At 34.3% G+C, this 115343-nt stretch carries 110 protein-coding genes, 3 pseudogenes and 1 riboswitch (1 of these 114 running past the window's edge); of the genes and pseudogenes, 87 read left to right on the top strand and 26 right to left on the bottom strand.

The features are described from left to right. The 28 genes and pseudogenes from ACQKP0_RS05615 to ACQKP0_RS05480 form a co-directional block, all read left to right on the top strand. A protein-coding gene (locus tag ACQKP0_RS05615) for a DNA translocase FtsK (protein ID WP_427404833.1) crosses the window boundary here: on the top strand, nt 1-1213 show its 3' portion. It extends 1115 nt beyond the left edge of the window; the window shows 1213 of its 2328 coding nt (coding positions 1116-2328); the start codon falls outside the window, past its left edge; the stop codon is at nt 1211-1213. Between the two features lie 196 nt (nt 1214-1409). After that, on the top strand, nt 1410-2135 hold the full coding sequence (locus tag ACQKP0_RS05610) for a GntR family transcriptional regulator (RefSeq protein WP_427404832.1): 726 nt from the start codon (nt 1410-1412) through the stop codon (nt 2133-2135). 39 nt (nt 2136-2174) lie between these two features. Further along, nucleotides 2175-3245, top strand: a complete 1071-nt coding sequence (locus tag ACQKP0_RS05605; protein ID WP_427404831.1) for a BMP family lipoprotein — start codon at nt 2175-2177, stop codon at nt 3243-3245. A 213-nt stretch (nt 3246-3458) separates the two neighbouring features. Beyond that, nucleotides 3459-4994, top strand: a complete 1536-nt coding sequence (locus ACQKP0_RS05600; RefSeq protein WP_427404830.1) for an ABC transporter ATP-binding protein — start codon at nt 3459-3461, stop codon at nt 4992-4994. Then, nucleotides 4987-6030, top strand: a complete 1044-nt coding sequence (locus ACQKP0_RS05595; RefSeq protein WP_427404829.1) for an ABC transporter permease — start codon at nt 4987-4989, stop codon at nt 6028-6030. Before ACQKP0_RS05600 ends, ACQKP0_RS05595 begins: the two co-directional genes overlap by 8 nt. Next, nucleotides 6031-6990, top strand: coding sequence for an ABC transporter permease (locus ACQKP0_RS05590; RefSeq protein ID WP_427404828.1), 960 nt, complete (start codon nt 6031-6033; stop codon nt 6988-6990). Nucleotides 6991-7172: 182 nt separating this feature from the next. Beyond that, nucleotides 7173-8453 (top strand): EF-P 5-aminopentanol modification-associated protein YfmF, encoded by a 1281-nt coding sequence (gene yfmF / locus ACQKP0_RS05585; RefSeq protein ID WP_427404827.1) that lies wholly within the window; start codon nt 7173-7175, stop codon nt 8451-8453. Next, on the top strand, nt 8450-9739 hold the full coding sequence (gene yfmH / locus ACQKP0_RS05580; protein WP_427404826.1) for an EF-P 5-aminopentanol modification-associated protein YfmH: 1290 nt from the start codon (nt 8450-8452) through the stop codon (nt 9737-9739). The genes yfmF and yfmH overlap by 4 nt, the downstream gene beginning before the upstream one ends. Nucleotides 9740-9856: 117 nt before the next feature. Further along, nucleotides 9857-10579 carry an elongation factor P 5-aminopentanone reductase gene (gene ymfI / locus ACQKP0_RS05575; protein ID WP_427404825.1) on the top strand — a complete coding sequence of 241 codons (723 nt, stop codon included), beginning with the start codon at nt 9857-9859 and terminating at the stop codon, nt 10577-10579. Nucleotides 10580-10647: 68 nt separating this feature from the next. Continuing rightward, on the top strand, nt 10648-10911 hold the full coding sequence (locus ACQKP0_RS05570) for a DUF3243 domain-containing protein (protein ID WP_427404824.1): 264 nt from the start codon (nt 10648-10650) through the stop codon (nt 10909-10911). A 270-nt stretch (nt 10912-11181) separates the two neighbouring features. Continuing rightward, entirely contained in the window at nt 11182-11973 is a 792-nt protein-coding gene (locus ACQKP0_RS05565) for a DUF3388 domain-containing protein (RefSeq protein ID WP_427404823.1), read from the top strand. An 18-nt stretch (nt 11974-11991) separates the two neighbouring features. Further along, nucleotides 11992-12891: a helix-turn-helix domain-containing protein gene (locus ACQKP0_RS05560; RefSeq protein ID WP_427404822.1), complete on the top strand. Its 900-nt coding sequence runs from the start codon at nt 11992-11994 to the stop codon at nt 12889-12891. Between the two features lie 164 nt (nt 12892-13055). Further along, complete coding sequence (pgsA, locus tag ACQKP0_RS05555) at nt 13056-13637, top strand: CDP-diacylglycerol--glycerol-3-phosphate 3-phosphatidyltransferase (protein WP_427404821.1); 582 nt, start codon at nt 13056-13058, stop codon at nt 13635-13637. 31 nt (nt 13638-13668) lie between these two features. Further along, the gene (locus ACQKP0_RS05550) at nt 13669-14907 is read left to right on the top strand and encodes a competence/damage-inducible protein A (protein WP_427404820.1); all 1239 of its coding nucleotides are present in this window, start codon (nt 13669-13671) and stop codon (nt 14905-14907) included. 257 nt (nt 14908-15164) lie between these two features. Beyond that, nucleotides 15165-15779, top strand: a pseudogene (gene recA / locus ACQKP0_RS05545) (recombinase RecA); the annotation flags it as partial. A gap of 124 nt (nt 15780-15903) precedes the next feature. Then, nucleotides 15904-16527, top strand: a complete 624-nt coding sequence (locus ACQKP0_RS05540) for a topoisomerase I (RefSeq protein ID WP_427405019.1) — start codon at nt 15904-15906, stop codon at nt 16525-16527. A gap of 269 nt (nt 16528-16796) precedes the next feature. Further along, nucleotides 16797-17222: pseudogene (locus ACQKP0_RS05535) on the top strand (recombinase RecA); the annotation flags it as partial. Nucleotides 17223-17465: 243 nt separating this feature from the next. Next, the gene (gene rny / locus ACQKP0_RS05530) at nt 17466-19028 is read left to right on the top strand and encodes a ribonuclease Y (RefSeq protein ID WP_427404819.1); all 1563 of its coding nucleotides are present in this window, start codon (nt 17466-17468) and stop codon (nt 19026-19028) included. Nucleotides 19029-19138: 110 nt separating this feature from the next. Beyond that, on the top strand, nt 19139-19939 hold the full coding sequence (locus ACQKP0_RS05525; protein ID WP_427405018.1) for a TIGR00282 family metallophosphoesterase: 801 nt from the start codon (nt 19139-19141) through the stop codon (nt 19937-19939). Between the two features lie 260 nt (nt 19940-20199). Continuing rightward, the gene (gene spoVS, locus ACQKP0_RS05520) at nt 20200-20460 is read left to right on the top strand and encodes a stage V sporulation protein SpoVS (protein ID WP_058002725.1); all 261 of its coding nucleotides are present in this window, start codon (nt 20200-20202) and stop codon (nt 20458-20460) included. Nucleotides 20461-20740: 280 nt separating this feature from the next. Continuing rightward, nucleotides 20741-22285, top strand: coding sequence for a tRNA (N6-isopentenyl adenosine(37)-C2)-methylthiotransferase MiaB (miaB, locus tag ACQKP0_RS05515; RefSeq protein WP_427404818.1), 1545 nt, complete (start codon nt 20741-20743; stop codon nt 22283-22285). 2 nt (nt 22286-22287) lie between these two features. Next, nucleotides 22288-22719 (top strand): RicAFT regulatory complex protein RicA family protein, encoded by a 432-nt coding sequence (locus tag ACQKP0_RS05510; RefSeq protein WP_427404817.1) that lies wholly within the window; start codon nt 22288-22290, stop codon nt 22717-22719. Nucleotides 22720-22988: 269 nt separating this feature from the next. Continuing rightward, nucleotides 22989-23528 carry an outer spore coat protein CotE gene (locus ACQKP0_RS05505; RefSeq protein ID WP_427404816.1) on the top strand — a complete coding sequence of 180 codons (540 nt, stop codon included), beginning with the start codon at nt 22989-22991 and terminating at the stop codon, nt 23526-23528. A gap of 181 nt (nt 23529-23709) precedes the next feature. Further along, nucleotides 23710-24078, top strand: a complete 369-nt coding sequence (locus ACQKP0_RS05500) for a glyoxalase (RefSeq protein ID WP_427404815.1) — start codon at nt 23710-23712, stop codon at nt 24076-24078. Nucleotides 24079-24234: 156 nt separating this feature from the next. After that, entirely contained in the window at nt 24235-26817 is a 2583-nt protein-coding gene (mutS, locus tag ACQKP0_RS05495) for a DNA mismatch repair protein MutS (RefSeq protein WP_427404814.1), read from the top strand. 148 nt (nt 26818-26965) lie between these two features. Further along, the gene (mutL, locus tag ACQKP0_RS05490; protein WP_427404813.1) at nt 26966-28870 is read left to right on the top strand and encodes a DNA mismatch repair endonuclease MutL; all 1905 of its coding nucleotides are present in this window, start codon (nt 26966-26968) and stop codon (nt 28868-28870) included. 393 nt (nt 28871-29263) lie between these two features. Further along, entirely contained in the window at nt 29264-29443 is a 180-nt protein-coding gene (locus ACQKP0_RS05485) for a hypothetical protein (protein ID WP_427404812.1), read from the top strand. Nucleotides 29444-29526: 83 nt separating this feature from the next. Beyond that, nucleotides 29527-29697 (top strand): hypothetical protein, encoded by a 171-nt coding sequence (locus ACQKP0_RS05480; RefSeq protein ID WP_427404811.1) that lies wholly within the window; start codon nt 29527-29529, stop codon nt 29695-29697. Nucleotides 29698-29752: 55 nt separating this feature from the next. On the opposite strand, the gene ACQKP0_RS05475 is transcribed toward ACQKP0_RS05480, so the two are convergent. Together ACQKP0_RS05475 and ACQKP0_RS05470 are read right to left on the bottom strand one after the other, a co-directional pair. Continuing rightward, on the bottom strand, nt 29753-30067 hold the full coding sequence (locus tag ACQKP0_RS05475; RefSeq protein WP_427404810.1) for a DMT family transporter: 315 nt from the start codon (nt 30065-30067) through the stop codon (nt 29753-29755). Beyond that, nucleotides 30067-30408, bottom strand: a complete 342-nt coding sequence (locus ACQKP0_RS05470; protein ID WP_427404809.1) for a DMT family transporter — start codon at nt 30406-30408, stop codon at nt 30067-30069. Before ACQKP0_RS05470 ends, ACQKP0_RS05475 begins: the two co-directional genes overlap by 1 nt. 78 nt (nt 30409-30486) lie before the next feature. Continuing rightward, a riboswitch (guanidine-I (ykkC/yxkD leader) is annotated at nt 30487-30584 on the bottom strand. Between the two features lie 207 nt (nt 30585-30791). Between ACQKP0_RS05470 and ACQKP0_RS05465 the strand changes: the two genes are divergently transcribed. Next, nucleotides 30792-31637 (top strand): YitT family protein, encoded by an 846-nt coding sequence (locus ACQKP0_RS05465; protein WP_427405017.1) that lies wholly within the window; start codon nt 30792-30794, stop codon nt 31635-31637. A gap of 114 nt (nt 31638-31751) precedes the next feature. Here the strand turns inward: ACQKP0_RS05465 and ACQKP0_RS05460 are convergent, their stop codons facing one another. The 4 genes from ACQKP0_RS05460 to sda all read right to left on the bottom strand — a co-directional run bounded on the left by ACQKP0_RS05460 (nt 31752) and on the right by sda (nt 34950). Next, on the bottom strand, nt 31752-33272 hold the full coding sequence (locus ACQKP0_RS05460) for an MDR family MFS transporter (protein WP_427404808.1): 1521 nt from the start codon (nt 33270-33272) through the stop codon (nt 31752-31754). Nucleotides 33273-33474: 202 nt separating this feature from the next. After that, the gene (locus tag ACQKP0_RS05455; RefSeq protein WP_427404807.1) at nt 33475-33576 is read right to left on the bottom strand and encodes a YjcZ family sporulation protein; all 102 of its coding nucleotides are present in this window, start codon (nt 33574-33576) and stop codon (nt 33475-33477) included. Nucleotides 33577-34031: 455 nt separating this feature from the next. Continuing rightward, nucleotides 34032-34655, bottom strand: coding sequence for a hypothetical protein (locus ACQKP0_RS05450; RefSeq protein ID WP_427404806.1), 624 nt, complete (start codon nt 34653-34655; stop codon nt 34032-34034). Between the two features lie 160 nt (nt 34656-34815). Continuing rightward, a complete protein-coding gene (gene sda / locus ACQKP0_RS05445) occupies nt 34816-34950 on the bottom strand; it encodes a sporulation histidine kinase inhibitor Sda (RefSeq protein WP_427404805.1) in 135 nt (44 codons plus the stop codon). 426 nt (nt 34951-35376) lie between these two features. On the opposite strand from sda, the gene miaA reads away from it, so the two are divergent. From miaA to glnA, 7 genes are all read left to right on the top strand, one after another. Continuing rightward, nucleotides 35377-36315 carry a tRNA (adenosine(37)-N6)-dimethylallyltransferase MiaA gene (gene miaA / locus ACQKP0_RS05440; protein ID WP_427404804.1) on the top strand — a complete coding sequence of 313 codons (939 nt, stop codon included), beginning with the start codon at nt 35377-35379 and terminating at the stop codon, nt 36313-36315. 43 nt (nt 36316-36358) lie between these two features. After that, entirely contained in the window at nt 36359-36586 is a 228-nt protein-coding gene (hfq, locus tag ACQKP0_RS05435; protein ID WP_427404803.1) for an RNA chaperone Hfq, read from the top strand. A gap of 519 nt (nt 36587-37105) precedes the next feature. Continuing rightward, nucleotides 37106-38056, top strand: a complete 951-nt coding sequence (gene spoVK / locus ACQKP0_RS05430) for a stage V sporulation protein K (RefSeq protein ID WP_427405016.1) — start codon at nt 37106-37108, stop codon at nt 38054-38056. 213 nt (nt 38057-38269) lie between these two features. Next, nucleotides 38270-39520 (top strand): GTPase HflX, encoded by a 1251-nt coding sequence (gene hflX / locus ACQKP0_RS05425; protein ID WP_427404802.1) that lies wholly within the window; start codon nt 38270-38272, stop codon nt 39518-39520. A gap of 13 nt (nt 39521-39533) precedes the next feature. Next, the gene (locus ACQKP0_RS05420; RefSeq protein ID WP_427404801.1) at nt 39534-40796 is read left to right on the top strand and encodes an aminotransferase class I/II-fold pyridoxal phosphate-dependent enzyme; all 1263 of its coding nucleotides are present in this window, start codon (nt 39534-39536) and stop codon (nt 40794-40796) included. Nucleotides 40797-40979: 183 nt separating this feature from the next. Next, nucleotides 40980-41345 (top strand): MerR family transcriptional regulator, encoded by a 366-nt coding sequence (locus tag ACQKP0_RS05415; protein ID WP_427405015.1) that lies wholly within the window; start codon nt 40980-40982, stop codon nt 41343-41345. Nucleotides 41346-41404: 59 nt separating this feature from the next. Then, nucleotides 41405-42739 carry a type I glutamate--ammonia ligase gene (glnA, locus tag ACQKP0_RS05410; RefSeq protein WP_427404800.1) on the top strand — a complete coding sequence of 445 codons (1335 nt, stop codon included), beginning with the start codon at nt 41405-41407 and terminating at the stop codon, nt 42737-42739. 232 nt (nt 42740-42971) lie between these two features. Here glnA and ACQKP0_RS05405 read toward each other — a convergent pair whose 3' ends face one another. Beyond that, nucleotides 42972-43394: an ImmA/IrrE family metallo-endopeptidase gene (locus ACQKP0_RS05405; RefSeq protein ID WP_427404799.1), complete on the bottom strand. Its 423-nt coding sequence runs from the start codon at nt 43392-43394 to the stop codon at nt 42972-42974. Between the two features lie 20 nt (nt 43395-43414). Further along, a complete protein-coding gene (locus ACQKP0_RS05400; protein WP_427404798.1) occupies nt 43415-43879 on the bottom strand; it encodes a helix-turn-helix domain-containing protein in 465 nt (154 codons plus the stop codon). Nucleotides 43880-44103: 224 nt separating this feature from the next. Between ACQKP0_RS05400 and ACQKP0_RS05395 the strand changes: the two genes are divergently transcribed. The 6 genes and pseudogenes from ACQKP0_RS05395 (at nt 44104) to ACQKP0_RS05370 (ending at nt 47609) form a co-directional block, all read left to right on the top strand. Continuing rightward, nucleotides 44104-44304, top strand: coding sequence for an XRE family transcriptional regulator (locus ACQKP0_RS05395; RefSeq protein WP_427404797.1), 201 nt, complete (start codon nt 44104-44106; stop codon nt 44302-44304). A gap of 22 nt (nt 44305-44326) precedes the next feature. After that, complete coding sequence (locus tag ACQKP0_RS05390) at nt 44327-44710, top strand: ArpU family phage packaging/lysis transcriptional regulator (protein WP_427404796.1); 384 nt, start codon at nt 44327-44329, stop codon at nt 44708-44710. A 591-nt stretch (nt 44711-45301) separates the two neighbouring features. Next, nucleotides 45302-45625: a phage holin gene (locus tag ACQKP0_RS05385; protein ID WP_427404795.1), complete on the top strand. Its 324-nt coding sequence runs from the start codon at nt 45302-45304 to the stop codon at nt 45623-45625. Nucleotides 45626-45724: 99 nt separating this feature from the next. Next, the gene (locus ACQKP0_RS05380) at nt 45725-46414 is read left to right on the top strand and encodes an N-acetylmuramoyl-L-alanine amidase (RefSeq protein ID WP_427404794.1); all 690 of its coding nucleotides are present in this window, start codon (nt 45725-45727) and stop codon (nt 46412-46414) included. Nucleotides 46415-46486: 72 nt separating this feature from the next. Next, nucleotides 46487-46681 (top strand): annotated as a pseudogene (locus ACQKP0_RS05375) (transposase); the annotation flags it as partial. 802 nt (nt 46682-47483) lie between these two features. Further along, on the top strand, nt 47484-47609 hold the full coding sequence (locus ACQKP0_RS05370; protein ID WP_427404793.1) for a hypothetical protein: 126 nt from the start codon (nt 47484-47486) through the stop codon (nt 47607-47609). A gap of 170 nt (nt 47610-47779) precedes the next feature. On the opposite strand, the gene ACQKP0_RS05365 is transcribed toward ACQKP0_RS05370, so the two are convergent. Further along, entirely contained in the window at nt 47780-48202 is a 423-nt protein-coding gene (locus tag ACQKP0_RS05365) for a VOC family protein (protein WP_427404792.1), read from the bottom strand. A gap of 261 nt (nt 48203-48463) precedes the next feature. Between ACQKP0_RS05365 and mscL the strand changes: the two genes are divergently transcribed. Beyond that, a complete protein-coding gene (gene mscL, locus ACQKP0_RS05360; RefSeq protein WP_427404791.1) occupies nt 48464-48844 on the top strand; it encodes a large-conductance mechanosensitive channel protein MscL in 381 nt (126 codons plus the stop codon). A 91-nt stretch (nt 48845-48935) separates the two neighbouring features. Here the strand turns inward: mscL and lexA are convergent, their stop codons facing one another. Further along, nucleotides 48936-49559, bottom strand: coding sequence for a transcriptional repressor LexA (gene lexA, locus ACQKP0_RS05355; protein WP_427404790.1), 624 nt, complete (start codon nt 49557-49559; stop codon nt 48936-48938). Between the two features lie 162 nt (nt 49560-49721). On the opposite strand from lexA, the gene yneA reads away from it, so the two are divergent. The 4 genes from yneA (at nt 49722) to tkt (ending at nt 53213) form a co-directional block, all read left to right on the top strand. Further along, a complete protein-coding gene (gene yneA / locus ACQKP0_RS05350) occupies nt 49722-50051 on the top strand; it encodes a cell division suppressor protein YneA (RefSeq protein WP_427404789.1) in 330 nt (109 codons plus the stop codon). Nucleotides 50052-50054: 3 nt separating this feature from the next. Beyond that, a complete protein-coding gene (locus tag ACQKP0_RS05345) occupies nt 50055-50702 on the top strand; it encodes a YneB family resolvase-like protein (protein WP_427404788.1) in 648 nt (215 codons plus the stop codon). Nucleotides 50703-50802: 100 nt separating this feature from the next. After that, a complete protein-coding gene (locus tag ACQKP0_RS05340) occupies nt 50803-51036 on the top strand; it encodes a DUF896 domain-containing protein (protein ID WP_427404787.1) in 234 nt (77 codons plus the stop codon). A gap of 176 nt (nt 51037-51212) precedes the next feature. Beyond that, a complete protein-coding gene (gene tkt, locus ACQKP0_RS05335) occupies nt 51213-53213 on the top strand; it encodes a transketolase (RefSeq protein ID WP_427405014.1) in 2001 nt (666 codons plus the stop codon). A 29-nt stretch (nt 53214-53242) separates the two neighbouring features. On the opposite strand, the gene ACQKP0_RS05330 is transcribed toward tkt, so the two are convergent. Further along, nucleotides 53243-53818, bottom strand: coding sequence for an HAD-IA family hydrolase (locus ACQKP0_RS05330; RefSeq protein ID WP_427404786.1), 576 nt, complete (start codon nt 53816-53818; stop codon nt 53243-53245). Between the two features lie 125 nt (nt 53819-53943). On the opposite strand from ACQKP0_RS05330, the gene ACQKP0_RS05325 reads away from it, so the two are divergent. The 4 genes from ACQKP0_RS05325 (at nt 53944) to ACQKP0_RS05310 (ending at nt 55831) form a co-directional block, all read left to right on the top strand. Beyond that, nucleotides 53944-54393 (top strand): GNAT family N-acetyltransferase, encoded by a 450-nt coding sequence (locus ACQKP0_RS05325; RefSeq protein ID WP_427404785.1) that lies wholly within the window; start codon nt 53944-53946, stop codon nt 54391-54393. Nucleotides 54394-54496: 103 nt separating this feature from the next. Further along, nucleotides 54497-54937: a sporulation inhibitor of replication protein SirA gene (gene sirA / locus ACQKP0_RS05320; protein WP_427404784.1), complete on the top strand. Its 441-nt coding sequence runs from the start codon at nt 54497-54499 to the stop codon at nt 54935-54937. A 74-nt stretch (nt 54938-55011) separates the two neighbouring features. Then, nucleotides 55012-55227, top strand: a complete 216-nt coding sequence (locus tag ACQKP0_RS05315) for a YneF family protein (RefSeq protein ID WP_427404783.1) — start codon at nt 55012-55014, stop codon at nt 55225-55227. 376 nt (nt 55228-55603) lie between these two features. After that, nucleotides 55604-55831: a DUF3923 family protein gene (locus ACQKP0_RS05310; protein ID WP_427404782.1), complete on the top strand. Its 228-nt coding sequence runs from the start codon at nt 55604-55606 to the stop codon at nt 55829-55831. A gap of 699 nt (nt 55832-56530) precedes the next feature. Here ACQKP0_RS05310 and ACQKP0_RS05305 read toward each other — a convergent pair. Continuing rightward, the gene (locus ACQKP0_RS05305; protein WP_427405013.1) at nt 56531-57748 is read right to left on the bottom strand and encodes an RtcB family protein; all 1218 of its coding nucleotides are present in this window, start codon (nt 57746-57748) and stop codon (nt 56531-56533) included. 226 nt (nt 57749-57974) lie between these two features. On the opposite strand from ACQKP0_RS05305, the gene ACQKP0_RS05300 reads away from it, so the two are divergent. Continuing rightward, on the top strand, nt 57975-59723 hold the full coding sequence (locus tag ACQKP0_RS05300) for an ABC transporter transmembrane domain-containing protein (RefSeq protein ID WP_427404781.1): 1749 nt from the start codon (nt 57975-57977) through the stop codon (nt 59721-59723). A gap of 6 nt (nt 59724-59729) precedes the next feature. After that, complete coding sequence (locus ACQKP0_RS05295) at nt 59730-61514, top strand: ABC transporter ATP-binding protein (protein ID WP_427404780.1); 1785 nt, start codon at nt 59730-59732, stop codon at nt 61512-61514. A 305-nt stretch (nt 61515-61819) separates the two neighbouring features. Here the strand turns inward: ACQKP0_RS05295 and ACQKP0_RS05290 are convergent, their stop codons facing one another. Next, complete coding sequence (locus tag ACQKP0_RS05290) at nt 61820-62014, bottom strand: Spo0E family sporulation regulatory protein-aspartic acid phosphatase (protein WP_427404779.1); 195 nt, start codon at nt 62012-62014, stop codon at nt 61820-61822. Nucleotides 62015-62425: 411 nt separating this feature from the next. On the opposite strand from ACQKP0_RS05290, the gene ACQKP0_RS05285 reads away from it, so the two are divergent. The 3 genes from ACQKP0_RS05285 to ACQKP0_RS05275 all read left to right on the top strand — a co-directional run bounded on the left by ACQKP0_RS05285 (nt 62426) and on the right by ACQKP0_RS05275 (nt 64366). After that, a complete protein-coding gene (locus ACQKP0_RS05285) occupies nt 62426-63139 on the top strand; it encodes a cytochrome c biogenesis CcdA family protein (RefSeq protein WP_427404778.1) in 714 nt (237 codons plus the stop codon). A 135-nt stretch (nt 63140-63274) separates the two neighbouring features. Further along, nucleotides 63275-63634, top strand: a complete 360-nt coding sequence (locus ACQKP0_RS05280; protein ID WP_427404777.1) for a response regulator — start codon at nt 63275-63277, stop codon at nt 63632-63634. Between the two features lie 243 nt (nt 63635-63877). Continuing rightward, nucleotides 63878-64366, top strand: coding sequence for a CcdC family protein (locus ACQKP0_RS05275; RefSeq protein ID WP_427404776.1), 489 nt, complete (start codon nt 63878-63880; stop codon nt 64364-64366). A 70-nt stretch (nt 64367-64436) separates the two neighbouring features. Here the strand turns inward: ACQKP0_RS05275 and ACQKP0_RS05270 are convergent, their stop codons facing one another. Then, nucleotides 64437-65024, bottom strand: a complete 588-nt coding sequence (locus tag ACQKP0_RS05270) for a hypothetical protein (protein ID WP_427404775.1) — start codon at nt 65022-65024, stop codon at nt 64437-64439. Nucleotides 65025-65187: 163 nt separating this feature from the next. Next, nucleotides 65188-65613, bottom strand: coding sequence for a DUF2621 domain-containing protein (locus ACQKP0_RS05265; RefSeq protein WP_427404774.1), 426 nt, complete (start codon nt 65611-65613; stop codon nt 65188-65190). Between the two features lie 213 nt (nt 65614-65826). On the opposite strand from ACQKP0_RS05265, the gene ACQKP0_RS05260 reads away from it, so the two are divergent. The 5 genes from ACQKP0_RS05260 (at nt 65827) to ACQKP0_RS05240 (ending at nt 71682) form a co-directional block, all read left to right on the top strand. Next, the gene (locus ACQKP0_RS05260) at nt 65827-66972 is read left to right on the top strand and encodes an exonuclease SbcCD subunit D (protein ID WP_427404773.1); all 1146 of its coding nucleotides are present in this window, start codon (nt 65827-65829) and stop codon (nt 66970-66972) included. Beyond that, nucleotides 66969-70103, top strand: coding sequence for an AAA family ATPase (locus ACQKP0_RS05255; RefSeq protein ID WP_427404772.1), 3135 nt, complete (start codon nt 66969-66971; stop codon nt 70101-70103). Before ACQKP0_RS05260 ends, ACQKP0_RS05255 begins: the two co-directional genes overlap by 4 nt. Nucleotides 70104-70288: 185 nt before the next feature. Then, a complete protein-coding gene (locus ACQKP0_RS05250) occupies nt 70289-70573 on the top strand; it encodes a hypothetical protein (protein ID WP_427404771.1) in 285 nt (94 codons plus the stop codon). 13 nt (nt 70574-70586) lie between these two features. Continuing rightward, complete coding sequence (coaW, locus tag ACQKP0_RS05245; protein ID WP_427404770.1) at nt 70587-71423, top strand: type II pantothenate kinase; 837 nt, start codon at nt 70587-70589, stop codon at nt 71421-71423. Between the two features lie 64 nt (nt 71424-71487). Next, on the top strand, nt 71488-71682 hold the full coding sequence (locus ACQKP0_RS05240; protein WP_427404769.1) for a hypothetical protein: 195 nt from the start codon (nt 71488-71490) through the stop codon (nt 71680-71682). Between the two features lie 44 nt (nt 71683-71726). Here ACQKP0_RS05240 and ACQKP0_RS05235 read toward each other — a convergent pair whose 3' ends face one another. The 5 genes from ACQKP0_RS05235 to kynB all read right to left on the bottom strand — a co-directional run bounded on the left by ACQKP0_RS05235 (nt 71727) and on the right by kynB (nt 76143). After that, the gene (locus tag ACQKP0_RS05235; RefSeq protein ID WP_427404768.1) at nt 71727-72635 is read right to left on the bottom strand and encodes an ABC transporter permease subunit; all 909 of its coding nucleotides are present in this window, start codon (nt 72633-72635) and stop codon (nt 71727-71729) included. Then, nucleotides 72632-73585 (bottom strand): ABC transporter permease subunit, encoded by a 954-nt coding sequence (locus tag ACQKP0_RS05230; RefSeq protein ID WP_427404767.1) that lies wholly within the window; start codon nt 73583-73585, stop codon nt 72632-72634. The genes ACQKP0_RS05235 and ACQKP0_RS05230 overlap by 4 nt, the downstream gene beginning before the upstream one ends. A 310-nt stretch (nt 73586-73895) precedes the next feature. Beyond that, complete coding sequence (locus ACQKP0_RS05225) at nt 73896-74612, bottom strand: class I SAM-dependent methyltransferase (protein ID WP_427404766.1); 717 nt, start codon at nt 74610-74612, stop codon at nt 73896-73898. A 78-nt stretch (nt 74613-74690) separates the two neighbouring features. After that, nucleotides 74691-75512, bottom strand: a complete 822-nt coding sequence (kynA, locus tag ACQKP0_RS05220; protein ID WP_427404765.1) for a tryptophan 2,3-dioxygenase — start codon at nt 75510-75512, stop codon at nt 74691-74693. 10 nt (nt 75513-75522) lie between these two features. Beyond that, on the bottom strand, nt 75523-76143 hold the full coding sequence (gene kynB, locus ACQKP0_RS05215; protein ID WP_427404764.1) for an arylformamidase: 621 nt from the start codon (nt 76141-76143) through the stop codon (nt 75523-75525). A 786-nt stretch (nt 76144-76929) separates the two neighbouring features. Between kynB and ACQKP0_RS05210 the strand changes: the two genes are divergently transcribed. The 14 genes from ACQKP0_RS05210 (at nt 76930) to ACQKP0_RS05145 (ending at nt 94006) form a co-directional block, all read left to right on the top strand. Continuing rightward, a complete protein-coding gene (locus ACQKP0_RS05210; protein ID WP_427404763.1) occupies nt 76930-77109 on the top strand; it encodes an H-type small acid-soluble spore protein in 180 nt (59 codons plus the stop codon). Between the two features lie 316 nt (nt 77110-77425). Then, nucleotides 77426-79051: a diguanylate cyclase domain-containing protein gene (locus ACQKP0_RS05205; protein WP_427404762.1), complete on the top strand. Its 1626-nt coding sequence runs from the start codon at nt 77426-77428 to the stop codon at nt 79049-79051. 448 nt (nt 79052-79499) lie between these two features. Next, nucleotides 79500-80537, top strand: a complete 1038-nt coding sequence (argC, locus tag ACQKP0_RS05200) for an N-acetyl-gamma-glutamyl-phosphate reductase (RefSeq protein ID WP_427404761.1) — start codon at nt 79500-79502, stop codon at nt 80535-80537. A 13-nt stretch (nt 80538-80550) separates the two neighbouring features. Then, a complete protein-coding gene (gene argJ / locus ACQKP0_RS05195; protein WP_427404760.1) occupies nt 80551-81795 on the top strand; it encodes a bifunctional ornithine acetyltransferase/N-acetylglutamate synthase in 1245 nt (414 codons plus the stop codon). A gap of 21 nt (nt 81796-81816) precedes the next feature. Next, nucleotides 81817-82599 carry an acetylglutamate kinase gene (gene argB, locus ACQKP0_RS05190; protein WP_427404759.1) on the top strand — a complete coding sequence of 261 codons (783 nt, stop codon included), beginning with the start codon at nt 81817-81819 and terminating at the stop codon, nt 82597-82599. After that, nucleotides 82593-83789 (top strand): acetylornithine transaminase, encoded by a 1197-nt coding sequence (locus ACQKP0_RS05185; protein ID WP_427404758.1) that lies wholly within the window; start codon nt 82593-82595, stop codon nt 83787-83789. The genes argB and ACQKP0_RS05185 overlap by 7 nt, the downstream gene beginning before the upstream one ends. Before the next feature lie 2 nt (nt 83790-83791). Beyond that, nucleotides 83792-84868 (top strand): carbamoyl phosphate synthase small subunit, encoded by a 1077-nt coding sequence (locus ACQKP0_RS05180; protein ID WP_427404757.1) that lies wholly within the window; start codon nt 83792-83794, stop codon nt 84866-84868. Further along, nucleotides 84855-88064, top strand: coding sequence for a carbamoyl-phosphate synthase (glutamine-hydrolyzing) large subunit (gene carB, locus ACQKP0_RS05175; protein WP_427404756.1), 3210 nt, complete (start codon nt 84855-84857; stop codon nt 88062-88064). Before ACQKP0_RS05180 ends, carB begins: the two co-directional genes overlap by 14 nt. Before the next feature lie 19 nt (nt 88065-88083). Continuing rightward, nucleotides 88084-89049, top strand: coding sequence for an ornithine carbamoyltransferase (argF, locus tag ACQKP0_RS05170; protein ID WP_427404755.1), 966 nt, complete (start codon nt 88084-88086; stop codon nt 89047-89049). Nucleotides 89050-89328: 279 nt separating this feature from the next. Further along, a complete protein-coding gene (locus ACQKP0_RS05165; protein WP_427404754.1) occupies nt 89329-90555 on the top strand; it encodes an argininosuccinate synthase in 1227 nt (408 codons plus the stop codon). 129 nt (nt 90556-90684) lie between these two features. Next, complete coding sequence (argH, locus tag ACQKP0_RS05160; RefSeq protein WP_427404753.1) at nt 90685-92064, top strand: argininosuccinate lyase; 1380 nt, start codon at nt 90685-90687, stop codon at nt 92062-92064. 192 nt (nt 92065-92256) lie between these two features. Next, nucleotides 92257-92901 carry a TetR/AcrR family transcriptional regulator gene (locus tag ACQKP0_RS05155; RefSeq protein ID WP_427404752.1) on the top strand — a complete coding sequence of 215 codons (645 nt, stop codon included), beginning with the start codon at nt 92257-92259 and terminating at the stop codon, nt 92899-92901. Continuing rightward, a complete protein-coding gene (locus ACQKP0_RS05150) occupies nt 92891-93580 on the top strand; it encodes an MBL fold metallo-hydrolase (protein WP_427404751.1) in 690 nt (229 codons plus the stop codon). Before ACQKP0_RS05155 ends, ACQKP0_RS05150 begins: the two co-directional genes overlap by 11 nt. Before the next feature lie 87 nt (nt 93581-93667). Then, nucleotides 93668-94006, top strand: a complete 339-nt coding sequence (locus ACQKP0_RS05145; RefSeq protein ID WP_427404750.1) for a YrdB family protein — start codon at nt 93668-93670, stop codon at nt 94004-94006. Between the two features lie 267 nt (nt 94007-94273). Here ACQKP0_RS05145 and ACQKP0_RS05140 read toward each other — a convergent pair whose 3' ends face one another. From ACQKP0_RS05140 to ACQKP0_RS05130, 3 genes are all read right to left on the bottom strand, one after another. Beyond that, nucleotides 94274-95056 (bottom strand): serine hydrolase, encoded by a 783-nt coding sequence (locus ACQKP0_RS05140; RefSeq protein ID WP_427404749.1) that lies wholly within the window; start codon nt 95054-95056, stop codon nt 94274-94276. A gap of 313 nt (nt 95057-95369) precedes the next feature. Further along, nucleotides 95370-96617: a cation:dicarboxylate symporter family transporter gene (locus ACQKP0_RS05135; RefSeq protein WP_427404748.1), complete on the bottom strand. Its 1248-nt coding sequence runs from the start codon at nt 96615-96617 to the stop codon at nt 95370-95372. Between the two features lie 456 nt (nt 96618-97073). Then, on the bottom strand, nt 97074-97268 hold the full coding sequence (locus ACQKP0_RS05130; RefSeq protein WP_427404747.1) for a methionine aminopeptidase: 195 nt from the start codon (nt 97266-97268) through the stop codon (nt 97074-97076). 171 nt (nt 97269-97439) lie between these two features. On the opposite strand from ACQKP0_RS05130, the gene ACQKP0_RS05125 reads away from it, so the two are divergent. Further along, the gene (locus tag ACQKP0_RS05125; protein ID WP_427404746.1) at nt 97440-98210 is read left to right on the top strand and encodes a class I SAM-dependent methyltransferase; all 771 of its coding nucleotides are present in this window, start codon (nt 97440-97442) and stop codon (nt 98208-98210) included. A gap of 33 nt (nt 98211-98243) precedes the next feature. Here ACQKP0_RS05125 and ACQKP0_RS05120 read toward each other — a convergent pair whose 3' ends face one another. Continuing rightward, the gene (locus ACQKP0_RS05120) at nt 98244-98702 is read right to left on the bottom strand and encodes a YndM family protein (RefSeq protein WP_427404745.1); all 459 of its coding nucleotides are present in this window, start codon (nt 98700-98702) and stop codon (nt 98244-98246) included. 164 nt (nt 98703-98866) lie between these two features. On the opposite strand from ACQKP0_RS05120, the gene ACQKP0_RS05115 reads away from it, so the two are divergent. The 11 genes from ACQKP0_RS05115 (at nt 98867) to ACQKP0_RS05065 (ending at nt 114094) form a co-directional block, all read left to right on the top strand. After that, on the top strand, nt 98867-99448 hold the full coding sequence (locus tag ACQKP0_RS05115) for an anthranilate synthase component II (protein WP_427404744.1): 582 nt from the start codon (nt 98867-98869) through the stop codon (nt 99446-99448). Between the two features lie 149 nt (nt 99449-99597). Further along, nucleotides 99598-101349: an aminodeoxychorismate synthase component I gene (gene pabB / locus ACQKP0_RS05110; RefSeq protein WP_427404743.1), complete on the top strand. Its 1752-nt coding sequence runs from the start codon at nt 99598-99600 to the stop codon at nt 101347-101349. Nucleotides 101350-101487: 138 nt separating this feature from the next. Beyond that, a complete protein-coding gene (locus tag ACQKP0_RS05105; RefSeq protein ID WP_427404742.1) occupies nt 101488-101790 on the top strand; it encodes a DUF5634 family protein in 303 nt (100 codons plus the stop codon). A 120-nt stretch (nt 101791-101910) separates the two neighbouring features. Then, entirely contained in the window at nt 101911-104916 is a 3006-nt protein-coding gene (locus ACQKP0_RS05100) for a PD-(D/E)XK nuclease family protein (protein ID WP_427404741.1), read from the top strand. Continuing rightward, nucleotides 104909-108088: a UvrD-helicase domain-containing protein gene (locus ACQKP0_RS05095; protein ID WP_427404740.1), complete on the top strand. Its 3180-nt coding sequence runs from the start codon at nt 104909-104911 to the stop codon at nt 108086-108088. The genes ACQKP0_RS05100 and ACQKP0_RS05095 overlap by 8 nt, the downstream gene beginning before the upstream one ends. 581 nt (nt 108089-108669) lie before the next feature. After that, nucleotides 108670-109599, top strand: coding sequence for a glutaminase A (gene glsA, locus ACQKP0_RS05090; RefSeq protein ID WP_427404739.1), 930 nt, complete (start codon nt 108670-108672; stop codon nt 109597-109599). A 162-nt stretch (nt 109600-109761) separates the two neighbouring features. Further along, nucleotides 109762-111201, top strand: coding sequence for an FAD-binding oxidoreductase (locus ACQKP0_RS05085; protein ID WP_427404738.1), 1440 nt, complete (start codon nt 109762-109764; stop codon nt 111199-111201). Next, a complete protein-coding gene (locus ACQKP0_RS05080; protein ID WP_427404737.1) occupies nt 111198-111728 on the top strand; it encodes an MFS transporter in 531 nt (176 codons plus the stop codon). The genes ACQKP0_RS05085 and ACQKP0_RS05080 overlap by 4 nt, the downstream gene beginning before the upstream one ends. A gap of 30 nt (nt 111729-111758) precedes the next feature. Beyond that, a complete protein-coding gene (locus ACQKP0_RS05075; protein ID WP_427405012.1) occupies nt 111759-112088 on the top strand; it encodes a CHY zinc finger protein in 330 nt (109 codons plus the stop codon). Between the two features lie 357 nt (nt 112089-112445). Further along, nucleotides 112446-113330, top strand: coding sequence for a polysaccharide deacetylase family protein (locus ACQKP0_RS05070; RefSeq protein WP_427404736.1), 885 nt, complete (start codon nt 112446-112448; stop codon nt 113328-113330). A gap of 92 nt (nt 113331-113422) precedes the next feature. After that, entirely contained in the window at nt 113423-114094 is a 672-nt protein-coding gene (locus ACQKP0_RS05065) for a YkyA family protein (RefSeq protein WP_427404735.1), read from the top strand. A 116-nt stretch (nt 114095-114210) separates the two neighbouring features. Here ACQKP0_RS05065 and ACQKP0_RS05060 read toward each other — a convergent pair whose 3' ends face one another. Together ACQKP0_RS05060 and ACQKP0_RS05055 are read right to left on the bottom strand one after the other, a co-directional pair. Continuing rightward, nucleotides 114211-114951 (bottom strand): DUF2161 domain-containing phosphodiesterase, encoded by a 741-nt coding sequence (locus ACQKP0_RS05060; RefSeq protein ID WP_427404734.1) that lies wholly within the window; start codon nt 114949-114951, stop codon nt 114211-114213. Between the two features lie 280 nt (nt 114952-115231). After that, on the bottom strand, nt 115232-115343 hold a 112-nt coding region (locus ACQKP0_RS05055), incomplete at its 5' end, for a zinc ribbon domain-containing protein (protein WP_427405011.1).

Raw genomic sequence — 115343 nt, 5'->3', positions numbered from 1 at the left:
TAGTTTAAGTGATGATATTGCATTAGCGCTTGCTGCTAAAGACATTCGAATGGAGGCACCTATTCCTGGGAAATCTGCCATTGGTATAGAAGTGCCAAATTCCGAAGTGGCTGTTGTATCACTCCGTGAAGTTTTAGAACCAAAGGAATTAGATAAACCCGAATCAAAATTACAAATTGGCTTGGGCAGGGATATTACTGGTGAAGCAGTTCTAGCTGAGCTAAATAAAATGCCTCATTTACTTGTAGCAGGTGCCACAGGCAGCGGTAAAAGTGTATGTATAAATGGCATCATCACTAGTATTTTAATGAGAGCCAAACCACATGAAGTGAAATTAATGATGGTAGATCCTAAAATGGTAGAATTAAATGTATATAATGGTGTTCCACATTTATTGGCTCCAGTCGTAACCGATGCAAAAAAGGCATCACAAGCATTAAAAAAAGTGGTAAGTGAAATGGAACGCCGTTATGAATTGTTTTCGCATACTGGAACAAGAAATATTGAAGGTTATAATGAGCATGTGAAAAAACATAATGTTGAAACTGGTGAAAAACAACCACTATTACCATATATTGTAGTTATTGTGGACGAGCTTGCAGATTTAATGATGGTAGCATCTAATGATGTAGAGGATTCAATAACAAGACTAGCTCAAATGGCTCGTGCAGCTGGTATTCATTTAATTATTGCAACTCAACGACCTTCCGTAGATGTAATTACGGGGGTCATTAAAGCGAACATTCCTTCAAGAATCGCCTTTGCTGTCTCATCCGCAACGGATTCCCGAACCATTCTTGATATGGGAGGAGCTGAAAAGCTCTTAGGAAGAGGTGATATGCTCTTTCTTCCTGTTGGTGCATCTAAACCAGTTCGTGTTCAAGGGGCATTTTTATCTGATGAGGAAGTTGAAGAAGTGGTAGACTTTGTCATCTCTCAACAAAAAGCACAATATCAAGAAGAAATGATTCCAGACGATGTTCCAGAATTGGTTGAAGAAGTAGATGACGAATTGTATGATGATGCGGTTCAGCTAATTGCTGAAATGCAAACAGCTTCTGTATCAATGCTACAACGTCGTTTTCGCATTGGCTATACAAGAGCCGCAAGATTAATTGATGAAATGGAAGTTAGGGGAGTAGTGGGTCCTTATGAAGGAAGCAAACCTCGTGCCGTTCTCGTTCCAAAACCATCAGAAGAACAAACATCATAAGATTGGAAAGTGCGGAAATAAAAGGATTTCCGCACTTTTTAATTAATTGTAATAAATCTTTTATCTTATCGCTATTTTTCGACAAAATGAAAAATTTATATTTATTAACTGCTGAAAAAATGGTATAGTATTTTCGATTAGTAGGTAAAATAGCTCAAAGGTCTGATGTCTTACGAAAGTTTGGTGGTTTCCATTTATGTTAATTAAAACAGATAGTCGACATCTATATCTTCAAGTGATTGATCGTCTTAAAAAAGACATCGATGCTGGAGTATATAAAGAAAAAGAAAAATTACCATCTGAATTTGACTTAGCAAAGCAGCTTGGTGTTAGCCGAGCGACACTACGAGAAGCACTTCGGATTCTAGAAGAAGAAAACGCTATCACTCGTCGTCATGGTGTCGGTACATTTGTTAATCCAAAGCCTTTATTTACTTCAGGAATTGAACAATTATGCAGTGTTACCGACATGATTAAACAAGGTGGAATGGAACCAGGAACTATATTCTTAAGTTCAAAGACCCAAATGCCAACCGAGGAGGATATCAGTCGTTTTTCATGTGGTGAAGAGGATGAAATTGCAGTCATTGAAAGAGTAAGAACAGCTAATGGCAATCCGGTTGTATACTGTATTGATAAAATACCGGATAATTTTTTTTCTAGGGAATATTCTTATCATGACGGTTCTCTTTTTGATATTTTAGAACAAACAAACGGGAAAAAGATCACTCATGCAATTACTCAAATTGTACCAATTGGCTACCACGAAAAGGTATCGCCAATTCTTGAATGTGATCCAGAAACCGCTTTATTAGTTCTAAAACAGCTTCATTACAATGAAGATGAAAAACCGATCCTATACTCTGTTAACTATTTTAAAGCGGATAAATTCAGTTTTCATGTCGTTCGAAAACGAATTTAGCTTCTACCTAATTAAATCAAAAAATAGGGGGTTCAAAAAGTGAAAAAGCGTAAAATCGGTTTCGCTCTCTCACTAGTATTAGCTGCAGGAACACTTTTAGGTGCTTGTGGTACAAGTGACAAAGGACAAGGTACAACTGGTAAGAATGAAAAGAAAGGAAACTTCACAGTTGCTTTAGTTACAGATGTCGGTGGAGTTGATGACAAATCATTTAACCAATCTGCATGGGAAGGTCTTGAAGAGTTTGGTAAAGAAAATGGTTTGACAAAAGGTACAAAAGGTTATGACTATCTTCAATCAAAATCACCTTCAGATTATAAAACAAACTTAAACACAGCTGTTCGTAACGGATTCGATTTAACATATGGTATTGGTTATATACTAAAACCTGCAATTGAAGAAATTGCTGACCAACGTAAAAATAGCCATTTTGCCATTGTTGATGATGTTATTACCGGTAAAAACAATGTAGCAAGCATTACATTTAAAGAACATGAAGGCTCTTTCCTTGTTGGTGTAGTAGCAGGTTTAACGACAAAAACAAATAAAGTTGGCTTTATTGGCGGTACAGATAGTGACTTAATTAATAAATTTGCTGCTGGATTCCAAGCAGGTGTGAAAGCGGTTAACCCTAAAGCTGATATTAAAATTGACTTTGCAGGTGCATTCGACAAAGCGGATAAAGGTCAATCTATGGCAGCAGCAATGTATCAATCTGGTATTGATATTATATATCATGCTGCAGGTGGAACTGGTGTTGGTGTTTTTACAGAAGCTAAAAACATCAAACAAAAAGATCCAAGTAAAAACATTTGGGTAATCGGTGTTGACCGTGACCAAGTGGAAGAAGGCAAATACAATGGTAAGGATAGTGTAACATTAACATCCATGATCAAGCGTGTAGACTTAGCAGTGAAAGATTTATCTAAAAAAGCAATGGATGGTAACTTCCCTGGCGGTAAACAGATTGAATACGGCTTAAAAGAAGACGCTGTAGGAATTTCTCCATCACAAGATAATGTATCTCCTGACGTATTAAAAGCTGTTGACGAATGGAAGCAAAAGATTATTAATGGTGAAGTCAAAGTACCTTTAAAACCTACTAAATAATTTTATTAAAAGTGGGATTGAAACTTGGTTTCAATCCCACAAAAAAGTTTTAACTGAAAAGTAAAAACTATTGGTTTGCATTTTACTTTTCATTTAGAATTTTTTAGAATCCCTTTAAAGTAATAATGTAGGAATTATACACTGTACGATGTATATTGTTTAAGCTATAAGTTTTAGAAAAATAGCGTTTACCTTTTTTAAGGAGTGAAAAGAGTGGAATATGTAATAGAGATGCTCGGTATTCGAAAAGAATTTCCAGGAATTGTTGCAAATGATAACATAACACTGCAACTGAAAAAAGGGGAGATTCACGCTCTTTTAGGCGAAAATGGGGCAGGAAAATCAACATTAATGAACGTTCTTTTCGGTTTGTATCAACCAGAAAAAGGAGAAATTCGTGTAAATGGGAAAGCGGTTAAAATAACTAATCCAAACATTGCTAATGATCTAGGGATTGGTATGGTTCATCAGCATTTTATGTTGGTGGATACATTTACTGTTACAGAAAATATTATTCTCGGTAAAGAACCAAAATCATCTGGTACGATTGATATTAAAAAAGCAGAAAAAGAAGTTCGAGAAATTTCAGAAAAGTATGGTTTAGCGGTTAACCCAAGGGCAAAAATAGCAGATATCTCTGTTGGAATGCAGCAAAGAGTAGAAATTTTAAAAACATTATACCGAGGGGCCGAAATCATCATTTTTGATGAACCAACAGCTGTTTTAACGCCTCAAGAAATTACAGAACTTATTCAAATAATGAAAACGTTAATAAAAGAAGGAAAATCGATCATTTTAATTACGCACAAATTAAAAGAAATAATGGAAGTTTGTGATCGAGTTACTGTTATCCGTAAAGGTAAAGGAATTGGGACAGTAAATGTTAAGGAAACAAATCCAAATGAACTTGCAAATTTAATGGTTGGTCGTGAGGTAGTTTTTAAAACAGAAAAGAAGGCGGCTAGTCCAACAAACAATGTATTGGAAATAAAAGATTTAGTAGTAAAAGACCTTAGAGGGGTACAAGCTGTTCGAGGATTAGATTTAAATGTCCGTTCCGGTGAAATAGTAGGGATTGCTGGTGTTGATGGAAATGGTCAAACTGAGCTAATTGAAGCAATCACTGGCCTTCGTAAATCTGAAAGCGGCTCTATCAAGATTAATGGAAAAGAGATACGTAATTTAAAGCCTCGGAAAATTACGGAATCCGGTGTTGGACATATTCCTGAAGATCGTCATAAACATGGTCTGGTTCTTGATTTTCCAATTGGCGAAAATATTGTTTTGCAAACTTATTATCAAAAGCCTTTTTCAAAAGGCGGTATTTTAAATTTTAAACAAATATACAAAAAAGCGACCAAGCTTATTCAAGAGTTTGATGTTCGTACACCTAGTGAATTTACATTAGCACGTTCATTATCTGGAGGAAATCAACAAAAAGCAATTATTGGCCGTGAGTTTGACAGGAATCCTGATCTTTTAATTGCAGCACAGCCTACAAGGGGCTTAGATGTTGGTGCAATTGAATTTATTCATAAACGTCTAATTGAACAGCGTGACAATGGAAAAGCAGTATTATTAATTTCCTTTGAACTTGATGAAGTTTTAAATGTAAGTGATCGAATAGCCGTTATTTACGAAGGTAAGATTGTTGATATTGTAGATCCAAAAACGACATCAGAACAAGAACTTGGATTATTAATGGCAGGATCCAAGGGTCAGGGAGCAGGTGAAAAAGCGAATGTCTAATCGTTTATTAAATATTTTAATACCAATTGTTTCTGTTTTATTAGGATTGATCGCAGGGGCTATTATTATGCTAATCAGTGGATATAATCCGATAGATGGTTATCTTGCATTGTGGAATGGTGCATTTGGGGACTCCTTTTATATTGGAGAAACCCTTCGCCAAGTCACACCATATATTTTTGCTGGCTTAGCGGTAGCTTTTGCTTTCAGAACAGGTCTATTTAATATCGGTGTAGAAGGACAGCTTCTTGTTGGCTGGGTAGTATCTGTTTGGGTTGGACTAGCCTTTGATTTACCAAAATTCATCCACTTACCACTTGCAATTATTGCCGCTGCTCTTGCAGGTGCACTTTGGGGATTTATCCCTGGTTTTCTAAAAGCAAGGTTTCGAGTTCATGAAGTAATTGTTACAATTATGATGAACTATATCGCTTTACATGTAACTAATGCTATTATTCGTAATGTTCTTACTAAACAAGCAGATACGACTGTGGAAATTCCAAAGTCTGCTTCATTAAAATCAGACTTTTTACAAAGCATTACAGACTATTCAAGTCTTCATAATGGAATCTATCTTGCAATTATTGCCGCAATTATTATGTGGTTTTTACTTGAAAAAACAACGAAAGGGTATGAACTCCGATCAGTTGGGTTTAACCAGCATGCTTCTCAATATGCAGGGATGAATGTAAATAAAAATATTATGCAGTCGATGGTTATTTCAGGGGCATTTGCTGGTCTAGCTGGAGCAATGCAAGGACTTGGGACCTTTGGAATGGCATTTATACAATCAAGCTTCTCTGGTGTAGGTTTCGACGGAATTGCCGTCGCCCTTTTAGGTGGAAACACAGCCTTTGGAGTTGTAATTGCATCTATTCTTTTTGGCGGTTTAAAGGTTGGATCTCTAAATATGCCAATTGAAGCTGGAGTGCCAAATGAACTTGTAGAAATCGTAATTGCATTAATAATCTTCTTTGTAGCTTCAAGCTATATGATTAAATGGATTATTACTCGTTTTAAAAAGGAGGTGAAATAAGTGGATTTAATGACTGCACTTGAAATTATCATTACTTCATCCCTTTTAGTAGCTGCTCCGCTTATTTTCACTGCATTAGGTGGAGTTTTCTCTGAACGATCAGGAGTTGTTAATATCGGTTTAGAAGGGCTAATGATTATCGGGGCTTTTAGTTCTATCGTTTTTAATTTAACTTTTGCAAAAACCTTCGGAGAAGCTACCCCATGGATTGCTTTAATTATAGCTATGATTGCTGGAGCAATTGTAGCATTATTACATGCCGTTGCATCAATAACATTTAGAGCAGATCAAACGGTAAGTGGTGTTGCAATAAACTTTTTTGCATTAGGGTTATCATTGTTTCTAGTGAAGAAGTGGTATGATAAGGGACAAACTGATTTTATTACAGAAAATTTTCGTAAAATTGACATCCCTTTTCTCAGTGATATTCCGGTTATTGGTAAACTGTTGTTTAGTAATGTAACATACGCATCCTATCTAGCAATCATAATGTCTTTTGTTGTTTGGTTTGTTATCTATAAAACTCCTTTTGGATTAAGACTTCGATCTGTAGGGGAGCATCCTGCAGCAGCAGATACAATGGGAATTAATGTAACGAAAATGCGATATATAGGGGTAATGTTATCAGGCGTATTTGGTGGACTTGGTGGAGCAGTATATTCACAGACGATCACACTAGATTTCAGTCATTCAACGATTGCTGGACAAGGATTTATGGCTTTAGCCGCAATGATTTTTGGTAAATGGCATCCATTAGGTGCAATGGGAGCTGCATTGTTCTTTGGATTTGCCCAAAGCTTAAGTATTATAGGAGGAGATATCCCGTTCCTTAAGGATATCCCGAGTGTTTATTTATTGATTGCACCATATGTATTAACTATATTAGCTCTGGCTGGATTCATAGGACGTGCTGATGCACCAAAAGCCAGTGGTATTCCTTATATCAAAGGACAAAGATAGTTTTTTATTGAAGGCTCCGAATTTTTCGGAGTCTTTTTTGCGTCTAAAAAGTTTAAACCCAAATGATATTAATAAAAATAACTGGTACAAAAGGTAAATACTTGTAGGACATGAACATTAACATGTATAGTAAGGATAACTACATAACAAAATAATAAAAGTAAGTTAAAGGAGGCATGGCTATGGCGATAGCAGATGAAATTACTACTAAGAAAAACGGTTACACGCTACATATTGTAAAAACAAGTAAATATAAAACAAATACACTTGTCTGGAAAATGAAAGCACCTCTTTCCGAAGAGACGGTAACACTTCGTGCGCTCTTACCAAATGTTTTACAAAGCAGTACGAAACAATATCCGACAACTACTGCCTTAAGAACTTATTTAGACGATTTATACGGTGCTGGTTTTTTTGTTGACTTAGCTAAAAAAGGTGAGCAGCATATTATGTCTTTTTCAGTGGATATTGCCAACGAAAAGTTCCTCAAAGATTCTACACCATTGCTTCAAAAAGCGATAAATTTCTTGTCAGAGGTTTTATTGAATCCAAATATCGAAAATAATTCTTTTCATCCAGAAACAGTTGAGAAAGAAAAAAGGACACTCAAGCAAAGAATTCAATCTATTTATGATGATAAAATGAGATATTCGAGTGTCCGACTTGTTGAAGAGATGTGCAAAGATGAACCATATGCATTGGATGCCAATGGTAAGCTTGAGAAAGTAGAAGAAATAACACCGAAAACATTATTTGATTATTACCAAAAAGCAATAAATGAAGACGAATTACATTTATATATCATTGGTGATGTTGATGAAATAGAAGTTGAAATGTTTTGTGAAAATCTAAATTTTGAAAATAGAACATCGCACCCATTTGAAAACAAACAAAGTATCCAAGTTGAGAAAGTTAAAGAAATAAAGGAAAAGCAAGATGTTAAACAAGGAAAGCTTAACATCGGATACAGAACAAATGTAATATTTGGCGATAATGATTATTTTGCCCTTCAATTATTTAACGGAATTTTTGGCGGCTTTTCACATTCCAAGCTTTTTATTAATGTTCGTGAGAAAGCGAGTCTTGCTTATTATGCTGCAAGTCGACTTGAGAGTCATAAAGGCTTATTAATGGTAATGAGTGGAATAGAAGCAAAAAATTATGATCAAGCTGTCACGATCATTCGTGAACAAATGGATGCAATGAAAAAAGGAGATTTTTCAGAACAAGAAATTGAACAAACGAAAGCGGTTATAAATAATCAACTATTAGAAACCACCGACACATCCAGAGGCTTAGTCGAAATACTATATCATAATGTAATTGCTCAACAAAAATTAACTGTCAATGATTGGATACAGGGGATAATTAAAGTGACAAAGCAAGATATCATTAAAGTGGCAGAAAAAATTGAGTTAGACACAATCTATTTCTTAACAGGAATGGAGGGAAATGAAGCATGAAAGAAATTGTATTTGAACAATTAGATGAAACACTTTATTATGAAAAAATGTCTAATGGACTTGATGTCTATGTGTTACCTAAAAAAGGCTTTAGTAAGACTTTTGCAACATTTACAACAAAATATGGGTCAATAGATAATGACTTTATCCCATTAGAATCAAAGGATTATAAACATGTCCCAGATGGAATTGCACATTTTTTAGAGCATAAACTATTTGAAAAAGAAGATGGAGATGTCTTTCAGCAATTTAGTAAGCAAGGTGCATCTGCAAATGCATTTACTACTTTTAACCGAACAGCTTATTTGTTCTCTAGTACTTCAAATGTAGAAAAAAATTTAGAAACGTTAATCGATATGGTGCAAAGTCCATATTTTACTGAAAAGACTGTAGAAAAAGAAAAAGGGATCATCGGTCAAGAAATAACGATGTATGATGATAACCCTGATTGGCGTTTATATTTTGGAGTAATTGAAAATATGTATCAGCACCATCCAGTAAAAATTGATATTGCTGGTACAATTGAATCGATTTCTCCGATAACAGATAAGCTTTTATATGAGTGTTATCATACCTTCTATCACCCAAGTAATATGCTTATCTTTGTCGTTGGAGCTATTGATCCTGAGCAAACAATGACTCTAATTCGTGATAATCAAAATAAAAAAGATTATAAAGACATGCCAGAAATTAAACGCCGGTTTGAAGAAGAGCCTTCACAAGTAGCCGAGAAAAAGCGTGTACTGCGTATGAATGTTCAAACACCAAAATGTTTAGTTGGAGTAAAAGCATGCGATGTAAATCAAAGTGGTAAAGAAATGCTTAAAAATGAACTAACGATAAATATATTATTAGACATTCTCTTCGGGAAAAGCTCAAAAAATTATTTTGAATTATATAATGAAGGATTAATTGATGAAACTTTCTCCTATGACTATACTCAAGAAGGTGGCTTCGGCTTCTCTATGGTTGGAGGGGATACTGAAAATCCAGATGAGTTAGCCAATAGGCTGCAAAAAATTATGTTAGAAGCAAAAAATGGTCAGCATTTTACTGAAGAGGCGTTGGAAAGAACGAAGAAAAAGAAAATTGGAGGATTCTTACGGCAGTTAAATTCTCCAGATTTTATCGCGAATCAGTTTACAAGATATGCTTTCAACGAAATGAATCTTTTTGATGTAGTGCCTTCATTAGAAGAAATCACTTTTACAGATTTGAAAAAATCTGCTGAACGTTTCTTTGAAGAAGATCGTTTCACTGTTTGTCAGGTTGTTCCGAATAAATAAAAACGATTTTAATGTTAGCTGGGACGTTTAAAATGATTTAGAGGGAAAAACTCGGTAGTTTCCGGGTTTTTCTTGTTTATCTATTAGTAAAGTGCAACGAATTAGGAGAGAAAGATCATGAAAAAATTTGCGTTAATTACTGGAGCAAGCGGAGGGATAGGCTCAGCAACTGCGATTGCCATGGCAAAGGATGGCTGGAATTTATATCTTCATTACAATAAAAACAAAGCGGCAATGGATCGATTAATAAGGAAGCTTGAAAATTACAAAATTGAGATGATTCCGATTCAAGCAGATCTTTCAACAGATGAAGGGATTTCTAAGCTTTTAAACAATATTTTTCACATAGATGCGATTTGTTACGTTAGTGGGATATCCCACTATGGATTATTTGTTGATACAAATGAACAGGTTTTTGAAAGCATGTGGAAGGTCCATGTATATGCACCTATGGTTATTATTAAAAGTTTATTGCCTAAATTAATGAAAAATACTCGTTCACATATTGTATTAGTTAGTTCAATTTGGGGGCAAACGGGTGCTTCCTGTGAAGTTGTTTACTCTACTGCAAAAGGAGCTCAAATTTCTTTTGTAAAAGCGCTAAGCAAAGAAGTGGCAAGGAATGGTGTAAGGATCAATGCTGTTGCTCCTGGAGCCGTAAAGACGCAGATGCTTGATATGTTTACAGCTGAAGATCTACAAATGTTAGAAGAAGAAATTCCTATGGGAAGATTAGCAAGACCTGATGAAATTGCTGAAACGATTCTATTTTTACTTTCTGAAAAGGCATCTTACATATCTGGGCAGGTATTAGCGGTAAATGGCGGATGGTATACGTAAAAAATGTGTATAAAATAAATCTGTAAAGAGCAAAATAACTTCGAACTTAATATAAGGAGGTTCGAATGATGTCTGTTTTAGAAAACTGGGATCAATGGAAAAACTTTCTGGGAGATCGATTAAATCAAGCGAAACAACAAGGGATGTCACAGGACACAATTAATGGATTAGCAGAACAAGTGGGTGATTATCTTTCACAGCAGGTCGATCCAAAAAATGAACAACAACGAGTACTTGCTGATCTCTGGTCCGTTGCTTCCCAAGATGAGCAGCAGGCAATTGCGAGTATAATGGTAAAGCTTGTCCAAAATAATGGAACACAACAACAATAGGAATAAATTCAATGGAGGGGATATACCCCTCTTTTTTTATCATGTAACAACATTTAAGTTGTTCGTGTTGCTAGTAGTATTTTAGAATGGAAAAGACAATAAATGAAATCGTCTATATCGCTGACTTTTTCCAATCAAACCTTTGACTCCAAATATCTTGAAAGTTTCGTAGTGTTTTTCTACAATACAGGCTACTTTTTCCTTTCATATTAATGAAAAATCATATATGATATAACCTAGATGTTAGAAAAATATTTGGTGGGGGTTTATATGGATCGTAAAGAATGGTATTTTGAATATGAAATTCAAATAAACCGACCAGGTCTATTAGGTGATATTTCCTCCTTGTTAGGGATGTTATCAATTAATATCATTAGTATTAATGGTGTAGATGATGGTAGGCGCGGTCTCTTGTTATTAGTGAAAAATGATGAACAAATAGCAAGACTCGAGTCTATATTAACAACGATGGAAACAATTAAAATAACAAAATTTCGTGAACCGAAATTAAGAGATAAATTAGCAGTAAGGCATGGCCGATATATACAGCGTGATGCTGATGATAAAAAAACCTTCCGTTTTATTCGGGATGAATTAGGATTACTTGTTGATTTCATGGCTGAATTATTTAAGCAAGAAGGACATAAATTAATTGGCATACGTGGGATGCCTCGTGTGGGGAAAACGGAATCAGTTGTAGCAGCAAGTGTATGCGCAAATAAGAAATGGCTATTTGTATCTTCTACTTTATTAAAACAAACGATACGGAATCAATTAATAAGAGATGAATATAGCTCTGATAATATTTTTATTTTAGATGGAATTGTTTCAACACAAAGAGCAGATGAAAGACATTGGCAGCTAGTAAGAGAGATTATGCGACTACCTGCTGTAAAGGTCATAGAACATCCGGATATTTTCGTTCAAAATTCCGAATACTCTTTGGAGGATTTTGACTATATCATAGAGTTACGAGATAATCCGAATCAAGAAATTACATATGAAGTTATTCAAAAAAATAATATGTTTAGCGATACAGGTTTTGGTGGATTTGATTATTAGATTGGCAGGTGTTATTGTGTGACGGAGTTAGGAAGCAAACTGAAAGAGGCAAGACAAGCTAAAGGACTTAGTTTAGATGATTTGCAGGAAATTACTAAAATACAAAAGCGATATTTAAAAGGGATTGAAGAAGGAAATTATGATATGATGCCTGGAAAATTCTATGTTCGGGCATTTATTAAGCAGTATGCTGAAGCAGTTGACTTGGAAACAGATCAAATATTTGATGAGTATAAAAGTGAAGTACCACAAGTTTATAATGAGGATTTACCCGAGAAAATTTCGCGTGTCCAAACTAGGAAAACTGTATCACCAGGAACATCTAAAATGTTTGAAATTTTCCCCAAAATCCTTGTTGCGGTTTTTATACTTGCTGCCATTGTCCTTGTATGGTACCTAGCATCTAAATATGCAGGTTCTAATGCAAAGGGAAATCTCGGTGATTCAACGGAAACCCCTGTTGAGCAAGTGCAGCAAACAAACAAACCAAATGAAAAAAATCAAACGAAACCTAGCACTGAGAAAAATAAAAATCAAGAGAAATCTTCAGATGAAGAAAATACTACAAAGGAACAAGAAAAACCTGTTCAAGAGATAAAAGCAGTTAGTACAATTGGAAACAACACTACTTATCAATTGTCGAATACAGACAAATTTGAGTTAAAGATTGTTTCAACAGGCGAACCATGGCTTGAAATTAAAAATGGAAAAGGTCAGTCATTATTCAATGGAACGATCAATAATGGGAAGAGTCAAACAATTGATTTTTCAAATGAAGACAAAGCAATACTTAACATAGGAAGAACGACTGAAACAGAAATCTATGTTAATGACGAAAAAATTGATTTTGCAGTCTCTCCTAATGATATTGTACATCAGTACATAACAATTCAATTTGAACCGTCTAAAACTGAATAGTCATCATTAGATGACTATTTTTCTTGCTTTTATAAATTCTATTGGGAGATAATAATTTATATAAAGTACAATACGCTAGCGTAATATTGTTTTTAATAAATTCTAATTAGGTTTTGATATACTATTTCTATTCTTATTAGAAATTGATGATGGAGGAAGTATCTGTGAATTTACCAAATAAAATTACTGTTTTACGTGTTTGTTTAATACCAATCTTCGTTATTATCATGGTTGCACCTTTTAATTGGGGCAGTATTGAGCTTATGAATGCACAAATGCCTGTCACTCATTTTGTAGCTGCTATTATTTATATTCTTGCTTCTGTTACTGACTGGATTGATGGTCATTATGCAAGAAAACATAATTTAGTAACGAATTTAGGGAAGTTTTTAGATCCTTTAGCTGACAAATTACTTGTTTCTGCTGCTTTTATCATTTTAGTAGAACTAGGTACCGCACCATCGTGGATTATTATTATCATTATTAGTCGTGAATTCGCAGTAACTGGCCTGAGAGCTATTTTAGCAGCTAGTGAAGGTGAAGTTGTAGCTGCCGCTATGCCGGGGAAAATAAAAATGTGGACCCAAACTATCGCTATTGTATTAATGCTTCTGCATAATTTTCCTTTTGGGGAAGATGGATTTCCATTAGCGAATATTGCATTGTGGATTTCATTATTTTTTACAATCTGGTCTGGTTGGGATTATTTATATAAAAATCGCCATGTCTTCGTTAATTCTAAATAGCAGTTTTTCACAAACATAGGGGGAAGGATAGATGAATGCAGAAATTATCGCCGTTGGTTCAGAGCTTTTGCTCGGTCAAATAGTTAATACAAATGCGAAGTTTATTTCTAAATGTTTAGCTGAAATTGGTGTGAACGTTTTTCACCATACAGTTGTTGGCGATAATGCTAATCGATTAAAAAAAAGTATCGAGGTTGCTGAAAAACGTGCGAATTTAATCATTTTTACTGGTGGACTCGGGCCGACGAAAGATGATTTAACGAAAGAAACCATTGCTAAACATATTGGAAAAAAACTCGTTATTGATGAACAGGCAATGCAGTCTATTGAAGCTTATTTTAAAAGAACAAAAAGAGTAATGACTGAAAATAATAAAAAACAGGCATTAGTTTTGGAAGGTGCCAAGGTTCTGCCAAATGAACATGGTATGGCACCAGGTATGTTTTTACATAATGATACGCATTCCTATGTGCTCTTACCTGGACCTCCTCATGAAATGGAGCCAATGTTTTTACACTATGGGATGAAAGCAATTCAAGAGAAAATGGATGTTAAAGAGAAGATTGAATCCAGAGTGCTTCGATTTTTTGGGATTGGCGAATCACAATTAGAAACAGAAATTGAAAGTATCCTTGATCGACAATCAAATCCTACAATCGCGCCTTTGGCATCTGAAACTGAAGTAACACTTAGAATTACCTCAAAACATCAATCTAGCGAGGAAGCAAGGCGGTTAATTGATCAAGCGGAGCATGAATTATTAAGCTATGTCGGAGATTATTTCTACGGCTATGACGATACGTCATTAATGGCAGAATTAATTAAAATACTAGAAAAACAAAACTTAACGATTGCGTGCGCGGAAAGTTTAACCGCTGGGCAATTTCAATCTGAAATGGCTTCTTATCCCGGTGTTAGCTCCATATTAAAAGGTGGGGTCGTTTGTTACACTAATGAAGCAAAACAGAAGATGGTGAATGTTAAAAAAGAAACCATCCAACAATTTGGTGCTGTCAGCAAGGAGACAGCAAAAGAGCTGGCAGAGAATATTTTGCTATCACTAGATTCAGATATTGGTATTAGCTTTACCGGAGTTGCAGGTCCAGACACCCTTGAGGGAAAACCGGCTGGGACGGTTTGGATTGGGATCGCAAGGAAAAATCACGAAACGAAAACCTTTTTATTAGAGCTTGCAAGCTCCAGAAATGGTAACCGATCACGGACGGTGAAATATGGCTGTCATTATTTAATGAAAGAACTTACTAAGTAAAGAATGGTATATGCCATTCTTCTTTTTTTTGAAAAATTATCAATCGAGGTAAAAAATGATTATTAGAGTTGATTTTTGCTCATAACTTCAATTTGAAGTAGTATAATAACGATTTTGTTATAAAAATGTTTTTGAAATTAGACGAATAAATGTTCGATATTTTACTTGGCAAACTATTAAAAAACAGTTATAGTAAAAGTAGATTCGATAATACAAATTCTTTGAATTAGTGTACTTGCTAAAAAGGAGGAAAAAATGTGAATGATCGTCAAGCAGCCCTAGACATGGCTTTAAAGCAAATAGAGAAACAATTCGGTAAAGGTTCCATCATGAAACTTGGTGAGCAAACGGATAGAAAAATTTCAACGATTCCAAGTGGATCACTTGCCCTTGATGTTGCATTAGGTGTTGGTGGGTATCCAAGAGGTCGGGTTATAGAAATTTACGGCCCAGAAAGTTCTGGTAAAACAACTGTTGCCTTACATGCGATTGCCGAAGTACAAGCAGCTGGAGGACAAGCGGCATTTATTGACGCAGAGCACGCACTCGATCCTGTTTATGCTCAAAAATTAGGTGTAAATATAGATGAGTTGCTTTTGTCCCAGCCAGATACTGGTGAACAGGCACTTGAAATTGCTGAAGCACTTGTCCGTAGTGGAGCAATTGATATTATTGTTATTGACTCGGTTGCGGCACTTGTTCCGAAAGCGGAAATTGAAGGTGAAATGGGTGATTCCCATGTTGGACTGCAAGCACGCCTAATGTCCCAAGCATTGCGAAAGCTTTCAGGAGCCATCAATAAGTCAAAAACAATTGCAATATTCATTAACCAAATCAGGGAAAAAGTAGGAGTTATGTTCGGAAATCAACAAAAAAGTGCTTAATCACTCAACATTCAATTCTAATAACTCAACATTCAATTCTAATAACTCAACATTCAATTCTAATAACTCAAGATGTGCCGACTTTTACAAATTATTTATTGAGGAGTAGAAGATAGTGGTTAAAGTAGGTAATCGAGTATTTAGAAATATTGATCAATGGCAAGTTGATTACATTGTGAAGAATTCTCATAGAAAATTGAAAGAAGTTGGAGAAGAAATAAACCTTAATGAACGAAGAGTTGGAGAAATACTTAAACTTTTGGGGATAAAAAGGGAGCGACACTGGAAATTATACTTGCCGAAAACGAAAGAAGTTGAGGAAGAACTTAAAAATCCCTATTTATCACATGTAGAGATAGCTGTTAAATACGGTGTCTCTGATGCATGTGTAGCCAAGAGAAGAAAAAACCTTGGTGTGAAAGTTAGGAAAAAGAACTTTGATACAATAATTGAGAAACAAGTTGAAAATATTTTGATTGAGCTCGATTTAGTATTTTTTAAGCAAAAGAAAATCGACAAATGGTCAATTGATTTTTACTTAGGAAGAAAATATTGTATTGATGTTCATGGGAAATGGGCTCACTCAATAGATAAAATTATTGAAAGAGATAAGCGAAAGCAAGTATTTATGAAAAATAATAAATTTAAATACTTGATTGTTTATGAAACCGAGTTATTAGATCTTGATGCTGTTAGAGAAAAGATTAAGGAGTTTACTTTGGGTTTCCCTTGCTAGTAATAGTAAGTAAAAAACCTTGTGAACCCTATTGCCTAGGGGTGTAGTTATTAAAGCTGCTAACGGTGAAGCCCTCCAATTTTTAGGGTAATACCGTGCCAAGCCTTACAAAAATTTAGTAAGGAAGGTGTAGAGACTACCGAAAAGGACCGAATGGTTAACCGAGTAGGGTACGACAGAGGATAGGCTGCTGTTGGAAGTGCAAGGCTCTCTAAAATAGAGATGAAGAGATAGTCCATACTATAGAAATGGTAAATCTATAGATCGTGCCAGAAACAACTCCCGGCGGACGTGCGCTTAAGTTTTATTCTTCTGTACGTCTTGAAGTTCGTCGTGCTGAACAATTGAAGCAGGGTAATGATATTGTTGGTAACAAGACAAAAGTAAAAGTAGTTAAAAATAAGGTGGCACCTCCTTTCCGTGTAGCTGAAGTTGATATTATGTACGGAGAAGGGATTTCTAGAGAAGGCGAAATCATTGATATGGCTTCTGAATTAGACATCATTCAAAAGAGTGGTTCTTGGTACTCATACAATGATGAGCGTCTTGGTCAAGGCCGTGAAAACGCTAAGCTATTCTTAAAGGAAAATCCAGACATTCGTAATGAAGTCATGTTTAAAATACGTGACCATTACGGTTTAGATGATGAAAAGCTAGCACCTGCTGAAGAAGAACAGGAAGAATTAGACTTATAAAAAATAAAAAGCAAAGTCGATTAGGCTTTGCTTTTTTTGATTATGACCTTTTACATAATTTGTTAATGTGCAATGGATAAGCCTTGACAATAAAATGACACAACTATAAAATTAATATGTATAATTTTATTTTTTTTAAATTGATTATGAAGCCCTAGCGCTGTATATTGAAACCTATGTAGCAATGTAACAGCCGACATGTTTAAAACATGATAAAAGTTCATAGCAAGGGGAGGTGAAATAATGGAAACACTAATGACAATCATCTCCATTTTGCTTGGCCTAATCGTTGGTGTAGTTGTTGGCTATTTCATCCGTAAATCTATCGCTGAAGCAAAAATTGCAGGAGCCAAAAATGCTGCAGAGCAAATAGTTGAAGATGCGAAGCGCGAGGCTGAAGCCTTAAAGAAAGAAGCCTTGGTAGAAGCAAAGGATGAAAATCATAAACTTCGTACTGATATTGAACGCGAACTTCGTGAACGAAGAAATGAATTGCAAAAACAAGAAAATCGATTATTGCAAAGGGAGGAGAACCTCGACCGTAAGGATGAATCTCTTGACAAGCGTGAAGCGATGCTTGAAAAGAAAGAGGACTCTCTAAATCTAAGACAACAACATATTGAAGAGATGGAAAGCAAAGTGGATGAGATGATACAGAAACAAAAATCTGAACTAGAACGTATCTCTAGCCTAACCCGTGATGAAGCTAAAGCGATCATCATTGAGAAGTTAGAAAATGAGCTTTCACATGATCTAGCTTTAATGATTAAAGAAAGTGAAAATCGCGCAAAAGAAGAAGCGGATAAAAAGGCGAAAAACATCCTTTCTCTTGCCATTCAACGATGTGCTGCAGAACATGTTGCAGAAACAACTGTATCTGTAGTAAACCTGCCGAATGATGAAATGAAAGGGCGAATTATCGGTCGTGAAGGACGGAATATTCGAACATTAGAAACGTTGACTGGTATCGACCTTATAATAGATGATACTCCTGAAGCAGTCATTCTTTCAGGTTTTGATCCTATTCGTAGAGAGACAGCACGTATTGCATTAGAGAAACTAGTTCAGGATGGACGCATCCATCCAGCACGTATCGAAGAAATGGTGGATAAAGCAAGACGAGAAGTAGACGAACATATCCGAGAAATAGGAGAGCAAACAACTTTTGAAGTAGATGTTCATGGACTACATCCAGATTTAATAAAAATACTAGGTCGTATGAAATTCCGTACAAGTTACGGACAAAATGTTTTAAAACATTCAATCGAAGTTGCTCATTTATCAGGATTATTAGCTGCTGAACTTGGAGAAGATGAAAGACTAGCTCGTCGTGCAGGTTTACTCCATGACATTGGGAAAGCAGTGGATCATGAAGTAGAGGGAAGCCATGTAGAAATTGGTGTTGAGTTAGCGACAAAATATAAAGAACATCCAGTCGTTATAAACAGCATTGCTTCACACCATGGTGATACAGAGCCAACATCCATTATTTCCGTATTAGTTGCAGCTGCAGATGCTTTATCAGCAGCAAGACCAGGTGCACGCAGTGAAACGCTTGAAAATTATATCCGCCGCCTTGAAAAGCTAGAGGAAATTTCCGAATCTTATGAAGGAGTCGAAAAATCCTTTGCTATTCAAGCAGGAAGAGAAGTTCGGATTTTAGTTAAACCGGAACAAATAAACGATGTAGAAGCACATCGCTTAGCACGTGATATACGAAAGCGAATTGAAGGTGAGTTAGACTATCCTGGTCACATAAAAGTAACAGTTATTCGTGAAACAAGGGCTGTTGAATATGCAAAATAAAGTGGTGTAATTGACACCACTTTATTTTTTTTCGAGAATTTGTTATATATAAACTGATCTTATAGGGAAATTTTTGATTGCCAACATGGCAAATAGAAAGGGAATACAAGATGAAAATATTATTTGTAGGAGATGTAGTTGGGTCTCCAGGGCGTGAAATGATAAAAGAATATTTACCGAAATTAAAATCTAAATACAGGCCTGAGCTTACGATTGTAAATGGTGAAAATGCAGCAGGTGGAAGAGGAATTACAGAGAAGATTTATCGACAATTTCTTAATGATGGTGCGAATGTTATTACTTTAGGCAACCATTCTTGGGATAATAGAGAAGTATTTGAATTTATCGATGAGGCTAAATTCTTGGTTAGGCCGGGAAATTTTCCAGAAGGCACACCAGGTACAGGACTATCTTTTGTTAAATCTGGGGGTTTTGAGGCTGCAATCATAAACTTGCAGGGGAGAACATTTCTACCCGCTATTGACTGCCCTTTTAAAAAGGCAGAAGAACTTATTCAGGTGGCTAGAAGTAAAACGAATATTATTTTTGTTGATTTCCATGCTGAAGCAACTAGTGAGAAACAAGCAATGGGATGGTTTCTAGATGGACAGGTAACGGCTGTTGTTGGTACACATACACATGTTCAAACAGCCGATAATCGGATTTTGCCAAATGGAACGGCATATTTAACAGATGTAGGTATGACAGGTCCTTATGATGGAATATTAGGAATGGAACGTGAAGCAGTATTGAAAAGGTTCTTAACAAGTCTGCCAGTTAGATTTGAAGTTCCTAAAGAAGGTCGGAAACAATTAAGTGCTTGTCTAATAGAAGTAGATAATAAGTCTGGGAAAGCAAAGAAAATTGAAACAATTTTAATTAACGATGATCATATGTTCATTTCTGAATAGGCGTTGTTAAACAATATTGTTGTTCCGAATAAAATCTGTACGGTATACGTAAAGAAATCTCTACACGCGTATCCTAAAGGGATTTTATCAAATATTATCGTTTGCAAAGGAATAAAAAATGTTATAAAAAATCCTCTTTTTTCGAACAAGCCGGAATAGAAATGGTTTTGAGTGAATATAGTAGCAATGGAATGATTATACCAGGATTGTTCACTCGCAAATGGACATTCGGTATTGGGAAAATACAAGGAGGAGAAGAAATGGAGATATTAAAAGTTTCAGCAAAGTCTAATCCTAATTCTGTAGCTGGTGCACTTGCCGGTGTTCTTCGTGAGAGAGGTGGAGCAGAGATTCAAGCAATCGGGGCTGGGGCATTAAACCAAGCTGTAAAAGCTGTAGCAATTGCTAGGGGATTTGTAGCGCCAAGTGGCGTCGATTTAATATGTATCCCTGCTTTTACAGATATTTTGATCGAAGGGGAAGAAAGAACAGCTATTAAGCTCATTGTAGAACCAAGATAAGCATTAAATGAATATTTTAGTTTAGGGACTTAGAGGCTGCTAAGTCCCTATTTTATTGTCTAGCTCCAGCGCCTAATCAAGGCGCTTCCGCATTTCGAATTATGTAATCCAAATCAAAATAATCAATTTGACCTTTTTTCGACAATATCTTTGTAGTATTGTTTTCCCATGTAAAAGGCTTTATACTAGAATAATGTGTATATATGCAATTATAATGAAAAAGTAATTAAGAATTTCATTATACAAATAGAATCTAAAAGGAAAATGAAAGGGGATTTCCATGAACGAAAAGCAACGTTTAGAGGGACAACAAGTAAATACTGTTGATCCTGCGGACAAAAAATCCGAAAAGGATTATAGTAAATATTTTCAATCAGTATATATCCCTCCTAATTTAAAGGATGCAAAGCGACGCGGAAAAGAAGAAGTAAAATATCATAATGACTTTGAGATTGCTGATGAATTTAAAGGTATGGGTAATGGAAGGAAATTCTATATTCGTACGTACGGATGCCAAATGAACGAACATGATACAGAAGTAATGGCTGGAATTTTTATGCAGATGGGATATGAGCCAACTGATTCTGTCGATGATGCTAATGTTATTTTACTTAATACTTGTGCAATCCGTGAAAATGCCGAAAATAAAGTGTTTGGTGAAATTGGTCATTTAAAACCATTAAAACTAGAAAGACCAGACCTTTTAGTAGGTGTTTGTGGATGTATGTCCCAAGAGGAATCTGTCGTAAACAAAATCCTTGAAAAACATCATCATATAGATATGATCTTTGGGACACATAATATTCATCGTCTTCCTCAAATATTAAAAGAGGCATATATGTCAAAAGCGATGGTTGTCGAAGTGTGGTCAAAAGAAGGGGATGTTATTGAAAACCTTCCTAAGGTTCGTAAAGGCAGCATTAAAGCTTGGGTTAACATTATGTACGGTTGTGATAAATTCTGTACGTATTGTATTGTCCCATATACTAGGGGAAAAGAGCGCAGCAGACGTCCGGAAGATATTATTCAAGAAGTTCGCATGTTAGCTGCACACGGGTATCAAGAAATTACACTACTTGGTCAGAACGTAAATGCATATGGGAAAGACTTTGAAGACATCAATTATGGACTTGGTGACTTAATGGATGAACTTAGAAAAGTAGATATCCCTCGTATTCGTTTTACAACAAGTCATCCTCGTGACTTCGATGATCGTTTAATTGAAGTGCTTGCCAAAAAAGGCAATTTAGTTGAACATATCCATCTTCCTGTTCAATCAGGTTCAAGTGATGTATTAAAAATAATGGCTCGTAAGTATACTCGCGAACGCTACTTAGAGCTTGTAAGAAAAATAAAAGAAGCAATTCCTGATGTTGCTTTATCAACGGATATTATCGTTGGATTCCCAAATGAAACAGACGAACAATTTGAAGAAACACTCTCATTATATCGTGAAGTTGGTTTTGAAATGGCCTATACATTCATATACTCTCCAAGGGAAGGTACACCTGCAGCGAAAATGAAGGATAATGTGCCAATGGAAGTGAAAAAGGAACGACTACAACGACTTAATGACTTAGTTAATCAGCTATCCCGTGAAGCATTGGAAAAATATAAAGGTAAAGTTGTTGAAGTATTGGTCGAAGGTGAAAGTAAAAATAATCCAGATGTCTTAGCTGGATACACTCGAAAAAATAAACTAGTTAATTTCATCGGTCCTAAATCTGCCATTGGGAAACTAGTTAAAGTAAAAATAACCGATGCAAAAACATGGTCATTAAATGGTGAGATGATTGAAGAATTAGAAGTAGTAGAGGTGAAATAAGGATGAAACGATATACAAAAGATGAAATTGTTGAACGTGCTACTGATATTGCAAAAATGATTGCAGAAACGGACGAAGTTGATTTTTTTAAACGTGCAGAAGCACAAATAAATGAAAATCAAAAAGTTCGTGAAATGATTGCAAGCATTAAGAGCTTACAAAAACAGGCTGTAAATTTCCAACATTATGGGAAAACAGAAGCTCTTAAAATGGTTGAGGGTAAAATTGAGAAAATTGAAGAAGAGTTGGATGAGTTACCTATCGTTCAAGAATTTAAACAATCTCAAGCAGATGTCAATGATTTACTGCAAATCGTTGCATCCACCATTTCTAATACTGTAACAGACGAGATTATTACTTCAACTGGCGGGAACCTGCTAGCAGGCGAAACTGGTTCGAAAGTTAAAAACAGTGTTGCAGGACGTTGTGATTGATACAAAAAAAGCCATCATTATGATGGCTTTTTTTGTTACCCACATCTTTAATGACAAAAATAGTGCGCCTAGAACATAAATATATAGTTTACATATAATGAAATAACCCATAAACATCATAGTAATGTATCAAATAACAATTCTTTTTCCCTAGTTGATTTTATCGTAAGAAAGCAATTAGGAATCACTAGGACAACTGAAAATATTCGCACACTAGTCTATTGCCATGCATAGGATGAAATGAAAATAAATGAGGAGGTTTCGCTCGAATGGCAGAATACAGAGAAATAATAACTAAAGCGGTCGTAGCGAAAGGACGAAAATTTACTCAGTCCAATCATACGATTTGCCCACCGCATCATCCATCGAGCATATTAGGTTGCTGGATTATCAATCATAAGTATGAAGCCCACAAATTAGATAAAAAAGTCGAAATTAAAGGCTCATACGATATAAATGTCTGGTATTCCCATAGTGACAATACAAAAACATCTGTTGTCACGGAGAAAGTGGAATATACTGATGTTGTTAAATTGAATTATCGAGATCCGGATTGCCTTGATGATAAGGAAGTTGTTGCAAGGGTATTACAGCAACCTAATTGTGTCGAAGCAGTAATTTCACCAAATGGAAACAAGGTAATTGTCAATGTTGAAAGAGAATTTCTCGTTGAGGTCATCGGAGAAACTAAGGTTTGCGTAGCTATTCATCCTGATGGCTGTGATTGTGAAGATGAATGGGAAGATGAATTAGACGAGGAATTTGAAGAACTAAATCCAGACTTTTTAGTAGGTTCTGAGGAGGAGTAAGCATAATTAACAATGGGTTATAAAGTAAGCTAGGAGAAGCGTCTCTCCTAGTTTTTTCTTTGTTATTATATATGACCAATCGATTTTTCTTAAGACCCAATATAAGTAAATTGTAATATTCAATTTACTATATCTCATAGTAAGATTAAGTTATCGATTTTAATTATAGGGAGGGAGAAGGATGTCTTTCGAATTTCAAGGCATTGATCACGTACAGTTGGCTGCACCAAAGGGTTGTGAAATAAAGGCCAGGGATTTTTTTGGTATTATTCTTGGACTGAAAGAAATACCAAAGCCAGAAAACTTACAGGGACGGGGAGGCTGCTGGTTTCAGTGTGGGAATCAAGAGATACATATTGGGGTTGAAGAAGATTTTAAGGGGGCTAAAAAAGCTCATCCAGGGTTAGTTGTAAAAAATCTGGAAGAATTAAAGAAGACACTCCTTGCAAATCAAATTATGATTATGGAAGATATTCCGATTAACGGAAGAAATCGAATCCATGTAAATGATCCTTTTGGAAATCGATTAGAGTTTTTAGAATACATTTAATGGATTTTAATCAGTAACAGGGCTAAAATGTCCTGTTTTTTATTGCTTATTCGTTTTCATATTCTTCCCTTTTCTATTTCAATCTGCTAGTTACTGTGAAGATTATGATATAATATGAGAATCAATGTTAGAAGTACGGAAAGGGTTTTGTAGAAAATGAGTCAATATACTCCGATGATTCAACAATATTTACAAGTGAAGGCAGAATACCAAGATGCCTTTTTATTTTTTCGTTTAGGTGATTTTTATGAAATGTTTTTTGACGATGCGTTGAAGGCATCCCAAGAACTTGAAATTACATTAACAAGTCGTGATGGTGGGGCTAGTGAGCGAATTCCAATGTGTGGGATTCCCCATCATGCTGCTGCAAATTATATAGATGTATTAATTGATAAAGGTTATAAAGTGGCGATTTGTGAACAGGTTGAAGACCCTAAAAAAACGAAGGGCATGGTAAAAAGAGAGGTCGTTCAACTTATTACACCTGGGACGAAAATGGATGGAAAAGGTTTAGTAGAAAAAGAAAATAATTATATTGCCGCTATTTCAGAATTTGAAGGTGCATTTGGTATTGCATATACAGATCTGTCTACTGGAGAAAATAGTGTAACTTTTATAGAAAATAGCTTCGATTTAGTTTTGAATGAAATGGCTATTATTGGAGCAAAAGAAATTGTCGTATCCTCAGGATTGAACCATGATAATCAAAAGCAAATAAAAGCTAGAATGAATGCTACACTTTCTATAGAAGATAATATTTCAGAAAATATGGATTATCAGCATTTGCTTGTTGACATCAATCACCAACAAATGAAATCATCTATAATTCGATTATTCAATTATTTATATCGTACTCAAAAAAGAAGCTTAGATCACCTGCAGCCTGTTTCAATCGTTGAAATCAATCAATATATGAAAATTGATTATTATTCAAAACGTAATTTAGAAATAACTGAAACCATTCGTACGAAAGGTAAGAAGGGATCCTTGCTCTGGTTATTAGATGAAACGATGACAGCCATGGGAGGAAGATTATTAAAGCACTGGCTTGACCGACCACTTATAGAGCTAAAGGAAATAGAGCGCAGACAACTTTTTGTACAAACATTTATTGAGAAATTTTTTGAGCGACAGGATTTAAGAGAAATGTTAAAGGAAGTTTATGATTTAGAGAGATTGGCAGGACGTGTAGCTTTTGGAAATGTGAATGCCCGTGATTTAATCCAATTAAAGCACTCCTTACAGCAAATTCCTATAATTTCTCAAATTTTAGAGCAATTAGACTTATCAAAGGAAATCAATCATGGAAAGAAATTAGATTCATGTGAAGAACTAACCGATTTACTTGAAAGAGCGATAAATGAAAATCCTCCACTTTCCATTAAAGAAGGAGGCATCATACAGGATGGGTATCATGAAGAGCTTGATCGATACCGTGATGCAAGTAGAAACGGAAAAAACTGGCTTGCCCAATTAGAGCAGGAAGAACGAAATAGAACAGGAATAAAGTCTTTAAAAATTGGTTATAATCGCATTTTTGGTTACTATATTGAAGTGACGAAATCCAACTTACAATCGCTGGAAGAAGGCCGTTATGAAAGAAAGCAAACATTAGCCAACGCGGAGCGATTTATTACTCCGGAATTGAAAGAAAAAGAAGCTTTGATTTTACAGGCGGAAGAGAAAAGTGTCGAGCTCGAATATGATTTATTTATTGAAATTCGTGAATATGTAAAAGAATACATTCCTCGTCTCCAAAATCTTGCGAAAATAGTAAGCGAAATAGATGTTCTTCAATGCTTTGCAACAATAAGTGAATCAAGGCACTATGTTAAACCTATCTTTAATCATGAAAGAAAAATTGTCATAAAAGACGGACGTCATCCAGTGGTGGAGAAGGTAATGAACGCCCAAGAGTATGTTCCAAATGATTGTCATATGGATGTGGATCGTGAATTGCTATTAATTACAGGGCCCAATATGTCTGGTAAAAGTACTTACATGAGACAAATAGCTTTAACAGCCATATTAGCTCAAATTGGGTGCTATGTACCTGCTGGTGAAGCGACACTGCCGATATTTGATCAAGTATTTACCCGTATTGGTGCAGCAGATGATTTAATTTCTGGTCAAAGTACATTCATGGTGGAAATGCTAGAAGCAAAAAATGCGATCTCTAATGCAACAAAAAACAGCCTAATTCTTTTTGATGAAATAGGACGTGGAACCTCAACGTATGATGGTATGGCACTTGCCCAGGCAATCATTGAATACATCCATACTCGAATCGGAGCAAAAACTTTATTTTCGACACACTATCATGAATTAACCATATTAGATCAAACATTATCTCAGTTAAAAAATGTCCATGTTAGTGCGGTTGAACAAAGTGGAAAAGTTGTATTTTTACACAAAATAAAAGAAGGACCAACAGATAAAAGCTATGGTATCCATGTTGCCGAGTTAGCTGAATTGCCAAAGGAATTGATTGTTCGTGCAAATGAAATATTGGCGCAGTTAGAAAACCAAGATAAAAAGACTGATCGTAAAGTAGTAATCAAGGAAGAGCAGCCATTAGCACAGCTTTCTTTTTTCGAAGAACCAGGTGCGAAAGTAAAACAGGAAGCAACTTCAAAAGAGAAGAAAGTAGTAGAAGAGCTGAAGAATATAGATCTTTTAGAATTAAATCCATTACAAGCAATGAATATGCTTTATGAGTTACAAAAGAAATTAAAATAGAGAAGTAGAGGCGATGGAGCAATTTGTACAAGCTTAGCCTGTCGGTATGATGAGGCTAAGCTTGTGAATTGGAGCTCCAAGGAGCTCTGCTAGAATATATAGTAGCTTTAGCGTGCAACGCTAGATAAAAAGACTGGAGGTGTACCTATTGGGAAGAATCATTCAGCTAGATGATATCTTATCGAATAAAATAGCCGCAGGAGAAGTGGTCGAGAGACCTGCATCCGTTGTAAAAGAACTAGTTGAAAACGCCATTGATGCGGGAAGCACAGTTGTTGAAATTTATGTAGAGGAAGCAGGGCTTAATAAGATTAGAATTATTGATAATGGATCAGGAATTGAAGAGGAAGATGTATTAATCGCTTTTCAGCGACATGCGACAAGTAAAATAAAAAATGAAAATGATTTATTTAGAATTAAAACGTTAGGGTTTAGAGGGGAAGCACTTCCAAGTATTGCATCAGTGTCCCATTTAGAACTGGTTACTGCCACTGAAAATGAACCAGGAACCAAGGTGGTCATAGATGGAGGGAGAGTAACCACACAGGAAAAAGCTCCGAGTCGACGTGGAACAGATATTACAATCTCTGAACTCTTCTATAATACACCAGCCCGTTTAAAATACATGAAAACCATTCATACAGAGCTTGGGAATATAACTGATGTAGTCAATCGTTTAGCGCTAGCTCATCCAGAGGTATCCATACGTCTACGTCATAATGAACGAATGCTGCTGCAAACAAATGGGAATGGTGATGTTCGTCAAGTACTAGCGGCCATATACGGAATCAATATAGCGAAAAATATGATACCTATTACAGCTAGCTCCTTAGATTTTACGATAAACGGATATATTTCAATGCCTGAAATTACAAGGGCTTCTAGAAATTATGTCTCAACAATGATTAACGGACGTTTCATTAAAAATTATGCGCTTGTTAAAGCCATTCTAGAAGGCTATCATACATTATTACCTATCGGACGCTTTCCAATTGTCCTCTTATCCATTGAAATGGATCCAATATTAGTAGATGTAAATGTTCATCCTGCGAAGCTAGAGGTAAGGCTTAGTAAAGAACAGGAATTGAACCAGCTTGTATCAGAAACCATTAAATTAGCCTTTAAGAAAAAGGAGCTAATTCCTACTGGCTTTACCCCTGTAAAAAAACAGGCTGTAAAGGCAGAGCAAACAATGATGAATTTGGATCATCTTCCTGTTCCTGAACAGCCGAAAAAAGAATTCGAATCATCATATCAAAACAAGCCAGTATCATTTTCAAAAAAAGAAGAACTCTTGCCTGCTGATGAAATGAAAAAAATATATGAGCCTGAGTTATCTTTATCAGAAAAACCATCACTATCTTTTTCAACGGAGGAAATTGTATTTCCTGAAGTGATACAAGAAAATAATGAATTCAATGAATTACCTACTGAATTGTTAGATGATAGTGAAATCCCATCAGAGTCCCCTCGAGTTCCACCAATGTATCCGATTGGACAGATGCATGGTACGTATATTTTTGCTCAAAATGAAAAAGGATTATATATCATCGATCAACATGCAGCACAAGAACGGATTAAATATGAATATTTTCGTGAAAAAGTCGGAAAGGTTGAAAAGGAACTTCAAGATTTACTCGTTCCGATAACATTAGAATATTCAACAGATGAATCCATTAAAATCCAAGAAAACCTTGAAGAACTAGAAAAGGTTGGTATATTTTTAGAACCGTTCGGACATAACAGCTTCATCGCACGTTCACACCCCGTTTGGTTACCAAAAGGGGAAGAGCAGGAAATTATTGAAGACATGATTGAACAATTAATATCAATGAAAAAAGTAGACATAAAAAAACTTCGTGAAGAAGCGGCTATAATGATGAGCTGTAAAGCTTCAATCAAAGCAAACCATCATTTACGTAATGATGAGATTCAAACACTGTTAGATACCTTACGACAGGCCTCAGATCCCTTTACATGCCCACACGGAAGACCAATTATTATCACTTATTCTATATATGACATGGAGAAAATGTTTAAACGGGTAATGTGAGAAAGCTTAAATAATAAACAAAAAGAAAAGCGTATTCCTTAGCTAATAAGGTTTACGCTTTTTTATTTAGGCTCTTTTCTAAAATTTTGGTGCTATTTGATAAAGAGTAAAAATAGGCTGAGATTTTACGAAGTAAATATCAAAGATTTTACGAAGTAAATATCTAGTAGGATTTTTACGGTTGTTTTTGCGCTTATACCATGAGTATGGGATGAAGAAAAGAGCACGAAGGCAATTTATTCAAGGATTGGAGCAATTTCCGGAAAGAAGTTATCTAATTGAAACCAGCCTTATTTTATCTTTAACAATGAACAGGACAAATTTCAGATGGATAATATATTGATTAAGATATTTAGAAGCTGAGGGAATAAATTAATGGAAAGGGGAAGGAACATGCTTAAACTTATTATTTATTTATTATTAGGCATTGTAATGGTATTTTTCGTATCAAATAAGAATATTTGGTTCAGGATCATCCTCATATTAATTTGGCCCTTTTATCTTTTATATAAACTTGTGGAGCTTACAGATGGCATCAAGGATCGGAGTAGAAAAGATAAAGATAAAAAATAGTTAACCAAGAGAACACTAAAAAAGCGAATGGTTCCCGGATTGTGACGCACAATAACAATTAAATAAAGTGAAAGGGTGGTCGTATGGGAAAATGGAATAAAGAAGCTGCTCCAAATAATAATTTAAGTTCAGTTGAAATTCGCTCCTCGAAACTGGTTTCAAATCAGGATGAAGAAAACCATGCTTTCTCTGAAGAGCTTTCCGATGGTGGAGAGCGTAATAAAACGATCGAACAACAAAAAAATCAGAAGTAAAAAAGGTGACCCATAAATAAAAAATCAGAAATTATGGGTCACTCTCAGATATGTTTTATGAAATGAGTTTAAGTCCAACTGCTGAAGCTACGACGAGAGAAATACAAGCAAGTCTTTTCCAATCTTTTTGTTCACCGTAGAATATCATTCCTAAAATGGCACCGCCTGAAGCCCCAATTCCTGTCCAAATGGCATATGCAGTTCCCATTGGCAAGCTCTCCATTGCTAAAGAAAGAAAGATAAAACTTCCCCCAAAGCCAAGTATTAGTAAGATAAAAGAAAATAAATTTCGATCTTTGTTTAATTTATTAATAAACATAACCCCAAGCATTTCAAAAATACCTGCGAGAATTAAATAAATCCATGCCATTAGTTTTGGGCTCCTTTCGTTTTAACTTCATTAGAAAAAATCTTTAATCCGATTACCCCAATTAATAAGACAGCAATAAGAATTAATTTTGATAGTTTAAAAGGTTCATTGAAAAAAATGATTTCAGCGATAACAGTTCCTGCCGTTCCAAGCCCAACAAACACCGCATAAACAGTACCCACTGGGAGTTTTCTACCAGCCATAATCAATAAGTAAAAACTTAAAACAATTGCGATGACTGTTCCAGACCATGTAAGAAAGTTATCTGCATGTTTTAGTCCCATCACCCAAATAACTTCAAAAAATGCACCTACAACCACTTTAGTCCACTGTACATTCATGATTATTCCTCCTAAAAAAACGATTAAAATATACATAAAAAAACCAAAATAAAAAAGCCGAAGAGTGCCAATTTAGACATCTCCCAGGCTTTTATCCTTCCGTGTCGCAAGCTAAGCTTAGCGGGTTTTCTCTCGGACCAGACCGTTTTATTCGCGGAACCCTAGAAAACCTATAGCAATATTTATTTAATCTTATTATACAAAATTTTTTTTATTCTTCAACCCTTATTAAGTGACAATGTTAAAAATCAATTTTTTTGTTCGTTTTAAAGGTATATCTTTTTATTCAAAACTAATATTTTGGTATAATTTTTTTATTCAATAATAAGGGAGAGTCTTGGATGACAAATCAACATGTACAAGCAAGCCCTATTCATAAGCCTATGTCTAAAACAAAAGTGGCAAAGAGGGCTATTGCCATTTTGATCGGTGCTGTTCTTATGGCAGCCGGATTAGAAATCTTTTTAGTACCCAATAGTATTATTGATGGCGGGATAACGGGTATATCGATTATGCTATCACATATTACTAAACTGCCCTTAGGTATTTTTATCTTTGTATTAAATCTTCCTTTTTTCTTCATGGGAAAAAGGCAAATTGGAAAGACCTTTGCTATATCGACTCTTTTTGGAATTATTATCCTATCTATTTTTACTGCATTATTTACTCCAGTTCCAGCTTTTACTGAAAACACATTTTTAGCTACCGTATTTGGCGGGATTGTAGTAGGCGCTGGTGTAGGAATTGTTATTCGTTATGGAGGGGCATTAGATGGTACGGAGATTTTAGCGATATTATTTAATAAAAAGCTGCCGTTCTCTGTTGGGGAAATCATTATGTTTATTAATGTTTTCATTCTTGGTGTTGCAGGCTTTGTCTTTTCATGGGATCGTTCCATGTATTCAATTATTGCTTATATAATAGCCACAAAAACGATTGACACGGTTGTTAAAGGCTTTGATGAATCAAAATCGATATGGATTATTTCGGAGAAGCATAAAGAGGTTGGAGAAGCTATTCTCGCACGCTTAGGGCGTGGTGTTACCTATTTAAATGGCGAGGGAGCCTATACAGAGGATGAAAAAAAAGTAATCTTTTGTATCATTAATCGATTAGAAGAAGCTAAACTTAAGACTATCTTAGAAGAAATAGATGAAAATGCCTTTATGGCAGTTGGAGATATTGCAGAGGTTCGTGGAGGAAACTTTAAGAAAAAGGATATTCATTAAAAGGAGTGAGGGTGTTCACATGTGTGACACCCTCGTTGTTTTATCCTGTAAAGCTTGATTATTCGACAAAATATCAATGGGGATGAGAGATTCACCCCTGATTTGGCTCATTACTTATGCTTTTACTTTGCTTTTTTCCGTTTTTACTCGAGAATTCCCCATAAATAATATTGTAATAGCTGCAATTCCAATCGGAATTAATGCTAACATAAATGTAAATGTAATCGATGAAGACATCGCATCCACGATTTTATCCAAAATGACCGGAGGAATTTTGGCTCTCTCACTAGCTTGGAAAAGCTGATGTGGATCACTAAGATTAAACATGGAATGATCATGTGTTCCTTGCATCCCTTTAAAAGAGTCCTTTAAATCTTGCGTGAAAACTTTATTTTGAACTGTTCCTAATATAGTAATCCCTAAAGTCATACCAAATGATCGTAAAAATGAGTTGGTTGAATTAGCAGAACCACGGTATCTTGGCTCCAGATCATGGATAGATGCTGTCGGCAATAATGAAAATGAAAATCCCATTCCAAACCCAACAATGATCATAAATATGGTTAGTAAATATCTTGCTGTATCAGGAGTCATATTTCCAAGCAGAAACATGCCGATAAAATAAGCGATAACTGAAATAATCATGAGATTGCGGAAGCTTGTTTTTGTTTGGAAAATACCGCCCATAGCACTTCCTGCTACAGATCCTAACATCATTGGAGTTAAGATTAATCCAGCATTTGTTGCTGATCCCCCGTAAACAGCTTGCACAAAAATAGGGATAAAAACTGTTAAAACAATAAAAGTCGCTCCATATAAGAACGCTAATATCTGAGAAGTAGCAAATAAACGTTTTTTAAACATCCAAAACGAAATAATAGGTTCTTTTGCCTTTGTTTCCACAATAAAAAAGGCAATAAAAAACAATCCAAAGCTACAAAATAAACTAATAATCGGAACCGAATTCCAATCATACTCTTTGCCGCCAAGCTCCAATGCAAACATTAAACTTACGACGGAAACAACTAGAGTAATCGCTCCAAGCCAATCGATTTTTTGTTTATGATGAGTAAGTGATTCTTTATAGAATCGGGTAATTAAGATAAAAGAAACCAAGCCAATTGGTACATTAACATAGAAAATCCAATGCCAACTTATGTATTCAGTAATATAAGCGCCTAATAAGGGGCCTAAAACACTGGATGCACCAAATACTGCACCAAGTAAGCCCGTCATTTTCCCTCGATTTTCAGGTGGAAAAATATCAAAAACGATAGTAAAAGCAATAGGAAGAAGCGCCCCGCCGCCAATACCTTGTATTGCTCTAAAAATACTTAACTGAACAATACTTTGAGAAATACCACATAAGGCAGAACCTAATAAAAAGACAAGTAGACCGAAGATAAAAAATCGCTTTCTTCCATACATATCAGAAAGCTTTCCGAAAATTGGCATCCCCGCCATTACTGCCACCATATAGGCGGATGTTACCCAAACAAATTTATCAAATCCACCGAGGTCAGCTACAATTGTTCCCATAGCTGTTGCCACAATTGTATTATCCATGGCAGACATAAGGATCCCAAGTAATAACCCTGTGACGACCCATTTTAAATTGCTTTCCTTACTGACCATATATGTACTCCCTTCGACGATCAATTTTTTTATAAATTTTATCTTTTGATTGTAGAGATAAATTGAATTTTATTTTGCCATGTAGACTTTGTCAAGAAGAAATTAACCATTGATCAAGCAAGAAAAAAGAATGGTATTCCTTTTTGAAGGGGAAAAGGAATACCAACTTACTAATTACTGCCTGTTAGTTAGGAAAATAGCATTAATAAGCGCCGCCGTATCCTCCTCCCATAAATGCTGCTCCTACAATAATTAAAAGAATAAACAAAACTACGATTAATGCAAATCCTGATCCATATCCCATACATGTCACCTCCATCATGAAGATTAATACATACTATGGAGAAAAAGTTTCTTTTGAATGGACAAATGTTATAGAAAAAGATAAATGGTTGAACTATCACAGAAAAATATTTTTTTCTAAACATATGTATCAAAGAACAAATGTTTGTGTATAATAAGAACAAATGTTTCGTTGGAAGGGTGAAACTAAAGTTGAGAGGATTATTACTGAATGCATTGGAGTCAGGAATAAGATTAGAAATGATATATCTCTCGAAGACAAATCAACTAAGTCAGCGGACAATTAAAGTTTTGGCAGTGGGTAAAGATTCAATTTTTGCTTATTGCTATCTAAGAAATGAAAAAAGGGTATTTAAAATAGAAAATATTTTATCGATAGGTATAAGAAAACGATACTTTAGGGGCGCATAAAGGTGTGGCTCATACCTTGTATGAGCCACAATTAGCTATTCTTTGTTATTCTTGAACAATTTTGTATATGTCTTTATGAATTTTCTTCGCTTCCATAAATACAGTATTTGGCTCTAATTTAAGCATAGTAATGATGTCTTTATAGTTTTTACCTTCTTTTTTATATTGAATGATTTGAGAGATATCTGTATTGCTCTTTTTAGATATTGCTGCAGCAACGACTAAGAAGTGTAAATCCACATCATCTTTCAAAAAATTTTCGAGCTCAGTAGCAGATTTTCCGGTATAAGTTGTTAAATACTGAATGATTTTCGTTTTATTTCTTTCATAAAATTGTTTATGTTTTTTTATATGGTCCTGTTTTATTTTTTCAAGGTCCACTCCAAAATGTTTTGCAGTTTCCTCCCAAGACTGATTTTTCTTATAAACACTTAGAATTTTTTCTAAGTTTTTTTCTGTTGAATGCTTAGAAATAAAGTGTGCTCTGAATATTTCCTGTCTGGAATAGCCTTTTTTTATTAGATTATTAAATTCCTGATCACTAATATGAAAGTGCATGTGTCTCTCTTCTGTTTGTGGATGGGAATGTGCTTCCACTTTTGAAATATATAGTGGACTAAAGATTATTGAGAAGCTTAAGATACCGACGAACAACCAATTTCTATTCAATTTTTAACAACCTCCTAATGGATATGAAATATTTATCGAATTATAGTATATCCATTTTTTGAGAAATAATAGGATTTATTAAAGTTTGAAAAAAATTAACAAATCGGCGGGTTCTATATGGAGTTATAAGTTACATAGAAGATGGATGGTAAAAATAAACTTATTTAATCTGTAGTTGTCTTTTTTCTGCTTCCTCACGCAGCATCTCAATGAATTCTCTAGGTAACTCTAACTTTATAGCTTTTTCGTAAGTTAGAATTAGATTTTCATTGGTTAGAGGTATATGACGATCCATTTTTCTCTTTTTCTCCTTTCTTTAGATTTACATGAAGGCTGTTTTTGGAAAAATTTATTACTATAAATAAGTTTTTATCCTAATAGGGCTAAAGAATTAAGATAAATATTAAGATATGGAAAATAAGACAGATCGATAACAATCTTTAATTTATGAACTATACAAAGTTGACAAAATTAATACAAGATATAACTTGCACAACAAGTAAAATTATAGAAAAATCTGAAAAGTAAATCAACACTTTTTGAAGAAATTTTAAAAATTTTTAGATCATTTTTTTATAATGTCGTAATAATAAAAAATGATCCAATAAATCGATGTATAATAATTATTAAATGGGAAACAATGTATAACTGTTTAATTATAAATTAAATACATATGGTACGATAGAGATATTCATAATTATTTAAAAAGGCTGTGAAAGTTTTGGGAGAGAAAAAAAACCTTGTCGTACTGATTGGACCAACTGCGGTTGGGAAAACTGAATTAAGCATTCATCTTGCTAAACAATTTAATGGTGAAATTATTAGCGGTGATTCTATGCAAATTTATAAGGGCATGGACATAGGAACCGCCAAAATAAAACCAGAAGAAATGAATGAAATTCCCCATCATTTAATAGATATTAAAGAACCTAATGAACCCTTTTCAGTAGCAGAATTCCAAGAAAAAGTAAGAGGGGAAATCGATGAAATATCACAAAGAAAAGCACTTCCAATGATTGTTGGAGGTACAGGATTATACATACAATCGGTCATCTATGATTATCAATTTAGTGATGCACCTAGAGATGAAACTATTCGAAATTATTATGAAAAAAAAGCAAAAGAAGAAGGAAATTTAAGCATCTATCATATATTACAAGAAAAAGACCAAGAAAGTGCTGAAAAAATACATCCAAATAATATACGCAGAGTCATAAGAGCACTGGAAGTAATCCATGCCACTGGAAAAACGTTAACTGAGTATCAGAAACAGCAAAAACCAGATTTATTATATAATACTGTATTAATTGGTTTGACAATGGATAGAGAAAAGATATATGAACGAATCAACCTACGTGTTGATAAGATGATGGAGGAAGGATTATTAGATGAAGTAAAAGATTTGTACGAACGAAATATTCGAAATGTGCAATCGATCCAAGCGATAGGATATAAAGAAATTTATGATTATTTGGATGGGAAGGTTACTTTAGATGAGGCTATTGAAAATCTAAAGCAAAATTCAAGAAGATATGCGAAAAGGCAACTAACATGGTTTAGAAATAAAATGGATGTTACATGGTTCGATATGACTAATGAAGTGGAAAGACAAAAAAAAATAATAGAAATATCACAATTTGTTGCAGGAAAGCTTCGATAAAAATCGAATAATTAATTATAGAGATAGAAGAGGAGGACTTTAAATGAAACAGGCGATTAATATTCAAGATCAATTTTTAAATCAATTGCGTAAAGAGGGTACATCTGTAACAGTCTTTTTATTAAATGGTTTTCAGCTTCGTGGACAAATAAAAGGGTTTGATAATTTTACTGTATTGTTCGAATCGGAGGGAAAACAACAGCTTGTATTTAAACATGCTATCTCCACTTTCTCGCCACAAAAAAATGTCCAAATTAACTTTGAAGAATAATATTATCTCATTTTATTTTAATGAATTTCAATAGTACGAAGCAAGAGCGTGTATACCTGTTATACATGCTTTTTTTATTGTTATGCTCGGTTAATGATTATTGTTAGTAGGCTCAATGAATACCCTGCAGGGTTTAATAAGAAATAGCAAAATTGTTTAACAAAGCCTGTCGATAAAATATTTATTTCAAGTTAATGAAATCATTACTATAAACATATGATTAAAGATAGGGGATTAAACGCTTAAATTAGGCGTTTGTCACACTTTTTTACCTCTTTCGCGTATACTGTTTTCAGATGGCTGTTTTCGCAAAGATTTACTTTTTTGTATTTAGTTCAAATTCTAAAATAAATAGGTTTCGAGCTCTTTTCTTCATCCCATTCACGTTTTTTGATAGTAGTAAAAAACCGTAAAAATCCTACTAGATATTTACTTCGTAAAATCTCAGCCGATTTTTACTCGGTTACAAGAAGCAAAAAAGTTTTAGAAAAGAGCCTTTCAGATTGTGAGGTGAACGCTTTGGATCAACCAATTCGTATGAAAAATAATGGTCAAATTAGTATTGTGCTCGGTGCACAACAAAGGGAAGCCTCTTTAACTTATCATCAAAAGGAAGTTGTTCCAAAGACGATTTCAACGGAGCATGAAGCTCTTAAAGAAATTGAAGATGAACTAAGTGCTCTAGTTGGGATGGACGAAATGAAAAAAATGATTAAAGAAGTATATGCTTGGATCTACATTAATAAGAAACGTGAAGCAGCTGGTTTAAAAGCTGGAAAACAAGCACTTCATATGATGTTTAAAGGCAACCCAGGTACAGGAAAAACTACGGTGGCACGATTGATAGGTAAACTTTTTCAGAAAATGAATGTATTAACGAAAGGTCATCTAATTGAGGCTGAACGAGCAGATTTAGTAGGTGAATATATTGGTCATACTGCACAAAAAACAAGAGATTTGGTAAAGAAATCGATTGGAGGAATTCTGTTTATTGATGAGGCTTACTCACTTGGTCGAGGGGGTGAGAAGGATTTTGGAAAAGAGGCAATAGATACACTTGTCAAACATATGGAAGATAAGCAGCATGAATTCATTTTAATTTTGGCTGGATACTCTAGAGAAATGGACTATTTTCTTAGTTTAAATCCTGGACTCCATTCCCGTTTTCCTCTCGTTTTCCATTTTCCTGATTATAATGTAGATCAATTAATGGAAATAGGAAAGAGGATGTTAAATGAGAAAGAATATATACTAAGTCATGATGCGGAAAGAAAGTTAAAAGAGCATTTATCATATGTAAAAATGATGAATCCTGTAAGCTTTTCAAATGGAAGATATGTTAGAAATATTATTGAAAAATCCATTCGTTCTCAAGCAATGAGGCTGTTAACGAATAACATTTTTGATCGTCATGATCTTTTAACCATTAGAAGTAATGACTTATTTTTTCCGGACCAAAAAAACGGCTGATCATGGTGACTAGCCGTTTTGATTATGCTTTTATTTGGAAGTCTCCAATTAAATGTATAAGTAAGGACCCTCAAAATAGTAGTGAAAGTGAACAGAATATAGGGTTCTATAGATGTTTAGGCTAATCCTAAGAAACTTATGAAAAATTTTTTTGTCATACAACTTTCTGTTAAGATAAAGATATGTATTTTCTTTTGAAAGTTGGTGGATTGAATGACAAAGGGCATGAACGAAAAAGCTATATTGGTTGGTTGCCAGCTAAATAATGAAAACGAGCAATTCCATTATTCTATGGGAGAGCTTGCAGCTTTGACTAAGACAGCAAATGGCGAAGTTTTAATAATGATAACGCAAAAACGAGAACGAAAGGATTCTTTTACATATATTGGAAAAGGAAAGGTTGAAGAAATTAGTGCTCTTGTTGAGGAACTGGAAGCAGATTTAGTAATATTTAATGATGAGCTTTCTCCTAGCCAGCTCCGAAACTTAGCCAAAATACTAAATGTTCGTGTGATTGACCGTACACAATTAATATTAGATATTTTTGCTGGAAGAGCACGTTCGAAAGAAGGAAAGCTTCAAGTAGAGCTTGCGCAGCTGCAATATTTATTACCAAGACTCGGGGGTCAAGGAATAGAATTATCCAGATTAGGGGGAGGAATTGGTACAAGAGGGCCAGGTGAGACTAAGCTGGAGTCTGACCGTCGTCATATTCGTAGACGGATTGATGAGATTAAAAATCAGTTAGCAACTGTTGTTAATCATCGAGAACGTTACCGTATTCGGAGGAAAAAGAATAAGGCATTTCAAATTGCATTAGTCGGTTATACAAATGCAGGGAAATCTACATTGTTTAATCGGTTATCAGCAGCAGAATCGTATGAGGAAAATCAATTGTTTGCTACTCTTGATCCGATGACAAGAAAATTTATTCTTCCAAGTGGTTATATTGGCCTTTTAACAGATACTGTAGGATTTATTCAGGACTTACCAACCACTTTAATTGCAGCCTTCAGGTCTACATTAGAAGAAGTAAGGGAAGCTGATTTATTGTTACACGTTGTCGATGCGTCGAATCCAAACTATGATAATCACGAAAAAACAGTTCAAAAATTATTAACCGAACTTGAAATGGAACACATCCCACAATTAACCGTATATAATAAAATAGATGTGCAAGATCCTGAATTTGTACCAACTTCAACGAAGAAAATATTAATAAGTGCCTTAAATTCCGAAGATCGTGAACGATTAAAGCAGAAAGTTGAAAAAGACGCAATCGGGGTGATGGAGCCATACAGTGTAATAATTCCATCAACTGAAGGAAAACTACTTTCTTTACTAAAAAGTGATACAATTTTGAGAGAGCTTATCTTTAAAGAAGAATTGCAAGCTTATAAATGCAAAGGATTTGCATTAGTAGATCACCCAGTAACAGGTGCATTACAAAGATATCAGCTATAGAAGGAGCTTCATGATGTTACAGTATTTAGAAAATAGTTCAACACTTAAACAAGCAATAGAAGATGTAGAAAAACAAATAAAACCAATACATGAAAAGATTGATCATCAGATTGAAGAAAATCAGTTTAGAGTACTAAAAAGCTTTCAAAGTCATCGTGTAAGTGACAGCCATTTTATTCCATCCACTGGTTATGGATATGATGACATAGGAAGAGAGACATTGGAAAAAATTTATGCAGATGTTTTCGGTGGTGAAGCTGGTTTAGTACGACCTCAAATCATTTCTGGTACCCATGCCATATCTATTTCCCTGTTCGGAGTATTAAGACCAGGTGATGATCTACTATATATTACCGGGAAACCATATGATACATTAGAGGAAATCGTTGGGATACGCGGAAACGGTAAAGGTTCCTTAAAGGAATTTCAAATTGGCTTTCAAGCCGTCCCATTAACAAAAGAAGGGAAAGTAGATTACGAGGCAGTTAAGCTGGCAATAAAGCCAAATACGAAAATGATCGGTATTCAACGTTCAAAAGGATATGCAAATCGTCCATCCTTTACAATAGATGAAATAAAAGAAATGATCGAATTTGTTAAAAAGATAAAGTCTGATGTTGTTGTCTTTGTTGACAATTGTTATGGCGAATTTGTTGAAAGTCTAGAACCATGTCATGTTGGAGCAGACTTAATGGCTGGATCATTAATTAAAAATCCTGGTGGTGGAATTGTAAAGACAGGGGGCTATATCGTAGGAAAGAACGAATGGGTAGAAGCATGTTCATACCGAATGACCTCTCCAGGTATTGGAGCGGAAGCAGGTGCATCCCTATATAGTTTACAAGAAATGTATCAAGGATTCTTTCTAGCGCCTCATGTTGTTGGACAAGCTTTAAAGGGAGCAGTGTTTACTTCGGCGATAATTGAAAGATTTGGGATGAACACACATCCGAAATGGGATGCGAAAAGAACGGACCTCATACAGTCAGTAACATTCGACAACCCTGATAAAATGATTGAGTTTTGCCAAGCAATCCAATTTGCCTCTCCGATCAATTCCTATGTCACCCCATATCCAAGTTATATGCCAGGGTATGAAGATGATGTAATTATGGCGGCGGGGACTTTTATCCAAGGGGCAAGCATTGAATTATCGGCAGATGGACCGATTCGTCCTCCATATACAGCTTATGTACAAGGTGGCTTAACTTACTCTCATGTAAAAATTGCCGTTTGCTCTGCATTAGATCGATTAATTTCAAAAGGATTATTGTAAAATATCATTGATTAAAGCGTGTAAAAAGCATATGTTTTACACGCTTTTAATTTTAAAAAAATAAATGTTAGAAAACATAACATGATATTGACATTTAAACTTACATAAGAATATAATGTTAATGTATTAAATAAAGAAAGGCGGAGGTTTGGTGTGAGCGGTAAAAGTCAAATTCGTCGTTCAATGCCTTTATTACCGATAGGTACAGTAATGCAATTAACTGAATTAACTGCCCGTCAAATAAGGTATTATGAGGAACATAACTTAATCCATCCTGCCAGATCAGAAGGAAACCGACGTCTTTATTCTTTAAATGATGTCGATCAACTGCTGGAAATTAAGGATCTGTTAGATCAAGGCATCAATATGGCGGGAATTAAGAAAATTTTAATTATGAAAACAGAAGAAGTTCAAAAAGAAACAGTCACTACGAAAGAAGAAGTTTCTAACGAGGAAATTAGAAAAATTCTTAGGGAAGAACTCTTGCAAGCTGGAAGATTTCAACGTCCTGGAATGAAAACAAACGAAAGACAGAGATTTCTTCATTAAATCCCGTGACTATAGTGGGTAAAAAAATTGATTATCATGTTTTAAGGGAGGAATTGTTAATGTCAAGATTTAGCCGCAGTGATATTGAAAGAATTGCCGAGGAACAAAATGTTAAGTTTATTCGTCTTCAGTTTACAGATATTTTAGGCACCATCAAAAATGTAGAGATCCCAATCAGCCAGCTTGGGAAAGCGTTAGACAATAAGATGATGTTTGATGGCTCCTCTATCGAAGGTTTTGTTCGTATTGAGGAATCTGATATGTACTTATATCCTGACTTAGATACGTGGGTTGTTTTCCCTTGGACAGCTGAAAAAGGGAAAGTTGCACGATTAATTTGTGATATATATAATGCGGATGGAACTCCGTTTGCAGGGGATCCTCGTAATAATTTAAAACGTGTGTTAAAGGAAATGGAAGAGCTTGGATTCACTGACTTTAACCTTGGACCTGAACCTGAATTTTTCTTATTTAAATTAGATGAAAAAGGGGAGCCTTCTTTAGAACTAAATGACAATGGCGGTTATTTCGATTTAGCCCCAACAGACCTTGGTGAAAACTGCCGTAGAGACATTGTTCTAGAGCTTGAGGAAATGGGCTTTGAAGTTGAAGCTTCTCACCATGAAGTTGCCCCTGGACAACATGAAATTGATTTTAAATATGCACATGCATTAAAAGCTTGTGATGATATACAAACATTTAAACTAGTGGTCAAAACTATTGCTCGTAAACATGGACTTCATGCTACTTTTATGCCAAAACCGTTATTTGGTGTAAGTGGTTCAGGAATGCATTGCAATTTATCCTTATTCAAAAACGGGGAAAATGCTTTCGTTGATCCAAGCGGTAAGCTTGAATTAAGTGAAACTGCCTATCAATTTATTGCTGGTATAATTAAGCATGCAACGAATTTTACAGCAGTAACCAATCCAACTGTTAACTCATACAAACGACTTGTACCTGGCTATGAAGCACCATGTTATGTAGCATGGTCTGCAAGAAATCGCAGCCCATTAGTTCGAATTCCTGCATCCCGTGGATTAAGCACACGTATTGAAGTTCGAAGTGTTGATCCTGCTGCGAATCCTTACTTAGCAATGGCTGTTTTATTAAAATCAGGATTAGATGGAATTAAAAATAAGCTACAAGCTCCTGCGCCTGTTGATCGCAATATTTATGTTATGAATAAACAAGAGCGTGAAGAGGCTGGAATTATTGACCTTCCTGGAACATTAAAGCTAGCATTAGATAACTTAGTATCAGATGAAGTTATGACAAGTGCTCTTGGTGAACACATTCTTGAACATTTCTTAGAAGCAAAAGAAATTGAATGGGATATGTTCCGTACTCAAGTCCATCCTTGGGAACGTGAGCAGTATATGTCGATGTATTAATAGTGAAACCCCTTGATCACCGTGAACTGCACCTCCAAATGTTAGGCACTATCTAACATTTGATATGATCCCCTTATAGTAGACAGAAAAAAGAAAGCATACTAATCTGTCTACTATAGAGGGGATTTTTAGTTTTATTAATCTTATTATTCTTTAAGTCTAATTATTATTTTGACTTGAGATATAAATATGTTATCACTTCTCTAAATGAGAATGTATGTTCTTTTTGTGGTTAAAAATTTTTTAGGTGTACAATTTCCTTTGGTACACCGTACATAGCAGCAGCTTCACGAAGTGTTATGCTTGTATTATTAAGTTCATAAAGATATTCATCTGGCATTAATAGTTCGACGGCAAATAAATTAGCTTCCATTTCCAACTTATCGATGGAGAAGAAAGTATTCTTTTTTAAAAAAGAAGTGTTTACCTTTGGGTGTAAAATTGCGTGCCCTAATTCGTGAGCACAAACTAGACGTTGCATATTTTCCTCTAACTGCTCATTTATATGTATAAATTGAACCCGTTTGTGGAAGCTATAATAGCCCAAAATTGAACCTAAAGGCTCAAATTGAACAATAATATTTTTTCTTTCTGCAAGTTCAAATGGATCATAAGTTTTATACAATTGATAAAGTCTCTTAATCACCTTTTTCATTATCTCATATCCCACTCCTATTAATTTCTATATTTTTTAGGGGTGAATTTTTGTTTTGCAATACGTTTTGCAAGTCTAAGTGAATTCTCTAAAGATGCAATAAGCAATTCCCTATCCTCCTCATCTATATCATTAATATCTTGTCCATCAAATGCTGCGTATCCGTTTTTACCAGACAAACCATCAATCATTTTTTGTAATTCTTTTTGTATATCCCGTTCATCTTTAGAATTTAGTTCAGGTAATTGAGAATCTTTACTTTTAAAACTCGGATCAATTTCTGATTTAGGTACATTAAATGCTTTAGATAATTTTTCGACATTTCTTGGATTAATTAATGTTTTGTAATTCACATAATCTGACAAAGTACTTTTAGAAATTCCGGACATTTCACTTGTCTTTAATTGAGTCCAATTATTTCGCTTCATTAATCTTTTTATGTTATTAGAAATCTCTTTTTTTAATGGCAAATCACGATCTATCATATAGTAACACACCCTCTCTTGGGAGAAATTATATCCGAAAAATTACGGATAATCAATAATAATTCCGAATTTTTTCAGATATATTCCTGAATATAAATAAAGTAGTTTGAAAGAGTGATTTAAATTCCGAGAAAAACCGGTTGACATTCCGAAAAAAACCGGATAAATTATAAGCAAGACGAAACGAGAAAGGAGTTGCCAGTAAAATTGATAAAAAAATCACTTTGAAAGCTGCAAGAGTTAATGCAGCACTCAAATTTGTTGATGCTGCTATATTATTTGGAATAAATAAAGATTCGCTCTCGAAATATGAAAAAGACTCAACTAATGTTCCTCGTTCGTTTTTGATCAAGATAGGAGAAATTTATAAAATTCCTGTTGAAAGTATTTTTTTGGTAGATAATCCGATTTTTTTTGGATACTAAAAAAGAGTAAGGAGTGATGTAAATGGAAGCTGAGCAATTAGTAATGTTTGAAGATGTAGATAAATCATTAGTCCGTTCTGAAGTTATTAACGCACTTATAGAATATAGAGCATTAAAAGTTCAAAACGAAAATATTCAAGAACGAATTGAAGTAGGTGCAACAAATTTATATCCTTCTATAAGAGAAGTTGATCCTTTAAATAAAATAAAAGTAAGTCAAATGGAACGATCATTAAAACATAGCTTGAATGAAGATGAGCGTTCATTATTAGAAAGAAAGTATTTATCTGGTGTGAGAGTAAAAGATATTGAAGTTTATAATGATTTAGGGCTTGATAAAGATAAATATTATGAAATTAAACGTTCAGCTATTTTTAATTTAGCTACAGCACTTGGAATAATCTAAGTGCTTTTTTATCGTTTACACCAGGAAATTATAAAATATTCGCACTGTGGATTACTTTATAAAGAGAGAGGTTTACGTCTAGCTCCAGCGCCTATCGTCTAGCGGATTTTCCGTCTCCTCCCTACGATAAGTCAACATCGGCTCGTGAACTACCTCACCGTGTTTCCTTTATCTCAGTCAAAGACTAAGAAATACTTACGCCGATGAGCAAGGCGCTTGCGCCTTTGTTCTTTTACCGATAAAATCCCGACAAAAAAACCGACAAAAACCCGAGAAGATAGGGGACTAAATCTTTTTTTTACAAAGGTAAGATTTACTTATCGAAGCTAATTCGATAGGAGAAGCATCTTTCCTTTACCAATGATGTACTCGGACAACTGCCAGGTATGTTTTACATGACCAAGCAACTCAGTTTGCGGAGGTTGGAGCGGGGCAATGGAGGTAAGAGCACTCCAATTGAAATCGGTTTGTTAATTGCTATAGGATGATTACTTTTAAGCTATCTATCTTACACATTTAACAAACAAAAAGAGGCAAAAATGGTTACCCGATAGGATGCTCAAATTAAAGCTCAACTAGATTACATCTCAAATGGTAGCGTTAGTCGAAAGGGTAACAAGGGTTGAAGAAACATCTAAACAGGCCCACAAGAGATTTGATTCTATTGAAAAAATAAAGGAGGTGAGTAAAGTTGATAAAGCGAGTTTAACACGTTTTGCGCTTTTGATTGTTGCAGTGGTTAATGCCGTCTTAAATTTAATTGGTTTCAAAACTATATCAGATGATTATGTTAATGATCTAGTAGCTGTTATTTCAGTCGGCTATTTTATCTGGACGGCTTGGAAAAACAACTACCTATCTAAAAAAGGCAAAAAACAAAAAGAAGTATTAAAAAAAGAAGGTTTAGCAAAGTAGGAGTGACGTGTAATCGTTACTCTTTTAATTTTAATTGGCGAAAAGCCTGTACAACTATTAAATTACTTTCATTTACTATTAAAAAGGAGAAGATGTAAAATGTTTAAATTATTCTTAGATCCAGGTCATGGTGGTACTGATTCAGGTGCAGTTGGTAACGGAATCATGGAAAAGAACATTACATTACAAATTGCTTTAAAGATTCGTGATATTCTTTCAGCTGAGTACAGTGATGTATCCATTTTGATGTCACGGACGGCAGATACATTTCCATCTTTGAGTGATCGTACAAATGCCGCTAATTCATGGGGCGCTGATTATTTTCTATCCATTCACATTAATGCAGGTGGGGGAACTGGATTCGAAAGTTATGTTTATCCAGGAGTAGGCGCTCCAACAACAACTTATCAATCAACTATCCATTCCGAAGTAATGAAACTTAATCAATTAACGGATCGTGGAAAGAAACAATCTGATCTACACGTTTTGCGTGAATCTAATATGCCAGCACTATTAACTGAAAATGGCTTTATTGATAATGGTAACGATGCTGCAAAAATGCAGAGTGCTACTTGGATTGAAAATGTAGCTAGGGGGCATGTAAATGGACTAGCTAGTACGTTTAATCTTCAAAAGAAAAGTGGGGCTGTTTATCATACGGTAGTGTCCGGTGATACTGTTTATTCGTTAAGTAGACAATATGGCAGCACGATTGATCAAATAAAAACATGGAACAACCTTGACGATAATTACACTATTTATGTAGGACAAGTTCTTAGAGTTAAATAAAAGCGATGGCATATTGTAGAAATGAGAACCCTAGGCTAGGCCTAGGGTTCTAAAAAGCTTCCTGCGTCTTAATTTGTAGGATATTTAAAAGGAAAAGCAGCTTAATGATATTTGACCGTCATGAAAATTTGAAGTAATCGATATTGAAATCGGAAATTTTGGTATACAGGATATTATGTGGACACGGTTAGATGAAACAAAAAGGTAATAGAAGAATACATAAGAAATCAATTACAAGATGATATTATGGCAGAACAATTAAGTTAGTCATTTATACTAATGACTTAAAAATGCATAAAAGCCTTAAGGTAAATGAATTGTACAAACCATCCTTCTTTTTCATAAATTACAAAGTAAGAAATTTCAAACTAGAAGGAGGAAGGAAGTATGATTATAGTTAGAAAACAATCCTCAAAACTTAAGAAAATCTTATTGAATTTCTTGGTGATGTCAGTACTATTTCCAGGTTTTATAGTAGCGGTGAGAAAAAAACGTAAGTATATAAAATTATCTTAATTAACGCATCCTTTGTGGGTGCTTTTTGTGCGACTTGCAGTGGCATAGAGTGTTGACTCTTTCTTATCTGACTGAGACGCCATTTCGGTGAAACTGCTGGAAGAGGATAATGAAAATGAATCCCAGATGATGAAAATTCACCCACAAGGAGACTGCACTAGCTCGGGAAGCCTAATCTAGGGAAATACTGTGAGGTATGTCAGATCTAATGGTGTTTTAGTAAGAAAGATAAGCCTTATGCAAGTAAGTAAGGATTAGATCAACAAAATATCATACAGTAGTTAAAGGAGATACTGTATCAGCACTTGCTAAACAGTATGGTACTTCTATTAAGCAGATCGTATATTGGAATAAGCTTAAGGATCCAGATCTTATCTATGTAGGACAAAAATTAAGGGCCAAATAGAATATTTTAACATCATTGTACAAATATTAATATTGCACCCTTTGTTTGCCTTCCAAGTAAAAAGCCCCTATTTTTCAATAGGGGCAGATTGTAATAATTGTTCTTTTCTTTCTTCCAGCAGTTTTTGAAATTCCTCAATATCCTCTAGTGTGGCATGATTGGTTGGATAGTAATGACATTCCAAATGTAGAACATCATTTATTTTTATATAATGATGGTGTATTTGAAGTTATTAGTGATTACGAACCAAAGTTCATTGTTCATACTCATTGATTACTTGCCCAAAAACCACTATATTAGTGGTTTTTATTTGTGTTCATAAGGTAAAGCTATTCAGTAATTCGTAGCCCAGGTATAAACGAATTCCGTCTTTTGTTCCGGTGGGGGAAGCAACAGTTTTGGGAGCTACCGAAAAACAATATAACCAGTGCCACTAGTAATAATTATTCAAAGTCATCCCATTGCGGATTCCATACAACTTCCCACAGGTGACCATCTGGATCTTGGAAGTAACCAGAATACCCACCCCAAAAAGTGTCATGTGCTGGAACGGTAATAATAGCCCCAGCATTCTTTGCCTGTTCCATAATGCTATCAACTTCATCTTTACTAAATACATTATGACCGATAGGAAATTCAGTAGGACTTGGAGCACTTTGATCAAGCTTTGTATCGTGGGCAATGCTTTTTCGGTTCCAAATTGCTAGCTTCAAGCCGTTATGTAAATCAAAAAAAGCAACAGCACCATGCTCAAATTCTTTACCAACTATGCCTTCAGTATGTAGTTGTAAACCATCACGATAGAATTTCAATGATCTTTCTAAGTCGTCAACACCTATTGTAAGTACTGTGATTCTTGGTATCATAACATGTGGCACCTCCAGGGGTTATAAGTAGTGACTTTAGTATAACAGAACAACTTATTCAGATTATTAAAAAATTTATACTGATGGAAAAATAATAATTTAAAAATCTATTTTGTCATCTATACAAATGAAAAAGAAGTCTTGTGTAAAAAAGTAATATAAAATATTATTTAATACATATGCCCTTATAAAATCATACTAAAAACGAAATTTATTCTTGGGTAATTATTCAATAATATAGTTTAAGGGGGAGTCTATTTTATGTTAAATGATTTTAAAAAGTTCGCCTTAAAAGGCAATGTTATGGATTTAGCTATCGGGGTAATCATTGGAGCTGCATTTGGGAAGATTGTGTCTTCTTTAGTTGGAGATATTGTTATGCCGATTTTAGGTACACTTTTAGGAGGGTTTGATTTTACTGATCTTCATATTGCAAAAATTAAATATGGACAGTTTATTCAAAATGTCGTTGACTTTTTAATTATCTCCTTTTCAATCTTTTTATTTATTCGTTTCTTTGAACGTTTTAAGAAAAAAGAAGAGACAGTTGAACCAGAACCGACTTTATCAAATGAAGAAAAATTATTAGGGGAAATACGTGATCTTTTAAAAGAAAGAAACAACCTATCTGACAAAAATTGATATATGGTTACGTTAAAGTTGCTGAAGTCCAAAAAAACATCCATAATAATCGTTTCATACTTGAAAACGATTATTATGGATGTTTTTACAATTAATGCACCAACTGCCGATATAGCCCGATTACTTTCCCTAGAATTGTTACATTATTTAAAATAATAGGAGCCATTGTGGAATTTTCGGGTTGTAGACGGAAATAGTTTTTCTCTTTAAAAAATCTCTTTACTGTTGCTTCATCGTCCTCTGTCATAGCAACAACAATATCGCCATTTATAGCGGTTTGCTGTTGTCGAACAATAACATAGTCTCCATCTAAAATACCTGCCTCAATCATACTTTCACCGACAATTTCTAACATAAAAATGTTTTCGTCAGCAGGGGCAAGCTGTTCTGGAAGAGGAAAAAACTCTTCAATATTTTCGATAGCCGTAATAGGTAATCCTGCAGTTACTTTTCCGAGTAAAGGAACGTTTACAACATTTTGCTGAGGGATATTTTCTGAATCTAAGTCAAGTATTTCAATTGCACGTGGCTTAGTAGGATCTCTCCGTATTAATCCTTTAGTTTCTAAACGAGATAAGTGCCCATGTACGGTTGAACTTGATGCAAGACCAACTGCTTCTCCAATTTCACGAACTGATGGCGGATATCCTTTAGATTTAACTTCCTGTTTAATAAAATCCAGGATATCCTGTTGTCTTTTTGAAAGTTTTGTCATTATTTACACCCCGACTATTAAACTTTTCTTTAGCTTGATTCCATTATAGCATTATCTTTCCAACTATACAAACATAAGTTCGAAAAAAAGTGTTGACTTCAAACAAGTGTTCGCACTATAATAAAATCAATTAAACGAACATATATTCGAGGGTGATGAAAAATGCTTATTTTATGGAAAAAATATTCTTATGTTATTATGTTAATAGTTTTGTCATTATTCATAGGTTTATATACTTTGCTATCTACTAAGGATGAATCAAATTCTTATCAAGAAATAATCATAACTGAAGGACAATCACTATGGAAACTGGCCCAGATCTATTCGGAAGAGCATTCAATGAATTCTCAGGAATTTATAGATTGGGTATCAGAAAAAAATCATTTGAGAAATGATATTATTAAACCAGGTGAAAAGATTGTTATACCAGTAAAAGTAAAGAGTCAATTAAACGATAAAAATCAACTAGCATTAGATTTGGAGAAAAAATAAAGAATGAAAACAATTATATATTGCCGCGTTAGTACAAAAAAACATACGCAGGAAACCTCTTTAGAAAGACAGGAATCTGAATTATTAGAGATCGCTGATAAATGGAATTTGCAAGTGGTTGAAGTTATACTTGATCAAGCGAGCGGGTATCATCTAGATCGCCCTGGGGTATTGGGTATGCTAGATATTATTAAACGAGAGAAAATAGAGGCGGTTTTAGTTCAAGATGAAACAAGACTTGGAAGAGGAAATGCAAAAATAGCTCTTCTTCACTTTCTTTTTAAAGAAGGTGTGCAAGTGTACAGCATCTCTCACCAAGGGGAATTAGAACTATCAGAGTCCGATTCGATGGTGCTAAATATAGTAAGTATGGTCGAGGAATATCAACGAAAATTACATAATTTGAAGATTAAAAGAGGTATGAAAAGGGCTGTTGAAAAAGGGTTTAGGCCAGAAAATAACCTTAAAGATCACGGGAATGAGAGTGGACGTGAACGAAAAGAGCTGCCGATTGAAGAGATTATTAGATTAAGGGAAAATGAACTAACATTTTCAGAGATTGCCGCAACTCTAAGGGGATTTGGATATGATGTTTCAAAAGCTACTGTCCATAGAAGGTATCAAGAATATATTCGACAAGAAGAAGAGTAAATAGTCTTTTTTTCTTGATTACTCCTTTTAGATCTAGTATTATTACCCTAAATAAAATGGAATTAAGATATTGTAGTTCTACACAAAAAGGAGTAGCAGTATGCTTTCTAAAGATAAAATAGCAAGAATTAATGCCTTGTCAAAAAAGGCTAAAAATCAAGGATTAACTGAAGCTGAAGCAAAGGAACAATCTCGTCTTCGTCGGGAGTATTTGGAGAGTTTTCGTTCGTCTATGAAAAATACGATTGAAACAGTACGTGTTATAGATCCTAATGGGAATGATGTAACACCGCAAAAAGTACGTGAAGTTCAAGAGAAAAAAAGACTGCATTAAACGACAGGATTTACAACTAAAGGCTGATTATTCAGCCTTTTTATTATGTATTTGTTCATTTAGAATAGGATATTTGGCTAAAGAAAAAACTATACTTCAAAATAGTTGAGTTATAATATAAACATGTTTAATATTAAGGTGTGAAGTACTTTATGTATAGAGAGGATGTTTGTACATTGTTTGATAAAACAGATCAGTTAGCAGTTACAACTATACGTACACTATCTATTGATGCTATTGAAAAAGCAAATTCTGGTCATCCAGGACTGCCTATGGGAGCAGCACCAATGGCATATACACTTTGGACTAGAATTATGAATCATAATCCAAAAAACCCAGAATGGTTTAATAGAGATCGTTTTGTATTATCTGCAGGACATGGATCTATGCTTCTTTATAGCTTGCTCCATTTAGCTGGATATGGGTTGAGTATGGATGAAATAAAACAATTTCGTCAATGGGGCAGTAAAACACCAGGACACCCTGAATTTGGACACACAAAAGGTGTTGAAGCTACAACTGGTCCATTAGGTCAAGGGATTGCTATGGCAGTTGGTATGGCAATGGCTGAACGTCATATGGCAGGTGTTTATAATAAAGATAATTACGAAATAGTCAATCATAATACATATGCAGTTTGTGGTGATGGAGACCTTATGGAAGGTATTTCAAGCGAGGCTGCATCACTAGCTGCGCATTTAAAATTAGGTCGACTTGTTGTTTTATATGATTCAAATGATATCTCATTAGACGGTGACCTTGACAAATCATTCTCTGAAAGTGTAGAAGGCCGCTTTAAATCTTACGGTTGGCAGTACATTCGAGTAGAGGATGGAAATGACTTTGAATCTATTGCTAAAGCACTTGAAGAAGCAAAATCAGATGTTACACGTCCAACGATCATTGAAGTAAAAACTGTAATTGGCTATGGATCACCTAACAAATCTGGAAAGTCTGCTGTACACGGTGCACCACTAGGGGCAGATGAATTAAAATTAACAAAAGAATATTATAAATGGACATTTGAAGAAGATTTCCATGTTCCATCTGAAGTATATGATCGTTTTAATGAAAAAATTGTGGAACCAGGAATTAAAAAAGAACAAGAATGGCAAGAGCTTTTTGCAGGATATAAAGAAGCCTTTCCTGAATTAGCTGAACAATTAGATCGAGCAATCAAAGGGGAACTTCCAGAAAATTGGGATCAAGATATTCCTGTATATGAAGAAGGGAAAAGCTTGGCAAGCAGAGCTTCAAGTGGTGAAGTGTTAAATGCAATTGCTAAGCAAGTTCCAACATTCATTGGCGGATCTGCGGATCTTGCTGGATCAAATAATACGATGATTAAAGGTGAAAAAGATTTCACTCCTGACAACTATGAAGGACGTAATATTTGGTTTGGAGTTCGTGAGTTTGCAATGGGTGCAGCTATGAATGGAATGGCACTTCACGGAGGCTTGCAAGTTTACGGAGGTACGTTCTTTGTCTTTTCTGATTACTTGCGTCCTGCAATTCGTTTAGCAGCTCTTATGAATTTACCTGTAACATATGTTTTCACTCATGACAGTATTGCCGTTGGTGAGGATGGTCCAACACATGAACCAATTGAACAATTACCATCTTTAAGAACAATGCCGAACCTTTCTGTTATTCGTCCGGCAGATGGAAATGAAACAGCTGCGGCATGGAGACTAGCTTTAACATCTAAAGATAAACCAACTGCACTTGTTTTAACAAGACAGGGATTACCTACTCTTAAAACAACTGCTGAAAATGCGCAAGATGGTGTTTCAAAAGGTGCCTATGTTGTTTCTCCTGCTAATAGTGAAATTGCAGATGTTTTATTACTTGCATCAGGATCTGAAGTGAATCTTGCTATTGAAGCCCAAAAGGTACTTGAACAAGATGGAATTCACGCGTCTGTTGTAAGTATGCCATCATGGGATCGCTTTGAACAACAAAGTAAGGAATATAAAGAGTCAGTAATTCCAAAATCAGTGAAAAAACGTCTAGCAATTGAAATGGCAGCTCCATTTGGTTGGGAACGCTATGTCGGTGATGAAGGGGATATATTAGGAATCAATGGATTCGGCGCATCTGCACCAGGTGGAATAATTTTGAAAGAATACGGATTTACCGTTGAAAATGTAGTATCTCGTGTGAAAAACTTATTGTAATATTAAAAGTAAAAGGAGGATAATTTTGGTTATCCTCCTTTTGAAATATTCACCACATTGGAAAAATCTTTATAATCAGAAAGATAGAAATCCGCTCCGGGTTGATTGTTTTGAAAAAGACAAGTGTAAATCCCTAATTTCTTTCCTGGTAAAATATCAAGTTCGCGATCACCTATGATTAAATCTAATTGGTGATTTTTGTGCAAATATTCGTATGATGCAGGATGAGGTTTTCGTGGGTATCCATCATCAATCGTAATAATTTCAGTAAAATATTGATTCCAATTATAATAATCTAAAATATCATTAACACCTTTTCTTGTTTTATGGGTCATGATAACATTATTATTCGCAAACTTTAAAATATTTTCTACATGAGGAAAGGGAAGCATGTCTTTTGGAGAAATCTTGTCTTCATATTCGTTCATAGTTTCGATTTGCTCCTTAGACAACTGATAATAATTGACTGCATGTGAAAATGATATTTTTAAAAGTTTATAGATTTCTTTTTCTGGAATGTCTTCATCTACTACCTTTTTAAAAATTTTTGAATAGATAGGATATGTATCGAACAGTGTGCCATCAAAATCCCATAATATGTTCATATCTAACCGTCCTTTTTATTCCAATTTAAACGAATATTTATATTATATCAAAGCACACCATAAAGAGCTATCAATCAATAGGGATAAAGAATTACATATAATTACGTAATGAAGGGATGAATAGAATGATACAATTAACACAAATCGAGAAAAAGAACCGAGAAAAATATAAGAAATTACTCCTGATAGCTGACGAAGATGAAGTAGCGATTAATAAATACCTGTATGATGGGATGATGTTTTCGATACATTATGATAATCAGTGCATTGGAGTAGTATTAATAACATTAGAACCAATTCTCGAAATAAAAAATATTGCAGTTATTGAAAGCTATAGGGGAAAAGGAATAGGAAAGAAAGTAATTGAAGAACTAAAAAAAATAGCAAAAATAAACGGTTACCAATCCATGATTGTAGGTACAGCAAATTCCAGTATTGATAATATTGCTTTTTATCAAAAATGTGGTTTTCGAATGGACTCCATTAAGAAGAATTTCTTTGAAAGCTATTCAAGTCCAATTTATGAGAATGGGATTCGAGCTTTAGATATGATTATTTTCCGGTGTGATATTTGATTTCGACAAAAAATTTCTCTATTACAAACAGCTTTTGACAAAAAAAACAGAAAAGTATGTCTATAATAATATAAAACAATTCAAACTCGGGGAGTGAGGTAGCATGCGTACCTATCAAATCCATTTAATAGAGAATGAAGTGGCAGAATATTATTTTGGACGAGAAAGAATGTTTTATGATTTATTTGCTGAATATTACCAAGTAAGCGGAAAACTTAAGGATATTATTCGAAAACAAATTGAATATATAACAAAACCAATCCCGGTTTTACATATTCATCATTTATTAGGACAAGCGTTTTCTAAGAAAAAGGATGTTATTAAAGAGGATAAAATCTATAAATACGGTGGAAGCGATCTTTATAATGGGGTTGAATTATTTATAGAGTCAAAAATGTTACGATTAAACGCATGGGGAAATTATGATTCGGAGTCTGCATTTTTAGAAGTTTTGAGAAAATACGATGGACGTTTATTAGCAATAGATTTAGAACACGAACGTTTCGGATGGTTAAAACCAATAAAAGAAAGAAAATTCGTTTGAAACATAATGGAAATATTGTATAATGATTGAGGATTTAGTACACTGTAAGATAGACAACATGAAGGAGGATTATTATGGCTTGGTGGGGATATTTACTATTACTTGTCGCACTACTTGCTGGTATTGCTATTGGATTTTTCATTGCGCGTAAATATATGATGAATTACTTGAAGAAAAATCCACCAATTAATGAACAAATGTTAAAAATGATGATGACACAAATGGGCATGAAACCATCTCAGAAGAAAATCAATCAAATGATGAATGCCATGAATAAACAAATGAAGTAAACGAAATCCAGTATTATCAAGGGTTTGTGGCATTCTTTAAGCAAATAAAAAGGTTAATTTCTCCTATAAAATTTCTAAAAAGGTGAAACCTTCATTTGATTTTTACTATCAATTTGCTTTATTTTACTTGATTTCTTTTAAAAACCACTTATTCTGTTGAAAAATTCAGCAGAAAGGTGGTTTTTTTATTTGCTTTTAATAGATGAAATTGACGAATAATAATAGTAAGTGATCTTGCAGGAAAATATCTCCTTTTGTCGAAATAAGTAAAAGGAATCGTTAACCCTGAAAAACGACTAACAAAAAGGGGGCGCAAACCCTCAATGGGGCTAATAAGATAGAGCTTGATAGATTTCTGAGAAAGAAGGTGATTATTATGAAAATGAAAATTTGGTGGGTTATAAATATTGTGTGGCTATTCATTTTTGCTGCTGGAGCAGTGGTTATTGGGGTAAGAAAAGTTGACGGTGCAGGTGTAGTTCAAACTCCTGAAATAAAAATGATAACATTCGCTATTTTGGGTATTGTATTTATAATTGTTGTTTTAATTCAACTAGTTTTCCTTTATTTTGTTAGAAGAAATAAAACACGGCAATTCAGCTAATAGTATTTTAACCTAAAAAGAATTGAAAAATTATCTAAAGAATCTGTTGCAAGAAACTTTGGAAAAATAATGAAAGCAGCTAAAGCACTTCAAAATTGAGGTGCTTTTTTATTTGGAAAAAGGATGAGAAGGATAAAAACGATTACACTTTCATTTATTTTATAATCCTCAAAAAAGTAATTTTTTTTTCACTATTTCATAAATTATTGTTTAGACTATCAACAAAAAAAGAATTTTATAAAGTGCATTGAGACTTAGTGGTTAATGAAAATGATAAAAATATTTAAATCATGAGTTAAAAATTCAAGTGAAAAATAGAAACCTAACAAAAAAGGGATTACTGTGAATCCCTTAATTATGGGGACCTGAGCTTTTCTCTTCTCCACAGAACTTGTTGATAACAATATATATATTAATAATATTCTCTCTTAATTTAAATAAGAATATTGACTATTATTCAACTAATTTTTATTTACTTCTTCTAGGAAAATTTAGGATTAAACCAATTAAAGAGAGTACAAAAATTCCAATAGGGGAAACTATGCCTAGAAAATCATTTTGAACTCTTACAATTATTTGCCATATGGAATAGCAAAAAGCTATAAATAAAACTAGAAGAATGAAAACTTGTTTGACTATTTCCTTTGTTGTCATTTCCATCCCTCTTTTCTATTTTTTCACCCTCTCATCTATCTACAATTATTTTTTCTTTTTCATCCATATCTTTTGTTCTTCCGCTGCTTTAAAATTATAGACAGGCTTTATAATTTTTACTATTTCAACTGTATCACCAATATTATCTAAAATATCTTCCATTCTTTTATATGCCATTGGTGCTTCATCAATCGTTTCTGTACTTACAGAAGTAGTCCAAACATCCTTCATTGTATCTTTATACTCACTTAATATAAGCTGTTTACGTGCCATTGATCTACTCAAAACTCGACCTGCTCCATGAGGTGCAGAATAGTTCCAATCTGGATTTCCTTTACCTACAGCAATAATACTTCCATCTCTCATGTTTATAGGTATAATTAAGCGTTCTCCCTTCTGTGCAGAAACAGCACCTTTTCTAAGTATCATATTATCTGTATCGATATAGTTATGAATGGTATCAAATTCATCTTTTTTATTTAAATTCATGCGGTTGATAATGATATTAGCAATCTCTTGACGATTATTAACTGCATATTTTTGAGCTAATTTCATGTCGTGTATATAATCATCAAAAGAATCACCTTCTAAATATGCTAAATCCTTTTTAATTTTTGGAAAGCTCTCATTTAGCTTTTTAATTGAACTTTCAATTTCTTTATGTTTTCCTTCTGATTTCAATTGTTCAATGATTTGAGTTACATCTATTTTTCTTAATTCTCTATATGCAACTTTTTGATAATGATTAGCTATAGTCGATCCTATATAACGACTACCTGTATGAATTGATAAATAAAGATAACCATCTTCATCTCTTGATATTTCTATATAGTGATTTCCTCCACCTAATGTCCCTAAGCTTTTATTAAATTTAGCTTCACTTAAGATACTTCTGGTTTTAAATTCATCTAAGTAATCTGCATCAATATTTCTTAACTCTTCATGTATGTTTTGTCCACTTGGAACATGCTCACGAATCACCTTATCTAACTTAGAGAAATCAATATCCTTTTCTTCTAATTGTATCGTCAGAACTCCGCAGCCAACATCTACTCCAACTAAATTTGGAACTACTTTATCTTTTATTTTTATGGTTGTACCTATTGTACAGCCTTTGCCAGCATGTACATCTGGCATTACTCTGATAGTCGTATCCTTTAGAAACTCTTGATCACATAATTCTTGAATTTGTTGTATTGCAGTTTCATCTACAACATCAGTGAATATCTTAGCATCTGTAAATTTTCCATTAATGGATTTCATCATTCTCTCCTCCTATCTAAAATTATACTTAAAGAACTGAAATATTTTAACAAAATTATTTAAATTATTTGAAACAAAAAGGCGTTGAAAGTCTACAAGTGTATAATGTTAATGGGTTAGTAAGGGAGAAATTCTTCTCCCTTACATTATTAATCTTTTTTATTCTCGAAACATTTGGTAAAATTAGAAAGCTTGATGTAAAAAAGATAGACAACGGGGGATGTAAATGAGGGTTTTTATAGATTTAATGTGGTTTTTTAAACAGGAGAAAAAAGCATACATAACTGGAATATTTATATTAGCAGTCGTTGCGTTTTTGCAGCTTGTACCGCCAAAGATCGTTGGAATTATTGTGGACATGATTAAAGAAAATCAATTAACATCTGGATTATTATTGAAATGGATGATCTTTCTAATCGGTACGGCAGTAGCGATGTACATATTGCGATATTACTGGAGAATTATGATCTTTGGATCTTCTTTGAAACTGGCACGTATTCTACGAAATCGTTTATTTAGCCATTTCACACGGATGTCTTCATCATTTTATCAACAAAAGAGGGTAGGGGATCTAATGGCCCATGCTACAAACGATTTGCAAGCAATCCAAGGTACGGCTGGTTCTGGAGTTCTGACGTTTGTAGATTCTATAATGACAGGCGGATTTGTTGTTATCGCGATGGCAGCAACTATAAGTTGGAAGCTAACCATTATTGCATTGCTGCCAATGCCGATAATGGCAATCTTAACTAATTTTTATGGTTCATTGCTTCATAAAAGATTTCACAAGGCACAGGAAGCCTTTTCATCTTTAAACGATAAAACCCAAGAAAGTATTTCTGGAATAAAAGTGATTAAAACATTTGGTCAGGAAAAGGAAGACATTGAATCTTTCCGGGTTCAATCCGAAGATGTAGTACAAAAAAATATATCTGTTGCAAAAATCGATTCGCTCTTTGATCCAACTATTTCCATTATTATTGGTCTATCATTCTTTTTATCTATCGTTTTTGGCTCTAAGTATGTCCTCTCAGGAGATTTAACTATTGGGGAATTAATATCATTTACCACCTATTTAGGTCTACTCATTTGGCCGATGCTGGCATTTGGAAGCCTTTTTAATATTATGGAGCGGGGAAGAGCGTCCTATGGACGTGTGAGTAAATTATTAGCCGAACAAGTAGAAATACATGATAAGGATGATGCATTAGACAATGTACCAACGGGGGATATTGAATATAAGGTAGAAGCATTTTATTATCCAAATGAAACAAAAGCAGTGCTAAATAATATTCATTTTCAGCTTAAACAGGGGCAAACTCTTGGAATTGTGGGCAAAACTGGGGCTGGAAAAACAACGCTTATTAAATTGCTGCTTCGAGAATTTGATGGAGTAAAAGGGGAAATCCGTTTTGGGAATCACTTAATTGATGACTATCAAATTGAGAGATTACGAGCAGCAATCGGTTATGTTCCCCAAGATCATTTTCTTTTTTCTTCAACGGTTGGTGCAAACATTGCCTTTATAGATCCGATGATTGATCAGAAATACATAGAAAAAGCAGCAAAAACAGCTCATATTCATGATGATATTCTTCAATTTACCGAAGGATACCATACCGTAGTGGGTGAAAAGGGAGTCTCCTTATCTGGTGGGCAAAAGCAAAGAATTTCGATTGCTAGAGCTTTGGTGATGGATCCCGAAGTGTTGATTCTTGATGATTCTTTATCAGCTGTAGATGCCAAAACCGAAGAAGCGATCCTTTCTGCTCTTAGGGAAGAACGAACTGGAAAAACGACAATTATTACAGCACATAGACTAAGTGCTATTAAACATGCGGATTTAATTCTAGTATTGGATGAAGGTCGTGTAATTGAACATGGTACACATGAAGCGCTTATGAATAATGAGGGCTGGTATAAGTCGATGTATCTCAGTCAACAACTGGAGGAGCTTGTCGAGCATGGGGGATAAACAAAAATGGAAAAAAAGATGACAATGACTGGTAAAGAACAAAGAAAAATCTTATTTAGATTAATGTCATATACGAAACCACATTTGAAAATGATAGTGTTTGCATTTTTTTTACTATTGATAGCTACTATAGGGGATATTTATGGTCCGATCCTTGTTAAGGTGTTTATTGATGATTATTTAACACCAAGGCATTTTCCGTATCAACCGTTAGTAAATCTTGCTTTACTTTATATTTTTATTCAAATTTTTAAAGCGATTGTTTCCTATTATCAATTATTTAAATTTCAGGAAATAGCTGTGAAGATTATACAGCAATTAAGAATTGATGTTTTTTCGAAAGTTCAAGGATTAGGGATGAGATATTTTGACAAAACACCAGCAGGCAGTATTGTTTCGAGAGTAACCAATGATACTGAAGCTATTAATGATATGTTTGTATACGTACTGGTTACATTTATTCAAGGAACATTTTTAATCATCGGGATCTTTATAGCTATGTTCGTTTTAAATGTAAAATTAGCAGTCTTTTGTCTATTCATCTTGCCGCTAATAATTTTTATCATGGGATTGTACCGAAAGTATAGTTCTGCCTTCTACCAGGACTTAAGAGAGCGTCTCAGCCAGCTTAATGCTAAATTAAATGAAACATTACAAGGGATGTCGATCGTCCAAATCTTTCGTCAGGAAAAACGTTTTCGAAAAGAATTCGCAGAGATTAATGAAAAGCATTTCATGGCTGGGATGAAGAATATCAAAATCGATGGTTTATTATTACGTCCAGCGATAGATTTAGTTTATGTGTTTGCATTAATTATTGTATTAAGCTATTTCGGGATATCTTCCTTTCATAATGTAATTGAAATCGGAGTGCTCTACGCTTTTGTTAACTATTTAGACCGTTTCTTTGAACCGGTTAATCAAATGATGTTTCGCTTATCGATGTTTCAACAAGCTATCGTAGCCGCTTCTAGAATTTTTAACATTATTGATGAAAAAGAAATTTCTCCTGTGCAACAAGAAGAAAATGATGTAAAAATTACATCTGGAGAGATTGAGTTTCGAAATGTCAGCTTCTCCTACGATGGAGAGCGGGATGTTTTAAAAAATATATCTTTTACAGCATTTCCAGGTCAGACGGTTGCACTTGTCGGTCACACTGGAAGTGGTAAAAGTTCGACCATTAATTTAATGATGCGCTTTTATGAATTCGAACGCGGTGATATCTTAATTGATGGCAGGTCAATAAAAACATATCCAATCAATGAATTAAGATCAAAATTAGGGTTAGTTTTACAGGATCCGTTTTTATTTTATGGCACCATTAAAGATAACATTCGTTTGCATAATACGAATCTGACAGATCAACAAATCGAAGATGCAGCAGCCTTTGTCCAGGCTCATCCTTTTATTGAAAAGCTTGCTGACCGATACGATCATAAAGTAGTAGAAAGAGGTTCAACTTTTTCAAGCGGTCAGCGTCAGCTAATTGCTTTTGCCAGGACGATTGCCACAGATCCGAAGATTTTAGTATTAGATGAAGCAACTGCTAATATCGATACTGAAACAGAGGAGGCAATACAAAAGGCGCTTGAGAAAATGAGAAAAGGGAGAACAACCATTGCAATTGCTCATCGACTATCAACTATTCAAGATGCAGATTTAATACTGGTTCTTCACCAAGGAGAAGTGGTAGAAAGAGGAACTCATCAAGAATTAATCGCTAAAAACGGTCTATACCATAAAATGTTTTTATTACAAAATGGATTAAAAGAATCGGTTAACATTTGAAAAGGCTCTTTTCTAATACTTTGTTGCTATTTGTAACAAAGTAAAAATCGGCAGTAGGATTTTTACGGTTATTTTTGCACCTATACCAAAAGTATGGGATGAAGAAAAGAGCACGAAAGCAATTTAATTAAGTATCGGAGCTGTTTACGAAAAGCAACAATCGTTACGAAAACAGCCTTTGATAAATAGCTATGGCTAAGAATATTGTTACAATAAAAGAAAAAAACGAGTATTTGCGATACTCGTTTTTTCTTATACTGCATTAATTTGGTAATATATATTTATACAAAAAGAAATTTCACTTTTCATGACATAATTACAGATTTAGGGTATTTTTGTTTATTGCTCTTCATATCTATTCGAATATATTGATTTAATAGACGGTCTAATTCCTGACTATATTGAATGGCCAATGAAGAGCTAAGTCCTTCCTTTTTGACAATCTCTATTAAATCAGCCCGCTTTTTTTCAATTTGTTTTGAAAGCTGTTCATTTCTCACGGATGATTTCCTTTCATATATTTATTTAATAGTGCTCTTGCCATAAGCTTTGTTTTTTTAATAAAGAATAAACTATTTGGATTTTTACTGATCTAATTTAGTACTCAATTTGAAAGAAGCTTTTTATATAGGGAAAAGAGTCTCAAAAATTAGTTCTATACTGAGAATCTATCCAGAATAAACTATAATATAAGTATAACCAATCTTTTACACTTTTTCAAAAGTTATCTCTTTATTTCCATAAAAATTAAAAATTTCTAGCTAAGAAAGCTGCCAAATCATTTCTTATATCTTTCATTAAGCAAAAGTTAAACAAATAAAATATGCCACAAAAACTTCACATAATATTTGCTCATGTAAATGAAGATTCTTTGGTAAAATGGATAAAAATAGATCAGGAGTTGTTTATGAATGGGTGAAGTTGATTTAAATTTATTTCTAGCACTCGGTGCGGGATTTCTAAGTTTTATTTCCCCTTGTTGCTTACCGCTTTATCCGGCATTTATTTCTTATATTACCGGGATGTCTGTTAATGAATTAAAAAATGAAAATGCGATGCTTCAGAAGAGAAGTCTCATACATACATTATGTTTTATTATTGGATTTTCTGTTGTATTTATTATGCTTGGTTTCGGTACATCCTTTATAGGTAACTTTTTTAAAAACTACCAGGATTTAATTAGGCAGATTGGCGCTATTATTATTGTAGCGTTTGGGTTTATCATTGTTGGTTTCTTGAAACCTGAATTTTTAATGAAAGAGCACCGCTTTCAATTTAAAAATCGGCCGACAGGTTACTTTGGTTCTGTATTGATCGGACTCGCATTTGCAGCTGGATGGACACCATGTACAGGTCCAATATTAGGTGCAGTAATATCGTTAGGTACATCTAATCCAGGCTCTGCAGTCCCATATATGATTGCTTATGTATTAGGGTTCGCGATTCCATTTTTTGTACTATCATTTTTCATCGGAAAGCTTCAATGGATTCGCAAACACAGTGCTAGAATTGTGAAAATAGGTGGATACATCATGATTGTTATGGGGATCTTTCTATTTTTTAACTGGATGACAATGTTAACGAGCTATATGTCCGCGCTTTTCGGTGGATTCCGAGGCTTTTAATCGTTCATCCTTTACTCGAAATTATTGCTAGAATGAATTGCGTAGTTTTGAAAATATTTGGTATATTTATTATATACGTTCTTATAACCACAGAAGTATGACTAGGTAACGGATGGGACCTGAGGGGGAATATGTTTGGCTAAAGTTTTAGTAGTAGATGATGCTAAATTTATGAGAATGACATTAACCAAGATGTTAGAGAAAGCAAATCATGAAGTAATTGGAGAAGCGGAAAATGGTCGTGAAGCGGTAGAAAAGTATCGAGAGCTAAATCCCGAAATTGTAACCATGGATATTACTATGCCTGAAATGACAGGTCTCGAAGCTGTAAAACATATAACTAGTGAATTTCCTGATGCCAAAATTATTATATGCTCTTCAATGGGACAGCAAAAAATGGTTATGAGCGGAATAGAAGCAGGTGCGAAAGACTATATTGTGAAACCATTTAATGAAAACCATGTAAATGAAGCAATTGAACGAGTATTGAAGTAGAGCCATTCGGTATTTTCGAATGGTTTTCTTTTCATTCATTTCTAGTACCAGTGCCAATCCCTTATCGTATTTCATAATTTCACCTTAAGAGAAGTCACTGTCTTGAAAGGAAGTACATCGATAAACAAGGAACTTTCCACTTTTCATAAAAGATTTTTGTTTTTATTAAAAATCCGTTATAATATTGTTTGCAATAAAATACTTAAGACTATTTAAACATCAAAGTAAAAGAGGTTGATCACTATGCTCGAAATTATTGTTTCATCCGTTTTAGCATTGTGTATGGGTTTATTGGTTATATTTGTTCGGATGAAAGCATCGCATAAACCAGCATCAGCAAAAAAAATAATATTGCCACCGATATTTATGAGTACTGGAATGTTGATGTTTATCGAACCTTTTTTTCGAGTTAATTTAACTGAGATTTTAGAGGCTGTTTTAGTGGGAATGTTATTTAGTATTGTTTTAGTTAAAACATCAAGATTTGAAATCAGAGAAAATGATATTTTCTTGAAAAGGTCTAAAGCATTTGGCTTTATATTAATTGGTTTACTGCTGATTAGATTAGTTGCAAAGTTAATTTTAAGTGCCGAAATAGATGTTGGCCAGTTGAGTGGAATGTTCTATCTATTAGCCTTCGGAATGATTGTCCCTTGGCGTATTGCAATGTATATTCAATATCGAAAGCTATATAAAGAACTAGAAAACAATATGCAAACAAAAGGGGTTTAGTAGCATATTTTTTCTAGTTAATGAATAATAAAAAGCGAAACTATTGATGGTTTCGCTTTTTGTCTTTCTTCTATTCAGATTCATTCTCTTCTTTTTCGGTAATTATTGATTTTCCACCATACCCTTTAACATAAGCTTCAATCATATTACGAGCATCATATAAGTATTGATTATAATTTATTTCGACTTGGCTTCCATCATGAAGTTTAAAAATAAGTTTTCTAGGCTCTTGATTATCATTTACTTTTACGTATATTTGCTCCATTTCAGATATGTCTTTCCAAAGAATTTCAGTCGTCCCAAGCGAGTTGAGAGGATTAGCATAAAACCCCTTTTCAGTTCCATAGTAATAATTATCAATACTGAGAGTGAGCATTATAGCTGAAATAACAATCAATATTGAAGAAATTATTATGCGGATTTTCAGTTTAATAGCATCGATGGCGAGTAATATTAATAGAATACCTATTAGGATGAATGCTCCAGCAAATATAAAGTATGATGCTGAATCTGAGCTAAAGGCGAAAGCACCTTTCGGTTTGAAAAATGCATCTCTTATAATACTTCCAAGAAACAACGGTAAAACAAATGAAGCCAAAATACAAATAATACCTGATGAGAGAAGGATAGTAAATCTTTGACTTTCATCTCTTTGCATGTGAATACCCCCTTTATCTGTATCTATTGGAAATTATATCATATAAATTACGAACAATATACTGGTAGTTTAGAATTGTTGGAATCTTTCATGCGGTTAAAATAAAAAAACCGCTATTAGCGGTTTTTTAAAAGATTCCAATTATTTATATACGATGTGAATTTTAAAATAGATGTTCATAGGGTGTTGCATCAATTTTCATTTGCTGCAGTTTTTTTCTTAAAAATTTATGATCCCTCTTCGGTGTGGCTAGTATATAGCCTCGAATAACATGTTCTCGATTTATCTTTTCAGCATGATCCTCTATTGCAATTTCACCTATTTTTCCTGCAATTTTTTGTCTAGCAACATCTCTAAATAACTCTGGAACTGGACTTACTAATTCTTCTAAAAGGGCTTTCTGATCGGGTGTCCAAAGATCCCGAGTTTCATTTACGTAATGCTCTTCCCAATCCAAAATTGATTTTCCATCTTCCTTTGGGAGTCTTTTTAAAAACTTCCGAAACATGAAGAAACCGCCAATAGCAAATAAACTAATCAGGACAACTACCCAAAATAATATAAACCATAAAAACCAGCCACCTAGCATAGTCTCACCTCTACTAATACATATCTTTTTCTATTATAGACAATTTGGAAATGGAGTGACAAGAGAAATACTAAAGCTGTTGAAAAATATACTTTTGAATATAAGTTTTAAGAAATTGAAGAAGTTAGATGCCGTTTTATTTCCCCTAAGATTAATCGATGCCATTTTGATATAATAAGAAAAGATAAATATATTGTGCGTGAGGTGATTCTTTTGAAATTTATACATACAGCTGATTGGCACTTAGGAAAGCTAGTGCACGGAATTTATATGACAGAAGAACAGCGAGTAGTTCTTAATCAGTTTGTACAGCTAGTGGAAGAGGAGAAGCCAGATGCGGTCGTGATAGCAGGAGATTTATATGACAGATCTGTTCCTCCTACTGAAGCTGTGAATTTATTAGATGAAATACTATTTAAGATCAATGTAGAGTTAAAAACACCGATTTTAGCAATATCAGGAAATCATGATAGTGCTGAAAGACTATCATTTGGTTCGTCTTGGTATCGACAAAGTCATTTTTATATGCAAGGGAGATTATCAAGGGAGATGACACCCGTACAGCTTGGTGGCGTGAATTTTTATCTTGTTCCATATGCAGAGCCAGGAATTGTTCGTGAATTGCTAGATGATCAATCGATTCACTCACATGAAGATGCGATGAAATCATTAGTCGGTTCAATCGAGAAAACAATTAATCCAAATGAACCAAATGTTTTTATTGGACATGCTTTTGTTATTGGAGGAAAGACAAGCGATTCTGAACGAATCCTTTCCGTAGGAGGGTCCGGATGTGTGTCAATGGACTGCTTTCAACCATTTTCCTATACTGCCTTAGGACATCTACACAGCCCTGATGCAATTAAGCATCAAACGATAAAATATTCCGGGTCATTATTAAAGTACTCTTTCTCTGAAGTGAACCAACGAAAAACGGTTTCAATTGTTAATATTGAGCCAAACGGTGAACTAACAATTGAAGAAAGATCTTTAACTCCTAAACAGGATATGAGAGAAATAACAGGGTATCTTGAAGAATTGTTAGATCCAGCATTTTATTCAAAGCAAAAAACAGATGATTATTTAAAAGTTGTCTTACACGACGAGGGAGCTATTTTAGATCCGATTAATAAGCTGAGACAAGTATATCCAAATATTCTTCATTTAGAAAAGAAGATTGATAGGAAAGATATGAAAGAAAAAACCTCTTTAACAACCATGCAAAAGCAATCAAAAACCGAGCTGGCATTATTTGAAGAATTTTATCATGAGATTACCACTTCTGAATTTAGTCAAGAAAAAAGAGACTTAATGACTAGCATTATTGATCATGTGAAAGGGGAAACTGGAAATCTATGAAACCATTAAAATTAATGATGCAGGCATTTGGTCCATATGCAGAAAAGGAGGTAATTGATTTTACTTCACTCGGTAATCGGACAATGTTTGTTATTTCAGGGAAAACCGGGTCTGGAAAAACAACTATTTTTGATGGAATTAGTTTTGCTATATATGGAAAAGCCAGTGGAGAAGATCGGAATGGGAGTGATCTCCGTAGTCAATTTGCCAATGATGAAGTTTTGACGGAGGTTTCCTTATTATTTTCACTCAAAAATAAAACCTATTATATTTGGCGCTCGCCACAGCAAGAAAAACGTAAAGCACGTGGTGATGGATATACTACAGTTGGAGCAAAGGCAGAACTTTATATACTAGATGAAGATGGAAATAAGCAAATCATCGCTTCCAATGTGCGTGAAGCAGATGAGAAAATCAAGGAGATTATTCAATTAGATGCCAATCAATTTCGCCAAATTTTAATGATTCCACAAGGAGAATTTCGTAAACTTTTAACCTCAGACAGTAAGGATAAAGAAGTGATCTTACAAAGATTATTTCATACGGAACTATATAAACGAATTGAAGAGCATTTAAAAGAAGAAGCAACTTCATTAAAACAATACGTAGAATCAAAGATTGACGAACGATCACTTGCGCTGAAATCCATTCATTATAACGATAATGAGGAATTGAAGGAAGCCATTCAGGAAGAAATCATCAATGATGTAAAAGCAATTACATTATTGTCTGATGAAGTGTTACGTATGAAAAAGAATGCGATGGAACTTCAAACAAAAATCGAACAAACAAAGAAAAATAGAGATGAAGCGAAAAGAAAGTTCGATGAGGCGGAAGCACTTTTAGTTCAATTTGAAAAAAAAGAAAAGTTGAAAATACAGAAAGAAGATCTTTTGTCCCAAAAAGAATTCTTCGACCAAATGAAAAAGGAAATTGATGACGCCTACAAAGCTTCTAGACTCGAACAACAGGATCTTCTTTGTCATCGCTTAAAGAAAGAATATGATTCATATTATCAGGATTTTTTAAAATCTACGGAACAACTGAAGGCTGTTAATTCAGCATTAGAAATAGCAGAGAAAAGATTATTAGAAGAAGAGGATAAAGCAAGCGAACGGGAACGATTAGCTGCAGAATATCTCAAACTTACCAACTTGAAAGAAGAAGTATATTCATTTTCTGAACGCCAACAAGAGCTTCAAAAGCTTGAAAGAGAGTTAAAAACGATCGAATCAAAAATTGATTTTTCGAAACAGAATATCAAAACGATGGAAGATAAACTATCTACGAAAAGAATCGAACAGAAGATGCTGGAGGAATTAAGAGTAAATTCTCTAGAAAATGAAAAAGAGCTGGATATTATTTCGAATCATATCCAAAAATTAAGCAGACTTGAAGCTCTTTTACAAAAAGAGAAAGTATCCGGAAAAATATTGATCGATAAAACAAATGAATATGAGAATATGAAAATGAGATTAAAGGATGCTAAGGCAACTCTTTACTCGTTAGAGTACAGTTGGCAAAAAGGCCAAGCTTCTCTTTTAGCGCAAAGTCTTGAACCTGATACTCCTTGCCCAGTCTGTGGTTCAACTCATCATCCTCATTTATCCAGTAATCACGAGGACATCCCAACAGAAAGTGATCTTAAGAGTGCAAGAACTGCAGTGGAACAGTTGGAAGGAGAGAGAATTACATCTGAAACAAGCTGGCTAGAAATAAAATCAAGTCAATCACATATAAAGGAAGCAATTGAAGAGAATAGGCTCGAGCTTTTATCATCTATCCCAAATTTAACACTTCAAACAGTTTCTGAAACATTACAGTTATTTCAAGAAAAACAGCGCTTGAAAAATAAAATGATTAATGAACAAAAGATAAAAATTAAACAATTATTGCAAACCGGAAATGAAATTAATGATCTAGAAGAGAAGATTGATATAGAAAGAAAAACAATTGAAACATTATTACTTAATGAAAAAGATATAAGTCAAATTTATACAGAGAAGAAAACTGCTATACAAAGCTCATTAAAAAATATTCCTGAAGATATTAAGAGGAAGGAAGACTACGATAAAAAAGTTAATCTCTTAATAACACAAAAGGAACAGATGATCCAAGCCTTTGAAACTGCCAAAAATCAAGTTCATCAACAGAAAGAACAATTATCAGGTGCTCGTGCAACCAATGAACAGCTTAAGGACTTATTAGAAAAATCAGACCAGTCATTAAAAGAAGAACGCGAAATATTTTTAAAAATGTTGAATGAAGAAGGCTTTAGTGGATATAAGCAATTCGTATTGGCGAAAAGGGAGCGTGAATCGATTAAACAGCTTGAACAACGGGTGCAAACATACCGTGAAGACTACCGCTCTGTTTCAGATCGTTTACTAGAAATGGTCGAACGTCTTGAGAATGTCGAAAAACCAAATATAGAAAGTCTCCATAATCGATTTATAGACTTTGAAAATCTCCATACCAAGCTTACTAGTGAGCATACAAATATACTTTTGAATATTCATCATAACGAAGAAATTAACAATAAAGTCATAATGATAAATAATTCAATTAAGGAGGCTGAGGAGCAATATAAATTAATTGGTCATCTATCAAATGTTGCCAGAGGTCAAAACACCTATAGAATAACCTTTGAACGATATGTTCTGGCAGCTTTCCTTGATGATATTCTTCGTGTCGCTAATATTCGCTTAACAAGGATGACTAGTGGACGGTATCATTTACTTAGGAAAACGGACAGATCGAAAGGAAATGTTCAAAGTGGTTTGGAGTTATTAATTTTTGATCAGTATACAGGACAAGAGCGCCATGTGAAAACATTATCAGGTGGGGAAAGTTTTAAAGCGGCACTTTCACTTGCATTAGGTCTTGCTGAAGTTGTCCAACAATATGCTGGTGGTGTATCTCTTGAAACAATGTTCATAGATGAAGGTTTTGGAACACTTGATCCAGAGTCATTGGATCAAGCGATTGAAGCATTAATAGATATACAAAATAGTGGAAGACTAGTAGGGATCATTTCACATGTACCTGAATTAAAGGAAAGAATCGATGTCCGTCTTGAAGTATTCGCAAGCCAAAATGGAAGCAGGACAGAGTTCCAGTTTATAAACTAGATTTTGTAAAACAATATTGTTGTGTAAACCATTTAGGGTAAGTGTTCAGCTAGTTTTACTACGTAAAGAAATCGCTTCACACATACCCTACAGGTGGTTAACTATAAACAAAGCCATAAATTAAGAAAAGCAATAAAAGTAATGTTCCGTATTCCCCTACATATATTGTAGGGGGAGGAATTGCTATGATCATTTATTTTAGCTTTGTATCTGCAGCCCTTTTTCTATCTTTAGGTTGGGGATTGTTTCGTATAAGAAGGTTTGAAATTTATAAACGGCCATTACGAGAAGGCGCCTTGATTAATTTGACCATACATTTGATTGGATCGATCTGGTGGATCCGGTCCAATCAACAAATTACATATTATATTGTTCCGGGATTAATTTATTATGTGATATCATTTGTCATCATATATACACTTAACTGGCTCTTGCTTTCCTTAATAAAGCCGAAAAAGCTGAAAAAATAAAGGGGAGCAATTTGTGATATATTTCAACTTTAAGAAAGGGATGGGACGCTTGGTTGATAAATTGGGGATCGATGCTGGTGGCACATTTTTTAAAATAGCTTATGAGGAAAATCAACGTCTTCATACAAAATCATTTTTAACTAAAAAAATGAAAGACGCAATTACTTGGATAAATCTACTTGCTCCAAATGCGAAAAAAAATGTGACTGGAGGAAAAGCAGGAGAAATTCAATCATTATTAAGTGGAGCAACATCTATTTCCGAGTTCGATGCTACAAGTAAAGGGACTTCTTTTTTATTAAATAAAGAACATAATAAAACAATAGAGAGATACTTGATTGTCTCTGTCGGAACAGGAACATCAATATTATTAATTGAAGACAATCAACCATCAAGATTGCTGGGGACTGGGCTAGGCGGCGGCACCTTTTTAGGGCTTGGCGGGATTATTTCAGGTGAAAATGACTATGATAAATTAATAGATATGGCAAATGCTGGTGACAGGTTATCTATTGATTTAGTTGTATCAGATATCTATACTCAAGGACTATCAGCAATAGGTAATGATTTAACAGCAGCGAACTTCGGTAAGGTTACAACCAAGATAAACTATAATAAGCAGGATGCAATGGCAGCTTTAGTCAATATGATTGCGGAGACATTATGTTTGCTAGTATCTAATGCAGCCACACAGCACCAAATTCAAAATGTAGTATATGTAGGTGGTGCACTAGCTAGAAATACCCCCTTAAAACAAGCAATACATAAATATCAGAAAATGCTTGGTTTAGAAACATTATTTTTAACATCTGGTCAGTACGCGGGAGCTATTGGTGCGTTATATTTTTAGGATTCACTTCCAATCATGTTATAATGAGTTCATTAATTGAATACTCGTAACTGGTGGAGGGAAAATGGAAAAAAGCTATTATTTTGCAACAATATTTTTTGGATGGATCATCACTCTTGCAATCGCTGGATTTACAATCGTAGCTTTTAAAATGGGATATGTTGTAACTGGGTTCCTTTTTTTACTTATTACAATTGCTTCTGTTTTTATGAACGTATTGTTTATTAGAAAATGGTTTAGGAGTCAACCACACTTATAATGAAAATCCCCCTTAAGAACAAGAAGGGGGATTTTTTTCATTGATTAGATTCCTACACCTTCAGATTTATTGGTTTTTCTCTGAAAATACCTTTCTAAACCATTTGCAATCAGATGTAAGGAAAACAGAGTAATCGTAATAATTGTTATCCCTGAAATAGGGATCCATGATTGTCCCCAAATATTTCGAATAATACTTGCCAAATGTGTCGGCCAAGCAATTGATGAATTCACTGTATCATACCCGCGATCTAAATTAGTGATAAATTCATGGCTAATAAAAATAGAAAAGACACCTAGTTGGGCGATTAAAAATAATATTCTTCCTAGGTCGTTAAAAAAGTTCGTAAATATATGTGGCTGGAGATGCGGCCATAAATATTTTCTAAACATTGTCATTCGAGTACAGCCGGCAACAATCCCTGACTCAACAAATGGTTTCTCACTAGTAGATTCCATATTTTTTAAGAAAATATCTGCAACTCGTCCTACTTCTATAATCGCAATAAGGAATATCATCCATAATGCATGGAATTTTGAAAACATAATAAACGGAATCCCAACCATCATACCAACAAAGAAGATTGGCGGTAAATAAGAGAACAGCTGATTCCATCCGGATAAAATAGCTCGAATCAATTGAAAATAATATGCTCCTATACCTAATGGAATAGCAAGTGCATATCTTAGTATCGCTATTGAAAATATTATAATCAGTGTTTCATTCGTACCCATTAAAAGAAGACTTAATAGATCAACACCTTGATAATTCGATCCTAAAGGGAAATCCTCTGAAGGTGCAAAAGCAGGTACAATCGGTCTACCATTATCGTCTTGACTAAGCAAATGCTGGGTTAGCTTTGAATCAACAAAAGGTAAGTGCGGTGCAGCAAGTCCTAAAAAGATAATCATACTAAAAAGGATGCTTCCTATAAGTAAAGACCAATTTTTCATGTATTAGCACCTGCCTTTCTGGTGGGACTGACCATAACTTTTACAATATTACTGATCGTATTTGCAAAAAAGATAATCAATGTAAAATAAAAAATGAACCCAACCGTATCGACAGGGAAAAAGACAAATTTCTGTCCAACAGCAAACCCAGCAGTACTAGGAATGCTATCCCAGAAATAATAAGCCGCTCCTCGGAAATCGGTAAGCCTTTCTACGATAAATAAATTAGATAAAACATACAGAATGATTGTGTTCGTATGGCTCAATATTGATGGTAAACTATTTTTAAGAATATGTTTATATAAAATATTAAAGGAACTAATTCCTTTTGATTTAGCCGTTCGGATATAATCATTGCCTTCTTCTTCCTTAATACATGTATATGTAATATTAGCAACATAGAAGAATGGATATATGCTTAAAAAAAGTATACAAATGATAAAGTTATCGATTGAGTCAGAGCCGTATATAGATATATGTGGAATCCAACCGCTTTCATGTAAAGCTAAAATACTAAGTTGTAAAATGATAATGATAAAAAGATCGGGCACTGAAAGAAATAACCATGTTGATCCTTTTCCGATAAATTTTACTTTTTTGTCCTTAGACCAGTAGTCAAAAATTCCTTTTGCAATTCCTGCTAACATAGCAATGATTAATGCAGGAATAATTACCCAGAGACTTTTCTTTATATTTTTTGTAATATGTTCCAGGTTTGTGATATTGTCTCTATAATCACCTAGACCTGGCGTATGACTGATATAGTTAAAGAATTCTTTAATATGCTGGGCATGTTTATCAATTGAATAAACATAGTGAGCATCGATGAAGTTCCCAGCCTCTCCACTCTCGTATTCCACATCACGTGGCAATAACATCAATATGACAAGCAGGGTAAAAGTGATGAACCAAAGCAAGAGTTGAGAAAATACTTTCCTTACTATACGCAAATAGGACCCCCTCCTAAAACAATTTATTTTTATAAAGGAATATTATCCCACCTAATGAGCCCTTTTTCATTATAATTCAATTTGTGACAAAACTCACTAAAATTTTTATTTTCTGTAAGTTAGCGCTAAAAAGAATATGGTATACTATTTAAATCTTCATTATTGATCCTCAATATATATCTAGTCAATGTGGTTTTTGTCTAAATTTCTATTAATCTGACTAATTATGATATTTCCCATTATTTATATTTTTATAAAAATTAATAACGTGTGAAATAATTAATTCACACGTCACTTATCTTTGTAATATTTATCGTGTAGATCTGAATACCCGATAGCCGATTTTTTTTGAAAATTTTGTTGTAATATCTTGATGTTTTAACATAATATCCATCAGTTGTGGATCAATAGAATCTGATAAATTAAACTCTGGTTGATCGATATTTTTTTGTAGATGGGAAAAGATTGTATCAGTCGATAAAATATCCACTTTACGAAAACCCGCTGAATGTAAGGCAGACAGCCATTCTTCCTCTGTATTTAGTTTAGAAATACCATATACTTCAGAAAAGAGCAGTGAATCCGAATGTGTTAGAGGAATCTCTGCGGTCATATCTATATTTATTAAAATGCCTTCTTTTTTTAAAACTCTAAAATACTCCGATAAAGTTTTATTTATATTTGTAAAAGCAATGACCGATTCAGAGATTATCAAATCAAATGAATCATCAGCAAAAGGCAGGTCTTCAACACTACCTCTAAGTACCTTGATGGGCAAGTGGGCATACTTAAATCGCTGTTTCGCTTTTTCTAACATAATTGGATGTGAGTCAAGCACAGTGACATCACATTTGTAAGTTTCTTCAAGATAGGCAGCTGTTTGTCCTGTTCCACAGCCTGCATCTAATATTTTAGTAGATGGATTAATTTTTTCGAACTTCAATATTTGTTTCGTTAACGATAAACCACCTGGATGAGCTCCACCTACCCCGTAATAAGCAAGTGCATCTTGATAAGATAAACCCAAAAAATCCCCTCCTTCAAGTTATACAAAACACTAATATTATATGTTTAGCAGCTTGAAAGAGTTTAAAGGATTAAAAGCTTAAAGCTTTGTGCGGATTTCCCATAATTCAGGGAAAAATCGGTGTTCAAGGACCTTTTTTAAATAGGTTACTCCCGCTGAACCGCCAGTTCCCTTTTTATGACCAATAATCCGTTCGACTGTTTTCATATGTCGAAATCTCCATTGCTGCAGCCAGTCTTCAATATCCACCAGCTTTTCCGCAAGTTGATACAAATCCCAATAATGATCAACATTTTTATAGACTTCTAGCCAGGCAAGCTCGACACTTAAATTCGCAACATACGGTTTGGTAAGATCCCTATTTAGAATTTGTGCGTCAATATACAATCCTTTTTCAGAAAGAGCTTCAATCGCAACATCATATAAGCTTGGTGCTTTGAGTGCTGAATCAAGCTGTTTGTATAAATTTTCATCCTTTTTATAGATTTCTAGTATATGGCGGGTTTTGTAGCCGAGTGCAAATTCGATTAAACGATACTGATAGGATTGAAAACCAGATGCTTGCCCTAGTTTATCACGGAATTCTATATATTCTGAAGGTGTTAAAGTAGATAGAACATCCCATGCTTGAATAATTTGAGTTTGGATTTTAGATACCCTTGCAAGCATTTTAAAGGCAGTTGCTAGGTTTCCATTTTTTATGGAATCAATAGCAGCTGTAAGCTCATGTAAAATTAACTTCATCCATAGTTCACTAACATGATGGATGATAATAAACAGCATTTCGTCATGATGATTAGACAAACTTTTTTGACTTGCTAATAGTGAATCTAATTGTAAATATTCACCATAAGTCATTCGGTTAATAAAATCTGTATATATTTCATTTTCTTTAGACATATGATTCCTCCTATAAAGTTCGTAAAATAGCACGTACTGGACTTCCGTCAGCTTCTTGAATAGATAATGGAAGTGCAATAAGCTCGTAACATCCAGGAGGAACATCACGAAGAACAATATTTTCAAGAATATGTACACCATTATCAAATAAAGAATGATGTGAATCGAGTGTTTTACTGTCTAGTGGATCAACTGAAGGGAAGTCTACACCAATTAACTGAATTCCTTTTTCCTTTAAGAATGGAGCTATGTCTGGTCGTATAGTTGGAATAGTTGTTGGAAACACGTTGGAATCCAGTGATGTATCCGTTTTCAATAAAAGGCGTGCTTCGTTTCCTAAACTAAACTTTTCAAGTTCTGCAGCACCAATACTATTTAATTGCGAAACATCTATAACGCGTGCGAGTCCTACATATACTGATAAATTAAGATCCTTGATTTTTCTTCCTTCATTATCGAAATGGAACGGTGTATCAATATGTGTCCCTGTATGTGTGCTCATTATAACTTTCCCAATATTTACGGATCCACTATGCTCCTTTGTTACAGCAACTTCATAGGTAAATGGGGTATCACCAGGCCATACAGCAATTGAATTCGTTAACGGTTGTGAAATATCGATTATTGTCATAGTTCCTCCTCAAAAAACGATGTGATTAAGTAAATTTAAAATAATTAAATTAATTTTTGGTCTTACTATACAATATCATATCAGAAAATTCCGGATAATATTAATGGATTTTGAGAAGTGAAAAAAATGGAATAACCTAATGTTTCTAATGAGGTTCAACATCATATAAAATAAAAACCCGGCCAAATGGCCGGTATATAAAAGGGGGGGAACTAGACTTTTTTTGGGGGGAGTCTAGTTAATTAAGTTCTTGCTGCACTACTCTTGCAACTGTCTATATCATATAACTTGAATACTAAATCAAAATGAAAGCTAGATTATAAAATAATGAGAAACAATATTGTCACAAATTGTTTAGATGATTTAAATTATTGTTCAATGCTAATAGGGTTAAAGATATCTTTAATATCATAATTATGAATCGAAACCTTCATGCATAGAACGGTAACTTTATGTAAAATAAAAGTAAGTTCAATAAAGAAGACCATACTATATTTATCATTAACAAAGCCATTAAATAAAAAATTCCGACAATCGCTTGCCGGAACAAAAAGATATATATTAAAAGGGGTGAAACTAGGATAACCTAGCTCTTTTACATTAATATAAAAACTATAAAAAAGCATGAAAAAAAGATGATAAATTAATGAGAAACAAAATTGTCACATTTATGAAAATCTATCTTTAATTTTTTTCTCTAATTAGATTTACAAGTCGCTTTTCAATTGAATAAAATCTTCTTTCTTCCATAAACTAAACCGATCAAAAATTATGGAGGAATCAAATGTGGAAGCAAGAAGAGTAAAACAAATACTTTCATCATCAGCGGATATCGAAGTCAAATACCATGGTGCTTCTGTTTGGATTGATGAACTAAATGAAGATGAAAAATTGGCCACGGTTCATTTAAGAGGACCGCTTGAGGAACGATCTCAAGTTTCAATTGCAGACTTAGAAGAAACATAAATAAAAGTGGAGGCTAACCCAGAGTGATTTGAATATTGGGTTAGCCCCTTTTTGTTATTCAGTTTTTAAATTTCTTCTCTATTAAAAGTTGATGTGGAGGGATAAATTACCAATAGAAATTCTAATAATTTACTAATATAATGTATTATTGGATGTTTTTTTATATTATAAGAATTTTGTTAAGTGGGATCCGCTTAAAAATAGCATACGAAAATATTAAATCGGCAAACTCGCTGATTTCTACCATCCCACCCCGATTTCTGACATCTAAGAAGCCTTCTTATTTCTCAATATCATAAATAGGTGTGATATAAAAATGTTTATAATGATGACTTTATTTGCCTGTTTTCCACTAATTATAGGAATACTGGGGCTATTTTTATTAAAAAAATCTAGAATATCAATCGCATTGTTCATGTTCCTTGTCAATATTATTTTATGGCAATTGGATGTAGCAGTGCTATATGCACATAAAATATTAAACATTGAAACCATTGATTTTCTATTTCGATTATTTCGAAGTGGATCTATTTTTTTGGCACCCAATTTATTATATATATCCTATCTTGTTCTAACAGAATTAGTACCTGATATAAGAAAAAGCTTATGGAGGTATGTTTTAAATAAATTTATGATCATCCTTTTGTTTGCCTGGGGCGCTATAGTATTTCTTATTGGGATGACTCGGTATGGAATTGATAGGCTTGAAATGATGAATGGGTTCGAAGGATATTCTTTTTTATTCCCAATTGGCGGATATGGAAGTGGATTTTACCTTTCCATGTTAATCATTATGTTTACTTGTCTGTTTATTAGCTTCCTCTTGTCAAAAAAAATTACTGATAAAGAGATGAGATCTTATTTAAGGCAATTTTTATTTGCTACAACAATCGGTTATACTATTGGTTTCTTTAATATTTTCCCTCAAAGTAAATTATTGGCGAGTAGTATTGCTGTTATCGTATTTGCAACTTCTATATTTATTACTATAATAAGAATTCATCAAAAGAAAATTAAAGTTATGAATTCAGAACTGAAAAGGCAGCAGGATTTTTTACGGACTATCATTGACATGAATCCAAGCTTTATTTATGCAATCAATCAAAAAAGAGAGTTTACTTTAGTAAATAAAGCATTTGCTGAATTTTATGGTATGACACCTTTAGAGATGGAAGGAAAATCAAAAGAAATTCTTTCTTCTAACGATAGAAGAGGTTTTAAACAAGAAAATGTGAATGATGTAAAGATAACGAAAGAACAGTTTATACCTGAAGAAATTACTTTTGATAAACAAGGAAATAAAAAGTGGCTGCAAACAGTAAAGATTCCAATTCATACTTCTAATAATGAAAAAATCGTTTTAGGAGTTTCAATAGATATTACGATTCGAAAAAAACAAGAGGAAGAAATGAAATATTTAGCCTATCATGATACATTAACTGGTTTACCAAACAGAAGAATGTTTATGAAGGATTTAAAGGATCTTACAAGGAAAGCTGAGCAAGATAACAATTATTTAGCTGTTCTATTTTTAGACCTTGACCGTTTTAAATACATTAATGATACAATGAGTCATTCTGCTGGTGATACTTTGTTATCACTTGTTGCATATCAATTAGAATCTTGTATTCGGGAAGAAGAACGGGGCTATTTGGTTTATCGAATCGGCGGAGATGAATTTACAATTATTTTGCCGGATAGTCACACACTAGAGGCGGAATTATTTGCAAAGAAAATCCTTAAAAAATTTAACGAACCATTAAACATAAAAGGAAATACCGTTATTATTACACCTAGTATAGGAATTAGTATTTATCCTGAGGATGCACTGGATGCGGATACACTCATGAAAAATGCAGACATAGCCATGTATTATGTAAAAGAACGAGGGAAAAACGGGTACGAAATATTTAAACCAAATATGAAAGAAACTTATTTTTGAAATAAGTAAAGTGCAAGTGCTTAGGTAAGCTACCATCTACAAAACAAGACCGTCCTTTGACTTTTCTTGCAGAGGGTTATTCGACCTCGAGGGGCTGGGCGCTAAAACTAGACAATAAGAAAAACTCCGACATCATTTACATGTCGGAGTTTTTTTGTATTCAAAATCGGAGGTGTAGTTGCCATCTTTCATTTTAAGTAACGAGCCCTAAAAGAGAATGAGAAAAACATAATAATTTGATGAGAAAATGAAAATTGAGTCCCGATAATATGTGTTAGCATTCATTAAAAGTTAATTTTAGAGAAGAAATGAATTTTTATTCAAACAAATTAAGAAACTAACAGCATGGTCATTAAAAAAATAGGTCATTTTTATTATTTTTATAATTTTTATTGTATAGTTATTCATTGGTTGTTATAATAATTCAAACCGGTAGGAGGCGATAATTTTGAATATAGGAATTGTCGGGGCTAATGGTTATGGTGGGGTAGAACTTCTTAGGCTTTTACAACACCATCCATTTGTAAAGATTAAAAAAATTGTTTCCCATTCAACTCAAGGGAATTCAATCACTCATATCTACCCCCATTTAAACAACGTTTATGATATGAATCTTGAAGCGATGAATGTTCCAGAGATTGCTAGTAATGTAGATTTGTTATTTTTTGCAACTCCATCTGGAGTGTCAAAAGAAGTGATCCCTCAGTTTCTTGAGCAGGGCATTACATGTATCGATTTATCGGGTGATTTTCGATTGAAAAATAAGGGTGAATATGAAAAATGGTATAAACAAACTCATGGGACAACAGCTTATTTGCAATCGGCAGTCTACGGATTGTCTGAAGTCTTTCGTGAAAAAATACCGGAAGCAAAATTAATTTCAAATCCGGGATGCTACCCGACAGCTGCTTTGCTCGGATTAATACCCGTATTAAAAGCAAAAATGATTGACCCAAATAGCATCATTATAGATGGGAAATCAGGTGTTTCAGGTGCTGGAAGAAACCTGTCTCTAGGAAATGCTTATGCTGAAATCAATGAAAATGTTAAAGCATACAAGCTTGCAGAACATCAGCACACCCCTGAAATAGAGCAGGTCATCAATGAAATCAGTGGAGAGAATACAAACATTTCATTTACGACACATTTAGTTCCAATGACAAGAGGAATTATGTGTACGACTTACTGCCAATTAACAGAAAAAGTGACAACAGAAAAATTGATTGATTTATACAAATCAACATATGAACAAGATTATTTTATCCGTATTCGTCCAAAGGGAGTATGGCCTGCAACGAAAGAGGTTTATGGATCAAATTTCTGTGATATTGGTCTAGTAGTGGATGAGAGAACGAATCGATTAATTATCGTTTCGGTGATCGATAATTTAGTGAAAGGCGCGGCAGGGCAGGCCATTCAAAATATGAATCTAATCAATGGATGGGATGAAAAAACGAGCTTACAAACAGTCCCAATATATCCATAAATGGAGGGTTAAAATGAATACCGTCGAGCAAGTGGAAAAACAAACTAACAGTATTAAAGTTTTACAAGGAAGTATTACAACACCATTGGGTTTTTTAGCTGGTGGTTTGCACTGTGGGATCAAAAGAATGAGATATGATTTAGGCTGGATTTTTTCCGTTGTACCAGCATCTGTAGCTGCGGTTTACACAACAAATCTTTTCCAAGCACCACCAATAAAAGTAACACAAGATAGTATTTTTACTGATCGAAAAATTCAAGGAGTTATCGTTAACTCAGGAGTTGCAAATGCTTGTACTGGTGAAGAGGGGCTGGCAAATGCTTATACGATGAGAAAAATGTTTTCCGAACAATTAGGTATTGAAGAACATTTAGTAGCGGTAAGTTCTACTGGAGTGATTGGGAATCAATTGCCAATGGAGAAAATTATAGATGGAATATCTAGTATCAATGATATACAACAACAAAATGACGCATCTGATTTTGAAAAAGCGATTTTAACGACCGATACATTTTCTAAAAATGCTTGTGTAACACTTGAAGTTAATGGAAAAAGAATAACGATTGGCGGAGCAGCTAAAGGATCAGGGATGATTCATCCTAATATGGCAACGATGTTAGCGTTTATTACTACAGATGCTAAAGTCCAGCAAACAGCACTTCAACAGGCGTTAAAAAAAGTAGTTGATGAAACCTTTAATATGATTACTGTTGATGGTGACTCAAGTACAAATGATATGGTTCTTTTATTAGCTAACGGTCAAGCCGAAAATGAAGAACTAACTCCGGAACATCCAGATTGGGATCTTTTCCTGCAAGGTGTAAACGAGGTTTCTAAAAGCTTAGCAAAGCAAATTGCTCAGGATGGTGAAGGAGCAACAAAGCTTATAGAGGTGCAAGTAAAAGGAGCTGCTTCAAATGAAGATGCAAAAAAGATTGCTAAATCAATCATTGGTTCGAATCTAGTAAAGGCAGCGATTTTTGGTGGAGATCCAAACTGGGGAAGAATTGTTGCAGCAATTGGTTATAGTGGTGTGGAGTTGAAATCAACGAAGATTAAAGTTGATTTAGGGCCGATAACTGTTGTCGATAATGGCTTGCCATACCTTTTCTCTGAGCAGGAGGCAGCCAGTTATTTACAACAAAATGATACGATTCATATTTTTGTAGATATATATGATGCTGATGGAAAAGCAACGGCTTGGGGCTGTGACTTAACATATGATTATGTAAAAATAAATGCTTCATATCGGACTTGAACATAAAGGATGTGTATCTCTTTGTCATATCTAGTGATTAAATGTGGTGGAAGTGTAATTGAGAATATTTCACCTTCCTTTTTTCAAAATATTGTGATGCTAATGAATGAACACGACTTAAATCCAATCATTGTCCATGGTGGAGGACCAAACATTTCGGATCTATTAAATAAATTAGGTATTGAAACAAGTTTTATTAATGGGATGAGAGTGACAACAGATAAAGTCCTAGATGTGGTGGAAATGGTTTTATCTGGATCGGTGAATAAATCTATTGTTCGAGAAATTATTGCATATGGCGGGAAAGCAATTGGTTTAAGCGGAGTGGACGGAATGCTCCTTAAGGCAAAACCATTAGCTTCCGAAAGTCAGCTCGGTTTTGTTGGAGAGATTATTTCTGTTAATACAGAACTTCTCACACCTCTATTTCAAAAGAAGTTAATACCGGTTATCTCACCAATTGCAATTGATGAATCTGGTCAACGTTGGAATATTAATGGGGATATGGCAGCAGCAGCCATTGCAAAGGAACTGCAAGCTCCATTATGTCTGATAACCAATGTTTCAGGTGTTATGAAAGATGGGAAAGTCCTTCATAGTATTCAAGTTCCGGATGCAGAAACGATGATTAAGGATCAGACCATAACAGGGGGAATGATCCCAAAAGTACAGGCCGCACTTGAATGCTTACAAGCAGGGGTAAAAGAAATAACGATTTTAAATGGTTTGGAAGAAAACGCAATCTTGAAATTGAATAGTGGAGAGCCAATCGGAACGAAATTTATGGAGGGAATAAAATGTTAAACGAAACTCTAGTGGATGTATCATCCTCTTTGATGAATACATACAAAAGAGCCCCTTTTACACTTGTAAAGGGGAAAGGCAGTTTTGTATGGGATATGGAAGGGGAACAATACTTGGATTTTACCTCTGGCATTGCCACTTGTAATTTAGGGCATGTACCGGAAAAGGTGAACGATGCAATAGTGAATCAATTGCAAAATCTTTGGCATTGCTCAAATTTATTTCGCATTGATGCTGGAGAAAAGCTAGCCAAGATGTTAACAAATAATAGTTGTTTTGACAAAGTTTTTTTCTGTAATAGTGGTGCCGAAGCAAATGAAGCTGCCATCAAGCTTGCAAGAATTTATGCGAAAAATATTTTAAAAAAAGAAAAGACGGAAATGATCACATTTAAACAGTCCTTTCATGGTCGAACACTTGCTACCTTAGCAGCAACAGGTCAGGAAAAAATTCAAGATGGGTTTGCTCCATTAATGCCTGGGTTTCAGTATCTTGTTTATAATGATATGGCCGCACTTGAACAAATAGAGAACATTAATCCCTGTGCAGTTATGCTTGAATTAGTCCAAGGAGAAGGTGGGGTAATACCTGCAGATTATGAATGGATTCAGGAGCTTGCTTCTCTTTGCAAAAAGAAAAATATTCTTTTGATTGTTGATGAAATTCAAACAGGTATGGGACGAACAGGTACGTTATTTGCCTATGAACATTATGGTATTGAACCAGACATCATGACATTGGCTAAAGGACTAGGATCTGGATTCCCAATCGGGGCGATGCTCGCTAAAGATTCCGTTGCGATTGCGTTTCAACCTGGTTCTCATGGAAGTACATTTGGAGGTAATCCTTTAGCGACGACAGCGGGATGTGCTACTGTTGAACAATTTATTTCAACAAAGATTCTTCCTGAAAGCAATCAACAAATGAACTATTTATGGGAACAACTAAGAGATTTAAAAAAGAAGTTTTCTATAATAAAAGAAATTCGCGGCAAAGGTTTTTTAATTGGGATTGTTATTGAGGGTGAATCAAGTAAAATCGTAGAATTAGCGCTTTCAGAGAAACTGCTTATATTAACTGCAGGTCCAAATGTTGTACGGATTCTACCTCCTTTAACTGTAACGAAAGAAGAAATTGATCAATTTCTCTTTCTTTTCAACAAGATATTGAAGGAAATGGAGTTGAAATAGTAGTGAAGGAAGGTTATTTAATACTAGAAACTGGTGAAATATTTGAAGGAACCCTAATTAGAAATCAATCGAATGTTCAAGGAGAAGTGGTTTTTAATACTAGTATGACAGGCTATCAGGAAATTTTGACGGATCCTTCTTATGCAGGTCAAATTGTCGTTTTTTCATATCCGTTAATTGGGAATTATGGTGTAAACCAAGATGATTATGAAAGTACAAAAATCCATGTTCGTGGAATCATAGTTGGTGATCTTTGTTCAGAACCTAACCATTTTAAAATGGTGGAAACGGCGGAGAGCCTTTTAGATAAATATAACATTCCTTACCTTACTAATGTTGACACAAGGGAACTGGTAAAAACAATACGTAAAAAAGGAACAGTAAAAGCGGTAATCTCGGATCAGAAAGAATCAGTTGTTCCTTTTCAGAAGGAGATTGATTTGATTAGCCAAGTTTCAACACAAAAGGTATTTACCCATGAAAATGTTGGTCCGCATGTGATACTGATGGACTTCGGTTATAAAAAATCAATTCTTCAATTCTTACTTAAATTAAAATGTAAAGTAACCGTTGTACCATTTAATTACCCTTTGGAAAAAATACGATTATTAAATCCAGATGGTGTGGTCATTAGTAATGGACCAGGGGATCCAATGGCAGTATGTGATCAACTAGGAAAGATAAAAAAAATAACCGAAGAATATCCTACACTTGGAATTTGTTTAGGTCATCAATTGATTGCCTTAGCTTATGGAGCGAAAACATCAAAGCTTCCATTTGGTCATCGAGGTGGAAATCATCCAGTCAAAGATCTTATCACAGGAAAAGTATATATTACTTCTCAAAATCACGGGTATGTGGTTGTTGATCAAACAATAGATGAAAACCAATTTTTGGTAACTTATAAGCATGTCAATGATGGTACGGTTGAAGGCTTAAGTCATCGAACACTTCCAATCCTTACTGTTCAGTTTCATCCTGAAGCCCACTCAGGTCCAAAAGATACTGAATATATCTTTGAAAAATTTGTGAGCCTATTACATCAAAATTTAGGAGCAATGAAATATGCCATACAATAAAGACATCAAAAAAGTGCTTGTCATTGGATCTGGTCCAATTGTCATTGGGCAGGCAGCCGAATTTGATTATGCAGGAACTCAGAGTTGCTTAGCTCTCAAAGAAGAAGGAATTCAAGTTGTACTACTAAATAGTAATCCTGCAACAATTATGACAGATGAGCATATAGCTGATCGTATCTATATTGAACCGATTACGATCGAAGTTGTAGAGGAAATATTAAAAAAAGAGAAGCCAGATGGAATCATTGGTACATTAGGCGGTCAAACAGGCTTAAATATGATGGTTCAAATCTATGAATCAAACCTCCTTGAAAAATACAATGTTAAGCTGCTAGGCACACCAGTTGAATCGATCCAAAAAGGCGAAGATCGGGAAAAATTTAGAGAACTGATGATAAATATAGGTGAACCGATACCAGAATCGATGATTGTTCATGAAATAGATGAGGGGCTGAAATTTGTCGGGCAGATCGGATTTCCAGTTATTATCCGCCCTGCATTTACATTGGGAGGAGCAGGAGGGGGATTTGCAGAAAACCTTGAAGAATTAAAAGCCGTCTTGAAAACGGGTCTATCTTTAAGTCCAATTCATCAAGTACTGGTGGAGCGCAGTATTAAAGGCTGGAAGGAAATCGAATATGAAGTGATCCGAGATGAAAATGATACTTGTATTATTGTGTGCAATATGGAAAATATGGACCCTGTTGGTGTTCATACAGGTGACTCCATTGTTGTGGCACCTTCTCAAACACTATCAGATGAACAATACCAAATCCTACGCAATGCCTCTTTAAAGGTGATTCGGGCATTAGGTGTTATCGGTGGGTGCAATATACAATTTGCAATCGATCCATATTCGAATCAATACTACATTATTGAAGTGAACCCAAGAGTAAGCCGTTCATCTGCTCTTGCATCTAAAGCAACAGGCTATCCAATAGCAAGAATCGCAACGAAATGTGCCGTTGGTTATCATTTAGACGAGATTGTCAATCCAGTTACGGGAAATACGTTTGCCTCGTTTGAGCCTGCACTTGATTATATTGTAGTAAAACTACCCCGATTTCCATTTGATAAATTTCCAGAAGCTGATCGCCATCTTGGAACACAAATGAAAGCAACAGGAGAAACGATGGCTATTGATCGAACATTTGAAGGTGCTTTGAATAAAGGGCTAAGATCTTTGGAATATAAAGTTCACGGATTGTCTCATCCAATGATAAAGGATCAATCAATCGAAGTATTATACAAACACCTGTCAGAGGCATCAGACCTGCGGTTGTATGCAATAGCGGAAAGTTTTAGGCAGGGATTAGAAATACATGAAGTACATGATGTAACTAAAATAGATTATTGGTTTTTAAGTAAGCTAAAAAGAATGGTCATTTTTGAGGAATCCTTAAAGAAGCATCGAATTCAAAATATATCATTAGCGAAATTGAAACAAGCGAAAGTTATGAATATGAGTGATAAATATATTAGTTCGTTAATCGGCTGCTCAGAAAAACAAATACGTGAAAAAAGAAAATCAGAGGGACTTATTCCTGCTTACAAATTAGTGGACACATGTGCAGGGGAATTTGAAGCAGCCACACCTTACTATTATTCTACTTGGCAAGGAACCGATGAAGTAGAAATATCTAATCGGAAAAAAGTATTAATTATCGGTTCTGGTCCTATCCGCATAGGTCAAGGAATCGAATTTGATTATGCTTGCGTCCATGCGGTAATGGCATTAAAAAAACAAGGCTATGAAACAATTGTTGTAAATAATAATCCTGAAACTGTTAGTACTGATTATTCGGTTGCAGATAAACTATATTTCGAACCATTAACCATTGAAGATCTTCTTCATATCATTGAAAAAGAAATGATAGAAGGCGTTTTTATTCAATTTGGCGGGCAGACAGCGATCAATTTAGCACAGGAATTAAAGAATGAAGGTATCAAATTGTTCGGTACATCAATGGAAACGATTGATTTGTTAGAGGATCGGGAGCAATTTTATCAATTGCTTAATAAGTTGAATATTCCTCACATAAGAGGAGAAATTGCCTATAATGCGAAGGATCTAAAAATAGCAGCCAATCAACTTGGTTATCCTGTACTTGTCCGACCATCGTATGTAATCGGGGGACAATCGATGTCGGTCATTCACCATCCAGCGGAATTGGAAACCTATTTACAAACGATAGAGTTTACAGAGGAACGAACATGGCCACTATTAGTCGATCAATATTTACCTGGTTTAGAGTGTGAACTGGACTGTATTAGCGATGGGAATGATGTTTATATCCCAGGGATTTTTGAACATGTTGAAAAAGCAGGAGTACATTCAGGAGATAGTATAAGTATTTTTCCACCGAAAACACTGTCTGAAAAAGAACAAAACTACTTAGTTGATTTTACAAAACGAATATGTGTAGAAGCAGGAATTGTCGGAGTAGCCAATATTCAGTTTGTTATACATCAGAATCAAATCTATTGTTTAGAGGTAAATCCGCGAGCATCTAGAACAGTACCTATTCTAAGCAAAGTGACAGGTATCCCAATTATCGACATAGGCGTGTCAGTACAAATAGGAAAATCGCTTAAAAAAAATGGATTAGCATCGGAGACTGCTTATGTTGCAGTAAAAGCACCCATTTTTTCATCGAGTAAATTAAAAGACATGGATCCTATTCTTGGACCGGAGATGAAATCAACAGGTGAAGTACTTGGATTAGGTAATACGTATGTAGAAGCAATGAGTAAAGCGTTAGGGCATCAACAATTGAAATTTAAAAAGAGAGAGGAACAAAATTCATTAGTATTTTGTTCGATAGCAGATCGTGAAAAGGAAGAGTTTGTACAACTTCTTAAAAAATTAAATAAATTACCATTTAGAATTGTAGCTACTACCGGAACAGCTCAGTTTTTAAATCATCATGGAATAAATGCAGTAAGTATTAATAAAGTACACGAAAAATTGAATGATGTTTTTAAAGAGGATGCTCTATCAGCAGCGATAATTATCCCGACAAAAGGACGGGATAAAGAAACGCTAGGAAGTTATATGAGGGAATTGACTCTTCGCTATGATATTCCGTTATTTACTTCATTAGATACATTTCATGCTGTTTTATCTATACCAGTTACAAAAAATATATCCGCTATATCTTTAAATGATTACAAATACAACTTTATGAATAAATAATTAGGAAGGATGAATTGATATGTCCAATTTAATTAAATTTGAAAATAAAAATAAACCTCTACGAAATAAAGATTTTTTAACTCTAGGGGAAATGACTAGCGAAGAGATTTTATTTTTAATAAAGGATGCAATTGAATTAAAAAAAATACAAAAAGCAGGAAGCTCACAACCAATATTACCAGGGAAAGTACTTGGAATGATATTTGAAAAATCATCCACACGTACCCGTGTTTCCTTTGAGGTAGGGATGCTCCAACTGGGAGGTCACGCAATATTTTTGAGCTCGAAAGATATCCAGTTAGGAAGAGGAGAAACAATCGAGGATACAGCTAAAGTGCTATCCCGTTATGTTGATGGACTGATGATTCGAACCTTTGAGCATGAGATCATAGAAGAATTTGCTAAGCATTCAACTGTTCCAGTCATTAATGGATTAACTGATACTCACCATCCTACACAGGTGTTAGCTGATTTACTAACGATTTATGAGCATAAAGGAAAGCTTGCAGGATTGAAAATGTGTTACGTTGGTGATGCAAATAATAATATGTGCCATTCCTTAATTGAAGGTGCAGCAAAAGTAGGGATGAACATTTCCATTGCTTGTCCAAAAGGATATGAACCAAATGAAAAGATTATGAATAAGGCGAAGGCAGATGCAAAGAAGCTTGGTTCAGTCATTGAACTTGATTCCGACCCGATAAAAATGATTAAAGATGCAGATATTGTGGTCACGGACGTCTTTACTAGTATGGGACAGGAACAAGAAGGTAAAAAAAGATTGATAGATTTACAAGAATACCAGGTAAATGAATCATTATGCAGATATGCAAAAGAAGATTTTATTTTTTTACATTGCCTTCCAGCACATCGTGGAGAAGAAGTAACCTCATCTATAATTGATGGGACACATTCAGTTGTATTTGATGAAGCAGAAAATCGTCTTCATGCCCAAAAGGCTGTTTTGAAAGCATTAATGGGATGAACTTGTATAAATGAAGGTTGTTTTTGGATAGACTGTTGTTTTTCGGATAGATTCTCAGGGCAAGAATAATTTTGTTACGTGCTCTTTTCCCTAAATAATAAGTCTTTAATTCCAATGGGACGATAAATTAGAACCGTAAAAATCCTAGTGCCGATTTTTACTTGATGTTAAAAACAACAAGTTTGAAAAGAGCCTAAAGAAACATGAGATTATTTATTTTTTTGATTGACATGCATAAAAATACGTGTTTATAATTATTTATGCAAAGGAGAGATAGAAATGACGAAAGAAAAAATTGTTTTAGCCTATTCAGGTGGACTAGATACATCTGTTTCAATTAAATGGTTACAAGAAAAATACGGTTATGATGTAATTGCGTTAGGTATAGATGTTGGTGAAGGGAAGGATCTGGAAGCTATTCGCCAAAAAGCGCTCAATGTTGGGGCAATCAAGGCAGTGATGGTTGATGGGAAAGAATTATTAGCGAAGGAATATATTTTACCAAGCTTAAAAGCTAATACATTGTATGAAGGAAAGTACCCATTATCATCAGCTTTAAGTCGACCATTAATTTCAAAGCTTCTTGTTGAAGTTGCAGAACAAGAAGGGGCGGTAGCAGTTGCACACGGATGTACTGGAAAAGGGAATGACCAAGTACGTTTTGAAGTGTCTATACAAGCATTAAATCCATCATTAAAGGTTGTTGCACCTGTTCGTGAATGGGGCATGACACGCGATGAAGAAATTGCCTATGCTGAGCAGAATGGAATACCAATTCCAATTGATTTAGATAATCCATTTTCAATTGATGCTAATATTTGGGGAAGAGCATGTGAAGCAGGAGTATTAGAAAACCCGTGGAATGAAGCCCCTGAAGAAGCATTTGCTTGGACCAATCCAATTGAGAAGACACCAAATGAAGCCGAATATATCGAAATTACTTTCGAAAAAGGGGTTCCGGTTGCACTAAATGATCAGCCAATGGAGTTGGTGGAGCTGATTGAATCATTAAATGAATTAGCAGGCAAACATGGAATTGGAAGAATTGATCATATTGAAAATCGCTTAGTAGGGATAAAATCACGTGAAGTTTACGAAAATCCTGCAGCGCTTTTATTAATTAATGCTCATAAAGAACTAGAATTCTTAACACTTCCTCGTGAAGTAACACAATTTAAGCCAATGGTCGAACAACAATTAGCAAAGCTTATTTATGAAGGACTCTGGTACTCTCCATTAAAACCAGCCATTGATGCATTTATAGAAGAAACACAACAAACTGTTACAGGAAAAGTTCGTGTGAAATTATTTAAAGGTACACATGTAGTTGTCGGACGACAGTCACCTTTTAGCTTATATAATGAAGAACTTGCTACTTACTCAAAAGGGGATATGTTTGATCACAATGCGGCAGTAGGTTTCATTAAACTATGGGGATTACCTACGAAAGTTTATTCAGAAATTCACTCACAAAAAAAATCAGACTTTGTTAATGCTAAGTATTAATATGATCAGCTGTATGGTATGTGTGAAGCGATATTTTTACGTAGTAAAACTTAGCTGAACACATTCCATACAGCGTTTTAACAAATCCTAAAATAAAATTATAAACTAGTAAACTTTGGAGGCAAGAACATGTCAAAACTTTGGGGCGGGCGCTTCACAAAGGAAACAAATGAATTGGTAGAAAAGTTTACAGCATCGATTTCGTTTGACCAAAAGCTTGCATTGGAAGACATTGAAGGTAGTATGGCACATGTGCAAATGCTTGGTGAGTGCGGGATTATCCCAATGAATGATGTTGAATTAATTAAACAAGGCTTGAAAACGATAGAGAATAAAATCATTAACGGAGATGTTCAATTTTCTGTTGAAGATGAAGATATTCATATGAATATAGAAAAGATGCTTCTTGAGGAAATCGGACCTGTCGGTGGAAAGCTTCATACAGGAAGAAGCAGAAATGATCAGGTAGCAACTGATATGCACCTATACTTACGAAAACAAACATTGGAATTGATTGAGCTAGTTAAAAGTGTTCAATCATCATTACTTGTACAGGCAAAGGAAAATGTTGAAACAATTATGCCTGGCTACACTCATTTACAAAGAGCTCAACCAATTCTTTTTGCCCATCATCTACTAGCTTATTTTTGGATGTTTGAAAGAGATAAAGAAAGATTAATCGATAGTTTAAAACGAATCAATTGGCTTCCGCTTGGAGCTGGTGCATTAGCGGGAACAACTTTTCCAATTGACCGCGAGCGTACGGCAGAACTATTAGGATTTGAAACGGTTTATCCGAATAGTCTAGATGCAGTTAGTGATCGAGATTTCATATTAGAGTTTTTATCCATTGCTTCAATCATGATGACTCATATTTCTCGCATTTCCGAGGAATTAGTGATTTGGTCTAGCCAAGAATATCAATTTGTTGAACTCGATGATTCTTTTTGTACGGGATCTAGTATTATGCCGCAGAAGAAAAATCCGGACGTTCCTGAACTTTTGCGGGGGAAAACTGGCCGTGTCTATGGAAATTTAATCGGTTTGCTAACGGTTCTAAAAGGATTACCATTAGCCTACAATAAAGATATGCAAGAAGACAAAGAAGGGATGCTTGATACCGTAGAAACGTTAAATGGCTCACTTCGACTACTTGCACCAATGATCGAGACGATGACCGTTCATAAAGAGAAAATGTATTCAGCTGTAGCACAAGACTATTCAAATGCAACAGATATTGCGGATTATCTTGTTACAAAAGGATTACCTTTCCGTCAAGCACACGAAATTATTGGAAAAATTGTTCTCTTTGCCATACAGCATAAAAAGTATTTGCTAGATTTAACGATAGAGGAATACAAATCATTTAGTCCATTATTTGGAGAAAATATTTTTGAAGTCCTTCAGCCAAAACATGTGGTGGAAGCAAGAAATAGTTATGGCGGAACATCGTCTGAGCAAGTAAAACAGCAAATTCAATTAGCGGAAACAAAAATTATTTCGCATTAATTAAAAGGCCTATTTCACCTATGTGAATAGGTCTTTCTTAATGCTTTTTGAATGAATAGTAATAAAAAGATTTTTGAAAATGGTAATATTCCACTTGTTTTTTTACTAACCATCGGTTATATTGTAACCAACGGTTAGTAACCGATGGTTAGTTCGGTTAAAACAAATGAGAGAAATGAGTGAAAGTTTATTATGGTAAGTAAACAAGAGCAACGTGCTGAAGAGACAAAGAAAACAATTCTTATTGCTGCAGGGAAGCTTTTTTCTGAACGGGGGTACGATTCGGTAACAATGAGGCAGATCGCTAAGGAAGCAGGTTGTTCACACACTACCATATATCTTTATTTTAAAGATAAAGAAGCATTGTTACACCAACTATCAATGCCATTTTTACATGATTTATATCAACAATTACAGCAGATATCACTTATGGATACAATCTCAGCTGAAGATAGACTTAAAAGAATCAGTCGCAAATATATTCATTTTTGCCTGGTAAACCGCAATATGTATTCCATTTTCATTAATGCAAAGTCATCCAAAGTGGATGAAGAGAATCCAGACCTAGAGATTAATAAACTCCGAGTGAAGATGTTTGGGATTATCAAGCAGGTTCTTGGGGAATGTCTTGGTATTCCAAATAATGAACAATTAATAGCCTATTCACGTATTTTTTTCTTCAACATTAATGGAGTTTTGAATACTTACTCATATCCACATGAACCTATTGAAGTATTAATGGAAAGATTAACACCAACTTTTGATCTGTCTATTGAAATTCTTATCATTGGTATAAAAGAAAAATTGAAAAGAGGAGAAGATAAGGATGAAAATTGAAAAGGTTTCAGAACATATATGGAGTTTGAGAACATGGATGATTATTCCTATACATGTTTGGGTAGTTGTAGATGATGAAGGTGTTACATTAGTAGATGCAGGTATACCTAGTATGGCAAAAGGAATAATGGAATTTATTAAACAGCTAGATGCTGGTCCTCTTCAAAGAATTATTTTGACCCATGGTCATTCAGATCATGTTGGTGCAGTAAAGAAAATTTTAGCAGAAAAAGAAGTGCCAGTGTATGTACACTCAGTTGAAGTTCCTTATATGGAAGGGGATCTCCCATATCCAAGACGAAAAAAAGCGGAACAGACGGTAGCGAAACAAATTGCTAAACCACTATTAGAAGATGAGCAAGGTAATTTACAGAGAATAGGGGAACTAAGTCCATTCTTAACACCGGGTCACTCGCCTGGGCATGTTGTATATTATCACGAGAAAGACCAGGTGTTACTAGCAGGTGATCTCTTTACCTCTAAAAAAGGTAAGCTGCATCAACCAATGCCTATGTTTACAGCAGATATGAAGGAAGCAGTAAAAAGCAGTTCAATCGTAAAACAATTAAAACCGAGACGATTAGAGGTTTGTCATGGAAACTCGGTAAGTAGTCCAGCCGATTATTTCGATAAATATATCGAAACAATGGAAAAGAAATATGGATATAATACCAAATAAAATATTCATCTCTAAAATATGTATTTAAGGTTTACAATGTAATAGTTTCCTAGGGGTTATGACAAACCAAGAAAGGACAGACTTCCAATGATAATTGTGCAATACACAGTTATGATTATTATGTTTCTTATTGAGTTAGCTTCCCTTGTCGCATTTTCATACTGGGGATTTCACTTAGATAAAGGATTATTTGCGAAGATTGTATTTGGGGTAGGAACTCCACTGCTAGTCGCAATATTCTGGGGGATTTTTATAGCGCCTAAAGCCTCGATACCAGTTTCAGTTCCGCTAAGAATATTGCTTCAAATTATTATATTTGGATTGGCTGCTGTATCTTTACACTCCTCGGGACGAAGCGTCCTCGCAATTCTTTTTATAATAGTCACTATAATTAACATGTTTTTAATGTATTTACTAAAGATCTAGCTATAGAGTACTTTACAGGAAAAATGTAGAGTTTCAATATGTAATCATCCCTTTGTATATAGCGACTGTTAAATTCAGAAATGTTACAATAATCCATGTTGACTTATCGTAAGGAGAAGTGTTAAACAATTAATTACAAAATAATTAAGGATAGATGTAAGCAAACGGAAATCTGCATAATCTATCCTTTTTTGTACTGCAATAAGTTCTCTTTTACTTTACTCCGTAATGAACTACTTTAGTTTAACAATCATCATGAGAAGTAGCCTAAAGTTTACTTATAAACTTGTCTTCCTGATTCAAATACTCACTATAAAGTATTATCATAGTATCTACTATTTTTTTATCTGCTAATTTATTCTTATTACGATTGGGTAAATCCTTTGCTCCTAAAGCATATAATAATGGATTATGAGAGAACTCTCCTATTATTCCGATATCAACCACAACATTGTCCAATCCACCTGTCATATGGTTTAAGGATTGGGTTGGAATTCCTTCTATCGCACCCCGTTGTCTAACTAAACCATTAATAATTGGAATCCACAATTCAGGATTATTCTTGTATCCTTCAAATATGAAACACAAAAGTTCTAACACCTGATTCAAATTTCCGTTGTTATCCAAATCCCTTGGATTTTGTGTAATATTTATATTTTCAAAATATGATTTAATTTTGATATTAATCTTTTCCCATCCACCACAAAATTGCACAATTCTATTTGCAACAAAACTATCGTGACAGGTAATCATTACTTCCACAGCATCTCGCAGTGCCAAGGTCTCTCTATTTTGAAAATGAGGATATATTATATTACTATCTTCTTCTGGATTAAAACTTATATTTTCTACAATATCATCCCATTTGTAGTGTCCTTCTTTTATTAATTTTACAATACAAAAAGCAATTGCAACTTTAGAAGCAGATGCAAGTGGTACAGATAATTCTTTATTAAAAGAACACACTATCTCCTGTTTTAATTGTGAATAAACTATAATTCCTATCTCACCCGATTCAATTTCACTTAATTTCTGAAGAATTTTCTGCATTTTATCACCCCACTTTTCACTATTTAAAATATACATTTCTCTGTTTGGTGAATTTCTCCTTCTTTTATAAACAGCCTTTTGTTTAACAAAAAATAACACCATTTTTCACAAAAATAATTTATTGCATTAAATGTTATTTGTTATAGTGTTAAAGTAGCAAATGAGGTTGAATAGAAATTTAACTAAAATAAAAAGGCATATCACCTTATTTGTGATATACCTCCAAATGATTAAATATAGATTAGATTTACTCAGTAACTAGAGAAATAAGGAATTATTTATCTTAAATTTTTACAGAGTAGGGATCCATTATTTACAACTCTTTTAAAATGTCTTTATTTTGCTTAAACTGACCTTCCCATTTTGAAATTACAATAGCTCCTAGAGAATTTCCTACAACATTAACAACTGTTCTTGCCATATCTAGTATACGGTCAATTCCTGCGATAAAAGCGAGTCCCTCTATCGGAATTCCGACTGTTCCTAATGTTGCAAGTAAGACGACAAAGGATACTCCAGGCACACCTGCAATACCTTTCGATGTAACCATTAGCACAAGCACTAAAGTCAATTGTTGAGTAAATGATAGGTGAATCCCATACATTTGAGCGATAAATATGGCTGCTATTGCCTGATATAAGGTGGATCCATCTAAATTAAAAGAATAGCCAGTAGGAATAACAAATGATGTGATTGCTTTCGGGCAACCGAATTTCTCCATTTTATCCATTATTCTAGGGAGAACGGCTTCTGAGCTGGCAGTAGAATACCCAAGAATTAATTCATCCTTTAGTAGTCGAAGTAAATGAAAAATATTTACACCAACTAACTTGGCAATTCCACCTAAAACAATAATGATAAAGCCAATCATCGTTAAATAAACTGTAATAACGAGCTTTCCTAAAGGTAGTAGCGATTCTAACCCAAAAGTAGAAACGGTAACTCCAATTAATGCAAATACTCCGAATGGCGCAAATTTCATAACTAAATTAGTAACGTAAAACATCGTTTCAGCTGTACCTTGGAAAAAAGCAAGAACTGGTTTTCCTTTTTCACCGATTGCAGCAACACCTAATCCAAATAATACAGAGAAGAAAATAATGGCTAGCATATCACCATGGACAAAAGCTTCAAAAATATTTTTTGGGACAATGTTGACAATCGTATCTGCAAATCCATGGCTTTCCACTTCTTTTGCTGTCCCGACATAAGAATTAATATCCACTTTATGAAGCTCATGCATATTTACTCCTGTACCAGGATGGAATACGTTTGCAACAAGGAGACCGACAAGTATAGCGATCGTTGTAACGATTTCAAAATATAGAAGTGTTTTTCCACCAATCTTCCCTAAATGTTTTGGATCGCCAACACTGGCAATTCCAACGATAATACTCGAAATGACGATCGGGATAACGATCATTTTAATTAATCTTAAGAAAATATCACCGATAGGCTGTAAATAAGTACCGATATTCGGATTTCCATAAAAAATAGCCCCAATAATAATTCCGAGGACTAGTCCAATTAATATTTGCCAAGCTAATCCTATTTTTTTCATATAATCCCCCCAAACGATAACATTAAAACTATTTATTATTAAAATATAATATAAAAAATAAAATTACACAATTATAAAGCGGTTACACAGTAAAAATTAATAATTATCTTTATATTTTTATTATTTTAAAATAGAATCATTTAACTTTTTTGAAAAATAGGTAAAAGTAATATGTCCTTGCTTCCATGACTATTTTCATGATATAGTTATTAATGCGATGAGCTATTTGTGTAAGTCGAAGGATTAGCATACATGCTAAACGTATGAATGTGGTCATACGAATACTTCGCCACAAAACTTTGTTTTTTAAAAGACGCCTACGGAACGGATTAGGCGTCTTTTTTCATAAGATAAGAAAATATTACTTTTCTTTCATATCAGTTCCAGTGTCTAGCCCCTCGAGTTCAAAAAACAACAACATTTTTGCCAGAGACCGATCAAGGCGCTTGCACTTTTCTAATTATTAGACCAATCAGTAAACAGACCACTTCCATTGCAGCTTGGACACTCGTATGGTACAGCATAAGCACTAACAGGAATTGTAAAACCCCTTCCGCGACAATCTGGACATTTCCCTAATCCTTCCATAACATTTAAATGCTTTTCATATCTTACTGTTTTCCAATTTGTAAAAGAATTTAAAATTCCCACTCTAATCACCTTGAAATCTTTTACTACTATTATTCGTATTTAATTCTATTTTTATTACAAAACGACATGTTTATAAGTTTTAATTATGTTTAATTATAAAAAACTTATCATTTTCTTATCGTAAAATTTAGATTATGTTTAATTTACAAATAATTGATTGGGGGTAAGGGTATGGATATAAAAAAGGATGTTCAGAAACAATTTGGTCGAAGTGCGGATTCATATGTAGTTAGCGATATCCATAAAAAAGGGAAGGATTTACAAAAAATGATTGACATCGCAAATCTTTCGGGACATGAAAAAATGTTAGATATTGCGACAGGTGGCGGGCATACGGCAAATGCATTTGCTCCAAGGGTAAGTTGGGTAACCGCCCTTGATTTAACTCATGAGATGCTTCAAGCAGCAGAAAGCTTCATTAAAGGGAATGGTTACGAAAATGTAAATTTCATGGCAGGGGATGCGGAAGATCTTCCATTTGATAATGAAACATTTGATCTTGTTACATGTCGTATTGCCCCGCATCATTTTCCCAATGTTGAAAAATTCGTGGAAGAGGCTAACCGAGTATTAAAAAAAGGTGGATATTTCTTACTAGATGATAATGTGTCTCCAGAAGATAGTGCTCAGGATCAATTTTATAATACAATTGAAAAAATGAGAGACTATAGTCATTATAGAGCTTGGAAAAAAACTGAATGGATTAACATGTTAGAACGCAAGGGTTTTGTAATTGAAGAAATGTATAGATTTGAAAAAACTTTCAAATTCGAAAACTGGTGTAATCGTATGAAATTAGAAGAAAATGAAAAGATAGCATTAACAAAATTCATGCTTGAAGCATCACCAGATATAAAGAATAAATTTCAAATCGTTACTAATGATCATTCAATCATTTCGTTTATAGGAGAAGCGGTAATTATTAAAGCGAAGAAAATTTAATATTTATTGAAAAGGTTTAGGATGATCATTTTCCTAAACCTTATTTTCTTTGTTTTTTTCGATTTCTGGTGCAATATCTTCAGAGGCCTCCGTTTGATATGAAGGGAAGTTACGATATCCCGGCAAGAAATCTTCGGACTCATGCTTAAACGTATAAGTTGAAATATATTTATGAAAGAAAAATTCAACGATTGAAACTCCTCCAGCTGAAACGACAGAAGAAATAAACAACGAAGTGAGATTAGCATAAGTAAGTGCCGCAGTTAAAAACCAAATGACAATGAAAGAAAGCGCAAAGTCTGAGATGGTTGCGACCGTATTATTCGTTTTTGGTAATACCCAAATATCACCAACAAGATAGGAAATTACAGAAAGTACGAGCGAGATAAACACTATATTTGTAAAAGAAAAACCGAATAGCATTCCTAAAATAATGAATAAAACGATTAGATTGGCAACAAATTTTATCGTCATTGCTTTTATGTGTTTCATTTATTCACCTCTTAATTTTGATGTATTATATATTTTTTTTACAGTAATGAAAAATATACATTAATAATATTGGTAAATATGAAGTACTTTGACATGTGATATTATATTCTAGAGCAGCAATAGTCGGTTTAAGCTGAAAAATTTTATGGTTAGGGGTATTTCTTTTGATACTTGTTATTGATAATTATGATTCATTTACATATAACTTAGTTCAATATATAAGGCAAATAGGGGAAGAGGTAAAGGTTGTAAGGAATGATCAAATTTCTATTCAAGAAATTGAAAAACTAAATCCCCAATATCTTTTGCTATCTCCTGGACCTGGAAACCCTAGTCAAGCAGGGATTTGCTTGGATATCGTTGAAAACTTTTACTCGAAAATCCCAATATTGGGTATATGTCTTGGACATCAAATTATTGGACAAGCATTTGGGGGCAATATTATAAAAGCGAAACGGCCGATGCATGGGAAAACGTCATTAATTAAACATGACGGAAAGAAGATATTTAATGGGATTAAGGGTTTATTTCATGTAACAAGATATCATTCATTAGTGGTAGAAGAGAATTCGCTGCCAACATGCCTTGAAATTACCGCCAAAAGTACGGACGGTGAAATAATGGGAATTCGACATAAACAATATAAAATTGAAGGTCTGCAATTCCACCCTGAATCAATATTAACGGAGTATGGATTACAGATGATAAGTAATTTTTTCAAAGGCTTTGTTAATGGCTCCTGTTGATAAAATTATCTGTAGGGTATTCGTGAAGCGTTTTCTTTACATAGTAAAACTAGCTGAACAGATACCCTGCAGATTTTATTAAAAACTACAATATTGTTTAACAAAGCCATTTCAAAAAAATATCAAAAAATAAAAAAGGAAGACAAGTGATGATTAAGGACTTTACTCAAAATATTCCCAGTTTATTATTTGAATTTGCAGATCGAAATGGTGTAAAGAAACCACACTTTTTCACTGATCCAATAAAGGTCATAGAAGCAAATCATATTGAAGATGTAATTCCAAGTCTATTACAGGTTCAAGAGCAGGTTTCAAAAGGCCTATTTGCTGCTGGATATGTTTCATATGAAGCGGCACCTGCATTTGATTCAGCCTTTCATGTCCATTCTGATGAGAAAATGCCCTTACTGTGGTTTGGAATATTTAATGAACCTGTTGCTAAGAATGATCTAGAACCTGGAAGTTTTTCTGTGTCCGAATGGAAGCCTTCGATTCAAGGGGAAGAATATCATAATGGAATTACTAAAATAAAAGAAGCGATTGAAAACGGTGATACCTATCAAGTAAATTACACGACACGACTACATGCTCATTTCGAAGGAGATGATTTTTCTTTTTATCAACAGCTTGCCTCGGCGCAGGATTCCGATTATTGTGCATATTTAAATGTTGGGGAATATCAGATACTTTCGGCATCCCCTGAATTATTTTTTCGTTGGGATGGAGATAAAATCATTACAAAACCGATGAAAGGCACAGTGAAACGTGGGAAAACTGTGAAAGAAGATGAAGAAAAATCCTCATGGTTATATCATTCAGAAAAAAATCGGGCGGAGAATTTGATGATTGTTGATTTACTTCGAAATGACTTAGGAGGGATTGCCATACCTGGAACGGTGCAGGTAGATGAACTCTTCAATGTTGAACAATATCCAACTGTTTTACAAATGACTTCTACGATTTCTGCGAAGACTGAGGAACAGATAGGAATTGTCGATATATTTTCTTCTTTATTTCCTTGTGGCTCTATTACTGGTGCCCCAAAAATCAGTACGATGAAATTAATTGAAGAGCTCGAGGATTCGCCTCGTGAAGTTTATTGTGGAGCCATCGGCTATATAAGTCCTAGGGGTGAATCAGTTTTTAATGTTCCCATTCGTACGGTTATCATTGATCGCCAAACTCAAAATGCTGTTTATGGTGTTGGAGGAGGAATTACTTGGGATTCTACTACACAAGATGAATTCAATGAAATTCTTACGAAAGCATCTTTATTAACTGAAGAACGACCAAATTTTGAGCTATTAGAAAGTATCAAACTGGAAAATGGCCAATATTTTTTATTAGATCGCCATCTTCATCGTTTACAACAAGCAGCGAAATACTTTAATTATCGTTTGAGAATGGATGAAATAAAGACTAAGTTGGCTGAATTTGCCCAAAAAAATAATCAGTCATTGTTAAAGGTTCGTTTATTAGTAGAAAAGAATGGGAAATTTACCGTATCAGGACAACCGATCATATCATTTGAAGATTCATTAGATGTAAAGCTATCCAGCACCCCTATCGATAAAAATGATCCATATTTGTATCATAAAACAACGAATCGGAAAGTTTATGATACTCAAAAAACCGACAGCATTAAAGTATTCGATGTGATTTTATGGAATCAAGATGGGGAGGTAACTGAGTTTACAAATGGGAATATTGTAGTGGAGATCGAGGAGGCTCTATATACACCTCCAATAACCTCAGGTTTATTAGCAGGTACTTTTCGTGAAGAACTTATTCAAACAGGAGTCATTAAGGAACGAATCCTTACTGTACAAGACTTAAAAATATGTAAGAGAATTTGGTTCATTAATAGTGTTAGAACCTGGGTAGAAGTGAAACTTGTCTAAAATTTTATAATCTGAAACTCTATTTCGAGGCCCCGTTGTTTTATATGTGGGTCTCGTTGTTTTTGTATCTAAGCAGTTTTTTAACATAGTCTTCCTCATAATGCACATAATAAAGAAAAAAGATATGAGGTATAGAAAATGGATTACATAAAAAGAGAAACTTTGATAGATCAAATGAATGGCCAATTGAAGGATATAATGGATAAATATCAGCTAGAGGATATCGGTATCTATGAGGAGGAAGGTGCTGGGAAAGACTACTATCTCGGTTACACAGTGAGAAAAAATGGGAAGATATTTATGCTTGATATGCCTTATGTTAAGGATGACAGCGGAGAACTTGCATTAAAAGAGAAAGTGTGGACCATACAATCAGACGAAGGAGAAATAAAAGGACTGCACAGCCTCGATGACGTATTTAATGAGATTAATCATCGATGAATTTTTTATTAAAAGGTAAAGGTGTACGTTTTTTGGTACACCTTTTTATTTATGTTAAAATAAGTACAATGAATCTTCAGAAAAATGTTACAATTTATACATGTAAAGGAGGCGTTATTGATGAAATCCCTTATCAAAAAATTACAAGAAATTTGTACAAGCCATCCATTTTCTGAAAAACAACTGATTGTAGATAGCTACCGAACCGGTGAGCAAATTCTACAAGCATTTGTGAACGCAGGCTATAGTGCCATAAATATTAAAATCATGACAATAATGGATACTGCTGCTTCCATTATCGATCACCATTCCTGTATTACGAATAAGCGAATAACAGCTCCTATTGGTTCCTTTCTTATGAGTTCAATAATAAATGCATTGAAAGAAAAGAAAAATCTTCACTATCTTCAACAATTAGCAATTTCTCCAGGAATCAATCGTGCAATGTATCAGACAGTTCAAAATTTAAGATTGTCAGGGTTTACAAGTGACAATATTCCATTACACCTATTTTCCTCAAAAGAAAAAGCAAATGATATTAAAAAAATTTTATGTGCATACGAAAGCGTGCTAGAAGAAAAAAATTTATGTGATAATACATATGTTTTAAAAAAAGCGCTAGAACTTGCTGATAAAGACGGATTACCAAATACAATGTACATATTTCAACCTAATCTTTCTTTCTACACAATAGAAGAGCAGCTTGTTAGTGTATTATTGCAGAAAAAAGCATATATTCTACCTATTGCCCCGGTATTCGGAATTGATTTTCCATCAAGATACCCTTTTATTCGAGATGCGAAGGGTGAGCCCACTGATTTTAGTTATTTATTTGATGAAAATATCAACGCAGTAAAAGGAAAAGAGCTTCAACTTTTTGCGAGTAATACAGAAGAAAATGAATTAAATGAGGTATTACGGAGGATAAAGCAAAAGGGATCTTCATTTGATTCATGTGCTATTTTTTATAGTACAAGTGAGCCATACAGAATGATGATGTATCAAATAATAGAAAAATTAAGGATCCCTGTTACTTTTGGTGAAGGTTTACCTATAACGATCTCAAGACCTGGAAAACTAGCAGCCGGTATTATTAATTGGTTAAAAAATCAATTTAATGTCACATCCTTCCTTACAATCCTTCAAGAAGAAATGATTGATTTTGGAAAAGACTCTATACAGATATCAACTATCTCTATGATGTTGAAAGAGGCAGGGATCGGTTGGGGGAAGGAGCGCTATATCCTTCAGCTTCAAAAACAAATTGATCGCTTGATAGATACGGTAACCAATAGTATTGATGAAAAACGGGAGTACTTTCAAAATCAGCTTGACAATTATATATGGCTTCAAAAATGGTTTAAACAGCTTTTTCATTTTGTGCCTAATAACGAAAGGAATATCGAGATAAAATCATTAATAGAACTATTCCATTATATTCTTGCAAACTTTACAAAGATTCAATCTCCACTAGATGAAACAGCTAAAAACGAAATATTGAATCAATTGGATTCTATTAATCCATATATAACTGAAACATTCCCTTTGAATAACGCCATTATGCTATTAGAGGATCTCCTTTTAAATATAAATATTGGTGCTTCTGGACCAAAGCCTGGCGCTATCCACTTTACTTCTTACCGTCAGGGAATGTTTATTGATCGTCCACACATATTTTTTATTGGATTTGATCATCATCGTTTTCCTGGGAAAATGTTAGAGGACCCATTGCTTTTAGATCAAGAGAGGAAGTTACTGGATCCGAATCTACCATTACTAACAGAAAAAATGAAAGAAAGTATGTTTCACTTATTGCAGCTGTTCGCATGTACAAATGGATATCCAACAATAAGCTATTCGATTTTTGATCAAAATGAAAATCGGTTAAATCAGCCCTCTTACTTTTTCCTAAAATGCTATCGATATCAATCGGGGGATAGGAATGCTGATTTCGATACGATTAACAAGAAATTTAAGAAAACATCTTTTCCACTGGATTTCAATAATCGTAAGGAATGGTGGTATATAAAATTGAATGAGATAGGAAATCTTCAAGATACGGATTTGTTGAATGAATTTGCACAAATCGTTGATGGAATTCAGGCAAAACAAGCAAGGCAAAGTGTACGATTTACTGAATTTGATGGAAAAATACAAGTGGATGAAAACATACTAGACCCAAGAAAAAATAGTGAAATTCGGATGTCTAGTGGAAAGCTGGAAAAGCTGGCTGCCTGCCCATATAAATATTTCCTCGAGGATGTTTTGAAAATTAGTCCCCAAGAAGAAACAGTTTATGAACCAAATGTTTGGTTGGATGCAAGATCTAGGGGAATATTGCTTCATGAAATTTACGAACAGTTTTATCGAACAATTCAGAAAGAAAAAGAAATGCCATCATATGAAAAACATGAAAGACTGCTTTTGGAAATTACAAAGGATAGGATAAATTCATGGAAGGAGAAAATACTTCCGCCAAGTAATACTGTGTTTGAACAAGAAGTGAATGAAATCTTACAATCTAGTAGAGTCTTTTTAAAAAGTGAAGAGGAATACGCTGAAAATAGTAATCCTATTTATTTTGAATATTCATTTGGAATAGGGGAAAAACCTCCAGCAATCATCTCTCTATCGGGCGGTGACTCGTTTTATTTATCTGGCAAAATAGACAGGGTAGATAAAAACAATGATTCAGTTTACTCCATAGTTGACTATAAAACAGGAAGAGCAGGGAAATATAGTCTGAAAAAATATTTTAATGGCGGCAGGCAATTACAGCATTATCTTTATGCTAAAGCTCTAGAAAGTAATCTGCAGCTAACTGAAGGACAAGTAAAAACGAGTTCATATCTGTTTCCGACGATAAGAGGAACAGGGGAAAGGCGAGAAAGATTACAAGACTTTGTAACTAGAGAAAATGGAAGGGATATCTTAGAAAGATTATTAGATGTCTTGAAATTTGGACATTTCACTATGACTGATTCCACACAAACAGATTGTACGTACTGTGATTATAAGCACGTTTGTAAAAGAAGTACCTATACGAAAGAGATGTATGAAGGGAAGGGCTTGGACAATAAAGCAATAGGTTTACAACGCTGGATAGGGGTGCGTGCATATGAGTAGAGCCATTGTTGATCAGCATCACCGTGATAAGATTGAACAGGATCTTCAGCAAACATTTTTAGTAGAAGCTGGTGCGGGATCAGGGAAAACAACTAGTCTTGTCAATCGAATGGTGAGTATTGTTCGAACTGGAACTTACAAAATCAATGAAATAGCTGCTATTACCTTTACTAGAAAAGCTGCTGAGGAATTGAAAATGAGATTTCAATTAAAGCTGGAAAGGGAGTGGAGAGCAGAAAGTAATGAAAGCCGCAAAACTAATTTAAATCAGGCGCTAAAGAATATTGATCAATGTTATCTAGGAACTGTTCACTCATTTTGTGCTCGTCTTTTACGTGAAAGACCGATTGAAGCAGGACTTGACCTTGAGTTCAAGGAAATAGAGGATGATATTGATTCAAAGTTAGCGGAAGCTTCATGGGATACTTATTTTGAAGATCTCATTTCCAATGATCCAATCAAATTACAAGAACTAACCAATCTAGGTGTACCACTTTCAGATTTAAGAAAAAGCTTTTTAAACATGAAAACCTATCCTGATGTTGAATGGATGTACGATTTAAAGTCAAAACCTAATCTTAATCCTGTTTTTCAAACTTTTTTGCACCTTCTAAGAGAAGCAAATCATGCGATTCCAGTTGAACCTATTGAAGGGAAATATGATCCATTACAGGATGCTATCTTGAAGGCATTACGGAAAAATAAGTTTGAAAATACCTTGAATGATCATATTAAGATTGATATTTTTGAGCTCTTCAATAAAAAACTTTCAATCACACAAAAACTATGGGTATCCAAGGAGGATGCGAAATATCATTTTGAAAAAATATCTGATTTCTTTGTTACCAGTGTAAAACCACTTTTACTGGAATGGTACGAATATGTACACGGTTTTACCGTTCCACTGATGAAAGAAGTCATGGAATATTATGAAATTCTAAAAAAAGAACAATCCTATGTGAATTTTCAAGATTTATTAATGAAAACAGCCAAGCTGTTAAGAGATAATTCAGAGGTCCGTAGTTATTTTCAACAGAAATACTGCTGTTTATTTATAGATGAATATCAAGATACCGATCCGATTCAAGCAGAGATTATGTTTTTTTTAACGAGTGAGGATTCTGAAGAAAAGGATTGGACAAGATGCAAACCAAAACCAGGTTCCCTGTTTGTAGTTGGTGATCCGAAACAAGCAATCTATCGTTTTCGCCGCGCAGATATTGATATTTACAATAAAGTAAAAGAGCTTATTGTTGTGCATGGTGGTGAAGTTTTAGAATTAACGATGAACTTTAGGACGCTTGATTCTGTTACTTCACAGTTAAATAGGGTGTTTCAACAACAACTGCCTAAGCAAGAAACAGAATATCAAGCTGCTTTTAACCCTTTACATTCTTTTTTTGAAGATGACCGGTCTGTTTTTTCAGGTATCCATCAATTACTTGTACCAAAAAAATACTCTAATAAAGAAGCAGTCATACAATATGATTCAGAACAAATCGCTTTAACGATAAAAGGGATGATTCAAAAAGGGTACAATGCAAATCAATTTATGGTCCTGACTAGATACAATGAAAACTTAGATGTATATTACCGTGCATTATTAAAGGAGAACATACCAGCTTCTTTAAGTGGCGATGTAGTACTTAGTGAAATAGAAGAATTTCAGGAGCTATGTTATCTTATTGAGTTTATTCAAGATCCACTCGATCAAGTTCAACTTTTAGCTGTACTGAGAGGGAGTTTTTTTGGAATAAGTGATCAACATCTTTTTGAATGGAAACAGGATGGTGGAGAGTTTGATATCTATTTTGATTCAACAGTCCAAACAAATAATCCTATATTTAAGGCTTTTGAAAAACTAAGAGTCTATATTCAATGGAAACGTGATTTTTCGCCGGCAGCTACCATTGAAAAGATCATAGAGGATATCGGTTTTTATTTATTATTAATGATGAATGGATATGGGATAAAAGAATACCAAACTCTCATGCAATTGTTTGATTCGATTCGAGGGGAAATCACTTTTAAAGAAGCTGCAGAAAAATTAAAAGAATATATTTTTTCCAGTACGTCGGTAATCAATATGGATGGTGATGAAAATTCAGTAAGGGTAATGAATGTTCATAAGGCGAAAGGTTTAGAAGCTGAGATCGTTTTTCTCGCAAATCCATGTAAAAAAGTAAATATGAGGGATCGAATCTCATATCACATTAAACGAACCAATACGGGAGCAAATGGATATTTTATTTTTACAAAGCCAAATGGTTATAGTACGAAAACCATCGCGCAGCCTCCATCATGGGAATCATATCAGGAAGAAGAATACCTATATTTAATGGAGGAAGAAGCAAGAATTTTGTATGTGGCAGCCACACGTGCTGAGAAAGCATTAATTATTAGTACATGTGAAAGTAACAATAAGAAAAATCCTTGGCAAGAACTAGTCGATATTTTGAAGCCTGAAATAGTTGACGTAGTAGTTAAAGATGAAAAAGAGCCGATTAATAAAGGTTCTGGGTTAATACTTGAAAATAATTATTATGAAGTGATCGAAAATGAAAAATGGGTATTCAGACATGTAAACCATTCTTTTAATACTTTTAGTCCTACTGACAGTAATCAAAATGCTTATACTTTATATATAGAACGTGAAGAAGGTGGCGGAAAAGCTTGGGGAACGATGATCCATGAAGTATTTGAAAAGCTAGTGAAAGGTATACACGTAGAAAATCATTTAGATGCAATACTTGAAAAACATCGAATCCCTCTGGAAAGAAAGTATGAAGTTCTTCAAGTCATTAGTCAGTTTCAACAAACTACGATATGGACACAGATTATTCAGGCTGAAAATGTGTTAACAGAAGCACCATTCACTATGAAGATTGGACCTGAAAATTTACTCTATCAAAAAATAAGAAACAACAAAGATAACAATCAATCTTTTCTAATTAAAGGAGTTATAGATTTAGCTTATCAATATGACGGAAAATGGTATATCATCGATTACAAGACTGACAGAATAAAGGATAAGGAGACTTTAGCTACCTTAGCATTACATTATGAACACCAAATTAGCTTTTATAAAGAGGTTTGGGAACAAATCACAAAGGTTAAAATCCATGAAGCTTCATTGTATTTTGTAACAATGGATGAGATATATAGGATTTAATAAGTGTTTAAAATTTAACCAGATTGTTAGGCTTAATAAAATCCTTTGTGTCCAGCTAATTCGACGTTCAAAGCTTATAACCACTCACAGTTAATTTAACCAAAACAATATGTTAAAATGATTTTTGAAAAGGCTGTTTTCGTAAAGTTTGTTGCTATTTTAGTGATATTCTATTAACAATCTGAGTTGATTGTAGCGGAGGGCACTTGACTCCTGCGGGAAAAAGAGGGAAGTGGGAGACCCCGCAGTCGGTAACGCCGAGGAGGCTCCCATCCCTCCCCGCGGAAAGCAAGTGTCTGGAGCGGAAATCAACGGACTAAGTTTATAGTCTAAAAACAACAATTTATACGAAAAGAGCCTTTGAAAAAGAATATGTTAAACAATATTGTTGTTTTTAAAAATTGCAGGATATGTGCTGAGCTAGTTTTACAACTTAAAGAAATCCCATAAAGCATACCCTGCAGGAGATTTTATAAACAATCATTATTAACAAAGTCTTGGAAAAAATAAACTCGATTTCTGAAACGTTGAGTATTTTTTCTTAATTAATGAAAAATACACTTTAACTGAGGTGGTTAATTTTGCAATGTCGTTCTGAAAATGAATTACAAATATTAGTAGACGAAGCGAAACATTTTACAAGTAAAGGTAAAGTGGCCGATTACATACCAGCTCTCAAGCGAGCAAATAGAAATAGTTTATCCATTGCCATTTATAATCCAGATGGAAATTATTTTTCAGCTGGGGACATTAGTGAAAGTTTTACCCTTCAAAGTATATCGAAAGTATTAACACTTGCCCTAGCTTTAATGGATAGAGGAGAAGAATATGTTTTTGAACGGGTAGGCCAGGAACCAACAGGGGATCCTTTTAACTCCATTGCGAAGCTAGAAACTAGCATACCTTCTAGACCTTTGAATCCAATGATCAACGCCGGTGCTCTAGCTGTTACCCATATGATTAAAGGAAATAGTGTAGAGGAACGGTTCTCACGATTATTAACACTTGTTCAAAAACTAACAGCGAATTCATCCATTGGCTATAACAAAGAAGTGGCTGAATCAGAATTTGAAACAGCTGATTTAAACAGATCTTTATGCTATTTTCTAAAACAGCACGGTTTGATAAAAGAAGATGTGGAAGAATTAATGGATTTGTATACTAAACAATGCTCCATCGAGTTGAATTGCTTAGATTTGGCAAGAATCGGATGTGTTTTTTCCTTTGACGGCAAAGATCCCATATCTAAAGAACAATTAATTCCTACCCATATTGCACGTATTTGTAAAACCTTTATGGTTACATGTGGCATGTATAATGCATCAGGCGAGTTTGCGATTAAGGTTGGTATACCTGCAAAAAGTGGTGTTTCCGGAGGGATAATGGGGGCTGTTCCCGGCCGATTTGGTATTGGAGTGTTCGGTCCCGCCCTAGACGACAAAGGAAATAGTGTGGCAGGGATGAAGCTAATGAGATTGTTGTCGGAAAAGTATTCTTTAAGTATGTTTTAGAAAAATGTTGTAATTAAAAGACCTTCTTGATGAAGGTCTTTTGTTTGTGAAGTGGATATCAAGTAGAAATGATTTTTTAAATTCTGTATTAACATATAGTTCCAAATCATTTAATATTATTTTAAAACGATTTATAGTTAATTTTGGTTAGGAGTTGAATTTTTGAAAAAAAAATATGTACTCCTTATATTAATTGCTTATGGAATAATATTTGGATTTTCGCTATTTGCATATGATAAGAAACTTTCTCATCCGATAATAGAGGATAAAGGACATTTACTACCTGTCTCTATTAAAAGTGTTAAAGCGGCTAATGGTGAAGAAGAACTTCAACAAATTGTAAAAAATGCGAACAAAACAAATGATAAACTTTCGATTGCCGGTATGCAGCATAGTCAAGGCGGTCAAACCCTTTATCCAAATGCCATCATGATTGATATGAAGAAGTATAATAAAATATTGAACTTTGATAAAAAACATAAAACAATTACGGTCCAAAGCGGAGCTACTTGGAATGATATCCAGCGTTATATCAATCCATATGGGTTAGCGGTTAAGGTGATGCAATCTCAAAATATATTCACTGTCGGAGGTTCATTAAGTGTCAATGTTCACGGCAGAGATATTCGTAATGATGCCTTAATTGATACAATACAGTCGTTCAGACTATTGAATCCGAAAGGTGAAATTATTAATGTTAGCAGAACCGAAAACGAAGAGTTATTTCCCTATGTCATCGGAGGATATGGATTATTCGGTATCATTTTAGATGTAACAATAGAATTAACAGACGATCAGTTGTATATTACCCAGTCAAAGGCAATAGATTATCAGGATTACACTTCTTATTTTGAAAAAGATGTAGTTCGTAACGAAAAGGTGAAAATGCATCTAGCACGCATATCTGTGGCACCGGATTCATTTTTGCGGGAAATGTATGTAACAAATTATACACTTGCTCCAAATCAGGTTGACATCTCAAATTATAACAAGCTGAAGAATGATAACATCGTCGCTATCCCAAAATTTTTACTAGGTATTTCAAGATATAGTGATTGGGGAAAAAATATTTTTTGGAATCTCCAAAAAGATTATACGATAAAAACGAATAATAAAATGGAAACACGAAACAATGTCATGCGTTCCGAGTCAGCTTTCATGGAATATGATAGTGAAACTAGAACAGAAGTTTTACAAGAGTATTTTGTACCTGTTAAGGAGTTTACTAGATACATTGATGATTTGCGTTCCGTTCTTGAAAAAGAAAAGGATATTAATCTCCTGAATATTACGATTCGTTACGTATCAAAGAATGACCATGCAGTTATGTCTTATTCAAAGGATAATATGTTTGCACTGGTGCTGCTTATCAATCAAGGACGTTCAAAAAAAGAAATTAGCCATACAGAAAAAGTGATACGGAAAATTATTGATGTGACATTAAAGTATAATGGAAGCTATTATTTGCCGTATTATTCCTATCCATCGAAGGAACAATTACATATGGCATATCCACGAACAGATGAGTTTTTCAACATGAAACGGAAGTATGATCCAGAAGAACGATTTGTTAATTTATTTTATGAGGAGTATGGGAAATGACTTATCAGCGCTTTATTTATTTTCAAAGTATCATCGGTATGGCCAGCAGTATGATATTTCCCTTTTATATATTATTGTTAAAGAACGTTGGTAATAGCTATTCGCAATTCGGATGGGCATATGGATTATTTGCATTGACTTCAGCATTTGCTTATCCATTGATCGGAAGGTTCTCTGATAAACTTGGAGATAAAACATTATTGATTCTTTATTCTTGGTCAATGGCTTTGATACTTTTATTCTTTCCACTTGTAACAGAAGTTTGGCAGGTTTATATTCTACAAGTAATCATGGGGATATTGGGAGCAGTTCAAAAAAACACTGAAAAAACAGCTTTGGCAAGAAGTGTGAAAAAAGAGACGGCAGGAGTAGAAATTGGAAAGTATCATATATGGACATCGATAGGAGCAGCAATCGCCATCATATTAACTGGATACATGGTTGATTTTATTACAATTGGAAGCATTTTTTATGTAGCATCTCTTTTATACATAATTAGTGGTTTGATATTATTGAGAAAAAAATAGTTTGAATGATTAAAAGGCAGGTAAAAAATGATGCTTATAAAAGGCCATGAAGTAAAAGGGAGTGTACTAGATTCAGAAACAAGGTGCACCCATTATCATAAAGAAATTGATCGGATAGCTATTAAATTTTATTGCTGCCAAACATATTTTCCTTGCTTTACTTGTCACGAGGAGCACGGATGTGGGAATCCACAAGTCTGGCCTAAAGATCAGTTTGACCAAAAGGGTGTTCTATGTGGCGGCTGTGGAAACAAATTGACAATTAATGAATATTTGCAGTGTAATTCTTGTTGTCCATATTGCGGGACTGATTTTAATCCAGGATGTAACCTGCACAAACATCTTTATTTTGAAGTATAGATCAATTATCGTGCTTCATATGAAAATTGTAATTTCATATTGGTTACAGGAAAAAAGTCCTTTTTCGTGTAGTTTGGAGGGGGGCCGTGCGGTTTGGACTATATTTTGTGCGGTTCCAACCAGATTTCATGCCGTTATGACAATATTTCGTGCGATAGTACTGTTTGGTGAATAAATTAGTCTTATATCATAGGGGAACTTACATCCAACAAAAAGAGACAAACCTGGTGATCAGGTGTTTTGCTGAATTAAGTCGTTTTTTACAAAAAAATGTTGAAGCTGTTACTTTTTTGTTACCCTTTTTTGTTTCCAAACCTTTATACTTAGTTTAGTAGAAAAATATAAAGGTGATTAGAGATGACAAACAGGAGAAAGCGGAGAAGAAAAAGATTATTTTACGAATTAGTTTTACTTGCAGTCGTTTTAGTTTTCGTTGTTGGATTTTCTTTTAGGGGATCTGGAGATAACATAGCTGCAGCTGTCGAAAAACAAGGACCTCCCGAAATGGTTCCTACATTAGATTGGGTACCTCAACCAAAGCAATCGATGAAAGGTTCTACGTTTGCTGATTCCATTGTTCAAAAGGAACAAGAATTACAGCAACAGGAATCAAATCAAAAAATCGTTTATTTAACATTTGATGATGGGCCAACTGCTGATGCCCCTAAACTCCTTGATACATTAGATCAATTCGGTGCAAAAGCGACTTTCTTCATGTTAGCTCCGCATATAAAAGAGCACCCGGAGGTCGTTAAACGAATGGTTGAAGAAGGATATGCTGTTGGTCTTCACGGTGTAACACATGACGCTAGTAAATTTTATCGTACAAAGGAAAGCCCTTTACATGAAATGCAAGAAGATCAAGCGGTACTAGAGGAAGTTACCGGTGTCAAATCAACACTTATTCGAACTCCTTATGGAAGTATTCCTTATATGCTTGATTCTTACCGAAAAGTAATGGAAGCACATGGCTTCCAAATGTGGGATTGGCATATTGATAGTCAAGATTGGAACACAAGCGGTAATGTCTTTGTTTCTAATGTAATAAACGGAATTCTACGTATGGAAGCATCTGGGAAGCATCCGATAATATTATTGCACGACCGCGCTCAAACTATCCAATACTTACCGAAGCTTTTAAAATGGTTAAATGATAATCATTATGTAACGAAAAGCCTTGATGAAAGTATGGATGCGTATAATTTCAAATGTGAAAACCGCTGTCGTCCATATGGTCATTAATAGGTTAAATATTAAGTTGAATTATTTTTTGTTGTGTGAAATGCTTATATAAATGCCGTTTCAGGACACAACCTCTCGAAAGGCGTGTTCTCATGAGGAAAACAATTACGGTAAAAGCAACTATCCTAGCTTTTGCTATTATTACTTCTATTGTAATGGTTCTTACGGGCTGCCAATCAGCCAATAAAGATGTTGCAAACATCTATCTCCATCTTGAAAAAGCAGCAAAGATGGAATCAAATCTTGTCAATCAACAAAATGAACTGGCAGACTTATTAAAAAAAGAACAAAAAATTTATACGAACATTCTTTCAGTTACAGTAAATAATAAGAAGATGGATGGGATGTTGGAAGAGGCTACTAATTTAGTGGGAAAGCGTAAATTGCTTCTTAAAAAAGAAAAGCGTTCCTTCCAGCAATCGTATAAAGAGGTAAGCCAGATTAATACACTAATTAAGAAAATCGAAGATAAGGATCTTCAACAAAAAGCAGAAAAAGTAGCAGAAATCATGAACAACCGCTACAAAACATATAATAAAATTTACAATAAATCTATGCAAGAAATTAAATCTAATCAAGATCTATATACTCTTTTACTTCAAAAGAACAGCCATTTAGAAAAATATGATAAGCAAATAAAACAAATGAACAAACAAACGAAAGAAATTAAAGTTCTGCAAAATCATTTTAATAAATACACCAAAGAATATAACGAGGCAAAAATCGCACTCTATAAAGCGGGAAATCTTAAATGGAAATCTTAGACTAGGCTTGATACTTATACTCGCCACATTAAAAAATGTGGCGAGTATTTAATATAATAGATGTTTAATAAAATCTTAGCCTATTTTTACGATCTTCGTATGAATTATTTTATAAATTAATCTTTCTTCCTCTCATTTTCAGAAGCAGTGCTGAAATATTCAATAATCTCCGGATATTCCTTTAATTCCACCTTCCCTTTCTCACTAATGACATAAGTTCCTCTATGTATCCTTTCAAACCAGCCGTAATAATTTTTATTTAAAATCGATAATGTTTTCTCTCCTGTTCCCATCTGGCGCAATGCTTTAGGAGTCAGTGGTCCATACTGATCTAGATAGCTGGCGATCTGTATGCAGGTTTCTTTATAGGCTGTCATAATTTTTGTTTTACTGCTGCCACCCACATTTTGGTCCCCATGTCTTCCTTCTATCTCTTTCAGGATTTTCTGCCTTTTTTTCTTATTCTGTTGCATGCTTTTTTTTCGATCAAAAGGAGCGGGGGAGATGACAACCTCCATTTTTGTAGAACTTTTTAAAAAAGACACGAGTATTAGGCCCAATTCCAGCCTTCTGATTAAATGGCAAATATCTCTCCATTTCTTTGAAAAAAGGCTGTAATTAGGCTTGGGTATTGCAATATAAACTTGATTGCTTAAACGTTGCCTTTTGGTCGCTTGGATAAGAAGATCGACATTTAATCTAAGCTTTAATTCAACGATTATAAGCTCGTCATCTTTAATTGCCGTAACATCACAATCGTTTACTTCCCCATAAACTTCATATCCTTCTTTAATAAAGTGTTTTTGAATGGGTTTGTATAAATCAACTTCATATAGTTTTGTCTTACTATTTGTCATTTGATAATATCATCGCCTTTAATACTGTTGATAGATACTGTTCAACATACATTTTTTTAATTGGAAGTGAAAATAAATTATATTTTAATCTGATTTTAACATAAGCAAGTTATTTGTAGGGATCTTTGAGACTCCCACGGCTAAAGCCGCAAGCCCTGCACCTTACGGTGTAACGGGTGGGATTCTTGAGTGACTAAGCGTTCGCAGTCCATTTCTGTTTTGAACAGCCCTCAAGATCGGGGTGTCTCATCACCCCTCATAGGGCAGAACATATAGTTCCCTATGCTGATTGACTGGTACCATCAATCACAGGTGCGTATCTGATATTCATAGCACCGACTAAATCACGATGTTTTTCAAATCCGCATTTACACTTGTATTTTCTATCTTGT

This window comes from Heyndrickxia sp. NPDC080065, assembly GCF_050281185.1.
In the GTDB taxonomy this organism is placed as follows: domain Bacteria; phylum Bacillota; class Bacilli; order Bacillales; family Bacillaceae_C; genus Heyndrickxia.
The sequence above is the reverse complement of the archived record's forward strand: the minus strand, read 5'-3'. Positions and strand labels throughout refer to the sequence as shown.

What these genes read in the sequence shown, in the direction of transcription:
- ACQKP0_RS05185 (WP_427404758.1), top strand. Translation starts at nt 82,593, where the DNA reads ATGTTAAACGAAACTCTAGTGGATGTATCATCCTCTTTGATGAATACA.
- ACQKP0_RS05570 (WP_427404824.1), top strand. Translation starts at nt 10,648, where the DNA reads ATGTCTGTTTTAGAAAACTGGGATCAATGGAAAAACTTTCTGGGAGAT.
- ACQKP0_RS05095 (WP_427404740.1), top strand. Translation starts at nt 104,909, where the DNA reads ATGAGTAGAGCCATTGTTGATCAGCATCACCGTGATAAGATTGAACAG.
- ACQKP0_RS05310 (WP_427404782.1), top strand. Translation starts at nt 55,604, where the DNA reads ATGAAAATGAAAATTTGGTGGGTTATAAATATTGTGTGGCTATTCATT.
- ACQKP0_RS05270 (WP_427404775.1), bottom strand. Translation starts at nt 65,024, where the DNA reads ATGCAAAGAGATGAAAGTCAAAGATTTACTATCCTTCTCTCATCAGGT.
- ACQKP0_RS05315 (WP_427404783.1), top strand. Translation starts at nt 55,012, where the DNA reads ATGGCTTGGTGGGGATATTTACTATTACTTGTCGCACTACTTGCTGGT.
- ACQKP0_RS05240 (WP_427404769.1), top strand. Translation starts at nt 71,488, where the DNA reads ATGGAAAAAAGCTATTATTTTGCAACAATATTTTTTGGATGGATCATC.
- yfmH (WP_427404826.1), top strand. Translation starts at nt 8,450, where the DNA reads ATGAAAGAAATTGTATTTGAACAATTAGATGAAACACTTTATTATGAA.
- ACQKP0_RS05295 (WP_427404780.1), top strand. Translation starts at nt 59,730, where the DNA reads ATGGAAAAAAAGATGACAATGACTGGTAAAGAACAAAGAAAAATCTTA.
- sirA (WP_427404784.1), top strand. Translation starts at nt 54,497, where the DNA reads ATGCGTACCTATCAAATCCATTTAATAGAGAATGAAGTGGCAGAATAT.
- ACQKP0_RS05345 (WP_427404788.1), top strand. Translation starts at nt 50,055, where the DNA reads ATGAAAACAATTATATATTGCCGCGTTAGTACAAAAAAACATACGCAG.
- sda (WP_427404805.1), bottom strand. Translation starts at nt 34,950, where the DNA reads ATGGATCGTCATATACCTCTAACCAATGAAAATCTAATTCTAACTTAC.
- yfmF (WP_427404827.1), top strand. Translation starts at nt 7,173, where the DNA reads ATGGCGATAGCAGATGAAATTACTACTAAGAAAAACGGTTACACGCTA.
- ACQKP0_RS05550 (WP_427404820.1), top strand. Translation starts at nt 13,669, where the DNA reads ATGAATGCAGAAATTATCGCCGTTGGTTCAGAGCTTTTGCTCGGTCAA.
- ACQKP0_RS05105 (WP_427404742.1), top strand. Translation starts at nt 101,488, where the DNA reads ATGGATTACATAAAAAGAGAAACTTTGATAGATCAAATGAATGGCCAA.
- ACQKP0_RS05140 (WP_427404749.1), bottom strand. Translation starts at nt 95,056, where the DNA reads ATGCAGAAAATTCTTCAGAAATTAAGTGAAATTGAATCGGGTGAGATA.
- ACQKP0_RS05475 (WP_427404810.1), bottom strand. Translation starts at nt 30,067, where the DNA reads ATGGCATGGATTTATTTAATTCTCGCAGGTATTTTTGAAATGCTTGGG.
- ACQKP0_RS05400 (WP_427404798.1), bottom strand. Translation starts at nt 43,879, where the DNA reads ATGATAGATCGTGATTTGCCATTAAAAAAAGAGATTTCTAATAACATA.
- ACQKP0_RS05135 (WP_427404748.1), bottom strand. Translation starts at nt 96,617, where the DNA reads ATGAAAAAAATAGGATTAGCTTGGCAAATATTAATTGGACTAGTCCTC.
- miaB (WP_427404818.1), top strand. Translation starts at nt 20,741, where the DNA reads ATGAACGAAAAGCAACGTTTAGAGGGACAACAAGTAAATACTGTTGAT.
- glnA (WP_427404800.1), top strand. Translation starts at nt 41,405, where the DNA reads ATGTCAAGATTTAGCCGCAGTGATATTGAAAGAATTGCCGAGGAACAA.
- ACQKP0_RS05235 (WP_427404768.1), bottom strand. Translation starts at nt 72,635, where the DNA reads ATGAAAAATTGGTCTTTACTTATAGGAAGCATCCTTTTTAGTATGATT.
- ACQKP0_RS05275 (WP_427404776.1), top strand. Translation starts at nt 63,878, where the DNA reads ATGCTCGAAATTATTGTTTCATCCGTTTTAGCATTGTGTATGGGTTTA.
- ACQKP0_RS05070 (WP_427404736.1), top strand. Translation starts at nt 112,446, where the DNA reads ATGACAAACAGGAGAAAGCGGAGAAGAAAAAGATTATTTTACGAATTA.
- ACQKP0_RS05455 (WP_427404807.1), bottom strand. Translation starts at nt 33,576, where the DNA reads ATGGGATATGGATCAGGATTTGCATTAATCGTAGTTTTGTTTATTCTT.
- rny (WP_427404819.1), top strand. Translation starts at nt 17,466, where the DNA reads ATGGAAACACTAATGACAATCATCTCCATTTTGCTTGGCCTAATCGTT.
- mscL (WP_427404791.1), top strand. Translation starts at nt 48,464, where the DNA reads ATGTTAAATGATTTTAAAAAGTTCGCCTTAAAAGGCAATGTTATGGAT.
- spoVS (WP_058002725.1), top strand. Translation starts at nt 20,200, where the DNA reads ATGGAGATATTAAAAGTTTCAGCAAAGTCTAATCCTAATTCTGTAGCT.
- ACQKP0_RS05415 (WP_427405015.1), top strand. Translation starts at nt 40,980, where the DNA reads ATGCCTTTATTACCGATAGGTACAGTAATGCAATTAACTGAATTAACT.
- ACQKP0_RS05330 (WP_427404786.1), bottom strand. Translation starts at nt 53,818, where the DNA reads ATGAACATATTATGGGATTTTGATGGCACACTGTTCGATACATATCCT.
- ACQKP0_RS05380 (WP_427404794.1), top strand. Translation starts at nt 45,725, where the DNA reads ATGTTTAAATTATTCTTAGATCCAGGTCATGGTGGTACTGATTCAGGT.
- ACQKP0_RS05500 (WP_427404815.1), top strand. Translation starts at nt 23,710, where the DNA reads ATGTCTTTCGAATTTCAAGGCATTGATCACGTACAGTTGGCTGCACCA.
- ACQKP0_RS05305 (WP_427405013.1), bottom strand. Translation starts at nt 57,748, where the DNA reads ATGAAATCCATTAATGGAAAATTTACAGATGCTAAGATATTCACTGAT.
- ACQKP0_RS05165 (WP_427404754.1), top strand. Translation starts at nt 89,329, where the DNA reads ATGACGAAAGAAAAAATTGTTTTAGCCTATTCAGGTGGACTAGATACA.
- argJ (WP_427404760.1), top strand. Translation starts at nt 80,551, where the DNA reads ATGAATACCGTCGAGCAAGTGGAAAAACAAACTAACAGTATTAAAGTT.
- hfq (WP_427404803.1), top strand. Translation starts at nt 36,359, where the DNA reads ATGAAACAGGCGATTAATATTCAAGATCAATTTTTAAATCAATTGCGT.
- ACQKP0_RS05250 (WP_427404771.1), top strand. Translation starts at nt 70,289, where the DNA reads ATGATCATTTATTTTAGCTTTGTATCTGCAGCCCTTTTTCTATCTTTA.
- ACQKP0_RS05065 (WP_427404735.1), top strand. Translation starts at nt 113,423, where the DNA reads ATGAGGAAAACAATTACGGTAAAAGCAACTATCCTAGCTTTTGCTATT.
- ACQKP0_RS05510 (WP_427404817.1), top strand. Translation starts at nt 22,288, where the DNA reads ATGAAACGATATACAAAAGATGAAATTGTTGAACGTGCTACTGATATT.
- hflX (WP_427404802.1), top strand. Translation starts at nt 38,270, where the DNA reads ATGACAAAGGGCATGAACGAAAAAGCTATATTGGTTGGTTGCCAGCTA.
- ACQKP0_RS05420 (WP_427404801.1), top strand. Translation starts at nt 39,534, where the DNA reads ATGTTACAGTATTTAGAAAATAGTTCAACACTTAAACAAGCAATAGAA.
- pabB (WP_427404743.1), top strand. Translation starts at nt 99,598, where the DNA reads ATGATTAAGGACTTTACTCAAAATATTCCCAGTTTATTATTTGAATTT.
- ACQKP0_RS05470 (WP_427404809.1), bottom strand. Translation starts at nt 30,408, where the DNA reads ATGAATGTACAGTGGACTAAAGTGGTTGTAGGTGCATTTTTTGAAGTT.
- ACQKP0_RS05365 (WP_427404792.1), bottom strand. Translation starts at nt 48,202, where the DNA reads ATGATACCAAGAATCACAGTACTTACAATAGGTGTTGACGACTTAGAA.
- ACQKP0_RS05300 (WP_427404781.1), top strand. Translation starts at nt 57,975, where the DNA reads ATGAGGGTTTTTATAGATTTAATGTGGTTTTTTAAACAGGAGAAAAAA.
- ACQKP0_RS05060 (WP_427404734.1), bottom strand. Translation starts at nt 114,951, where the DNA reads ATGACAAATAGTAAGACAAAACTATATGAAGTTGATTTATACAAACCC.
- ACQKP0_RS05075 (WP_427405012.1), top strand. Translation starts at nt 111,759, where the DNA reads ATGCTTATAAAAGGCCATGAAGTAAAAGGGAGTGTACTAGATTCAGAA.
- ACQKP0_RS05390 (WP_427404796.1), top strand. Translation starts at nt 44,327, where the DNA reads ATGGAAGCTGAGCAATTAGTAATGTTTGAAGATGTAGATAAATCATTA.
- argF (WP_427404755.1), top strand. Translation starts at nt 88,084, where the DNA reads ATGTCCAATTTAATTAAATTTGAAAATAAAAATAAACCTCTACGAAAT.
- argH (WP_427404753.1), top strand. Translation starts at nt 90,685, where the DNA reads ATGTCAAAACTTTGGGGCGGGCGCTTCACAAAGGAAACAAATGAATTG.
- ACQKP0_RS05150 (WP_427404751.1), top strand. Translation starts at nt 92,891, where the DNA reads ATGAAAATTGAAAAGGTTTCAGAACATATATGGAGTTTGAGAACATGG.
- mutS (WP_427404814.1), top strand. Translation starts at nt 24,235, where the DNA reads ATGAGTCAATATACTCCGATGATTCAACAATATTTACAAGTGAAGGCA.
- ACQKP0_RS05595 (WP_427404829.1), top strand. Translation starts at nt 4,987, where the DNA reads ATGTCTAATCGTTTATTAAATATTTTAATACCAATTGTTTCTGTTTTA.
- ACQKP0_RS05610 (WP_427404832.1), top strand. Translation starts at nt 1,410, where the DNA reads ATGTTAATTAAAACAGATAGTCGACATCTATATCTTCAAGTGATTGAT.
- ACQKP0_RS05080 (WP_427404737.1), top strand. Translation starts at nt 111,198, where the DNA reads ATGACTTATCAGCGCTTTATTTATTTTCAAAGTATCATCGGTATGGCC.
- lexA (WP_427404790.1), bottom strand. Translation starts at nt 49,559, where the DNA reads ATGACAAAACTTTCAAAAAGACAACAGGATATCCTGGATTTTATTAAA.
- ACQKP0_RS05100 (WP_427404741.1), top strand. Translation starts at nt 101,911, where the DNA reads ATGAAATCCCTTATCAAAAAATTACAAGAAATTTGTACAAGCCATCCA.
- kynA (WP_427404765.1), bottom strand. Translation starts at nt 75,512, where the DNA reads ATGTCTAAAGAAAATGAAATATATACAGATTTTATTAACCGAATGACT.
- ACQKP0_RS05480 (WP_427404811.1), top strand. Translation starts at nt 29,527, where the DNA reads ATGGGAAAATGGAATAAAGAAGCTGCTCCAAATAATAATTTAAGTTCA.
- ACQKP0_RS05145 (WP_427404750.1), top strand. Translation starts at nt 93,668, where the DNA reads ATGATAATTGTGCAATACACAGTTATGATTATTATGTTTCTTATTGAG.
- yneA (WP_427404789.1), top strand. Translation starts at nt 49,722, where the DNA reads ATGCTTATTTTATGGAAAAAATATTCTTATGTTATTATGTTAATAGTT.
- ACQKP0_RS05505 (WP_427404816.1), top strand. Translation starts at nt 22,989, where the DNA reads ATGGCAGAATACAGAGAAATAATAACTAAAGCGGTCGTAGCGAAAGGA.
- ACQKP0_RS05485 (WP_427404812.1), top strand. Translation starts at nt 29,264, where the DNA reads ATGCTTAAACTTATTATTTATTTATTATTAGGCATTGTAATGGTATTT.
- ACQKP0_RS05460 (WP_427404808.1), bottom strand. Translation starts at nt 33,272, where the DNA reads ATGGTCAGTAAGGAAAGCAATTTAAAATGGGTCGTCACAGGGTTATTA.
- ACQKP0_RS05255 (WP_427404772.1), top strand. Translation starts at nt 66,969, where the DNA reads ATGAAACCATTAAAATTAATGATGCAGGCATTTGGTCCATATGCAGAA.
- ACQKP0_RS05325 (WP_427404785.1), top strand. Translation starts at nt 53,944, where the DNA reads ATGATACAATTAACACAAATCGAGAAAAAGAACCGAGAAAAATATAAG.
- ACQKP0_RS05205 (WP_427404762.1), top strand. Translation starts at nt 77,426, where the DNA reads ATGTTTATAATGATGACTTTATTTGCCTGTTTTCCACTAATTATAGGA.
- ACQKP0_RS05465 (WP_427405017.1), top strand. Translation starts at nt 30,792, where the DNA reads ATGTCTAAAACAAAAGTGGCAAAGAGGGCTATTGCCATTTTGATCGGT.
- kynB (WP_427404764.1), bottom strand. Translation starts at nt 76,143, where the DNA reads ATGACAATAATCGATATTTCACAACCGTTAACGAATTCAATTGCTGTA.
- ACQKP0_RS05155 (WP_427404752.1), top strand. Translation starts at nt 92,257, where the DNA reads ATGGTAAGTAAACAAGAGCAACGTGCTGAAGAGACAAAGAAAACAATT.
- ACQKP0_RS05405 (WP_427404799.1), bottom strand. Translation starts at nt 43,394, where the DNA reads ATGAAAAAGGTGATTAAGAGACTTTATCAATTGTATAAAACTTATGAT.
- ACQKP0_RS05120 (WP_427404745.1), bottom strand. Translation starts at nt 98,702, where the DNA reads ATGAAACACATAAAAGCAATGACGATAAAATTTGTTGCCAATCTAATC.
- ymfI (WP_427404825.1), top strand. Translation starts at nt 9,857, where the DNA reads ATGAAAAAATTTGCGTTAATTACTGGAGCAAGCGGAGGGATAGGCTCA.
- ACQKP0_RS05525 (WP_427405018.1), top strand. Translation starts at nt 19,139, where the DNA reads ATGAAAATATTATTTGTAGGAGATGTAGTTGGGTCTCCAGGGCGTGAA.
- ACQKP0_RS05265 (WP_427404774.1), bottom strand. Translation starts at nt 65,613, where the DNA reads ATGCTAGGTGGCTGGTTTTTATGGTTTATATTATTTTGGGTAGTTGTC.
- ACQKP0_RS05340 (WP_427404787.1), top strand. Translation starts at nt 50,803, where the DNA reads ATGCTTTCTAAAGATAAAATAGCAAGAATTAATGCCTTGTCAAAAAAG.
- ACQKP0_RS05125 (WP_427404746.1), top strand. Translation starts at nt 97,440, where the DNA reads ATGGATATAAAAAAGGATGTTCAGAAACAATTTGGTCGAAGTGCGGAT.
- carB (WP_427404756.1), top strand. Translation starts at nt 84,855, where the DNA reads ATGCCATACAATAAAGACATCAAAAAAGTGCTTGTCATTGGATCTGGT.
- ACQKP0_RS05565 (WP_427404823.1), top strand. Translation starts at nt 11,182, where the DNA reads ATGGATCGTAAAGAATGGTATTTTGAATATGAAATTCAAATAAACCGA.
- ACQKP0_RS05285 (WP_427404778.1), top strand. Translation starts at nt 62,426, where the DNA reads ATGGGTGAAGTTGATTTAAATTTATTTCTAGCACTCGGTGCGGGATTT.
- ACQKP0_RS05385 (WP_427404795.1), top strand. Translation starts at nt 45,302, where the DNA reads ATGGTAGCGTTAGTCGAAAGGGTAACAAGGGTTGAAGAAACATCTAAA.